This window comes from Granulosicoccus sp. 3-233 (assembly GCF_052681095.1).
The window spans coordinates 392,626-507,968 of sequence record NZ_JBQYLE010000001.1 but is presented as its reverse complement, the minus strand read 5'-3'; the positions used below and the strand labels follow the sequence as shown (position 1 = coordinate 507,968).

Below are 115,343 nucleotides of genomic sequence, written 5' to 3'. Positions count from 1 at the left end.
GGCTCGCAAGGCTCTTGAACGACTCTCATCATCGAAGTATTCGTCGTAGTTCATGTACTTCTGCAGTTCCAGCAACACCGGGTGGTCCACTGACGGGGCTTGCAGTGTGTCGGTCAACTCGTCAAGACTCAGATTTGCGTACTGATCGTAGAAATCCTGCGGTGCAATCAGCGGGAAATGTGGCATCACCAGGCTGACAAACAGCACGAAAGGCGGCGCACTTTCGCCATCAGACTGCTCAAGCGCACGTGCTTTCAAGTAGTCGACAGCACGGTCACGGATCTGGAAGTCATAACGCGCGTATTCGCTCAACCCCGGGCCGGCATCACGGGCCAGAGCATCGCAGCCCTTTTTCGCCGGCAGTGGATCGCGGATGGCTCCCTTGACGTCGCCGATGCCGTCGACCACGTGCAGGGGAATGATCTCTTCGCTGAAGCCGTTGTCATCCCCGCCCCGAAAATGCAACTTGCCGATGGACGTGGAGCGCACGCCGGCCTCACGGGCCAGCTGATGCCATGAGGTGGGCGAACCGGCATAGGGAAAGGCATTGTCCCAGTGCCCGGTGTCATGCACGAATCGCCCTGTGGCGAACGCTGCTCGTGATGGCACACAGATGGGGCTGTTGCAATACGCACTGCTGAATCGCGTGCCTCGGGCTGCCAATGCATCGATGTGCGGAGTTCGAGCCAGAGCGTGGCCATAGCAGCCGGACCAGTCACGATTGTGCTCATCGGACATGATGATGACCAGATTCCTGCCTGCTGCCTTGTTCGTTTCGGTCACGCCCTTCCTCCGATATCTGCGGTATTTCACCAACGAGTGCAGCAACACGCAACTGCACCACATTGGATCTCATTTTACGCATGATTTCAAAATTGGTCTAGACAATAATCCTGTTGATAGGTATTTTGGTCCAGCCACTACCGAAAAGAGGAATTCATGCCGTGACCCGAATGACAACAACAAACGATCCGACACGACGCCGCAACGTGCTCGGCCGTGCCTGCAAGGTTGCCGTGGGCGCACTGCTCGCCGCCTCCCTGAGCGGCACCAGCACACTGGCACTGGCTGACGAAGGCAGCTACCCCACCAAACCCATCCGCGTCATCGTGCCATTCAAGCCCGGTGGTCGAACCGACACCGTGGCCCGTCTGCTGGGAGAGAAGATTCAGGAAAAGGGCTGGTTGTCTCAACCCATGGTCGTTCTCAACGCCGATGGCGGCGCCGGTGCCAATGCCGTCAACCAGATGCGGCGCGGAGACGCCGATGGTCACACTGCCGTGCACTGGCACCACCAGCTACTGATCTCCATCGCCATGCAACTGGGTGATTTCACGCTCGACGATTTCAAGTCCGTGGGCTATACCGGCGGTGGCAGTCCCGTCTGGGTGGTACGGGAAGACTCCCCGTACAACACACTGCCAGAGCTGATAGACGCCCTGAAAGCCGAACCACGCAGCCTGGTCGAGGCTGTCGGCATCGGCACCATTCCACACTTCGTCGGGGCCATGCTGGCCAATGAAGCCGGTTTCGAGACACGGTATGTCACCGCCTCCAGCGGCGCTGACCGCCTGCGTCTCGTTCTCGGTGGTAACGCCGATATCTCACTGTTTGCCGCATCGGAATTCATTGGCCAGGGAGACGGCCTGAAGGCGCTGGTGTACTTTGGTCGCGAACGTCTGCCCGAACTGCCGGATGTCCCCACTGCCGGCGAATTGGGCCTTGACGTCAGCTGGGCCAACCCCAACTGGTGGCTGGTACCGGCAGACACGCCGGATGATGTCGTTGCCGAGTTGGCCGGAGCGCTGGAAAAAGCCATCGCCGATCCGGAAATCATCGAGTACTTCAAGGCCAACACTCTGGAAGCTTACTGGATGGATGGCGAATCGGCGATGGCCGATGCGCAGAAGACTCTCAAGGCATTGAAGCCGGTTGCGGACAGCATCAAGTAAATGCGTCTGCATCATGCCTGGGTGGATCTGGTTCTGGTGCTTGCCGTTCTGGCAGGCGCCGGCCTGCTGTTTCTCGGGGCCTCGTCACTACCACCGCCGCGCTTCGAGCCCATGGGCTCGGCAGCCTTGCCGAGAATTCTCGGCGGGCTGCTGGTTCTGTTCGCTCTGATCATTGCCATCAAGGCGATATTGCAACTGCGCAAGTCTGCCGACAATGGGGACAGCGCATCACCGACTGCCAATGCCACGGCCGACACGGAGACAGGCACCGAGCCGGAAAGCACGGAACCCGTTCTGACCGGACAACTGCGTGGCGCCGTTGTCTTCGCATCGCTGATTCTGTACATCGCAGCGCTGGATATTCTGCAATGGCCGTTCATTCCGGTCACCGCTGTATTCGTGAGCATCGTTGGTACAACACTGTCACAGCAGCGGCGACAGGCGCTGTGGAAGTTTGCCCTGTTCGGATTGTTGCTGGCCGCCTGCCTCTACCTGGTCATGACACGCTTCCTGTACGTCGATCTCGGCTGACCCCATGAACTGCCTTCGGACTCCAGAACATGCTTGACGCATTCATTACCCTGTTCCAGATCGACAACCTGCTGTTCCTGTTTCTCGGAACCGCTCTGGGAATCGTGGTCGGTGCCATACCGGGGTTGACCGCTTCGATGCTGATAGCATTGACACTGCCGTTGACCTTCCACATGGACTCGGTCAATGCCATCACGCTGCTGATCGGACAGTATGTCGGCGGCATCTCGGGCGGTCTGATCACGGCCATTCTGCTGCGCATGCCGGGCACGCCCGCATCCATCGTCACCACCTTCGACGGATACCCGATGGCTCAGAATGGTCAGCCGCAGCGTGCACTGGCGCTGGGGATCATGGCCTCGGTTGTCGGCGGTATCATCTCCTGGATATTCCTGGCCGGCATGTCGCCGACCCTGGCAAGGTTCGCCTTGCAGTTTGGTCCCTGGGAATACTTTTCCCTGGTCATGATGGCATTGGTGATGCTGGCCTCGCTGACCCAGGGCTCGCTCGTGAAAGGCCTGATGGCGGCAACACTGGGGATGGCCTTTGCCTTGCCGGGTATCGACAATTCCATCGGCCGCGCACGATTGACTTTCGACATGGATGCGCTGCTGTCCGGCTTCGGCCTGTTGCCGGTATTGATCGGTGCCTTTGCCATCAGCCAGATTCTGCGCGAGTCGGCAGCTCCCATCAAGACATCCGCCCCCATCAATCTGCCGAAGCAGAAACTGCCCGTGCAGGCCAGGGATCTGTTGACCTTCGGCCCCAACATGCTGCGCTCTTCAGTCATCGGCACCTGGATAGGTCTGCTACCGGGTATCGGCGCCAATATCGCAGCACTGGTGTCCTATACCACTACCCGGCAACTCTCGCGAACACCGGAGAAGTTCGGTAGCGGCCACGAGCCGGGGGTGGTTGCCGGCGAAACCGCCAACAATGCGTCCATCGGCGGCGCCCTCATACCGCTGATCACCATGGGCATACCCGGCAGCGTTACCGAGGCCATCCTGATCGGCGCCCTGACCATACACAGTCTGCAACCCGGCCCTCTGTTGTTCCAGAATGCGCCCGAGGTGGCCTACGGCATCATCGCTGCCTACCTGGTGGCCAACATCATCATGCTGATTCTGATGTGGAACGCCGTACGCTACATCGCTGCCATATCCCAGATACCGCGCGCCTGGCTGCTAAGTACCATCCTCGTGTTCTGCGTTGTCGGCTCCTATGCCGTCAACAACAACTTCACCGACGTCTGGGTCATGGTCGCCTTCGGCATCATCGGACTGGGTCTGGAGATCGCCCGGGTACCGCTCGGCCCGTTTGTCATCGGCTTCGTCCTCAGTCCCATTGCCGAAGAACAGTTGCGCGGCTCGCTGATGATGTCCGACGGCAATGTCGCGGAGATTCTTACACGTCCCTATGCCATGACCTTTCTGCTGGTCGCTCTTCTGACTCTGTTGTGGCCGATAATCATGAGCCAGGTGGCCCGTCGCCGCCACCACAAGCATCAGGGAGCCAACGCATGAAGCCCATCTCCAGCAATGTGCTCGACAAGGCCGAACCGGACGAACGACGCTATGTACAGATCGCCCGAGATCTTGCGCAACGCATCACTGACGGCGAGTTCGTTGCCGGCCAGCGCCTGCCGCCCGAGCGTGAACTGGCCTCGACACTCAGCGTCAGTCGAACCACGGTACGTGAAGCCGTCCTGGCGCTGGAGCTGATGGGTCTGGTGGAGATTCGTGTCGGCTCCGGTGTCTTCGTTCTGGGTGACAACGTCCGCCAGAATGCAACTGTCGCATCACCTGCCGCCGATGAGACCAGCCCATCCGAAATTCTCGAATCCCGCCGGCTCATCGAGGCACAGACAGCCTATCTGGCTGCCACCCGCGCCAGTGATGCCGAGATCGTGCAGATCGGCCGCTGTATCGAAACCATGGAATCCGCACTCGATGATGTACCGCGTTTCGACCGTGCCGATGCCGAGTTTCATCACCTGATTGCCAAGGCATCGGGCAACCGTCTGCTGGAACAGTTCGTCGGCCATCTGTGGCAGCAACGCAACACCACAATGTGGATTCGCTGGTATGACCAGACCCGCAGCACCGCCAACCGCCGCCGCTCCATCAGCGATCACCGCGTGATTCATCGCGCGCTGGAGAGACGACTGCCCGAAGCCGCATCCACGGCCATGCAAGGTCATATCGATGTGATGGAAGAGCGCTTCTTCGATCTGCAACTCTGATTACCTACTCCAACCCAGAATGACAACATGACAGACAACAACGAAAAACCCGATATCGTGGTCATCATGACCGATCAGCAGCGCTACGACACCATCAATGCGCTGGGCGCCCATCATGTCGACACGCCGAACCTGGATCGCCTCGCCAAACGGGGAGTCAATTTTTCCCAGTGTCATGTCACCGCGCCCAGCTGCGTTCCCTGCCGAGCCAGCCTGTTCACCGGCTATTACCCCCACAGCAACGGGGTACATGCCAATGGCCAGGCCTGGAACAAGACCTGGGTGTCACGCTTGCAGGAATCGGGCTATCAGACCGTGAACATCGGCAAGATGCACACCATTCCCTACGATGCACCGGCAGGCTTCGATGAACGCTACGTCGTGGAGAACAAGGACCGCTTTCTGGAAGGACGCTACTACTTCGATGAATGGGACAAGGCACTTGCCGCTCACGGGGTGAAGAAGCAGCAGCGTGAGGAATACCGCAAGCGGGATGACTACCGGGAACGCCTGGGTGCATTCCCTTGGGAACTACCGGAAGAACTGCATTCCGATGTCTTTGTCGGACGCATGACGCGCTGGTGGCTGCAGAGCAAGCCTGTGGAGAAGCCGCTGTTCATGGTCGTCGGATTCCCCGGCCCGCATCCGCCGTATGACCCGACGCCGGAGTACATCGAACGCTACATGGACCGCGACATTCCCCTGCCAGAGGTCACCGAAGAGGATCTCGCCAACCTGCCTCCCGTATTCACCGAGAAACGTCATCACGATGTTGAAGTCGATCATGATTCGGTGGCCTGGAGCCTTGAGCCAACCCGCGAACAGCTGCACCGCATGCGGGCATATTACTGTGCCAATGTCGAAATGATCGATCGTGAAGTGGGTCAGATTCTCGATACGCTCGAGGCACGTGGCAGACTGGACAACACCATCATCGTGTTCGCATCCGATCACGGGGATTGTCTCGGCGATCACGGCCTGAGCCAGAAGTGGGCGCCATATGATGAAGTGACGCGCGTACCACTGATCATCTCTGCTCCCGGGCGGTTCGCCGAAGGTCGCGATGTCGATGAGCTGGTCCAGCTGTTCGATCTTGGACCCACCATACTCGAATGGGCAGGTCTGACCCCGGATCCGAGTTTCGAGGCGGAATCACTGAATCCTGCCCTGGTCGGTGAAGAATTCGAAGGACGCAGCCATGTATTCTGTGAACAGGGCGGTGATGTCAACCTGACGGGTGCCGAGTACCTGACCATGGTGCGCTCTGCCACCCACAAACTGGTGCATTTCAAGGGCCTGAGTTGCGGTCAGCTGTTCGACCTGGTCAACGACCCGGGTGAAAAGCGCAATCTGTGGGACAAACCGGAAGCGGCGTCGAAGAAACAGGAGATGCTGGACGTGATGCGCGAGTGGCTGATCGACACCTCCGTGCGTACACGAGCAGCCCGACGCCGTGCCGTGGACACCGGTCCCATGAATCACCCGGGCATGCAGCTCGATACGCCCTGAACCGCGGGGGAGTCCGTTCTGTTCGGACTCCCCGCCGGCGGAACCTGGCCGACTTCAACGATTGCCACAACACCGGAATGAGCACTGCCCTCGGGACGGACTCACTCAGCACGATGCTCAAGCCGTCAATACCTACTCATATCGAATGACACCATCCGGCCCAGCCGGAGTTCGACTGGGCACAGGACGGAGATCTGTTCGCACACCCATCCAACAAGAAGAGGAAACACCATGCTGACAAGACGACGAATTCTTTCAACCGCGGGCGCTATCCTGGCAGCCTGTGCAATCGCAGCAGGTCCGGCCACCGCCATGGCGGATCCTCTGAAAGTGGGCTATCTGCAGTTCACCTCCTTCGGTCTGATCAATGTTGCCGAAGCGCAACAGTGGTTCGAGGAGGAAGGTGTCGACGTGGAGCTGGTACTGTTCGACAGCGGGCCGCCACTGCTTGAAGCCATGATCGGTGGCAGCATCGACATCGGCGCACTGGGTGGTGTTCCCACCTTGCGCACCGCCGCTCAACAGATCATGGACTTGCGCGTGCTGTCCGTGGTAGCCGATGTGTCGGGTCCCTCGAAAATCGTTTCGCAGAATGGTATCGACTCCATCGAGGAACTGCGTGGCAAGAAGGTCAGCATTCCCTGGGCCACCACACAGCATTACATCGTCGGCCAGGCTCTGGCACAGCACGGCATGACCACCGATGACGTCGATCTGGTGCAGATGGAAGTGCTCGATGCACAAGGTGCCTTCATCGCCGGTCGCATCGATGCCTTCGCGCCTGCACCTTCTGCACTGGACCGCGTACTGGAAGCCCGCAAGGATTCCAGGGTACTGTTTGCCACCAGTGACTTCACTGACCCCTTCTTCGTCTTCGACCTGTGGGCAGCCCCCGGCAAGATCATCGACGCAAGACTCGAGGACATCCAGAAGGTACTACGTGTTTTCCACGGCAAGTCGGTGCCCTACTTCACCTCCCCTGACACCGCCGAAGCCGCAGCCCTGGACCTGCAGAACTGGTTGAACAAGGTCGTCGGAGCCAACTTGACAGCAGAACAGGTACAGCAACAGATCGACGCCCTGACGTTTTTCAACGTGGATGAGGTCAAGCAGATCAATACGGATGGCACACTGGCCGACATGCTGAAGAAGCAATCCGAGTTTCTGCAGGAGGTGGGCATTCTGGATTCTCTGCCGGACTTCGATACTCTGCTGGACCCTCGGGTCATTGACGGTCTGTAGTTCGGTACTGGCGGAGTCCTGACCATGACAGAGCAAGTATTGGGCGGCACGGATCGTCTTTCCAGACGTGTAGCGGCCAGCCCCGCACAGATTGCCACCAGAGAACGCCGTCTCAAGGTGCTTGTCGGCACCATCAGTCTCGGCTCCGTGGCACTGCTGTACACTTTCATCTCCAATCTGCCCACTGCCAACGCCATACTGACACCGCCACCACAGCTCATTTTCTCGACCTTTGTGGAAAAGCTGTTGGACGGCACACTGTTGACCGCTACCTGGGCCAGTCTTCAACGGGTGCTGATCGGATATCTGATCGGTACCAGCCTTGCCATACTGCTGGGTACCTTGATGGGGTGGTTCAAGTATGTTGAATACGTGTTCGATCCGATTGTCGAGTGCCTGCGCCCCATCCCGCCACTGGCCTATATCCCGCTGGTCATCCTGTGGTTCGGCATAGGCGAGTTTTCCCGTATTTTCATCATCGTGGCGGCTTCTTTCCTCACCTGCATCGTCAATGCCTATTCAGGCATGAAGCAAGTGCCCAAAGTCTACGTGGAGGCCTCGCAGACATTGGGAGCCAGTCCCCTGACCGTGTTTCGTACCGTCGCATTGCCCTATTCGATTCCCTTCATCTTCGCAGGCATGCGCGTTGCCATGGCAGCTTCCTGGACAACCCTGGTAGCCGCAGAGTTGGTAGCGGCTCAATCGGGTCTGGGGTTCATGTTGCAGTCCGGCCGTCGCTTCTTCGACACCAGCCTGGTCATGACCGGCATCATCATGATCGGCATTCTGGCATTCTCGATGGACAGGATCTTTCGTAACATCCAACAGCGCATCGGCCAGTGGTCGGAGGTCCAGTAGACATGAATAACCCACCTCTGGGCATGCTTGCCATCGACCAGATCGGCATGGAGTTCGCTCTGGCGGACGATGAGCGCACCATCAATGTGCTCGACAACGTCTCCCTTGACATACCCAAGGGTCGCTTTGTCTCCATTGTCGGACACTCCGGTTGTGGCAAGTCAACCCTGCTGCGCATCATGGCAGGGCTGACACAACCGACGCTGGGAGAGGTTCGAGTTGATGGCAATGTGGTCGACGGCCCCCATGCCAGTCGCGGCATGGTGTTTCAGCAGGACGCCGTATTTCCCTGGCTGAGCGTCAGAGACAACATCGAATACGGCCTGAAGGTCCGCGGCGTGAAGAAGGCACAGAGAAAGATCGAATCCGATGCATGGATCAAGCTGGTGGGATTGGACGGCTGGGAAAACGCCTATCCCAGACAGCTGTCGGGCGGAATGCGCAAACGGGTGGACCTGGCGCGGGTCTATGCCAACAAGCCGGATGTCATGCTGATGGACGAACCCTTCGGAGCACTGGACGCGCAGACCAAGGCAACGATGCAGTCCGAATTGTTGTCATTGTGGCAGCAGGCTGGTTCGACTGTGGTGTTTGTCACCCATGACCTGGAAGAAGCCATATTTCTGTCCGACATGGTCATCGTGCTATCTCGCAACCCGGGCCGCATCAAACAGGTTCAGCACGTTGAACTCCCAAGGCCACGCACCGAAAAACTGAGAATGTCCGACGAATTTCTCGGTGAGAAGCGACGCCTGTTCGATGTTCTGAGCGAGACTTGAGGCCAAGTCGGTAATCCGGTCATTTGCCCGACAACCATGGTTTCAGAGCTTGCACCTCGCTATCTGATCGGCAAGATCTCCAGGCAATCCCGTTGACAACTTTCCCGGCGGTCGCTTGAAACTTCCACGGTTTGCCCCTTGCGGAAACAAACTGAACTGTTGCTCGGCCCCCGTCACTGCCGCTTGCAGTGGATCGAGCAGCAACGCGGGAACATCTTCACGGATGCCAGGCGCCAACCCGGCAATCGGCGCTCCGGCCAGTATCAGGACATCCGCGCAGCTGGCAACACGGACACACAACTCCGTCAATTGCGAAGCAAGGTCCTCTGCCACCGTTGCTATATCACCAAACGAGTCATCCGGATGGAAAACACCCGCGAAACGACTGCCAAGACCGCATCGGGTGACCTGTTCCGTATACCATGGAGCCAACAACGGGGAGAAAGTCACAAAGGCAAATCGTTCGCCCGCTGAGCAGGCCGCCAGCATGGAAGACTCACTCATGCCGGTAACAGGGCAATCGAACAACTCGCGAGCAGCGGAGAGTCCGGGGTCGCCGAATGCGGCGATAACAGCGGCATCGTAACTGCCAGCCCTTTCGGCAAGTATGGACAATACACCGGCTCCTGCCAGCTGGGCCTCCGCTCTTGACGAAATGTAGGGGAAGCCTTCACGCGCTGTACAGGTCACAAGCTCCGCCTCGGCCGAGAGCACCTGTCTTGCAGACGCTTCCAGACGCGACGTGAGAGCGACACTGGTATTGGGATTGAGCAACAGAAGCTTCATCAGTAGCCAAGCCTCTCGGGCAACCAGGTAACCACAGCGGGAAATACCATACACAGAACCAGCACAGCGTACATCGCGGCCATGAATGGCCAGCTTTGCCGCACCAGTTCACCCATGCGGACGCCGGTAATACCGCAAACCACAAACAGCACCACTCCCACCGGTGGCGTCAACATGCCAATCACCAGATTGAGTACAAATATGAAACCGAAATGCAGCGGATCGATGCCGTACTGCAAGGCAATGGGATGGAACAGGGGAACCAGCATGATATAAGCCGCATTCGATTCCAGAAACATGCCGACCACCAATAGCATGAGCGACACCAGGCACAGAAAAACAAATGGGCTGTCTGTGACTCCCTGCATCAATCCCGCCAGCCTCAATGGCAACAGATCGATCGTGAACAGAAAGGTTACTGTCGATGCAAAGGCTATCATTGCCCCAACCATGGCCGACGTGGATGCGGCAGTCAGAAGTACCTGAGGCAAGTCTGCAAGCTTCAGCTTGCGAGTGACAAAGAATCCCAGGAACAGTGCATAACAAACCCCGATCGCGGCCCCTTCTGTCGGAGTAAACGCACCGAACACGATGCCACCAATGACAATCACCGGCATCATGAATACCAGAAGCGATCGCCTCAGCTGTTTCACGATATTCTGCAATGTCACCTCTTCTCCCGCCAGCGGGTAGTCCCGGTACCAGGCAATCAACCAGCACAAGGCCATGAGCAGACAGAAGAGGATCAACCCGGGGACGACACCCGACATGAACATGCCCCCAACCGAAACACTCGATCCGGCCATGAAGGCGTAGACGATCATGGCACCGGATGGCGGGATGATGGGACCGAGGTTGGCCGCCGCCGCGACAATACCGGTGGAAAATCCCAGTCCATACTGCTTTTCGAGCGACGGCACCAAAGTCGATGACAAGGCAGAAGCATCGGCAACAGCTGCGCCGGATACCGACGCCAGGCCGGCGCCGGATATGATGGCTACTTGTGCCAGCCCCCCTCTGACGCGACCAATGAAGGCATTCGCAAGATCCACCAACCGTTCCATGATGCCGCCCTTGAGCATCAACTCACCTGCAACCATGAACAAGGGAATTGACATCAGAGGGAAGGAATTCACCGAATTCATGAGTCGCGGAGGCAACACCAGCAGGTCTATTCCCGATAACCACAGGCCGGCCAGAGCCGATACCCCGAGGGAAAACGCCAGGGGCATGCCCAGAAAGGCCAGTACCAGAAAACAGACGATGACGTACAGACTCATGATGTTGATACCCGTGGTGCGAATGTTCCCACCAACAAGTGAATCGCCGAATGCGCCGCGCCGATAATGACGGGGAAGAAAAAGACGCTGGATGTGATGTCGATGGAGCCCAGCCGCTCAGACCAGGTAGTCTGCGCCACGACAATGGAGCCACCAAAAACAACCAGCATCATCATCCCTGCCAACAGATTCATGAGCCGCTGAATCAAGTTATTGAGGTTTTCCGGCAAACGCTCCACCAGCAAACGAATGCCCACATGGCTGCCTTGACTGACACCTAATGGAATCGCGAGGAAAATTGCCCAGACAAATGCCAGTCTGGAAATTTCATCGGCCCAGTCGAATGATCCGTTGAAGGCATAGCGCATGACGACCTGAGCAGACACGACAACCACCATGATTGCCGTTGCTGTCATGACTGCCAGACGTGCACCGCTATCTGCGACCCCGAGACATCGGGAGATCAGAGTCATCGTCAATTGCTGCCTATTGAAGCAGGCTGGCAGACTCTGCATCGAGCAGTTCCACAAGGTCAGCATCCAGCCGGGCACGAGTCTCACTGGCGACATCAGCCGTCTGCTCACGCAGATCATGGGCCAGCTCTGGCGATACTTCAGTGTAGGTCATGCCGGCATCGGTCAGCTTCTCCAGAGCTTCGGCATCCTGCTGCTCAGCCATGGTTCGTTGATACTCGATTGCCGTGTTCATTGCAGCCGTGACCATGGATTGGGAATCTGCATCCAGTTGGTCGAACCACTTGCGGTTTGCCACCACGGAAATGAAGTCGAAAAAGTGACCCGTGTTGGATACGTATTTCTGCACTTCAGGATAGCCTGCCACGTTGATGATGGCGAAAGGGTTTTCCTGACCGTCTATCACACCTTGTTCCAGCGCAGAATACAATTCCTTGACGTCCATCGCCACCGGGTTGGCGCCAAGCGCCCGGAAGGTTGCAAGATGCGTCTCGTTCGGTTGCAGGCGAATCTTCAAGCCAGCAATATCATCGACCGTTTCAATGGGATGTTCGTTATTGGTCAGCTGCCTGAAGCCCAGCTCCATATACCCCAGTGAAGTCATTCCTTCAGCAGCCATCTTCTCGTCAAGAGCAACTCCAACGGGCCCGTCAACAACAGAAAATGCCTGCTCTCGACTCTCGAACTGAAAAGGCAAGCCGATGATCTCGAGCTCAGGCACTGTGCGTGTCAGGTAGGCAGTGCCCACCCACATCAGCTCGATGGCACCGATCTTGACCGCCTGCACATTTTCTGCAGCACCACCCAATTGCTGTGCGGGAAAGATATCGACTTCGAAAGCACCTTCCGATAGTGCTTCCAGTTCTTCTTCGAATTTCATCATCGCAATTGATGACGAATGTTCTGCCGCGAAATTCCCGGCAACACGGATTCTTTCAGCAGCCATCGATGATGTTGCGGACAATGCAAGTACGGATGATGCGACAACGGTAAGCAAGGATTTCATGGAAAATCTCCGAGGATGGTATTTCAGTTGAGAGGAACAGTCAGGTCGGTCAAACCGAACGCGGCACGACTTCTGGAACGAATGACCGAGGTGATTTCGGCCAGAGTGGTCATATGCTCTTCGATGGCAGAGGCCTTTGAACGAGACTGAAACAGTTCGAACAAGATGGCGCGCTCGGGAATTCGATGCAAGGCAATGATGAATGGATGCTGGAACTTCTTGCGATAGTCTTCATTGAGTTGCGACAGGCGGCTGGCTTCTTCTCCTGTCAACAGATGAAGTCCAAGACGACCTTGTTCACCAGTCGATGCAAGCGTCATGCGTCCAGTTGTCGCATCACGCCCGCCCAGCTCCGGATGCGCATTGAACAGGGCGAGTCGTTTCTCCGGAGTCGCATTCAGAATGATTTCCACCAGAGCGGCCGTCAAGGATTCATCCGATTGAAACGGCCTGGCGTCCAACGCCGCTTCAGCCACCCAGGCTGATCGCTCAACCAGTGCAGTCATTCGTCGAACCGCTTCAGTACGAGAAGCGCGATTCAGACTGGCAAGCTCAGGAGACATGATCGGGACACCTTCTGTGGCTGGGTACGATGCAGAGTCTGCCTCAGAAAAGCATTGCCATCCATAACATTATGAAGAACAATGCATTCTGAAAAACAGAATGGCTTACCATGCAGCTACACCTTGTTCCCAGAGGTCTGAACTATGTCGACGCCGTGGCCAAGCACGGGTCCATACAGGCCGCGTCGCGCGCCATAGGCATTTCCGCATCCGCTATCGATCGTCAGATCGTGCTACTCGAAGAGCGTTTCGGCGTACAGTTGTTTGATCGCCAGAGCACGGGCATGACACTATCCGCTGCGGGTGAAACACTGATAGTGCTGATCAGGCGCTGGCAGGCTGACGAGAACAGAATCTGGTCGGACATAAAACAGATGCAGGGTATCGATCTGGGTCACATCAGACTTGTCACTATGGACAGCCTGGTCAATGGTCCGATACCGCGTTTCCTCAGTACAGTTGCAGCACGCTATCCGAAGGTGCGGATCGATGTGGAGATCATGACGCCTGATGAGGCAGTGGCTGCACTGGACGCCGGCGAGGCGGACATCGCCCTGGCCTTCAACATGAAGCCGCAACGCGACATGCACCTTGTGTGGACCGCCGCACTGCCTCTGGTTTGCATTGTTGCAGCAGAACACCCGTTGGCCGCTCGCAAGACGGTGACCCTGAAGGACATACGCTCACAGGTGCTGGTGCTGCAAAGCCGATCATTGATCATCCGTCGGATTCTGGAAACGCAGCACGCCTGGATGTTCACCGAAGAACGACCGCCTGTGGTCACCAACTCGCTGCAACTGGTCAAACAGCTGGTGCTGGCGGGAAGCCACATCGCGCTCACCTCCCAGCTGGATGCAGCTCACGAGCTCAAGGAAGGATCACTGGTAGCCATAGCGGTATCCGACAAGAGCGTGTCTGCTCAGAGTATCAGCGTCGCCATCAGCACTCGCCGTACGCTGCCCAGAATCTGCCGTGTCGTATCGGAAACCCTGGGGGAGAACATTCAGACAAGTCTGGATGAGGTACTGGAGGCTGGCATGCAATAGCCGTCCATGGCTCTTGCGCCATACCGCCTTGCATTATTGCATCAGTGCGGATTCCACCGCCTTGCACACACTCAACAAGCGATCATCCTGGCCCACAGCTGCCGATACCAATACCCCGATTGGCAGGCCCTGTCCATCCTTGCCAATGGGCAGGCTGACACCAGGCGTTCCCAGATAGTTGCCCAGCATGGTATTTTTGAGTGTCAGCAGGTTGACCTGCCTGAAGTGCTCGTCATCGGCTTCCAGAGCAGCAATGGAGGGTGCCGTGATGACCGTCGTGGGAAACAACAGCAAGGTATCGCCCAGTGACTCTGCGGTTTGCTGTTGCAAGCGTTCTCTGGCCCACTGTAGCTGAATATAGTCTTGCGCCGTATAAGCGGATGCCGTCCCCATGCGCTCACGCACACGCTGATCCATCAATTCTGCCTCGGCACTGGCCAACAGGTTCTGATGCAAGGTTGCTGCCTCTGCGACCGTCAACGTACCGTGTTTCTGAAAAAGCTGGCTCACTTCATCGAATATGGGAAACGGCTCTCGTCGAATTCGTGCACCGGCGTTTTTCAGTCTCTTGACTGTCTCTTCGAAACACGCAAGAACATCATCCTCGATCTGATCGAACACGACGTTGTCGGGAACAAGGAACGAGAGTTCGGACAGCCTCGACTCACCGAGCTGCTCGACGACCTTCCCACGCATGACCGCATCCAGCATGATGATGTCGTCCATGTCATGGGCAAACAGACCCACAGAATCCAGGCTTCGTGACAGTGGAAAAATGCCCTCGGATGGATACCGGCTCTGGCTCGACTTGTAACCAGCGATACCACAGAAACTTGCAGGAACGCGCACCGATCCTGCCGTGTCCGTGCCCACGGCAATCGGCACCAGTCCGGCGGCAACAGCGACAGCTGAACCCGAAGACGAGCCACCGGGCGCACGCGCATCGTTGCTCGACGCTGGATTGACCGGTGTTCCATGATGCGGGTTAAGGCCCAGCCCCGAATAGGCGAATTCGGACAGATTGGTCTTGCCCAGTGATATCAGACCGTGTTGACGGCAGACGGCCACGATCGCTGCATCCTGCTGTGCCACATCTGCATGCACACGCGAGCCTGCCGTGGTGATGTCTCCTCTGGTATCAAACAGATCCTTCCAGGCCAGTGGAACTCCATCCCAGGGTCCCAGCGTCTGACCAAGGGCTCGGCGTTCATCGCTGGCGCGAGCTTCCGCCAACGCCTGCTCCTCGGTCACCGTGATGAAAATCGACTGATCGGCGCTGTCGCGTATCCGTAAAAGCAGTTCCGTGATCAGGTCAACGCATGTCATCTCACCGCTGTAGAGTAGACGTGCTACGTCACTGGCAGTCATCTTGAGTTCGCTATTCATTGTCCTGAAGCATTGATCATGATGGATTGTCGGGGAACGGAATCAATCTCGGTGTGGGGCCAAGCAAGCAACTATATACGGCAGTGAACAGACTCTGCCACCTTCGTAAACGTGGATATCCCCAGCAACTGGAACACTCTGCCGAAAACACGCCTGTGTGGAATACCGGTAATGTCGTTGCCACCTATCGCCCTCACCCTGCCAGGCGGTATTTCAACGCTCCTGCAGCGCAACGCGCACACCCAGTGCGCAATAGATGCTACCGACAAACTTGCCTTGCCAACGAGCGATGACGGGCGTGCGGCGCAGATAGCCACCCAGATGCCCGGCGCTGAAGGCAACACCGATATTGGTCATCAGCCCCATGAAGACGAACAGCAAGCCGAGTTGCGTCAGCTGTAACCAGACTGCGCCATTCTCCGGCTTCACGAACTGCGGAAGAAAGGCGAGAAAGAACATGGCTGACTTCGGGTTCAGGACTTCTGCCAGCACGGCCTGTCGATACGCCAGAGCTGCCGACAGCGATGGCCGCGAATTCGCCTGGGCAGGGTCGACCTTTTCCAGCATGGCCCGGACTCCCAGATACACGAGATAGACAGCCCCCAGGAACTTGACGACGGTGAAAAGCGTTGCGGAGGCGAGAACAACGGCCGAGATACCGACCACGGCCAGAACGGTGTGAATGACATCCCCGGTGGCTATCCCCAGGCCGGTTGCGATTCCAACCCGGGTGCCACCCGCCGTGGCACGCGCCAGTGTCAGAAGCACAGCCGGTCCCGGGATCAGCACAAAGCCCAGCAATATGGCCAGGTAGGTCAATAACGTCGTCTGATCGATCATGGATTTTCCTTGCTTGCTGGGCCACCCGTCAGGACTGAATTGCCCCGCTCCTCTCGGTGACCTTGTACCCTCCTGCCGATTCTGCCATCGTTGCCTGCGGGAAATCCAGTGCCTTGCATTCCCTCTTGCCATGACCGCTACCATCCGACATCGGCCTTGCGCATAATCGGGTAGTCTGGCGGCTGTCTCCTGATTCGAATGATCCCGGATGGTCGGTTTTCTGCAACACCCTTTCGCCAGCCCACGCATCGAACAGAGAGTTGCGGTCGAGGCGATCGATTTCGTCTATGCCAATCTGATTGATGTCAGCCGATTGCAGATATTCTTTCCGCTGATCGTTGTCATGCTCTACTGGTCGCTGCTGCCTCATGGCGTGATAGTCCTCTGGTGCATCGCCTCGATCGGTATATACGTCGCGCGCATTGCTCTGGCCCTGGCCTACCAGCGTCAGCCTGCGATTGATCGGTCACCTTATCGCTGGGGACACTATTTCACCGCCTCCTGTCTGGTTTCCGGATTGCTCTGGGGAATCTCCGGCTGGTTGTTCTTCATTCCCGGCGCGGAGAGTCAGCAGACCGTTCTGTATGTGCTGGTGGTGGGTACGGCGGCCGGTGCCATCATCATTTCTTCCTACTGGATGCCGGGCTACCTCGCCTACGCCATTCCGGCCATCAGCCTGCTGTCCCTCAACCTGTTCATTCGTGGAGATTTCGACGACGCCGTGCTCGGTGGCATGTTGATCCTGTATCTCGCCATGGTCATCGGGGTTGCTCGCAAGGTCAGGGAACAGGCCTACTCTGGCATCAAGCTGCGGTTCGACAATCTCGACCTGGTCGAACGATTACAGGAGCAGAAGCTGGAGGCCGAGCGCAGCAACCGGGCAAAGACCCAATTTCTGGCAGCAGCCAATCATGATCTGAGACAGCCAGTCCATGCCTTGTCCCTGCTGTCGTATTCGATCAAATCCGAACTCGGTTCGGAACGAGGCAAGTCGCTCTACCTGCATCTGAGCCAGGCCGTCGACAATCTGAACAGTCTGCTGTCATCCTTGCTCGATCTGTCCCAACTGGATGCGGGGGCGTTGAAGGTGCAGATCAGCGAATTTCCGATCGCCTCCATAGCAACCTCCATACAATCGGACTATCAGTCTCTGGCTGCAGAGAAAGATATCAAGTTCAAGGTCGTGGCCTGCCATGGTGGAATACGCACCGATTTCGTGCTGCTGCGTCGGCTGATCGGCAACCTGGTAAGCAATGCGATCAGACATACACATTCGGGCACGGTGATGGTTGCCTTTCGTCGCAGAGGGGAACAGATTCTGGTGCAAGTCTGGGATACCGGCATCGGCATACCGGAAAGCGAGCACCGGGAAATCTTCCGGGAGTTCTACCAATTGGGAAACCCTCAGCGCGATAGTGAGAAAGGTCTGGGATTGGGGCTGGCCATCTGCACGCGAATCGCCCAACTGCTCGGCACTTCATTGAATCTGCGTTCCCGGATGGGAAAGGGAACCGTGTTTTCCTTCGAACTGATATCGGCATCAGCAGACGGCAATCGACCGATAATCGAAGAAGACATCGATACCGCCATACTGCGCAACAAGATCGTACTGCTGATTGATGACGATGCCATCGGGCTGAACGCCTTGTCCAGTGTACTGACACAGAATGGCATGCAAGTCACACCCACGGGAACCAGCGAACGCGCCCTGGAACTGGTATTCGATGTCGGGTTGCGCCCCGACATCATCATCAGTGATTACCGGCTGGCACAGGCAAGCAACGGTATCGACCTGATTCATCAGCTTCGACAACATGCCGAACTGAATGACACCCCTGCCATACTGATCACTGGCGACACGGCGGTCGATGTATTGAGGCAATTGCGTGACAGTGGCATACCGGTCATCAACAAACCGGTTTCAGCCGACACGCTGCTTCCTCGCATCCATGACCTGCTCGTCACGGCGAGCAACCTCGCCGACGAGCGCCTCGGCCTGGAACATTGATTCCACCGCAGACCTGTTGACGCTCTCCGCTGGCATCCGGGCACGTTCCTCTTCCAGCTGGAGGGGGTGATGCCAAGTCATTGCATCGACAACAATACGCTGTCAGCCAGCCTATTTGTGACTGTCTGGCCTCAATCACATTCCATGCAAACAGTTTGAATACAAAGTATCTGATGCCATTCTATTGGCATCATGACAAACACAACTCACTACCGATTCCACGAACTGCTGCATTCCGCTGACCTTGTCGAGGACAGGCTGCGTGAAAAGCTGGCACCTGCGGACATCCGCCCCAAGCAGGCCAGGGTACTGAATGCGCTGGACATACTGGGCAGTGCCTCTCAGGTTGAGGTGGCTCGCGTCACCAATGTCACTGCCGGCAGCATGAGCACCATGGTCGGCAGACTTGAAAAACTCGGCCTGGTATCCCGCACACAACATCCGGATGAACGACGCTGCGATGTGCTCAGTCTGACCGATGCGGGTCGCAGACAGCTGAAGGATGTTTATCGCACCTGGAAACAGATGGATGAACTTATCGAAAACACTCTGGGGCGCGAAAAGGCCCTGCTTCTGGCCGAATTGACTGACGAACTGCGTCAGGCTCTCGGCGGAATAACTCCAGACAACACATCAAGAGGTCGACAATGAAACTGCCCGATCATTCTCTGCAGGGCAAGCCACTTGCCCTGTTTTCCATCGTTATCCTGGCGCTACTGTCAGCGGTCGCGCCACTGGCCACGGACATGTACCTGCCCGGCTTTCCTCTGATAGCACAGGACCTGAATGCCAGCGCGGCCCAGATCCAGATGACCCTCACCAGCTTCCTGGTTGCACTGGCCCTCGGGCAGTTGTTGATCGGCCCCCTGTCGGACCGCTACGGGCGACGCAAACCGCTGATCATCGGTACCAGTCTTGCCATATTGGCTGGCGGCCTGTGCGTTGTGGTGTCCGATATACAATCACTGATTGCACTACGGGCATTGCAGGGCATTGGCGGCGCTGCAGGAATCGTGCTCGCTCGCGCCATCATCACCGATACCAGCCAGAATGAAACCGACTCGGCTCGCTTGTTCCAGCTGATGATGATCATCGGCGGTCTGGCGCCGGTACTCGCGCCCATCGTGGGTACAGGTATCGTTTCGCTGGCTGGATGGCGTGCCATCTTTGCAACGATCGCACTGCTCTCGCTGATCTCCCTGCTCGGCGTTCTGTTCTGCGTCAAGGAAAGCCTGCCACCGCAGAAGCGCACCGAGGGTGGAATCACCGAGCTATGGGCCATCATGCGCATGCTGGCAGGCAATCGAAGCTATGTCGGCTACAGCCTGACCACGGGCTTTACCTTCATGGTGCTGTTCAGCTACATCGCCGCCTCACCCTTCGTTTATCAGAATATTCTCGGCTTTTCACCCACGGCCTATGCCATCGCCTTCGGCACCAACGCCTCGGCCATGATACTGGGCGGTGTTCTGTCTGCCTGGTTGGTGGGCAACGTGGGGGCCCGTCGTCTCACGACTTATGGTCTTGCCGTGATTCTGGCCGGTGTCATGCTGGTACTTCTGAGCGTACTCGCCAATGCCGGACCGATGATCATGGTGCCCGCCATCTTCATGACGGTAGCACCGATCGGACTTGTCATGGGCAATTCCAGCGCTTTGGCCATTCGTCAGGCTGCTGACCATGCAGGCACCGCCTCGGCCGTTCTCGGCGCCACACAGTTCACACTCGGCGGATTCGCGTCTCCCCTGGTGGGCCTGGGCGGCGAACACAATGCCTTGCCAATGGCAGTGGTCATGGCAGCCGCAGTGCTCCTCGCGGTGATATTCTTTGCTCGCTCATCGGTGCAGAGCAAACTCGTTCATTCCGGTGTCCAGCTCAACACCTGAGGCAGATGTCGGATCTGACTCGCAGCGCCAGGCAGGACCGGATCTTCGAAGAATGCACGGACGTTATCGCGGGATGCGAAGCGCTGCGCACCAGTGAGCGTCCGGACTGACGATGGAACAGCAGGATCAGGCAATCGATCAGGTCGTCTGCACAATGCCATCAGGGTACACGGTGTCGACCTGTCCCGGCGCTGCTTGATCATGATCCATTGGCTCCCGACAACAGATAACGCGCTATCGCCTGCCGATCTTCAAGCGTCAGTAAACCCGTACTGTATTCGATAACATCAGTCATGTGACCACCAGAGAAGTCGCCGTCAGGCAGGATGCCGACTTCCAGAAACAGCTCCATATCCTCCTGAGTCCAGTTCCTCAGATCTGACGCCGTAATACCGGGAACCGACTGCCCGTCTGGCCCTCGAAGATTGCCCACAAGCGCGCGATCTGCCACCCCTCCCAACCGGTTGCGCGAGGCATGGCATTCCGCACAGTGTCCGGGACCATTGACCAGATAGCCGCCTCGATCCGTGGTCTGAATTTCACGATCCGGATCAAAGAACAACGCTTTCCAACCCAGCATGCTCGAACGGTTGGAGAGCGGCCAGACGAGATCGTGTCGTGGCGTGACTTGACTCACGGGCTCGACCGTGTCGAGCCAGGCTTTGAGGTCCACCAGTTCCTGATCGCTCATGACACTATAGCTGGTGTAGGGAAACGCCGGATAGTAGTGTTCCCCCTCAGGCGACACTCCTGCCAGCATCGCGGTTGCAAACTCCGTCAGCGACCAATCACCAATACCTGTTCGAGAATCGCTGGTGATGTTGGGTGAATACAGCGTACCGAATGGGGTGTTGAAAGCGACACCGCCCGCCAGGAACGAGCCTCCATTCGAGGCATCGGTATGACAGGCCACACAACCGGCAGTGTGGGCTACATACTCGCCTTCTCGAGTATCGCCGGTCAGTGATGACAGATCCAGCGAGGCCACTCGTTCCGAATGCAGACCTGTGGCCACCACCCAGTACCCGACGACAACCGCGAGTACAAGCAGTGCGGCAACACGAGTCAGAACCCTGGCAGTCACTTCTTTGTTTCACGAAACTGCTTGTGACAGGCAGAACAGCTCTTCGTGGTCTTGAAGAAATTCCGCTTGAGAACACGCTTGTCATTTGTCGTAGTGGCAAGCACTGCAAGTTCTTCGCTGCGAGTGACGAATTCATCAGCCAGATCGGAAAAGTCGCTCCAGCGCGTCCAGATGGCCGGCAGGGCTTCCGTCTGACTGCCTGTTCGACTCATGTCCGTATCCGGAAACAGGCTTGTCATAGTCTTGCCATGCTGAACGAAGACCTTCGCGGCAGAGGCGATGACCTGGCTATCATAGGCGGCCTTGCCCTTGAACATGTCAGCAACTGCGCTGGAGTGATCTCCCATCTCACCCATGGCATCCATTCGTTGCTTGACCACGCCCGTCGCCCCCTGGTGAGAATAGGCCACTCCGGCAATCGTTGCACTCAGACTCAATCCGAGCAGGAAAGGCCTTGACATTCTTTCTATCACCATGGTGTACCTCCGCAAGTCAGGTCCGCACACGCACCAGCGCACCGAGTCCGGCCGCATGGTGCTCAAGAGCATGACAGTGAAACAGCCAGTCTCCGGGATTGTCTGCCACGAACGCCAGCTCCATGGTGCTATTGGGCATCAGCAAAGGACTATCGACCCACCGGGGTTCCCCCAATGGCTCACCGTTGATGGCAAGCAGTTTCATGTGATGTCCATGCAAGTGCATGGGGTGAGGGAACGCTGTCTGATTGTCAAGCAGCAGTCGAACCGATGCCTGTCTTGCCACATCGATCAGTGGCGGCATGTCCAGTTTGTTGCCCACCGTGTCATTGATTGCCCACACATAACCCTGCTGAGCAATGTCCCGCAACCCCATCCACTCTCCATCGAGCCTGGCGCGTCGCAAGCCGCCCATGGCACCGCCGGCGATAACGACCCGATGGGTACTGATATCCTTCAGGTCGGGTTCAGGAATACTGCCCGACGACAGCGCAATGGGGGTATCCAGAGGAGCGTCCCTCAACGGAACATCATCGTATTCCCACTTTACAAGGTCGAATGACTCCCGATAGAAGCTGTCCGTCACCGCCATGGTGCTATGCGGCTCTCCCATCATGTCGATGATCAGATCCACGCGGCCAGCTGCACCGATGACCAGAGGAGCATCCAGTCTGTAAGGGGTCACAGCCTGCCCGTCGATGGCAATGACAGAAGGGCTAAGATCGCCAAACGACAAGGCGAAGTTCCGCGCGTTGGAAGCATTGATCAATCGAAGTCTGAGCCGCTCGCCCGAGCGTACCCTGACGATATACCTGAACCGTCCATTGACGGTAGGGACATTGCCTATGCGTCCGGCATGAGAGCGATCATGACCCGCACCGAAATCGTCACTGATGGAAGCATCCTCCAGCAAACGCCAGTCATCGATCATCCACACGAGATCACGATCAACCCGGGGTGGCTCCCTTTCCGCCACGATCAGAGGACCGTACAAACCGCGCCCTACCTGTTCATATGCATTGACATGGGAGTGATACCAGTAGGTACCTGCATCGGGTGGTGTAAACCGGTAGCGAAACGTTTCACCGGGATTGATGGGGGCTTGCGTCAGTCCGGCAACTCCATCCATGTCATTGGGTAACCGTATCCCATGCCAGTGTACGGCAGTCGGAACCTGCAGCCTGTTCACTACCCCGACCTCGAGTGGTCGCCCGACGCCTGTCTTGATGAGCTTGCCGGGAACCTGGCCATCGAACCCCCAGACATCGGTGGCCGGAAAGTCCGGTCCAACTATATTGACTTCACCCGTTCGCGCCGTGATATCAACCGACCCGGACGTATCGGCCATCGCCGGCAAGAGGGGTGAAAGTGCCAGCACACTACTGCATTGAATGAACGATCGACGATCCATGATACCTGTCCGTCACTGAATTGGAGATTTCCAGAAACTGACCCTCGAGGCAAGAACATGAGTAAGCTCAGCCACGAATCAGGATTTCCGGAGCGGTTGAGTTTCCGCAAGATACCGGGAAACCGGCGCGATTCACACTCTTGGAGGCCTGTAGACAGGCGGCAGGTTTTGGCGAAGCAGTGCAATTTCCGACACCGGAATGGCCGGATGATCGCTCGGATGTGCCGGCCACTGAACACACTTGTACAGGCGTTGCGACACACAGGCTCGGGAAAATGGTGAGCGCCATGCTCCAGCTGCCTCTCAGGATGCTGCCGAGTCTGCCCATTCTGCGATGTGACTTCATCAACTTATCGTAACAAGTCGGGTACCCGGATACACAGCGTAGCGGCGTAACATGCACGGAAATCAAGCAACTGAGTTCACCTCTTGCGAAAACGACAGCGGATTTGCTGCGAGATAATTCAAATAACAGCGCCTGTAAACCGGTAGCTGCCAGTCAATTCATGGAACCGATCGCCACCATTCTGTCATGTCTCCTGACCAGACCTTCCATGCAGAGCACTCAAGATTGACAGCGTCGACACGTCGGAATCCAGCGTAGCCAGATTTCCGGTATTCAGCTGAGCAAGTTGTATCTCCCGCGTGCCGTTTTCTCGATCCTGCGGTTGTCAGTGAGACGTTTCAGCGTTCTGTAAACCGTTTCCTGCGCCAGTCCGATCAGCTCGGCAAATGCGGAAACATCCTCTCCCAACAGTCCATCTTCCATGGCCAGCAGAATGCGATCTTCGGCGGAGCGGATTGACAACAGCTCCACATGACGCCGGCTGCTCTGAACCTGAAAGGCGAAATGCCTTGCCAGTTGTCGCGCAAAGTCGCTATCACCAGACAGGCACATGTCGATTGCTCCACGCAGGCATTCGACCACAACAGAGTCTTCGGTTGCGACAGCAGTGCAATGGTAGAAGTCACTGAACAGCGCTGCTTCAGCGAACGTTTCGCCTGCACGCACGCGATGCAGAATGATGTTGTGACCACTCACGGTCTGCCGGTTCAGGTCAATGGCTCCGGACTGCAGATAGAACAGACCCGTGGTTGGATCTCCCCTGATGAACAGGCTCTGCCCCGCCGTCAGTTCCCGAGTGTGCTTCCCATTGGCATCAATCGCGTTGAACGGCTCGGGTAATGACTGCTCGGACATGATCTGAATCATATACGCGATGATTGCAAAAGCTCAATATCAAGGATATACCAAGAAGAGGCGCACACTGATGAAAGGACTGAGCACGTTGTTGATTGGGCTTGCATTGACTCAGCAGGCATACCCGCAGACAAACCATGGCGTATCTCATGAAAATCATGGGAATGCCGAGTCGGAGCTGCAGCAGCAGAATCAACAGGAAGCGCCATTACTGCACCATAGTGGTCAGTCGACATTCGCGGCGATGATAGAGATTACCGCACTTCTGGACACTGACAAGGACACCCATTGGGCCACCGTCGATCTGGATGCATTGCACTCGCATCTGGTCGACATGAACCAGCTCATGCTGCTCACGCAGTCTTTCACCGAGATTCTCGACGACTCTCTCATTCAGTTCACGGTAACCGGCACCGCCGAGGCCGTAGCGGCAATACACCGAATGGTACCTGCACATGCCCGCGCTCTTCGGCATTCGCGCCACTGGGACATCACGGTGAAGCTTACCGACAAAGGCGCAATACTTCAAATCACTGCCGATTCTCACTCCCGGTTGACCCGCCTGAAAGCCCTGGGCTTCTACGGATTCATGTCACTGGATTCACACCACCAGAGGCATCATCTGAACATCGCTCTGGGCAACGGGCACTGAACAGGGTTTGTCTGGACAGCAGCCTGTCAAGCCATTGCGTGATGATCCGCAGGCCGGCGACTCGGCTGTCCTGAGCATCTGGTCCTGGTACCCCTGCACCATTGGCCAGAAACGTGATCCGATGACAGGTCGTACTGATATCATTCTCCAGCGTACAATCCCGCTGGATGACACTTCGCATGGCGTTGCCATACATCGCACTGTCGAATCAGCCCTTGGTGGTACCGGCATGGCAAGACTCTGGCAATCAACCATGCAAGGAACGAGGAAATGCCACTGCGCGACATCAAGAACAAGCCGGTTGAATGGAACGCCATACAAGGTACTCGTCAGCCATTCGCGCCCGTCGTCGCGCTGTTTTCAGTCTGCCTGTTCGTCTTGAGCGCCTGCTGCTCCAATGACAACAAGGGACACCCGCCGTCCAACGAAACCGACAGAGAAAACGCGCAAGATCACGCAGAGGATCTGCGCCAGGCGGCCGCGTTGCGAGCACGCCTGCACCGGCAGATGAGCAATCACCAGTGGCTGGCTCGTTCCAGAGGATGGCAGATCCTGGAGCAAGGCGCTGCCATCTCGGACAAGGAAATGACCCTGTTCTATACCCGACGCACGGTACTCAAGTCCCAACGTGCCTCCGGATCCGATCAGGCCGAACCCGACTACTGGAACCGCGAACACCTGTGGCCCCGCTCCTACGGCTTGAAGGGCACGGCGGCTGATCGGGACCTGCACAATCTGGTTCCAACGGATCGCACTGTCAACTCATCCCGCGGCAACAAGGTCTTCGATGTGGCGATGACGCCCCATCGGGAATGCACTCTGTGCCGCGTCGATAGCCATGCCTGGGAACCACCCGATGAAGTCAAGGGTGATATCGCACGCATCCTGTTCTACATGGATGTGCGCTACGAAGGAGACACCGGCATCGAGACGGACGCCGGGCTACCGGATCTGACGCTGACCGAGGTGGCTGACCCGTCACGGCGACAACTGGGGCCTTTACACACCCTGCTGACCTGGCATTGCATTGATCCTGTCTCGCCAAAGGAGGAGGCGCGACATGAGGTCGTGGCTGCGGCACAGGGCAATCGCAATGTCTTTGTCGACAAGCCAAGTCTGGTGGAAGCCGTTTATCTATTCGATTGCCCATAATCGACTTCCGGAACCTTCTCCCGCAGCCTGCCATCCCCGCCACTCCGAGCACACAAACCGTGCGATAGGGCCAGTCAGCGTTCCATCAGAGTGCAGGCGTTGAAGTCGCCCCCCAATGAAACCACTCGGTTGATGTCATCGAGTGAGTGCATTGTGTCAGTCAATTGAGTGCAAAGAGTGCAGATTTCCGGATGGCACGCAAACCCGCATGACAGTCTGTGTACCGCGTCAACGGGATCTCGCTTCAGGCACTCCGGAAACGGAGCTTGAATCGAGGCCGGGCACGAGGTGCCGGATGTTGCAGTTCAGCATCCGCCTCAACAACTTTCGGAGACTTGACATGGCAGAAGTGACCTACCCAAAGCACCAGATCGGCGACTCTCTGGTGGACTACGAAGAAAAAGTATTCGAAGATGTTCAGGCCGAACCCGGTGAAAAGGCACTGATCACTTTCCACACGGTGGCCTTCGAAGGCTCCATCGGACTGGTCAACATGCTGCAGGGCAAGCGCCTCATCCGCAAGGGCTTCGAGACGTCCATCCTGCTCTATGGCCCTGGCGTCACCCTGGGCATCGTTCGCGGCTTCCCGAAGCTGGGCGATGAAGCTTTCCCCGGTCATCAGAACTTCAGTGCGCAGCTCAAGGCGTTCATGGACGAAGGTGGCAAGGTCTACGCCTGTCGTTTTGCCTTGCAGGCACTGTATGGCCATGGAGAACCCTCTCTGCAGGAAGGCATCACGCCCATCGCTCCACAGGATGTGCTCGATCTGGTATTGCTGCACCGTCGCGACGGCGCTTTCATCCTGGACACATGGACACTGTAGGCAACAGTGAACTGGTCAGAGCTGCCGCTGCGCAGCTCTCACCGGTACTCGACACACCGGGCGCGACACTTGAAAAAGTGCTCGGCTGTGTCGACGATGCTGCGGCACAGGGCGTGGATATCATTGCCTTCCCCGAGACCTTCCTGCCCTATTACCCGTACTTCTCCTTCATCGAACCGGCAGTCAGTATCGGCAAGAAGCACCTGGGTCTGTACGAGCAGGCCGTCGTCGTACCCGGGCCACAGACAGCCGCCCTGGCACAAGCGGCTCGTCGGCATGGCATGGTCATTGTCGCCGGTGTCAACGAGCGCGATCACGGCACCCTCTACAACACTCAGCTGGTCTTCGATGCTGACGGCACACTGGTTCTGAAGCGACGCAAGATCACACCGACCTACCATGAACGGATGATCTGGGGGCAAGGCGACGGCTCCGGCCTGAAGGTCGTCCCCACCCGCGTCGGACGACTCGGAGCACTGGCCTGCTGGGAACATTTCAATCCACTGGCACGCTTCTCCCTGATGACACAGCACGAGCAGATCCATGTTGCCCAGTTTCCCGGCTCCATGGTCGGTGCCGTATTCGCCGATCAGATGGAGGTGGCCATACGCCAGCATGCTCTGGAGGCTGCCAGTTTCGTCATCAATGCCACCGGCTGGCTGAGTGAGGAACAGAAGGCATTCATCGATCCGAGTGGCAATTTCCACAAGGCACTCTCGGGCGGCAGCTGTTCGGCCATTGTCTCACCGGAAGGTGTGCATCTGGCCGATCCACTGCGTGAAGGCGAAGGCCTGGTCATTGCCGATATGGATCTGGCCTTGTGTACCAAACGAAAACGCATGATGGATTCTGTCGGGCATTACGCGCGACCGGAACTGCTCAGCCTGCTGATAGACAGTGCACCGAAATCCTTGTCGCACGACAGCAATCAACCCTCAGACAGGAGCACAGACGATGACTCAAGATGCGATCACCATGAACCCGCAGACACTGATCAACGAACTGCAGTCTTACGGACTGCGTCTGGTTGATCCGAACGCCGGTGCGCCGAGTCGTCGCGGCGGTGCCGGCCCGTCCGACCACAAGGGCCTCGTCGTCAACGGAGTCACCATCATGGCTCCTGTACATACCGCCAGCGCTTTCGCCTCGCCCTATACGGCGCTGGCTCCGGACGCTGATGGCAGCAGTATCGTGGAAAAGGATGGTCGCCGGGTGGGCACGGTCAGTTTTCCCGTGAACCCGAGATTCTACGACCTGGAGACCGCCGACGGCATCCCCTACAGACAGATCGCCCTGTTGCACGGCACGGATGTTCTGGCTACCACGATACTGCAAACCTGTATCCGTTATGAGAGTCGTCGCAAGACCTGTCGCTTCTGCTCCATCGGTCAATCACTGGCAGCGGGGCGGACCCTGGCGCACAAGACACCGGAGCAACTGGCCGAAGTGGCAAAGGCGGCCGTCGAACTCGATGGTGTCAAGCACATGGTCATGACCACCGGAACTCCCAATCGCACCGATCGGGGAGCCGCGGTGCTGGCCGAGTCAGCCGCCGCGGTCAAGGCCGCGGTAGATCTGCCCATACAGGCGCAGTGCGAGCCACCTGACGATGATGCCTGGTTTCAGCGACTGCGCGACTCCGGCGTGGATGCACTGGGCATGCACATGGAAGCCGTCAACCCCACGGTACGTGATGCCATCATGCCCGGCAAGGCTGAAGTATCCGTGCAGCGTTATCTGCAGGCCTTCGAAGCAGCGGTGCCGGTATTCGGACATGGACAGGTATCCAGTTACATTCTGGCGGGCCTGGGCGATAGCGCAGAGGACATCCTCACCATGAGCCGAACGTTGATAGATATCGGTGTCTACCCCTTTGTCGTACCTTTCGTTCCGATCGCCGGCACACCGCTGGAGGATCACCCGGCTCCACGCCCTGAATTCATGCATGAAATACTGCAACCGCTGGGTGACATGCTGGCACGGGCCGGCATGACGCGCACCTCCATCAAGGCAGGCTGTGGACGCTGCGGTGCGTGCTCCAGCCTGTCTACCTACGAACGGCAAGGCAGCCACGCCTCTGCGGAGGTCATCTGATGTACGAGCCTTTCCAGCCTTACGTATCACCGACCCACCGCGTCTGCATTGCTTCACAGGACTGGCAGCGCCATGCCGCCGCCCGGTTGCGCCGCGACGTCTTCTGCGCGGAACAGGGCATCTTCAGCGGCGATGACCGGGACGATATCGATCGCATCGCCACACCGATTGTCGCTGTTTCTCGCATGCTGGGTGAGGATGGTCACGTCATCGGCACCGTACGCATACACCCCAGCGACAACATCGATGAATGGTGGGGTTCCCGTCTGGCCGTGGCCAGAGCCTACCGTCGCCAGGCAGGCCTTGGAACCTCGCTGATCCGACTGGCCGTGTCCACGGCTCATGCCAAAGGCTGCACACGTTTTCTGGCACATGTGCAATCAGCCAATGTGCTGCTGTTCCAGCGACTGCACTGGTGGTCGCTGGGCGAGATGTCACTGCATGGCAAATCACACCACCTGATGGAGGCCGACCTTGCCCACTACCCTCCGATTCACAGTGGCGTACTCGACGGCGAACGTCGCACGGCAGCCGTAGCATGAACAGCTCTGTCGATACACTACAACAGCTGGCACAACGTCTGGCTGATAGTCCGGGTCTGCGTGGCAAGGAAGATATCCAGCCCGTCGTCGGGGCGCTGGGCATTGGAGACGACGATGCCATTCGGGTCGGCGATGATACCGCCGCCATCCAGGTAAGCAACGGCTGGAACCTGCTGGCATGCGAAGCCATGCTGCCCGCATTCGTCGAGCAGATGCCGTGGTTTGCCGGCTTCTCCGCCCTGTGGGTCAACGTTTCCGATATCCAGGCCATGGGCGGACGGGCCACCGCGGTGGTCGATGCCTTGTGGGCCCCTTCGGCGGAGCAGGCCATTCCGCTGCTGCAGGGCCTGAGAGCAGCATCATCACTGACCGGCATACCCGTCGTCGGCGGACATGCCAATCTGCAGGCGCCTCATCTCGCCATTTCGGTATCGATACTGGGATTTGCCAATCGATTGCTGACGAGTTTCGATGCCGAGGCTGGTGACTTGCTGGTAGCGGCCGTGGATCTGCGCGGTCGACAGCATGCCCCCTGGCCATTCTGGGACGCCGCCAGCGACGCGCCGGTGCAGCGTGTTCGCGCCGACCTTGAACTCATGCCAACGCTGGCTGAAGCAGAGCTTTGTGTCGCTGCCAAGGACATCAGCCAGGGCGGCATCATCGGCACCTGTGCCCTGTTTGCCGAGAGTTCCCGTGTCGGCATGACCCTGGATCTCGACGCCATCCCGCAACCCGCGGACTACCCATTGGAGCAATGGCTTTGTACCTTTCCCAGCTTTGGTTACCTGATGGCAGTGAAACCCGCAAACCTCGACCGCGTCATCCGTCATTTCGGGAGCCGAGACATTGCGGCCAGTGCCATCGGCAGCATCGACGCGACGCAGGAGCTGGCCATCAGTCAGAACGGCCAACGCGCCGTGGTACGCAACCTTGCCAGAGAGCCCTTGACCGGTTGCGCCACCAAACCTGACCACTTGGCGCAGACGCTGCCTGCCTCCCCACATTCACAACCCGACTCCACGGAGAGCTGCTGATCATGCCCGAAACACGATTCGAGATTCGCTGGCCGGACCAGACCACCGAATCCTGTTATTCACCCTCTACAGTCATCAAGGACTACCTGGAAGCCGGCCATGACTACCCGCTGAATGATTTTCTGCAGCGCTGCGACACGGCCCTGTCCGAAGCCAGCGAACGGGTAAGAAAGAAGTATGGCTACGCCTGCAGCGCAGCCAGCGACCAGAAGGAACAGCTCTTTCGTCAGGCCGCCGATCAGCCAGCCGGTCTGGTACATGTCCTGAGGATACAATCATGAAAACACAGCATGTTCCCGTCATCATCGTGGGCGGTAGTCAGTCCGGTCTGGCTGCCAGCTGGTGCCTCAAACAACGCGGAATCGAGCATATCGTGTTCGAGCGCAATACGGTCGCCAATGCCTGGCGCGATCAGCGCTGGGACAGCTTCTGCCTGGTGACCCCAAACTGGCAATGCACATTGCCGGGATTCTCCTATAGCGATGAATACGGTGGCCAGGATCCGGACGGGTTCATGGTGCGCGACGAGATCATTGCCTACATCGAAGCCTATCGTGCGCACTTCGACCCACCCTTGCAGGAACACACCACGGTACACAAGGTCAGCACACATGAACTGGGCTTCGAAGTGCTCGCCGGAGACAAGCGTTATCTGGCCACTGACGTAATCGTCGCCAGTGGTGCCTATCATCAACCCAGACTACCGGCAGTGGCCGAACGGTTGCCCGATCATGTACTGCAGTTGCATTCTTCCACCTACCGCAATGCCGAGCAGATTCCCGAAGGCGATATCCTTGTCGTCGGCAGTGGTCAATCCGGATGCCAGATTGCCGAAGATCTGCATCTTGCCGGAAGACAGGTCCATCTGGCTGTCGGTAGCGCACCTCGCGCACCACGACGCTACCGAGGCCGGGACGTGACTGCCTGGCTGGTCGACATGGGTCACTACGACATCACGGTAGACGATCACCCACTGGGGGAAGCCGTACGCCACAAGACCAATCACTACATGACAGGGCGCGATGGTGGACGCGATATCGACTTGCGCCGCTTTGCCGTGGAGGGCATGACCCTGCACGGACGCCTGGTTGGTCTGGAAGACGGACAACTGCGTTTCGACGATAGCATGCCGCAGAATCTGGACGCCGCCGATGCATCCGCCGAGCGGATCAAACGGGAAATCGACAAATGGATCGACAGCAACAAGCTGCAGGCACCTCCAGCCGAGCCATGGGCACCCTGCCATCAGCCTGAGGGCGGAGACAGTGTGATCAAGCTGCAGGCTGACACACCCCGACAGCTCTCGGCGGTCATCTGGGCAACCGGGTTCACCAGTGACTACCCCTGGCTGGACGTCCCCGCCTTCGACGAGCAGCAGCAGATCTCTCACTGGCGTGGTTGCTCACGCAAGGTAGATGGTCTGTGGGTGCTGGGCTTGCCCTGGATGGTGACCTGGGGCTCTGGTCGCTTTTCAGGCGTGGGGCGTGATGCCGAATACATAGCAGCGCGTATCAGTGAACGAAACCGGCAATTGCAGGTTTCATCCCTGTGATCCAACTCGCACAAACCCACGGTATGACAGGTGTTGTGCCGTGCAGGCACATATAGACGCAATAAGGTGACGAGATCCTTGTGGACTGACTGATGCAGATGCCGACCTCACCCCACACAATTGACTGGCTTCCCCAGCTGGATGAGGATCGTCCTGCCTATCTGGCCCTTGCAGACAGCATTGCACGGGATCTGTCTACAGGTCGTCTCAATGCCGGCGACAAGTTGCCCAGCCAGCGTCTGCTGGCTGAACGGCTGCAATTGAATTTCTCCACCATCGCCCGCGGCTACCGGGAAGCCCAGTCACGGGGACTGATCAGGACTCGTGTGGGTTCCGGCACCGAGGTGCTGGCCCAGGCCGATTCACACAGCGCCCGTGCACAGCGTCGCGATCTGTCGGACCGTTCGATGAACCAGGCGCCGGAGTCCGACAATCCGGTGCTGCAGGCCAGGCTGAAGGATATCTGGAATGATGTCGGCGAAGAATTCCGCGCGCTGATGCGCTACCAGTCCTCCACAGGCTCTGCCGAAGACAAGGCCGCGGCACTGCGCTGGGTTGCAAGGCGTGGTATCGAGGCGCGATCGGATCAGGTACTGGTGACACCCGGGACCCACGCTGCCATGCTCGCCATATTGCGTACCACCACCCGTCCCGGGGATACCGTGGTCTGCGAGAACATCACCTACCCCGGCATTCGTGGTCTGTGCAAGCTGCTGGACCTGCAGCTGCGTGGACTCGGCGATGACAATGAGGGCCCGAACCCGACCGAACTCGACGCCTGGGCCAGCAAGGAAAGGGTCTCCGTGTTCTACACCAATCCGGATGTTCGCAACCCCACTGCACAGACAATCAGTTCACGCCGACGTGCCGAGCTGGTGGATGTCTGCCGGCGTCACGACATTGCCATCATCGAGGACGATGCCTACGGTTTCCTGCCCAGTGATGCCCCTTCCACTTTCGCCATGTTGGCTCCGGAGTTGGTGTATTACATCGCCGGACTGTCCAAATGCCTGGGAGCCGGTTTGCGCGTCTCCTACCGCATAAGACCACCCGAGCAATCAGGCAGTGCCATCGACAACCAGTTGAAGACCACCAATGTCATGGTCTCGCCGTTGACCACCCGTCTCGCCACGCGCTGGATAGAGACCGGCGTCAGCGATGAGATTCTGCACCAGATTCGCAGTGAGTCCATACAGCGTCAACAGCTGGCAAGAGAGATCCTGCCCACGGGCAGCTTCGATGCCCACCCGGAAGCCTTCCATTGCTGGGTGCGGGTACCGGCACCCTGGACACGCCACCGGCTGGTGGACTGGATGAGAGGACATGCCCTGGGGGCTGTCAGCAGCGACGCCTTTGTCATGCATGGCCAGGCGCCGGAAGCCTTCCGACTGTGTCTGGGAGGTGCGGCTTCCAGACACCAGGCGAAGAGTGCACTGGAGTTCCTGAGTGACGCGCTGGACAATCCACCAGCGAGTTGACCGAGGGGATCCGGTACTCCCTCGCTGAGGATCGGTCAGCGGCTGCCGTTCGTCACCGGAGGAATCGGAACTCCCTTGCGGAGGGCCAGTCAGTGACGACTGTCTCGTTTTTGGCGCGTCGTTGTCAGATCCAGCGCCGCACCTGTTGCCGATACTGCCGATACTGATCACCGAATTTCTCGGTGAGCGCCTTTTCCTCTGGCAGGATCTGAAAGCGATTCATGTAGGTGACAAACAATCCGACCATGACGAGGGACAGAAAATTACCCAGAAAGACTACCCAGGCCAGCAGAATCAGAACAATACCGACATACATCGGGTTACGCGTGTAGCGATAGATCCCGCCGGTAACCAGAGCCCGTGCGGTGGCCGGATATAGAGGGTCAACCGTGGTGTGCGCGACTCGAAACCCAAAGATGCCGACAAAGCCGGACAAACCTCCGCACAGCGCCAGCAGCACGGCCAATGGCTTGCGCAGTGGAAAATCGATCGCGAGAAATGGCGTCCACCCCGACAGCAACCAGATGCCGATCGCAGCGATCAGGGCAACGACTGCCGGTGGAATTCTGAGTTCCAGTGCTTTCAAGTGTCTGCCAGCTCCGTATCAAACAGTGTAGGTCCTGCGCTAAAGGCGAGACACGCAGGTCATCGCAACTATCAAAGCACTATAGCAGCTGCACCCCGTGTGTTCGGCATGCCTGGCTTGTTTCCCGGCTAGATGATTGAAGGTTCCCGAAATGCTCACGGCGAGCCTGGTGAATTTCCTTTGATACCTCTTTTCGCTTTATCGCCTTTGATCTGATTTCTCGGCCAGGCAGATCATTGGCATACCAGTTACTACATTTATTGACCTCTGTGTGAGTACTACTGACGGAATCTCACCATTCACATTGTATTAATACCAGCAAACTGATTTCCATCAAGAGTACTACTGAACAATATTGTTCTTGCCGAGAGCAGACACCCATGACACGCATGGCGGTGTAGGACAGCAGCAAGCGGAGTACTCGCTCACACTTCAACCTTTCTAATATCTAGCATGAGGCCGGTGCCAGCGACGCCTGTTACTTCAAGTTGCACAACATATGCTGAAGCATACATATAGTCATGCCATCAAGGCCAACTTACCTGCACGGACCCGTGGGACTCAACGCCCTAATTGCAACGCCCCGTGCAAAAATTAGCACTCCCTTACTCAACTTCCGATCGCTATTATAAAGACAGATCGAAGCAGAACCCATCTCCCCGAATACGCAGGGTTGCATTTCACACATTACGGAAATACAGCAGGATAATTATTTACAGCTATGGATAGGAGCGAAGAGAGCTTCTGAAAAACCCAATCAATTACATGACCATGGCAATCACAAGCCGTTTAACGTTATCCCACATTGACTCATGGCCCAGGCCAAAACAAACTCGAGGACTCACGTATGGATAAAACGTCACTACAGCTGACAGAAGGCCTTTCACCGGCACTAGGCTTTACATTGATGATCGGGCTGGGCCTGATTTTCCTGGTACTTGCATATCTGATCAAACGCACATTGATCAGAAATACACACGATTTTATCTCATCGAATCGTAGAATCGGACTGGGTTTTGGCGTTGGTTCCGTCATTTCTGTCTGGACCTGGGCCATGGCGGTCATGATGAGTTCCGCGATGACCTTCCAGTGGGGACTATCCGGCCTGTTCTGGTTCGTTGTCCCCAATGGTCTAGCACTCATGGCGATGATTCCTCTCGCACGAATTCTGCGGAAACGCATGCCGGATGGCTATACGATCAGTCAATTCGCCTATAACAGGTTCGGACGTTCGCAAGCCGCGGCCAGTGTTGTCACTGTGACAATGATCTTTGGAATCTTGCTTGAAATACTGATCAATCTAAAAGGAACCTCAGTTGTCATGTCTACAGTTTTCTCAATCGACTGGAAAGTGGCAACTATCGTCACAGTTTGTGTCGTTATGACCTATTCCTTCTTCGGTGGACTCTGGACCGCCGTAATGACAGGCACAATAAACACTTGGATGATCACTGTACCTGCGGCAATAGTTATAGTAGCCGTGTTCGATTTGATTCCTGGAGGTGTTGACACGGTATTCGCCGCCGTCGGTGATGCTGGTGAAATGAACCTGTCAATTCTGGACTCTTCTGCCGCGGCCGGTTTTGGCATCACTCTCGCATTTGGCCTGCTGGCATCGGTGGTTGCAGACCAAACCTTCTGGCAGAAAGTATGGTCGGTACGAAAGGATCAGGTATCAAGGACGTTCATGTGGGCCGGTGCACTCTTTTATCCAATTCCTATCTGCCTGGGCATGCTTGGTCTGGTAGGTATCGGCTACGGTCTTACAGCTACTGAAATCGGCGGAGACATTGTGGCGGTGGGGCCCTACATCGTGTCTCATATCGGTCTCCCGATGACACTTATTATTGCCTACACCCTGGTTATTCTTGCAGCCTGCTATTCCACGATAGACGGTGCCAGTGCAGCGCTCTCATCGGTGGTTGCTATCGATATAGTCAAGAGATTTGCCCCCGAAACAACCGAGCAAACTCTTTTCTACATAACGAAGGCATCAATGTTTATAGGCGGCACCGTCGCGGCCCTTATTGTTCTCTCTGGAGTCGATTTCACTTCATTAGTCTTAACTACTTACGCACTGAAGACCTCGATACTAATTCCACTGGTGCTCGCGATCATCTGGTCACGAACCAACACAGTTGGCTTTATTGGAGGTGTCATACTTGCAATTATAATTGGAATGCCAATCAGAAGCATGTACGGTGAACTGATAGGCACCCTCTCTATCCTTGCGATCAGCGGCATTACCGTAGTTCTCGCTGCTATTTTCAAGCCAAAGGAATTCGACATGGACGAACTTGAAGAACTGATATCAGATCTTGAACAAAAGACTCCCGTTCCAACCTCTGAGCATACCTGATCATCGGATCACCGATCTTGCTACCACCAAATTGAGAGTATCGCCATGTCGTCAATTTACGTTGCTACATTGTTTTCTTGTCTGATCGCTACCGCAGTTTTCGCTGCAGGTTATTTCAAGGGTATTTCCGAAGCCATTGCCGACCACCGTACCGAAACAGATTCACCCATACCCGATGAAAAAGAAAGCAACTATGGTCTGGCAATAATGGTAGCGGTTATCGTTGCCAGCTCCATCATCTGTCTGATTGGGATCGTACCGGAAATGATCTATGCAGGCCCTTTTCTCGCAATTGTTACTGCGGTGATGAACGGAGTGGCCTTCTTCGTTGACTCCAAATCATAAGGAGTAGAGCATGAAGTTCGGTCTATGGCTTCCGGTATATGGCGGTTGGCTACGATTGCACAGCAATCGCCCATCACCAGACTTTGACCTGTGTAGCAGGCTTGCAATACAGGCCGAGAAAGACGGTTATCACTACCTCTACGGCTCCGAAAACTTGCTCAACTGTGTCTATGGTGGAGACGCTGAAGTTGCCGACCCCTGGATGTATGCAGCTGGGCTGGCAACGTTAACTCGGAGGATCGGCCTTGTGGTCGCCAGCAAGCCGGGGTTTTGCTCACCGATGTTAGCGGCCCAGATGACTCGTAGTCTTCAGCAAATGAGTAAAGGGCGTTGCTCTGTGAACATTGTTTGCGGCTGGTGGCCTGAGGAATTCAGGCAGGCTGGCGTGGACTACCTGGATCATGCGGGTCGGTACAGACGTGCAAATGAGTACTGCGAAAGCCTTCTTCACTTCTGGGGACAGAATACCAAAGCCCGCAAAGGCGAGTTTTACAGCGTGGAAGACATATCGCGAGCCAACACACTCGAACCGTTGCCACCAATCTGGGTGAGTGGTCAGTCCAAGCACGGGCTTGCTCTCGCCGGACGATACGGTGAGACAATATTCCTTAATAGTATGCCTGTAGATGAACTCAGCAATAAGATTTCTGAAATTCGCGGCAACGAGGCTTCGACTACTCAAAGTCTCAAAGTTGCGGTCAGTGCGTTTGTACTCATGGCAGAGACCGACAGCCTGGCGGAGTCTCGTTATCAAGAATTGCAGGACAAAAGAGATGACACGCTAATACATGAACTGCGTACTGCAATGGATGAGTCAGGTGCCAGCTCCTGGGAGGGACTTACCCGGGAAAGAATGCTCGATTCCAACTGTGGCTTCGACGTTGGCCTTGTGGGCTCCCCGATGACCATCGCAAAACGTATCGGCGATCTAAAAGATGCAGGAGTTGACATTCTCATGTGTCAATTCGAAGACATGGTCAAAGACAGCCATTTGTTTGCACAACAAATTATGCAGCCGTCTCTGATTCGTTGTACTGCTTGATAGTTTCCCAAAATACTCAAAGGAGAAAACCATTATGTCCAAGAAAAGAGCACATCTTCTCGGCTTTGTACAACACGGTGTAAACAGCCATGCTACGGGCATGTGGAGGCATTCCCGTGACAAGGTGAACTGGGACTGGCGCAAACCGGAGTACTGGCAACACATGGGGCGTACAATGGAACGTGGTTTATTCGATGCCATGTTTATAGCCGATGAGCTAGCGCCCTATAACAACTATGAAAAAAGCTCTGACGCTACTCTTAAATACGCGGTGCAGTGCCCGACTCATGAACCCTCAACCATTGTACCGATTGTTACGGGAGCCACTCAGCATCTGGGTGTCGGGGTTACGCTTTCCACAGCCTTTGAACACCCCTATTCCATGGTTCGACGTCTCTCGAGCCTCGATCATCTATCCAGCGGAAGGGTGGCATGGAATGTAGTAAGCTCCTACTCAAAAAGTGAGTGGGATGCCTATGGTGAACCCATGACTGACCGATCTCGTCGTTACGAACGAATGGAAGAATACCTGAACCTCTGTTACGAATTGTGGGATTCATGGGATGAAGATGCCATCGTTGCAGACAAGGAAAGCGGCGTTTATGTGGATCCTGCCAAAGTTCGTAACATAGATTTTGACGGGGAGTTTTTTAAGTCGAAAGGACGTTCTTTTGTATGTAGATCCCCCCAAGGACGGCCCGTCCTTTGGCAGGCGGGTTCATCAGCTACTGGTCGTGACTTTGCCGCCCGTCATGCTGAAGCAATCTTTGCAGTTCATCCAAATATAGAACGCATGCGTGAATATGCGGATGATTTGGGTAGTCGATTAGCTGAAGTCGGACGTGAACCTGGTAGCGTAAAGTTGATCTACGGGCTTCAGACTGTTGTTGCCGAGACACGTGAGGAGGCCCAGGAAAAGTATGAGCGAATCAAAGCCTGCATCCCACTCGAAGGAGCGCTTGCCTGGATGGCCGGACACTTTGGTCCTGATTTTTCGACCTACGACCTGGATGAATATGTTCAGAACATCGAGATTCCCGGCATCCAAGGGTTATTTGAATCAATCATATATGCAAAGGGCGGCGCACCTGTCACTGTGAGAGAGGCTGCTCTTTATTATGCACAAGGCATGGGCATGCCGATTCTAGTAGGCACACCTGAAGACATTGCCAATCATATGGAGTTGTTCATGGATGAAGGTGGAGCCGATGGCTTCATGCTGGCCGCCACCTATACACCAGGTTGCTTCGAAGAGTTTGTCGACATGGTTGTTCCAGAGCTGCAATCACGTGGTAGATATCGTACTGAATACAGTGGCTCCACTCTTCGTGAAAATCTCTTGTCCAACTGAGGCGTCGACAATGATCAGCAATGAACTTTTCTGCGAAACCATGAGGCAACTTGCTTCTGGAGTTGCAGTAATCACGGTGGAAAATGACAATCAGCTACACGGAATGACAGCTACCTCATTCACATCTGTATCTGCCGACCCACCTTTGGCTTTGGTGTGTATCAAGCGAGGCAGCGATACCGACCAATTGGTAGCAAAAGCAAAACGGATAGGCGTCAGCCTGTTGAACAAAACCCAGCAGGAGATTTCCAATCGCTATGCATGGAAAACTGCTGACAGAGATCGCTTTGATGACCTGGACACCTGGCGCTGTCCTGGTGGATCGCTTGTATTCAATGACTGCGCGGCCGTAATGGAAGCTGTAGTCGAAGAATCTTATGAAGCTGGCGACCATACAATCTATATTGTTCAGATTGAGCATGCTTCTACGAACAATCAGGTTGTACCACTACTCTACTGGAACGGCAACTACGCAGAACTGGAGTCGTCAGAGTTTTCCCCCAAACAACCATCAGTGAGTAATGCATGAGGGTCGTAGCCACTATCAACCTTGGAAAACCGTGCATGCACCCTTCTCGCTATGAAGAGGATGGGTAAGGATGGCAGCGTGGTCAGTCAACAATGGTTTCACAAAACAGGAAAAAAGCCTGAAACGAAAAAGTTGCATATCATTTGTCTTTCATTTATTGCTACCAACTCTCTGTTGTCACGACGTTTTCAGCCACGCACTGAACAGGAGATAGCTTTTGAAAAAGCCTGTTGATAGTGCAAAGACCGAAAAACCAGAAATTCTCGGCGTAGAGCTTGCCGCTAAAAGCAAGCTTTTCAGCATTGAAACTGTCAAGGTACGTTACAGCAACGGCACAGAGTCTATCCTTGAGCGTATACCTTCCGGGCGCTGGGCTGGCGCTGTCATGGTGGTGCCTGTCTTACCTGACAGAAGCGTGTATCTGGTACGGGAGTACGCGGTTGGTAGCGAATGTTACGAGACAGGACTGCCACAGGGCATGAGAGAGTTCGGAGAGTCTGCAACTCAGACAGCAAATCGAGAACTTAAAGAAGAGATCGGGCTAGGAGCCAGAAAACTTACCCTACTGAGTGACCTCAGCGTAGCGTCTTCCGTTCTCGGCTTTCGCATTCAGATTGTTCTGGCGGAATTTCTTTATGGTGCTCAACTGACTGGCGATGAACCTGAACCTCTTCAGTCTTTCAGGCGCGACATTGATGCCCTGTTGTCTGGCTCCACTGACACACAGATCACAGAAGTTCGTTCCTTGCTCGCGCTCTACCTGGCGAGGGAGCACCTGAACTCCAGGACAGAGAACTACGCTCATGTCTGATTGCCATTCTGTTCCAAAATTTCTAGTTAAACCGGAAATCATCAACAATGTCTTCACAATTGCACTACTTCCTAGATCGTGTTAAGAATTCCTTCAGATCTGCCATGATGGTGTTGTCCGTGCTTGTATTTTATTTTGGTCCAGATCATCACAAACATAAACGCCGGCCATTTTTCCTCAAGTCGCTCATGTGTCGACCAATTTTCGAGCTGTTGACCTGAAAGTTGTTACCCCTTGTAGTAACAGAAGAGTATTCATCGTTAAATTCTTAGTCAGTAACACACCGTTTTAAAATCATCTTTCGGTGTAAGTGACATTACAAGAAGGACCATGCCTGATCATCATACGTCAAGACTTCACAAAGCTGTTCTTCTGCGGACTGTCAGTCCGAGATAATCTACCTGTGCCGATAATTGACCGAAAGAATTTGATCGTCACATAGCAGACGAATATTTTAGCTATTGAGTTGTCCCGCAGACTGATTCACGCTTTCAACCTATAGAACGTTTATTGTACGATTTGCATTTTTTGTGACTTAGGACGAACTATTTATCGGGATGATAATTCCTAACTCAATCTCTCATGAGATTTGTTACGACTCAACTGTTTATACAAAAGCAGTTTCGAGAAGAACTTTACAGGAGCTAGGAGTCTAAAAGTGCGTTGTCTCTCGGCTCACTGCAAGTGCGACATGTATTGGTATCGCATTTTCAGTTAAAGAGTCTTTCAGTTAATTCCGATGGGTGAGTAAATTACTTGAAGCACTTCAAGATTTTTGAGATGGTAAAAGCTGTCGCTCGTGCAGGCTCTATTCGTAAGGCTGCGGAGGACATGAACATAACTGCATCGGCCCTGAATCGTCGTATAAAGGACTTCGAAGATGAACTGGGTTTCGAGTTATTTGAACGCCTGCCACAAGGCATGCGGCTCAATCCGGCCGGTGAACTGCTGATTCAGCATATCCGGTTGCAAATGAGTGATCTCGCGCGAATACAGTCGCAAGTAGCTGACCTCTCCGGACTCAGGCGGGGTCATGTGTCGATCGCTTGCTCTCAAGCCTTGCTGCCTTACTTTCTGTCGGAACAAATATCATTTTATAGAGCTCAACACCCCGGTATTACCTTCTCTATAAATGTTCGTGACCGGCAGCAGATCGAGCACGATCTGTCCACCTTTGAAAGCGATCTTGCACTTGTTTTCGAACCTGTGCATTTGGTGGATTTCGAAATCATTCAGTCGATCCCCCAACCGGTCCATGCTGTCTTTAGAGCCGACCATTCACTTGCCAAGAAAAGGGAGTTGCGTCTGAGGGACTGCCTTGACCATCCTTGCATCGTACCTTCCACAAATTATGGTGTACGCAATCTTTTGGAGATTGGAGCAAAGAAAATTCTACGAACGTTGACACCTGCCTTGGAAACAGAATCATTCGATTTGATACGTCATTACGTACAGCATGATTATTCTGTAGGGTTTCAGATACCTATTGGATTAAATAATTTGATATGCGCTAACACAGTTCACCGACCTATCGCAGTCAAGGATATACCCATCGGACAGCTTTATCTCGGGCAAAAAAAAGGGCGCAGGTTACCAGTAGCCTCTTCCCGTTTCGCACTTCAACTTCACTCAGCACTCGAATCATTGAACAATATATCGCCAGACTGACACATTCAAGGAAGTGTTGCATCGGGGCACGGTTCGCTGGTCGAACAATCGCGCCCTATCAACCAGCTTTTGACGAGCAACTGAGTCTAATCAGGGTGCCGAATAGCGAAGGTCTTTTCGGGCAGATTCATTTTTTGCAGATTGATCACATCAATGCAACTGCGGGATATTCATCTCCTACTAGCGAACTGATGAAATATGCTTGAACGTGGTGCCTGAGCGGATTTGGAAAATAATGGTGTATCGGACTGATTACTCGTTACCAGACCATCAATCTTCCACTATGGATAATGAAAATCACCCATTTCGATATACAACTTACTAGCTGACTATCGTCAATAAATGCAATGGTGGAATATTCAACTTATTCAGGCATACACAAAAATTGAAGAAGTGTTGTATCACAGCTTATTCCGCATTGTGCGGCGCAGTCGTGCACTTTCTCAGCCTGTGTACCGATGCAATGCTTTGAGAAACAACGCGACCCAACCAGGATGGCACTGGTGCATTCAAGGTTCTAAGCCTCACTGCGCATTCACCGCGACCCGCTAATCAATCGACGAAGCAGCTCCAGTACCAGCAGCACGGCGGCCGGCCAGATGACCCAGAGATAGCCCGACCAGCTAAACAGATTGACCAGTAACAAGCCTGCGACGAAGATACCAGCGCGGACAACGGATAGTCTGAGCCAACCACTGGCAAACAACGGTGCTGCCTTCATTGCCAGAAAAACCGCCATGACAAGTCCCGGCCAGTGCGCCCAGAACGGGCTTCCACTGGCAATATCGATCAGCAACAACACCGACCAGAGTGCAGCCAGAAGCCTGCCATCGCGTGACAGCCGTTCTCGCAGATCAGACGGGGCCCGAGGTACAGGCTTCGATGGCCGCGCCACTTCATCCTTGCGCTGCTTGAATGCAGACGGAGGCTTGTTCCTGCCGAGGGAGATGCGATAGACCGACACATCGTCGACAAAGTTCTTCGGACGCTTCTCGCCCAGATACTCGAAGCCGACAGAAAGTTTCTTCTGAACCTGATCGTAGACCTGTCGAGAGATCAACACGCCACCCGGCTCGGCCATGGACTCCAGCCTTGACGCAAGGTTGACCCCCTCACCAAGCAGGTCACTCCCATCGATCATCACATCACCCAGGTGAATGCCGATCCGGAAGCGCAGTGCCCCTGCTTGATCGCGAGTGTCGATGAGAAGCTCATTCTGCACTTCGATGGCACACTGAACGGCTTCAACCACCGAGGGAAATTCGGCTATCAGCCCATCGCCGGCGGTATTGACGATCCGGCCACGATGACGTTCGATGAATCTTGCAAAGACTTGACGCGCAGCCCGGAGGGCTCCGATGGTACTGACCTCATCCAGGTCCATGGCGCGACTGAAACCTGCCGCATCTGCTGCAAGAATGGTCGTCAGCTTTCGTTGTACTTCCGTGGTCATGGCAACTCTCGTGAGCCGGATTGATCCAGCGGACGGACCGACCGCCAATCGAGTCTGCTTTCGACTTCATTCTGAACAATTCAGTATCGACGCTATCGTGAGTCCAGCAGGGGGAGTTACCGTTCGAACTCGAACCTGTTCCAAGACTCTGTCGGCATTCTGCCAGAACGACAGCGCTTCAATGCCTGACTAGCCGAATTGGCAGCGGCAACGAATCAATGCATTCATGGCCGCCCATGAACAGGGGAACGCGGTTTGGAAGTGGATGTGAGTCACACACATGCACTCATCCGGACAGGGAAGCCATCTTTCGCAATCCCTTCAATGATGGGTGGCGTCTCGAGAGTCTGATTCCGCAGAATCCCCGCAGGCTTCAGACGTCAAAGGTGCGGGTGTCGCTGTTAGAGCGAATGAAAACAGGCAGATAGATGGTGGGGCGTGCTGGGTTCGAACCAGCGACCACCTGATTAAAAGTCAGATGCTCTACCAACTGAGCTAACGCCCCCCGGTACTGCCTACGGTCTGGGCGACCGTGTGATACGTGATTGTTGCGCTACGTATCGAGCGGACAATGATAACGCAAAATTTAGTCTTGGGGGGGTACTAAAGCCCTTCTCTGTCCATTTTTTGCAGACGCTTTCTCGCCAGCACCGCTGCGGAACGCCCGGGATAGTCTTCCTGCACCCCGGTCAATATGGTTCTGGCCTGCAAATACTCACCTTGCTCGTACAAGGCAAACCCGATCTTCAACCTGGCGTCCGGAACCTTGGTACTGTCCGGAAAGGAATTCACCACGACACCGAAGTTGCGCAGGGCATCATCGAACTTGCGCTGGGCGTACATGGCCTCGCCCTGCCAGTACCAGGCATTGTCCGAATACGGACCATCGGGGTATTTCGTCAGGAAGTCATCGAACGAGGCAACAGCGCTGTCATTCTGACCGCGAGCCAGCAGGTCATAGGCGCGGGTGTAACCGGCTTTCTCGGCCTGGGTGGCCGTGTCACGCAAGGCACCGGTCGGCGGCCGCGGGCCATCGCCGAAGTCGGCATCATTGGCAAAGGGTACGGCAACACCATCCTCGGCCACGAATACCCCTGCCGGCTCACTGGCTGTCTCATCCAGACCGACACCGGCGGTTTCATCCAGCAGACCACTGCCCAGACCGTCTTCCCCGGCCAGCAGATCCAGAGAATCCCGCGCCTCTTCCAGATCGGTGATGCGACGGTCGGTGTCCGCGTACAGATCCGAATTGCGCCTGGTCAGGGTGTCGATCTCGTAGTTGAGACTTTCGATCTCGCCGCGCAAGCCGCGGATCTCCTGCTGCAGACTGTCGATACGCTGCAACTGCTCCAGCAGCGACTGATCCATGATCCGTTCGACCCGATCGAGGCGGCTGTCCAGATTGTTCAGTGTCGGCTTGTCCTGAGCCACGACTGCCGAACTTCCCAGCAGCAGGCAGGCAAGGGTCAGCCATCGCAATGTCACCGGCTGGCGATCACCCGCAGCCTGGCGGCCGTGAGCAGAAGCGGAAGTCTCAATGACAGTGCGTGAATCGAACATGGGAGTAGTAGTCCTTCATCCTGGGGTGGCAGGCGCCGAATCCGACATGAACCCGATGCCTGAACGCAACAGCTGACGATCAGTTCGGAATGGCGGATTCGTAGATGATGTTCACCCGCCGGTTCTTGGCCCAGGCATCGCTGTTGTGGCCATCATCCACGGGCAACTCCTCGCCATAGGAGACGGTACGAGTCTGGGCGGAACTGACACCCTGCAGCTGCAACATGCGGGCAATGGTCATCGCACGTCGCTCGCCAAGGCCAATGTTGTATTCGCGAGATCCACGCTCATCGGTATGCCCTTCCAGGCGTACCCGACCATCGGGATTCTGCGCCAGATAGCGACCATGCTGGGCCACGATATCCAGGAATTCGGGGCGCAGTTCGGCCTGATCGTAGTCGAAGTAGATGACCCGTTCCAGCGGTGCCCTGCCTGCAATGGAGTTGGGATCAACCTGGGTGATGTCCTGTACACCATCGATGGTGACCGGCTGCACGATGGCAGGCTCTCCGATGTCGGCCAGTTCCGGAGCGCGACTGGGGTTGGAACCACAGGCACTGAGCGCAAGCCCTGCCATGGCGATGATGAGGAGTTGAATTCTGGACATTGACATGCTCTCGTTTGAATCTGATTACTTGGAATACGGCGACCAGGCGGGTTCTCGAACCGATCCCCCGTCATCCAGTGACAGGCTCTGTACCACGCTACCATCGAGCGATACGGCGCCAAGCGTTCCACGCCCGTTCTTCTCCGTTGCATAGATGATCATCTGGCCATTGGGGGAAAAGCTCGGCGACTCGTCCAGAGTGCCTTGCGTCAGCGTCTGGAACAGTCCCGAGGAACGATCGATCATGCCGATCTGGAAGCCACTTCCAGCCCCGTGCACGAAGGCAATGGTGGAGCCATCGGGTGACACGGTTGCACTGGTATTGTAATTGCCATCGAAGGTCAGGCGGCTGGCTCGACCACCTCGAGCGGATACTTCATACAGCTGCGGCCCGCCGCTGCGGTCCGAGGTGAACACCAGATTCTCGTTGTCCAGCCACACCGGCTCGGTATCGATGGCATCGCTGTCGGTCACTCGGCGCAGCTGTCCGGAGTCGACCTGCAGGATATAGATATCCGGATTGCCTTCGAAGGAGAGGGTCACTGCCAGTCGCTCGCCATCGGGCGACCAGCTGGGTGCACCGTTGATGCCGGCCCGTGAAATGACCTTGATGCGGCTACCCTGCTCCCGATCCTGCACATAGATGGCCGATTGCGTGCGGTTCTCGAAGGAAACATAGGCGATTCGTATACCATCCGGCGCCCAGGCAGGCGAGAGAATCGGCCGTGGGGAGGTCAGCATGGCCTGCGGGTTTTCTCCATCGGCATCGGCAAGCTGCAACTGGTAGGTGCGATCACCCACAACGCCGGAAACCGACACGAAGGCGATCTGCGTATTGAAGGCTCCGGGGATACCCAGAATTTCCTCGTACACCTCATCGGAGATCTGGTGAGCGGCACTGCGCAGGGTCTGATCGGTGACCTGGAAGCTGAAGCCGGTCATCAGTGTCTGCTGCAGCACATCGTAGAGCTGGAATTCGACCACATAACCGGATGCCGGTCCTGGCTTGATGCCACCGATCAGCAGGAAGTCCGTGCCAGAGAGTCGCCAGTTGGCATATCGCGGAACATCCCCGCTGACCGGATTGGCGACAAGATCCTGACGGTTCAGGGGCGCAAAATTGCCGCTGCGCTGTAAATCGGCGTCGACAATGGCCGCGATGTCCTCCGGTGGCTCACCACTGCCCGTCCAGCCGAACGGCACGATGGCAATGGGAATGGCATTCTCGCCGCCCTGGGTGATTTCGATCTCGATGACCGCCTGCGCAGGGGCCACCAGTACCCCGAACAGCAGCAGGCTCGACAGAACACCGCCTGACAGCGCACGAGCGCCTTGCCTGAAGGCCGCCCGCGGTGATCGACAGGCGTCACCGGGGAGCGCATGGCGGATGGCAATGGCAGCCATGGCCACGGCATGGAGTTTCGACAGAATTTCGCTCATACGCGCTTTGAAATACAAATCACCAGTGTCCAAGGTTTGTCGTGCCACGTGGAATCCTAAACCATCCGCTCAACTTACACAGATAAGGGTAGTTCAATTGGTAATTAACCCCAAAAGACCGCAGAGCGGCAAGCATGGTTGCCGAATGTCGTTACCGTACCGTCAGTTGGGCCGGAAATAGAATCTCAGGCGCCGATCGAACAACTTCGGATCCGGTGCGGCCGGCAGGGGAGAGGCTGCCAGCACGGCGTTTTCGACGGATTTCCGCAAGGCGGCACTGCCGCCCTCACAGCTGTCGACGGTTACCTTCAGCACTTCACCTCCCACAGATTGCAATACGCTCACAGTGCAGTCCACCTGGCCGGTGGTGCCCGGTGGCTTGCGCCAGCTGCGCTCCACTCGTTGCCTGATGGAGTTGAAGTAGAGATTGCGCAGACGCAGAAGTTCCCGTTGCTGCTGTTGAGCCAATCTTGTATTTTCTTCTGCGGCTGCGGCCGCGATTCTTGCCGCCTCTTCCGCCAATTCGGCTTCCCGCGCAGCGGCCTCACGACGCGCCTGTTCCGCCTTGCGATCGGCTTCGGCCTGTGCTTCTGCCGCAATGCGTTCCTGCTCGGCCCTGGCCGCTGCAGCCTCCTCGGCGGCCACTCGTTCTGCCTCGGCCTGACGTTCAGCCTCGGCTTGCTCTTCGGCGGCGATACGCTCGGCTTCAGCCTGGCGCTCCGCTTCAGCCTGCTCCTCTGCGGCCACGCGTTGCGCTTCGGCCTCCTGCTCGGCTGCCACTCTTGCGGCTTCGGCCACGCGTGCCTCCTCCGCCACTCGTTCAGCCTCGGCTGCCTGCTCCGCAGCCAGTGCTTCGGCTGCAGCCGCCTCTTCAGCCACACGTTGTTCCTCTGCCTGGCGAGCCTGCTCCTCTTCGCGAGCCTGACGCTCTGCAGCCTCTTCCGCCAGACGCGCCTGCTCGGCCTGCGCGGCAGCCAGCTCTTCCTCCAGACGTTGCTTCTCGGCAGCCGCCTCTTCACGTTCCCGCTCGGCAGCTGCACGCCTCTCCGCCTCTTCGGCTGCCAGCCGCTCCTGTTCGATGCGCTCGCGTTCGGCCTTGGCCTCACTGGCAGCCTGCAAGGCCTCCTGGCGCTCCTGCTCGGCCAGTCGCGCTTCCTCTTCCAGACGCGCCTTTTCCTGTTCGGCAAGGCGAGCCTGCTCTTCCAGTCTGGCCTTCTCTTCAGCAGCCTGGCGTGCCTCTTCCTGCAGCTGCCGATTACGCTCCTCGGCATTGCGCTGCACTTCAGCCAATCGTTCCCGCTCGGCATCGGCCGTCTGGCGGGCCTCATCGATGCGCCGGGTTTCCTCCTCCAGCTGTTTCTGCGCAGCGCTGATTCTCTCTTCTTCCCGCAGCCGCTCCTGACGCAGACGTTCCAGAATGGCCTCGCGCTCCAGCACCTGGCGTTCGGTCAGGCTGGCTTCCTGCTGCCGCAGTGTCTCCAGCTCGGCCTGCTCCTTCTCCGCGCGAGCTCGCTGCAACTCGCGCTGCCGTTCCAGCTCGGTGGCCTGATCCTGCAGGGCCTCGATACGCTGTTTTTCCTCCTCGGACGCTTCTCGCTGCTGTTCGGTCAGCTCTTCGGCCTCCTTCAGGCGCGCTTCGGCAGCGGCACGGGCCTCTTCCAGCGCGGCTACCGTGGATTCGAGCGCCTGCTGCTCTTCCAGCGCCTGCTGCGCCTGGCGTTCTTCGAGCTCCTGCAGACGCTGCACTTCAGCCTGAATATCCGCCTCACTGACCGCAACGGCTTGAATGGGTGCCTCGTCGGTCAGATCGAGACCGGCAGATGCAGGCTCCTTGTTGATCTGAATGACCAGCGCAGCGACGAGCACTGCGTGCAGCAGCACGGACAGGATAATGGCGAGCGGATAGCGGCGGATAAGCTCGAGCATTGGCGTCAGCCCGAACGGTGCAGCCGCGACTGCGTTGCCATCGGGGAAATAACAGGCTGTTCAGCGTGCGGCATGTTCATGATGAGTGTTGGCTACCGCTCCGGATCCGACATCAAACCGATTTCAGGCGCACCCGACAATTGCAGGGTCACCATTGCTTGCATGATCTGACCATAGTCTATGGCGGCGTCTCCTGCCACCAGTACGCGCCGGTCGGGGTTGAGCCGCAAGACCGCACTGGCCAGACGTTGCACTTCCTCACGCGCCAGCGGCTGATCCGGTGTCTCGCCGACGTTCAGATACCACTCACCCTGGCTGTTGACTGACAGGATCAGTGGCTCCTGAGCCTCACCCGCATCGGCAATGGGTGTTGCCGCCGCATCCGGCAGGTCGATTTCCACACCGGTCTGCAGCAGAGGCGCGGTGATCATGAATATCACCAGCAACACCAGCATGACATCGATGTAGGGCACCACATTGATCTCGGCAACCAGCCGCCGCTTGCGGCGATCGGCACGAATGGGGCGAACCGCTCTCACTAGGACTGTTCCGCATCACCGCCAAAGCGGCGGATGGCCTGGCGCTGCAGTACCGTCGAGAACTCTTCGGCAAAGTTCTCATAGCGATTGAGCAGGCGATCCACTTCGTTGGCAAAGCGGTTATAGAACAATACTGCAGGTATCGCGGCAAACAGGCCGACAGCCGTGGCAATCAGCGCTTCGGCAATACCCGGCGCGACCATGGCCAGAGTGGCCTGCTGCACATTACCCAGGGCGGTAAACGAGTTCATGATGCCCCATACCGTACCAAACAGACCGATGTAAGGGCTGATGGAGCCCACTGTCGCCAGAAACGGCAAGTGGTGTTCGATGATGTCGGCCTCGCGGGACACGGCAATGCGCATGGCCCGACCGGAACCGTCCATGATGACTTCCTCATTGTCGGTCTTGCGTCGCAACCGACCGAACTCGGAGAATCCGGCTTCGAAGATGCGCTCCATGCCATCCAGCGTACCGCGACGCATGGTCAGCTTGGAGTAGGTACCGGAGATATCCGAAGATCCCCAGAAATCCTGTTCGAAATCCTCGGCCAACCGCCGGGCGCGCCGCAACTGGCGGGACTTGCCCAGGATCAGAGCCCATGACAGCACCGACGCCATCACAAGGATGACCAGAACCCCTTGCACGATCGGGCTTGCAGCCAGAACCAGATGCAGGATAGACATGTCAGAATTCACGGGAAATGGCCTCTCTGATCTCGTTGGGAATGGCACAGGCTGCGAGCGAATCGGCATTCACGCAGACCAGGCCGATGGTGGATGACGTCAGCAGCGTCTCGCCACGCATGACGCTCTGCTCGCATACCACACTGGCGGAACGCATGGTCTTCAGACTGGCAGTCACCGTCAGCTGATCGTTGAAGCGCGCAGGTGCCAGATAGTCGATCTGCACCGAACGCACGACAAACAGACGCCTCTTCTCGTTCTGCCAGACATCCAGTTCGATTCCACTTGCCCTGAGCCACTCGGTACGCGCCCTCTCCATGAAACGCAGGTAGTTGGCGTAATACACGATGCCACCGGCATCGGTATCTTCGATGTAAACCCGAATCGGGATTGAAAATTGCGACATGCGAAAGTATTGCAGAGAAAAGTTGTAAATTACAGCGATCGGGCAGCTTACAGCCATGAACGGCCGGCAACCGTGCCGCTACACGGCAACTTCGGCAGCGCTGCTGCGCGACTATACCGGAATCCGGTCAGGCCGCCGATCATTCAGGGGGGCAGTTACGCGATTCGCCATCAGCTATCGCTGGTGGAGGGTAGCTGCAGACCGAAATGGCGATAGGTATGGGGTGTTACCACCCGGCCACGCGGCGTGCGCATCAACAAGCCCTGCTGAATCAGATACGGCTCGACCACCTCTTCCAGTGTGCCGGTCTCTTCCGACAGGGCGGCTCCCAGATTGTCGACCCCGACAGGCCCGCCGCCGAACTTGTGAATGATGGCATTCAGCAGCCGCCGGTCCATGTTGTCCAGGCCGAGGCGATCAACATTCAGCAGATTCAGGGCACTGTCCGCCGTTTCCGCATTGACCGTACCGTCGGCCCGCACGTCGGCATAATCCCGCACGCGCCGAAGCAGACGATTGGCTATACGCGGAGTGCCACGAGAGCGACGGGCAATCTCGATGCAGCCCTGCTCGTCAATCGGTACCTCCAGCAGACGCGCCGAACGGGCGACGATACCCGCCAGATCCGCCACTTCGTAGAATTCCAGCCGCTGCACGATGCCGAAACGGTCACGCAGCGGGGAGCTGAGCAGGCCGGCGCGTGTGGTGGCCCCCACCAGGGTGAAGGGCGGCAGGTCGATCTTGAACGAACGGGCACTGACACCTTCGCCGGTCATGATGTCGATCTGGTAGTCCTCCATGGCCGGGTACAGCACCTCCTCCACCAGGGCGCTCATGCGATGGATCTCGTCGATGAACAGCACATCATTGGCTTCCAGATTGGTCAGGATGGCCGCCAGGTCGCCGGGGCGTTCCAGCACCGGGCCGGAAGTATGCAGAATGCGCACATCCAGCTCGTTGGCAATGATATTGGCCAGCGTGGTCTTGCCCAGACCAGGCGGCCCGAACACCAGCACATGATCCAGCGCTTCGCTGCGCATCTTCGCCGCCGAGATGAACAGATCCATCTGCTCGGCCACGGCGCGCTGCCCGTGATAGTCAGCCAGCAGCTTGGGCCGCATGGCCCGTTCCTGCGCATCTTCCTGGTGTGCATCGGCTGTGATCAGTCGTTCAGGATCGGCCATATCGGGTACTCCGGTGATCGTGCCGTGAAAAAGTCGCTTCTTCGCGCTCGGATGTTACGCAGATGCCACATCGTCGCGGTGCCTGCCGGGCGTTCGACATCTAGCGCGCTGCGCCTCGCAGCGCCGCCCGAATCATCTGCTCAACGCTCTGTCCCGTCTCGCTGTTCTTGTCGAGCAGGCGATTGGCTTCTGCCGGCTTGTACCCCAGCGCCACCAGCGCCTCTTCGGCCTGTTCGCGTGCCGAGGGATCGTTGTCCAGCGGCAAAGTGCCACTGGGTACGGCGCTGCCAACGCCCAGCGCATCGACCTTGTCCTGCAACTCCACCAGCAGCCGTTCCGCCGTCTTCTTGCCGATGCCCGGCACGCATACCAGTGCGGAGACATCCTTGCTGGCGATGCAGGACAGGAATTCATCGGTACTCAGCCCGGAGAGAATGGCCAGTGCCACCTTGGCTCCCACACCATTGACCTTCAGCAGAGCCCGGAACAGCAGTCGCTCGGTACGACTGCCGAACCCATAGAGCAATTGGGCATCCTCGCGTACCACCAGGTGTGTGAACAGGGCAACCGCCTCACCCTGAGCCGGCAGTGCATAGAAGGTCGACATGGGCACATCCACTTCATAGCCCACACCCTGCACATCCACCAGCAGCGAGGGTGGATTCTTTTCCAGCAGCACCCCTGTCAGCCGACCAATCATCGCCTCAAACCTCTTCCTCGAACTCGTTTTCTCTGTGGCAGCAGTACCTCTCCACCGGGGGTCTTGCGTGAATGCGCATGACAGATGGCAATGGCCAGTCCATCGGCCGCGTCCACCTGCACGGTTGACACGATGTGCAGCAGAGCCCTGACCATGGTCTGCACCTGTTTCTTGTCGGCAGCACCAGAACCCGTAACCACTTTCTTGACCAGTCGTGGTGCGTATTCAGACACCGTCAACTGCCGCGAGACGGCGGCAGTGATGGCCGCACCCCGCGCCTGCCCCAGCTTCAGCGCCGACATCGCGTTGTTGCTGAGAAACACCTGCTCGATGGCCACTTCCTGCGGCTGCCATTCGGTGATGATGTCGCCCAGCGCCGAATGGATATGACCGAGCCGCTCGGCGAAGGAGTCTCCCTTGACGCGAATATGTCCATGCGTCAGGTGAAAACTGCGAGCCCCGTCCGATTCGATCAGGCCATAACCGGTGATGACCGAGCCGGGATCGATTCCCAGAACCCGCACAAGCCCATTGCCACGGGGGCTACTCACAGGCGATGGCTGCCCAGTGGCATCAGCTGGACGCGCCGTCACCGTAGGACTCGGGCGGAATGTCGGCATTGGTGTAGACATCCTGCACGTCGTCCAGATCTTCCAGCGCATCGATCAGCTTGATCAGTTTCTCGCCCTGCTCCACGTCCAGTTCCACTTCGGTGGCCGCGCGCATCGTGACTTCGGAGTGCTCGGGCACCAGTTCGGCTGCCACCAGCGCTTCCTTGACGTCCATGAACACCTCTTCGGTGGTCAGCACATCGATGGACCCATCGTCATTGCTGATGATGTCATCGGCACCCGCTTCCAGCGCCGCTTCCATGATCATGTCTTCGTCCGTGCCAGCGGGGTAATTGAGGATGCCCTGCTTTTCGAACAGGTAGGACACCGAACCCTGAGTCCCCATGTTGCCACCGTACTTGGTGAAAGCGTGCTTGACTTCGGAGACGGTCCGGTTGCGATTGTCTGTCATGGTGTCGACCATGATGGCCACGCCGTTCACGCCATAGCCTTCGTAGCGATTTTCCTCATAGGACACATCATCAAGCTCGCCCGCGCCTTTCTTGATGGCGCGTTCGATGGTGTCCTTGGTCATGTTGCCGCTCAGGGCCTTGTCCACCGCCAGGCGCAAGCGCGGGTTGGACCCCAGATCGGAACCGCCCATCCTGGCCGCAATGTTGATCTCGCGGATGAACTTGGTGAACAACTTGCCGCGCTTGGCGTCTTGCTTACCCTTGCGATGCTGGATATTGGCCCATTTACTATGTCCGGCCATTGACTGCCTCTTGTTGGATGTAATTCATGATGTAAGTCGCCTATTGTCGCGCATTTGACCCCCTGTTGACCAACCGTGACACCCGAAAAGCACATCACGGTAGCCAATGCCGGGACAAAGACGGCTTCAGCGGGCAGAAACCGACAAGGCTCCTGTTGTCACCATGACTGTAGCGGACTACTCACGAAACCGCCCCAGGCTCAGAAACCTGGCCACGTAGTCGGTACATTCGCGGGAAAAGATCATGGTGGAATGCGACAACGGCAGACGCACCCGGTCAGTGGCATTGTCGATCAGCGTCTCGCTCTCGCGTACCACGCCATCACTGTCATCGCCACTGGGATACAGCAGGGCACTGATACCCAGATTGCCGCTACCGGTGATGATGCCCAGCGGCCGTTTGCCCGAGAATTCGGGTGCGCCACCCAGCAGCCCCTTTTCGATGCTGCGTCCCAGCAGAGGTCGCAGTGCCGGGGTGTCATAGACGCGCCGCGCGACATAGCTGCCGCGCACCGGTGAGCCGATCAGCACCACCTTGTCGATATCGATTTCCGGATAGCGATGCAGCAGGTGCAGAATCACGATGCCTCCCAGACTGTGGCCGACCAGATTGACGCGACGTGCCCCCAGCTCGCCGATCTCCCGGTACAGGGAATCGGCATTCTCTTCCGGGGTGTTCTTCAGAAAATCATAGCTGACCGAATGCGTGCGAAAACCGCGAGCCTCCAGCATCTTGCCCATGACCCGCATCATCACACCCTGCATCCAGATACCGTGCACCAGCACGGTGACCTGATCGGGTGCCGGCATTACACGTCGCGCCATGACGTTCAACCTTCCGCCTTGAGAATGGCCTGCAGTGCTGCACGATTCGTGCGCGAGGAGACCCTGGCAATGGCCTCGACCAGCGGCAACCAGCAATAATCGCCATGCTCGTTCGGATCCAGCACCACCTGGCAACGCGCTGGCAGCTGCACACTGAATTCGTGCTCCAGATTCTCGGTGACGCCAGGCGCATAACGCCTGCGCCAGGCCGCAGCGATCGGAAAGCTTCGACTGGTGGCATGGTCGTTCACGACGGCCACGATACCGGTCTCTTCGGCCAGCTCGCGAACGGCTGCCTCTGCCGGTGTTTCACCAGGCTCCAGACTGCCCGTGACGGATTGCCAGAAATCCGCCGGATTCTGGCGACGGATCAGCAGCACCTCCAGATCCGTGGTGTAGACCACCACCAGAACGGACTCCGGGCGTTTGAACAGGGAACTCACCGCCTCCTTGCCCCCGGGGAGGGAGCCCGTCGCGGCCTCCCTCGGATTCCTTGCAGAATCGCCGTCCCGCGCAATTGCAAGAACATTGTCGGCACGGCCCTTGCCGACACCATCCTTGCCTTGCACCGATGGCCGGGAGTCATCAGACCCCCGGTCAGAACCGGTGGGTCTATCCGGCATCGGGCGTGGTGCTGGCACGAGCACGGGTGCGCAGGTGCAGATCCTTCATCTGCTGATCCGACACGGCACTGGGTGCACTGGTCAGCAGACAGCTGGCGCTTTGCGTTTTCGGGAAGGCCATGACGTCACGGATGCTCTCCGCATCGCACATCAGCATGACCAGGCGATCCAGACCGAAGGCGATACCACCGTGTGGTGGTGCGCCGTACTTCAGGGCATCGAGCAGGAAGCCGAACTTGTCGGTGGCCTCCTGTTCGCCGATTCCCAGTACATCGAGGGCTTTCTGCTGCATCTCGGTGTTGTGGATACGGATGGAGCCACCACCCAATTCGGTACCGTTGAGCACCATGTCATAAGCGCGTGACAGCACCTTGCCCGGGTCCTCATCCAGCTGCGCCTGCCATTCTTCAATGGTATCGGCCGATGGCGAGGTGAAGGGATGATGCAGTGCCTGCCAGCGCTTTTCACGCTCGTCGAATTCGAACATCGGAAAGTCCACGACCCACAAGGGGCGCCAGGCGTCTTCGACCATGTCCAGTTTCTTTGCCACTTCAATGCGCAAGGCGCCCAATGCCGCCTCGACCACCTCTGTCTTGTCGGCGCCGAAGAAGATCAGATCGCCATCGACCGCTCCGGTGCGCTCGATGATGGCCGTCAGCACGTCTGCCGGGAAGAACTTGACGATGGGTGACTGCAGCCCCTCAGCGCCCTTGGCGATGTCATTGCACTTGATGTAGGCCAGACCCTTTGCCCCGTAACGACCGACGAAGTCGGTAAAGCCATCGATTTCCTTGCGCGTGAGCTTGTTGCCACCGGGCACGCGCAACGCAGCCACTCGCCCCTTGGGGTTCTTTGCCGGCTCGGCAAAGACCTTGAAGTCCACGCCTTCCACCAGATCGGACAACTCGGTCAGCACCAGGGGGATGCGCAGATCCGGTTTGTCGGAACCGTAGACGGACATGGCTTCGGCATAGCTCATGCGCGGGAAGTCCTCGCCGTTGCCCAGATCGACATCCAGCACGTCCTTGAACAGCACTTTCATCATGTTCTCCATCGACCCCATGATGGTGTCCTCGTCGATGAAGGACATCTCGATATCCAGTTGCGAGAACTCGGGCTGGCGATCAGCGCGCAGATCCTCGTCGCGGAAGCAGCGAGCCACCTGGTAGTAGCGATCGATGCCACCCATCATCAGCAGCTGCTTGAACAGCTGTGGGGACTGCGGCAGCGCATAGAACTCACCCGGGTGGTTGCGGCTGGGTACCAGATAGTCGCGGGCACCTTCGGGTGTGGCGCGCGTCAGCATCGGGGTTTCCACTTCGATGAAGCCATCGTCTTCCAGCGCATTGCGCAGCTGACGAATGACGCGAGCGCGCAGACGCAGGCGTTCCTGCATTTCGGGCCGACGCATGTCGATGTAACGGTAACGCAGCCGGTTTTCCTCGGAGACATTGTTGTCATCGAGCTGGAACGGCGGTGTGGCAGCCCGATTCAGAATCTCCAACTCGTAACCCAGTACTTCGATCTCACCGGTTGTCATGTCCGGATTGATGGTGCCTTCGGGGCGATGGCGGACCTTGCCGGTGATGCGCAGCACGAATTCGTTGCGAACCTCTTCGGCAAAGGCGAAGGTCTCGGCTCGATCAGGGTCGAAGACGACCTGCACCAGACCGGTGTGGTCTCGCAGATCGATGAAGATCACCCCACCATGGTCTCGCCGACGATGGACCCAACCGCAGAAAGTGACGGTCGAATCGAGTTGTTCCAGGGTAATAGCCCCACAGGGGTGAGTGCGCATGAAGACCTCAACGGGCAAAAGCCGCAATTGTAAAGTAGTTATCTGCTGCGCGAACAGCGATAATCCACCCTCCTATCATTTGTTTGCGGATCATTCATGCCCCAGTATCACGTCTATGGCGTCGGAAATGCACTAGTGGACCTCGAATACGAGGTGCCCGACAGCCTCCTCGGCGAACTGAACATCGACAAGGGGCTCATGACCCTGATCGAGGAAGAACGCCATCATCAGCTTCTGGAAAAGCTGTCCGACCTGCACTCTCGACCCTGTGGCGGTGGATCGGCCGCCAATACCATCACCGCGACCGCCCAGCTCGGCTCCTCCACCTATTATTCCTGCAAGGTCGCCGACGATGTAACCGGCGCCTATTTTCTCGACGACCTGACAGCCAATGGTGTCAGAACGAATCTGGATCGGGATTCCCTCGCGCATGGCCACACCGGCAAATGCATCGTGATGGTGACTCCCGATGCCGAACGCAGCATGAACACCTTTCTGGGTATCACGCGCGAGATCAGCGTCGACGAACTGGACGAGAATGCCATCCGCGATTCACGGTATGTGTACATCGAGGGTTACCTGGTGCCGGAGACCAACGCCCGCGCAGCTGCCGTCAAGGCACGTCAGGTGGCCCAGGCCAGCGGTGTCAGGACTTCCCTGACCCTGTCGGATGCCAACATGGTGAACTTCTTCAAGGACGGCCTGCAGGAGATCATCGGCGATGGGCTGGACATGGTGTTCAGCAACGAGGAGGAAGCCCGGCTGATGTTCGGCGCCTCCAACGTCGAGGAATGTCTGGAAGGGATGAAGAGCATCAGTCACCAGTTCGCGATGACGCGAGGCCCGAAGGGCGCCATGGTGTATGACGGTGAGAAGCTCTTCGACATTCCGGCGAAGAAAGTCCACGCTGTCGACACCAACGGTGCCGGTGATATCTACGCGGGTGCATTCCTGCATGGACTGACGAACGGTATGGCCTTCGCCGATTGTGGTGAACTGGCAGGTTATGCGGCCACCATGCTGGTACAGCAGATGGGCGCTCGCCTGACCCGCGAACAGATGACAGAGGTTGCCAAGCGCTTTGCCTAATCTACCTGCCCTGCCGCGCGGTTGTCCGCTCTCCCTGACCCTGATCGTCATCAATATCGGCCTGTATCTGGCGCAGATGTCGACCGGCAACCTCATCACCAATTCGGGTCTGTTGTATGGTCCTGCCGTTCAGGGAGGACAATGGTGGCGCTTGTTCAGTTCCGGCTTCCTGCATGGCAGCTTGCTGCATGTCGGCTTCAACATGTATCTGCTGTTCATGCTGGGGCCCCACCTGGAACGCGCCTACGGCAGTCTGCGCTTTGCACTGATGTATGCCGGCTCTCTGGTCGGTGGTGCACTGGGTGTCATGGCCTTTGCCTGGGATCAGCCGACTCTGGGCGCCTCCGGCGCGGTTCTCGGACTGGCGGGTGCCATGGGCATTGCCCTGCATGAACGAGGTATCGGCTTGCGCCAGTCTCCGGTATTTGGTCTGGTGGTTTTGAACCTGGCCCTACCCCTGCTGGTGCCCGGAATTTCCTTCTCGGGACACTTCGGTGGTGTGCTGGCCGGCATACTGCTCGGCTACCTGCTGGTCTGGCTACCCGCGCGCTCCCATGGTGCATCGACCGGAAACACACTGTCCATCGGTGCGGCCGCGGTGGCCCTGCTGATTGCGCTGACCGTCATGGCGGCCACCCTGGGCGGGGTTGTATCACTGGGCTGAGGTGCCCGAGCGTGTCGACGAATCCGTTGGTCCGGCTCCTCGACACGGTTCGGCTCCTCAGTATGAGGCCAGTGCCCGGCAGTGTGCCGAGCCCTGGCGTCAGCTGGCGGCTTCGTACAGCGGCATGACCCGGGCCGCATAATCGGTCAAGTCCTTGATGCGTGTTTCATTGGAGGGGTGAGTCGACAGGAACTCCGGACCGCTCTTGCCGCCCGAGGCCTTGGCCATCTTCTCCCACACGGAAATGGCAGCGCGCGGATCGTAACCGGCTCGTGCCATCAGTTCGACACCCATGCGATCCGACTCGGTTTCATGCAGCCGACTGTTGGGCAGGCCTCGCAGATAGGTGTAGACCTGATCGGCTACCGCCTGAGTGGTCTCACCGGTTGATGTGGCCGCGCTGAGTATCTGCAACACCACCGCCTTGTTGGCCTGTTCCGAGGCACGTTCGCGTGAATGCTCGCGCAGTGCATGAGAGATCTCGTGTCCCATGATGGCGGCTATCTCGGCGTCGGTCAGCTGCAGCTGTTCGATGATGCCCGAATAGAAGGCGATCTTGCCACCCGGCATCGCCCAGGCATTGAGCTGGTCCGACTCGATGACATTGACTTCCCAGTTCCAGTCAACGGCATCCTCACGAAACGTGCCTACCGTCAGAATCAGCCGATTGGCCACGGCTCGTACCCGGCGCGTCATGGCAGCATTCGCATTCAGATTGCCTTCCTGCTGTGCTTCTCCGATGATCTGGGCATAGGAGGCAATCGCGCCCTGTTCCAGTTCTTCTTCAGACACCAGTATCGACATCTTCTGCACACGGTCCAGGCCGATGGCGCCGGACTTGGTGGTTTGCACGCTGACACAGGCGTTGAGTAACAGGGAGGTAACGACAACGGGAATTAGGCGACGAAGTTGCATGCTTGTCCTTTCTTGATCCGAGCGGATGGTTCGTTTTGTCTGTAGCGGCAACTGTAGCACCGCACTTGTCTGAAGGATGCTCGAACCCCGTAATACACATTTGCACTCGAATAGCGCATCGCGGTCTTTATCAGAGCGCCAACTCAATGTTACCCTTCGGCTAACCTCAAGGAGCACGGCACGCATGGCCGACAAGCAGACAGTTTCCAACGAAGCATTGCTGACTCACCAAGCCCTGATAGCGGCGATACTCGAGGCGCTTCCCAGATCCCTCGATGCCACCCAGAAGGCGCAGCTGGCAGAGTTCGTTCCCGCTTACTTCAAGCATGTTCCCACCGACGAACTGGCACAACTCGGGATCGACGACCTGGCCGGTACCGCACTGGCCCACTGGCAACTGGCGCGCACCCAGAGCGTCGAGAAACAGCGCCACATCGTCTTCAACCCCGCCTTCGATAGCCATGGTTGGCATTCGGCCCATACCGTCATCCAGATCGTGGCCTGCGACCAGGCCTGGCTAGTCTCTTCCCTGCATGCTGGCCTCGACCGGCAGGGGCATACCGTTCACCGCATCATTCACCCCATTCTGAATGTAGTCAGAGACGATCAGGGACAATGGCAGGGACTGTCGGAGAATGACAACTCTGACGCTGCCCACAAGGAATCCCTGATCCATATCGAGATCGATGCCATTACCGAGAATGATCAGCCTGCCATTCGTCAATTGATTGACGACGTGTTCGAGGTGCTGGCACTGATTCGTCATGATGCCGACGACATCCGCCATCAATTGCACGGCATTGCCGATCGGGTGCAGGACAGCGAGCAGGCCGAATTCGTACGATGGCTGGACGAACGCCAGTTTGCTTGCCTGGGATATGCCCGCATACAGGCTGATGACAACTTCAGCGCACTGCATGAAGCATTGGGTGTGTTGCGCGGCAATGATGGCGTGGAAGCCTGGAGTACCCACGACCTGATGCCTGACGGGCTCAACAGCCAGACACTGGACCAGGCCTTCGCCGATGATGCTCCCGTGGTCTGCAAGGCCGGTCATGTCTCACCGGTCATCCGCAATGAACCGGCGGATCTCATCATGCATGCACAGCGTGACAGCCAGGGACAGCTGACTCATGTCAACTGCATTGTCGGCGTCTTCATCAGCGGCTTGCAGAACGAGGCAGTCAGCAACATTCCATGGATGCGCGAACGCGTCGAACGAGTCATCAGTGCCTCAGGTACCACGGCCGAATCCCACGATGGCAAGGCCATTGCCGCTACCCTGCGAGGCTTGCCACGAGCCATGCTGATGCAGACTCGCAGCAATGAACTGCTGAAGATGGCCAGCGGCATCGTTGCCCTGCAGGAGCGCCAGCAGGTCAGACTGTTCAACTCGACCGATTCTCTCGGCCGCTTCAGCAACTGTCTGGTCTACATTCCACGCGATGGCTACAGCCGCGATCTGCGCCTGACCATCGAACAGATACTGGCAACGCATATCGACGGCATCAGCGTCGGCTTCGACACTCGCTTCTCATCCGAATCGGCCCTGGCCCGACTGCACTTCGTCATCCAGAAAAACCCGCCGTATCTGCGCGATATCGACTGGAACGCCATCGAACAGCGCATACGTCAGGCCGCCATCACCTGGACGGACCGACTCGAATCCACGCTGCGCGAGAATCACGACGAAGTGACAGCCATGCGTCTGTTGCGACGCTACGCCACGGCCTTCCCATCCAGCTATCGCGAAGACTATTCCGCCAGGGCTGCCGCTGCCGATATCGACTTCATCGAGACCAGTGTGCCCGAGGATGCACCGGTGATGAGCTTCTACCGGCATATCGTGGCCGATAGCGGCACCATCAACTTCAAGCTGTTTTCCAAGCATCAGCCGGTATCCCTGTCCGATGTCATTCCGGTCATCGAGAACATGGGTCTGCGCGTGGAATCGGAACATCCTTTCGAAATCCGCCGCCATGAAGCGCCAATGGTCTGGATTCACGAATTCACGGTGAAACAGACGGTGCCGCAATCGGGCGCCAATGACAGCGTCAGCGTCGATGATTCAGCCAGGCGCATACAGACCGCCTTCGATCACATCTGGCGCGGCGATGTCGAGAACGATGGTTTCAACCGCCTGATGCTCGACGCCACGCTCGATTGGCGACAAGTCGTGATCCTGCGGGCACTGTGCAAATATCTGCTGCAGATCAATGTGCCCTTCTCCCAGAGCTACATGATCGACAGTCTGATTGCCAATGCAAAGATCACCCGCCTGCTGGTGGAACTGTTCGAAACGCGATTCAAACCGGGTGGCAGCGGCACGCTGACTCACGAGGCCACGACCCTGCTCGATCAGATCGATGTCGAGCTGGACAATATCGTCAGTCTCGACGAAGACCGCATTCTGCGCGCCTACCGCAACGTCATTCTGGCCACGCTGCGCACCAATGCCTACCGCACCGACGAGAACGGTGCACTGCGGGAGTACCTGTCGTTCAAGCTGGACTCCAAGGCGGTGCCGGACTTGCCATTGCCACGTCCCATGGTGGAAGTGTTCGTCTATTCATCCAAGGTGGAAGGCATTCATCTACGTGGTGGTCCGGTGGCACGTGGTGGTTTGCGCTGGTCAGACAGACGAGAAGACTACCGCACGGAAGTACTCGGCCTGATGAAGGCGCAGATGGTCAAGAACGCGGTCATCGTACCGGTCGGCTCCAAGGGGGGATTCTACGTCAAGGCGGCGTTGCCGCCAGAGCGTGAAGCCATGATGGAAATCGTCGTCGATTGCTATCGCACCTTCCTCAGCGGCCTGCTGGATATCACCGACAATCTGGACGGGTCCAAAGTCCTGCCACCACCGGACGTAGTGCGCTACGATGGTGATGACCCTTATCTGGTGGTGGCCGCCGACAAGGGCACGGCCACCTTCTCCGACTATGCCAACGCCGTGGCCATCAAGTATGGATTCTGGCTGGGCGATGCCTTCGCCTCGGGCGGCTCTGTCGGTTACGACCACAAGAAGATGGGCATCACGGCCCGCGGCGCCTGGGAATCGGTCAAGCGACATTTCCGCAATCTCGGCGTCAATACCCAACAGGATGAGTTCACTGCCGTGGGGATCGGCGACATGGCAGGCGATGTGTTCGGCAACGGCATGCTGCTGTCACCGCACCTGAAACTGGTCGCGGCCTTCAATCACATGCATATCTTCATCGATCCGGATCCGGACGCTGCCGCGACCTTTGCCGAGCGGCAACGTCTGTTCAACCTGCCACGCTCCAGCTGGACAGACTACAACAGCGATCTGATCTCGCGCGGCGGCGGCATCTTCTCGCGTCAGGCCAAGCAGATTCAGTTGTCACCCGAGGCGCAACAGGTGCTCGGTACAGAGCAAAGCAGCCTGACACCCACCGCACTGATATCGGTCATCCTCCAGGCACCGGTCGACCTGCTCTGGAACGGGGGCATCGGCACCTATGTGAAGGCCGTGACCGAAACCCATGCCGATGCAGCCGACCGGGCCAACGATGGCCTGCGTGTCAATGGCGGACAACTGCGAGCGCGAGTGGTCGGTGAAGGCGGCAATCTCGGCTTCACGCAGCGGGGTCGTATCGAGTTCGCCCAGAAAGGTGGGCTCATCTACACCGATGCCATCGACAACTCGGCCGGCGTCGATTGCTCTGACCATGAGGTCAACATCAAGATCCTGGCCAATGCCGTTGTCGCCAGTGATGACATGACCCTCAAGCAGCGCGACCAGTTGCTGGAGTCCATGACCGATGATGTCGCCCTGCATGTGCTGCGAGACAACTATCTGCAGACCCAGTGCATCGATCTGTGCGTGGTTGACGGCCCTCAGGCCCTGACCGAACAGTCCCGCTTCATGCAGCACCTGGAGTCCATCGGACGCCTGGATCGCACCATCGAATACCTGCCGGAGGCCGAGGAAATCGCGGATCGCCTGGCCAATGAACGCGGCCTGGTTCGTCCCGAACTGGCCGTGCTGGTCTCCTACAGCAAGATGGTCATGTTCGATGAACTGATGGCAGCGGACTTTGCGGCCGACCCTTCACTCGAGACTGTGCTGCTGGACTACTTTCCCACCGCCCTGCGAGAGGGTCAGCGGGAACAGGTGCTGCAACATCGCCTGCGACCGGAAATCATTGCCACCGTTGTGACCAATGATGTAGTCAACCGGCTGGGCCCCACCTTCGCCTTTCGCATGCAGGTGGAACTCAACGCCACCACGGCCGATGTGGGCGCCGCCTTCGTCATCGTCAAGCACATCTTCCGCCTGCCGGAACTGTGGGATTCCATCGAAGCCCTGGACAACCGGATCGATGCAGCGGAGCAGTACCGCATGCAGATTCTCGTCAGGGGCCTGGTGGAACGCGCCACCCACTGGCTGATTCGCACTCGCAAGACCGGCAGCAACATTCATGGCCAGGTCGAGCATTTCCGCTCGGGTCTGGATGAACTGGTGGAAGCCATGCCCGACTGCCTGTCCAGCGCCGAGCAGGAAACGCTGGAACAGCGCATCAGCCACTTCGTCGAAGCCGGTGCCCCTGCCGAGACCGCGGCCGCCGTGGCCCGGGTCGTACCGCTGTCCTCCTCGCTGGACATCGTCGAGATTGCACGCTCACTCAAGCAACCGGTGCCCGACGTCGCCTCCGTCTACTTCGCCCTCGGGCAGCACCTGGAGCTGAGCTGGCTGCGGGAACGGATCGGCAATCTGATCGTGACCTCCCATTGGCACAAGCTGGCTACTGCCGAGCTGCGCGGCGACCTGCACTATCAGCAGCGGCATCTGTGTGCCGAAGTGGTGAGTGTGACCGATGCCACCCTGCCTGCGGCAGAACGGGTTGCCGGCTGGGCCAGGCAGCACGCCACGGCAACGGCCCAATACGAAACCCTGATGACGGAACTGAAGGCCAGCTCATCGGTCGATTTCGCCATGCTGTCACTGGCTGTCAATGAAGTTCACCGTCTGCTGCGCTCGGACAGGCCTCTGGCCAGCTGATCACGAGCTGACAGCGCGTGTTCGACGCGCTGTCAGCAATCGCACCGTCTGTGCCAGCAAACCGATGACGTGTGATGAAGCGGGGTCGGATCCCACAACCTGACTGCCTTGAATGGTTGCGCAGCCCGCCGGGTTTTGCGGTGAACGGGAATCCGCATGTTCTGCTCTGACTTTCGAGCTGCCACCTACTCATGGTATAAGCCTGTCTTCCATCCGATTCAGATACAAACCGGAGCCATTCAGCTTGCCCATTGAAAATATCGTCCTGATACTGTTGATCGGTATCGTGTTCGGCACCATTGCCGGCGTCTTGCTGCGCAGCCGCGGTGTGGTTTTCATCGTCAACATGCTGCTGGGCATCATCGGTGCCGCACTGGGTGCCTTTTTCCCTTTCCTGATCGGCCAGGCACCGGCCTTGAGCAGCAATTTCGACTACCTCATCAGAGCTCTGTTCGGGGCCTTCATACTGGTGGTGATTGCCAGTCTGTTTCGCTCAGCCAAGCCCAGGGGCTTCGAATAGCGTTTCTGCGATTGCCAGCGCATACCCGGCGCTCGACAGGCGGGCTGATCCCCGGCGTCGAACAGCCCCCCATCTGACTTCCAGCGGACACTAGCCTCATGAATCTCGAAGGTGATTTCCAGTCGATCGAATTGCGTCAGGAAGAAGCAGTCCTGTGGCTGACACTCTGCAGACCCGACAAGCTCAATACCTTCACCGATGCCATGCACGCTGAATTGCAGGATGTGCTGGGTCGCATCCGGCAATCTCCGGATATCCGCTGTCTGGTCATCACCGGTGCCGGGCGCGGGTTTTCCGCCGGACAGGATCTGGCAGACCTGGACCTCTCGGCCGTCGGTGATACCGTCAAGACCAGATACAACCCGCTGATTCGCAGCCTGACGACCCTGCATATCCCGGTCCTTGCCTGCGTCAATGGTGTTGCTGCCGGGGCGGCAGCCAATCTGGCGCTGGCCTGCGACATCGTGCTGGCGGCGCGTTCCGCCCGCTTCATTCAATCCTTCAGCCACCTGGGCCTGGTACCCGATGGCGGAGGCACGTGGACCCTGCCACGATTGATCGGCCTGGCCAGGGCAACCGCTCTGTGCATGACCGCCGAACCGGTGTCGGCCGAACAGGCAGAACACATGGGCATGATCTGGCGCTGCGTGGATGACGAGAAATTGCTGGACGACACCAGCGAGCTGGCACAGCGCCTGTCACGTCAGGCGACTACCGGGCTGTTCTACACCAAGCAACTGCTACGCCTGTCACAGACACGCACCCTGGATGAGCAACTGGACCTGGAAGGCGACTATCAGCAGGCCGCCAACCAGACCGACGATTTCAGGGAAGGCGTGGAGGCATTCCTGAACAAGCGCAAACCTGACTTCAAGGGACGCTGAAAACCACTCGGTTCCAGCGATATAACGCCAGAGCCGAGCGAATGACTTCCATGCACCTGCCGGCAAAGACGCAAAGTGTCGCGAATCGATCGGTTATGAGTCGTCACTGAGGCATTGAGAGCTGACGGGCTGCCGATACACCTAGTTACCATGAAGACATCACCAGTCGAGTAGCTAACCATGGCAGATTCAGACAATTTCGACGACGAAGAAGACATCGTTCTGGCCGAGCTCAATGATGACGAGCTGGTGGAGCAGATGCACGACGATCTGTACAACGGTCTCCGGGAAGAGATCATGGAAGGCACCGAGATCCTGCTGGAACGAGGCTGGACGCCCGACAAGGTGCTCAACGAAGCGCTGGTGGAAGGCATGCGTATCGTCGGCATCGATTTTCGTGACGGCATCCTGTTCGTGCCCGAAGTACTGATGGCGGCCAATGCCATGAAAGGCGGCATGAGCATACTGCGCCCCTTGCTGGCCGAGACCGGCGCCGAGTCCATCGGCAAGGTCGTGATCGGCACGGTCAAGGGCGATATTCACGACATCGGCAAGAACCTGGTGGGCATGATGCTCGAAGGGGCCGGCTTCGAAGTCATCGATATCGGCATCAACAACCCGGTGGAGAATTACCTGGCGGCGCTGGAAGAGCATCAGCCCGACATACTGGGCATGTCTGCCCTGCTCACCACCACCATGCCCTACATGAAGGTGGTCATCGATACGCTCAAGGAGCAGGGTCTGCGCGACGATTTCATCGTACTGGTCGGTGGTGCCCCCTTGAACGAAGAGTTCGGTGAGGCCGTTGGCGCCGATGCCTACTGTCGAGATGCCGCCATTGCCGTGGAAACAGCCAAGGCGCTGGTGGCACAGCGTCGGCAGGCGCACTGAGGCCGACAGCCGCAGCCGCTCGGAGGAACCCGCGGATGAATGGCGAACGTTCGACGCATCCGGCAAACACATGAACAGGGCCGACAGCACCATGGCCGATTCGCGCAAGACGCTGATCATTGCCTGCGGCGCCATTGCTCACGAGCTGGTGGCAGTCACTCGTGCCAATGGCTTCGACCAGTTCGAGATTCAGTGTCTGCCGGCGGAATGGCACAACACCCCGCAGAAAATCGTGCCCGCGATCCAGCGGAAAATCGACGAGGCACTGGATCGCTACTCACGCATCCTGGTGGCCTACGGCGACTGTGGCACCGGTGGCCAGCTCGACCGGCTGCTCGAGCGCTACAACATTGCCCGGCTACCGGGGGATCACTGTTACAGCTTTCTGGCCGGGTCCGAGGTGTTCGATGCCATGGCTGAAGAGGAACTCGGCACCTTCTATCTGACCGACTATCTGGTCGACAACTTCGACCGGCTGATTCTCGAGGGTCTGGGTATCAAACGCCATCCCGAGTTGCTGACGCAATACTTCGAGCACTACACGCGTGTCCTGTACCTGGCTCAGGATGCGATGCACAAGGATCGAGAAGCCAGAGCGACCGAGGCGGCTTGCTCACTCGGTCTGCCGCTGGTCATTCATCACACCGGATTGCAGCCTTTCGCGCACGCCATGCGTACCATCCGGCTCACCGCTGTCTAAACGCGAAGACGACTCTCCATGCCCGAACTCATCAGGATCTACTGGCGCGACATTCCTTCCCAGGTGACCGCCAAGGCTGGCCGCAAGAGTGCCAGAGTGATGTTGCCCGCCCGCTTCCAGGAAGCCATCGACCGTGCGGCCATGCGTGCCGGCAAAGGCTCCAGTGACGCCTACATGGAAGACTGGCGCCGCGAGCGCAGCCCTTGCAGTGCAGACCTGCAGAGCGAGGCAGACGCGGCGGCATCTGCATTGGTGGCCTCGTTCGACGAGCAGACACTCGAAGCACTGACCAAGGTCAAGGGAGTGGCTGCCCATCTGGGCAAGTCGCGGGAGGAGATCCGCCAGATGGAACAGACCACCAGCGCCACAAGCGATGCACCGTCATCCGGCAGCGGGAACTGAGCCGCCATGTACTGGCTCAGACGCTGGTCGGTGCGCCACGCTCGCGCCCTGGAACTCACTTACCAATGGGTGGAGCGCGGCTTGCTGAGCATCGCACCGATCGCGAATCGCATCGACCATTCACGCCTGGAAAAGCCGGTGGCGGCGGTGGAAAAGCTGGTCAAGGGCGCCTTGTTCGATTGTCAGATGTGCGGGCAATGCGTGCTGAGCAATACCGGCATGTCCTGTCCGATGAATTGCCCCAAGAGCATCCGCAATGGCCCCTGCGGGGGTGTGCGCGAGGGTGGTTTCTGTGAGGTGAAACCCGAGATGCGCTGCGTCTGGGTGGAAGGCTGGCAGGGAGCGGCGCGCATGCAGCAAGGTGCGCAGATTGCCACGGTACAGTTTGCCGTGGACCACCGACTCAAGGGGCGTTCTTCGTGGCTGCGAGTCATGCGCGAGAAATCGACCCCGCCGGTTACCCCGGAAAAATCGCAGGCGGTGATCGAGACCTCGCAACTGCTGCGCAGGCGCGGCTCGACCGACGTCGACGACCAGGATGGAGACCGCAGCTCATGAGTTGCTTCGAAGACGAGCCGGTACCCGGTTACCCACTGTCCCAGCTCCCCGGCCACAGCTCTCCCGGCCGACTGGAGCGCATGCTGCGGGCCGGCCACTTTGTCGTCACCAGCGAACTGGCCCCACCGGACAGCGCCGACCCCGCAGCGGTATATGAAAGAGCCGCCGTTTTCGATGGCTATGTGGATGCCATCAACGCCACTGACGGCAGTGGGGCTCATTGCCATATGGGCTCACTGGCCGTTTGTGCCCTGCTGACACGTCTTGGCTATGCCCTGATCCAGCAGATTTCCTGTCGCGACAAGAATCGCATTGCGATTCAGGGCGATATTCTTGGTGGTGCGGCGATGGGTGTGTGCAACATGCTGTGCCTCTCGGGTGATGGGGTGCAGACGGGTGACCACCCGGAAGCCAAGCCGGTGTTCGACCTGGACTGCATGTCGCTGCTGGAGATCGCCCGCACCATGCGCGATCAGGCAACCTTTCAGAGTGGTCGCAAGCTGGATCATCCGCCGCATGTCTTCCTGGGTGCTGCGGCCAACCCTTTCGTGGCGCCGTTCGACTGGCGTCCCTTGCGTCTGGCCAAGAAGATCGCGGCTGGCGCGCAGTTCGTGCAGACCCAGTACTGCTTCGATATCCCCGCTCTGAAACAGTACATGAGCCGGGTTCGCGACATGGGACTGGACGAGCAGGTCTTTCTGATCATCGGAGTCGGACCACTGGCCTCGGCACGTTCGGCAGAGTGGATTCGCAGCAATGTGCCGGGCGTGCACATCCCGGACAGCGTCATCAAGCGACTCAAGGGGGCCGAGAACCAGAAGGCCGAAGGACTGCAACTCTGCGTCGACCTCATTCAGGAAATACGTGAAATGCAGGGGGTACATGGCGTTCATATCATGGCGTACCGGCAGGAACATGCCGTCCCCGACATCGTCACCCGTGCCGGCATCCTCGAAGGCCGAACACCCTGGCACCCCAGCGCCTACGACGGTGATGCCACCGTCCAGCAACACTTGGAAAACATGCAATGACCGACACCATCATCAGTTCTGCCAACCGCGAGCACATCATCGGTTCGGACCACCCGTTCACCATCATCGGGGAACGCATCAATCCGACCGGACGCAAGATCCTGGCCGAGGAGATGAAAGCCGGTGATTTCAGCCGGGTGGAGGCCGATGCCATGGCGCAGGTCGCAGCCGGCGCACAGATGCTGGATGTCAATGCCGGCATTCCGCTGGCCGACGAACCGGCATTGCTGGCCCAGGCCATCACTCTGGTGCAATCGATCACCGATGTGCCACTGTCCATCGACTCCTCCATCATCGAGGCACTGGAAGCCGGCCTGGCGGTCTACCAGGGTAAGGCGCTGGTCAATTCGGTTACCGGCGAGGACGAAGTCCTGGAACGCGTACTGCCACTGGTGGCACGCTACAAGGCCGCTGTCGTAGCCATATCCAATGATGAAACCGGCATCTCGGAGGATCCCGAGGAACGCTTCAAGGTGGCGAAGAAGATCGTCGAGCGTGCCAGTGATTTCGGCATTCCGGCTTCCGACGTGGTCATCGACCCACTGGTCATGCCCATCGGTGCAATGCGTTTTGCCGGTCGTCAGGTCTTCGACATTCTCGGCAGAATCCGCAAGGAACTGGGTTGCAATACCACATGCGGGGCCTCCAACATCAGCTTCGGTCTGCCCGAGCGCAACGGCATCAATGGCGCGTTCCTGTCCATGGCCATCAGCGCCGGCATGACCTCGGCCATCACCAATCCCTGCCATGAAGAGGTCATGCGCTCGGTCATGGCAGCCGATGTGCTGATGGGCAATGACCCGGACTGTCTTGCCTGGATTCGCAAGTATCGCGCTGAACCGGTTGCCGGTACCGACGGCGCTCGCGGTCGTCGCGTCACTCGGCGTCGTCGCAGTTGAGCAATGATCCATGCAAGCGCAATCGGGAGTGCTGAATGATTGACCAGGCCATGGTCGTGTTCACCCCCAGTGGCAAGCGTGGCAGCTTCCCGCTGGGTACAAGCGTGCTGCAGGCCGCCCGTGAACTCGGTGTCGATCTGGATTCGGTATGTGGTGGCCGAGGTCTGTGCGGCCGTTGTCAGGTCCAGTGCGCCAGTGGCGAGTTCTCCAAGCACAATATCGTGTCGCGCCAGCAGCACCTGAGCGAGAGCACTCGCGTCGAAGCCCGGTACCAGCGCATCAATGGCGAATTTGCTGACGGGCGGCGGCTTGGCTGTCAGGCAACCATTCAGGGCAATCTGGTCATCGACATTCCGGCGGACAGTCAGGTTCACCGCCAGGTCATTCGCAAGGATCTGGATCGGGCCGACATCACGGTCAATCCTGCCGTCAAACTGTATGTCGTGGATGTCCAGCAACCCGACATGCACGACCCATCCGGCGACTTGCGTCGCCTCAAGCAGGCTCTGACCATCGAATGGGGACTCACCGGCCTACACGCCGGCCTGTTCATACTGCGTGAACTCCAGCAATCGCTGCGCAAGGGCAATTGGCAGGTGACCGTGGCGGTGCACGACTCGGGGGACATACTGGGCGTATGGCCGGGCTTCAAGGATGCAGTCTACGGGGTGGCCATCGATGTCGGCTCCACCACCATTGCAGCACATCTGTGCGATCTGAGCAGTGGTCGGGTGCTGGCCAGCAACGGTGCCATGAACCCGCAGATCCGGTTTGGTGAAGACCTCATGAGTCGGGTGTCCTACGTGATGATGAATCCGGGGGGCGATGCCGAGATGACTGATGCCGTCATCACGGCCATCAACGACCTGCTGCGCGCTGTGACCACGGTCTCGGGCATCCTGCCCGATGACATCCTGGAGCTCTGTTTTGTCGCCAATCCGGTCATGCATCACCTGCTGTTGGGTATCAACCCGGTCGAGTTGGGTGGAGCGCCCTTCGCCCTGACCACCGATGAATCCATGCAACTGAACGCGGATGAGATGGGCATTCGCGTTCATCCTCTGGCCAAGGCCTATCTGCTGCCCTGCGTGGCGGGACATGTGGGTGCCGATACGGCCGGGGTCGTCCTGTCCGAGAGACCGCAGGCCGCTGACGCCATGACGCTATTGGTCGATGTTGGCACCAATGCAGAGATCGTGCTGGGAAACCGGCACCGTCTGGTCGCCTGCTCCAGCCCGACCGGACCTGCCTTCGAAGGTGCACAGATCAGTGGGGGACAACGAGCGGCGCCCGGCGCCATTGAACGCGTGCGAATCGATCCTCTCACACTGGAACCGCGCTTCAGCGTCATCGGCAGCGATACCTGGTCAAACGACCCCGATTTTGCCAGCGCGACCGCCGCGGTCGGAGTCACGGGCATCTGCGGATCGGGAATCATCGAGGTGGTTGCCGAAATGTTTCTTGCCGGCATCATAGACGCTGACGGGGTCATCAACGGTGAGCTGGCCGCACGCAATCCGCGCATCCAGGCCAATGAGCGGACCTTCTCCTATCTGCTGCATCAAGGCCAGCAGCCGGGTGATGTCACTGTCAGGATCACGCAGAACGACGTTCGACAGATTCAGCTGGCCAAGGCCGCCCTGTATGCCGGTATCCGATTGCTGATGGACCGTCTGGGCATCGAACGGGTCGAACGCATCCGTCTCGCCGGCGCCTTCGGCAGCCATATCGACGTCAAATACGCCATGATTCTGGGCCTGATCCCCGATTGCGACCTGAATCAGGTCGGTTCGGCGGGTAATGCGGCAGGCACCGGCGCGCTGATGGCCCTGCTGGACAAGGAGGCACGCGGCGAGATCGAGCAGGTGGTACGCAGTATCGAAAAGGTGGAGACCGCGGTAGAACCGGATTTTCAGCAGCATTTCGTGGAAGCGATGGCTTTCCCCCACAAGACTGCCGCGTTTCCGGAGCTTGGCAAGCTTGTCACGCTTCCGGAAGCCCGTTCTGCCAGACCGGTGCGCCGCCGGCGTGTACGTCGCAGCTGAAGGCAGGCCTTCCGGTCGGGCTCGCATTGGTCGCTGTCGGATCGCCGCCTTGTGGTTTCTCGATCAGTCGTTGGCACTTCCGGCAAGCTTGCGCGACGTCGAATCCGTATGCAGCCTATAATGCAGCGATAGCTATTCGAGTCAGTTGCTGATGCAGCGCATTTTGTCGGTTATTGCGATCATTGATACACCGACTCCGGAAGGGTGGATCAATCAACTGATCGATAGACTGGAGGCCCGTGATAAAGTTCAATTGAACATTGTCGTGCAGGAGCCGGCTGGCCAGCCAGTCGATGCTTCGGATTCGCTCTCCGAGTCGGCAACGCACGGCGACAATGCCTCCGGCGGTTCGATGAGGGGCTTCAGACCTGCCTCTGGTAGCTGGCCTGGAAGACTGGCCAGCCGACTGCTGCATCAACGCATCGACAGACCTCGCTTTTCTGCCAATCCCTGGTTACGCGAAACGCTCCACGCCTCGACGAGCACGCAAGTACTGAACGCCGAGAACTGTGGCACCTTGCTGGCGGACTGTGATGTTGTACTCAAGCTGACCGGCACCAAGCTACCCGATCCTCTATGGCCTCCGGCATCCGTGCCAGTGTGGGATGCGCACCTGGAAACCCTGGGTGCCCGCACCGAGGATTCCCTGTTGCAACGGGAGTCCCTGAACTGGGTTCATCTGTGGTCGCACAGCCGAGGCGATGGCAGTCACACCGTTCAGACCCGACGTATCGCAAGCCATGCTCTACCCCGGCAAAGCTTCTCGCTGACCGATCTGAGTCGGGCGGCCTGGTTCTGCCTGCCTGCATTGATCGATTCCAGACTGAACTGGCTGGCGCACGACAGTGACCCGGTCAGCACCGAGTACAGCGGGTCTCTGCCAATGGCCGGACGTACCATCGATCCGGAAGTGCGTGCCGCGCACAGCCGGGCCGAGGAGTTGCAGCGGCGTGCTTACCACCCACCTGCCAGGTCTGGGCTGCACCGTCTTGCGCTTGCGCTGGCACTCTGGTGGTCACAGAGTGTCGAGCGTGTCCGTCACCATTTCTGGTATGAACAGTGGCAGCTGGCCTTTCGCAACGATGGTCCGGATGCCCTGTTTCATTCCGCCGGCACGGAGACGACAGCCGAGCGACTGGAGAACAGCAATCGGCTCGACGCGCTGGCCAATGGCAGAGTGGGAGATTTCGTCACGATAGACTCGCCCGAACGAGTCTGGTGGGCCGACCCGCATCTGTACCGACATGAGGACGATCTCTATGTCTTTTTCGAGGAAATGGCGCTCGATGCCGACTACGGCCACCTCTCTGTTGCCCGACTGACCGATGAGGGCCGGGTCGAGAGCGTCGCGAAAGTCCTGGATGAAGGTCATCATCTGTCCTATCCCTTTGTCTTCAACGACGACAAGGAGATCTACATGATTCCGGAAACCGCCTCGATGCAGTCTGTCCAGCTGTATCGGGCTCAGCATTTTCCCGAGCAATGGGTGAAGGTGAAGGATCTGCTGTGCAACGTCAATCTGGCCGATTCCACGGTACATTTCGACGGTGAACGCTGGTGGATGTTCACCAATGGCATGTCCCACCGTTCCGTGGATGAGCGCGATGAGCTGCATCTGTATCATGCCGACAACGTTACCGGGCCCTGGCAGGCACACCCGATGAACCCGGTGGTGACAGGGGTCGATCGCGCACGCATGGCCGGCTCGATCATTCGCGATGGCAGTGGTCTGTATCGTCCGAGCCAGTTCGGTGCTCTGCGCTACGGACACGGCATCAATCTGCACCGCATCGACCGACTCGATCTGCAGTCCTATTCCGAGACCACAGTGGGCCGACTACTGCCGGAAGCCGGAAGCCCGTGGCTGGGCTGTCATTCCACCAGCTACCTAGATGGCGTGACCGTAGTGGACCGCGTCACTCGACGGCGACGACACTGATGAAGCGAGTCCCTGCGCCAGTCGCCCCCTTCACGCGGCGCCGCTTTCTTGCCGGTGCAAGTGCCATCGGCCTGTCTCTGATGGCCGGTGGCGCTCGGGCCGATGGTGAGCGAGTGAATGTGTACAACTGGCCGGATTATCTGCCGCCGGACACCTTGGCAGGGTTTCATCAGACATCGGGGATCACCGCCCATCATGAAGTCTTTACCAGCGACGATGAATTGTTCGCGCGGTTGCGAGGGAGCAATCCGGGCTTCGATCTGATCGTTCCCGGTAACACCAATGTGGAACGCATGGCGGAAGCCGACATGCTGATGCCGCTGGAGCATGCCAGGATTGCCAATCTGGAGAATATCGACCCGTTTTTCCTCGATCCTCCCTTCGACCCCGGACGACAGTTCAGCCTGCCTTATCTGTGGGGCAGTATTGGCATCGGCTATCGCAAATCGGCGCTCGCGCAGGCACCGCGCACCTGGAGAGACCTGTTCGAGGGGACGCAGGACAACTACCGGATTGCCTTGCTGCGCGAGCCGATGATCGTGACACGACTGGCCATCAAGGCGCTGGGCGAATCCCTGAACGACCTGAGCGAAGCCAATGTGCAGGCCGCCCGGCGTCTGCTCGACAAGCGCAGGAATGGTTCGCTCATCCATGCCCCTGACAATGGTCAGGACCTGCTGCTGTCGGGCGAGGTGGACATGGCCATGGAATGGAATACCGATATCATGCGAGCCATGGAACAGGATGACGACATCGCCTTCGTGCTGCCTGAAGAAGGCGGCCTGTTGTGGGAAGACTCTCTGTGTATCCCGAAGGGCGCCCCCAATGTCGACAACGCCTACGCCCTGATCAACTTCCTGCTCAGCGCCGAAGCCGGCGCTGCCATCGCACGTTACACCCGCTACGCCACCCCCAACACCGCCGCCCTGGCCCTGCTCGACCCCACCTACACCAACAACCCTGCCATCATCCCCTCCCCCACCGCCCGCCAAAACAGCCAATACCCCACGGGTCGGACCACCACAAGTCATTGATTAAAAAGACATTTCACCACGCACAGCAAACCCAAACCGCCTTATTTCAACAAAAAGCACATCAAAAACGCCCGTTCAAGACAACTGGCAACGAAGTGGCAGCCTGACACCCCACGGGTCGAACCACCACAAGTCATTGATTCAAAATATATTTCACCACACACAGCAACCCCAGACCGCCTTATCTCAACAGAAAGCACATCAAAAAAACCAATTTCAAGACAACTGGCAACGAAGTGGCAGCCTGACGAGTCACCGCTTGAAACGCCTCAGCGCCATCGAAAACGGCTCAACAGGCCACATTAACGATCAATTTTCATCCGGATATTGACGTTTTTCAGACACTTGCCATGGCCCGACCCGGTGGGGGTGGGTAAGCTGGGGGGATGGATACTTGGAATGGTGTTGAGAGGCGGCTGCGGCCGGAGCGGCGGGCTTATACGATGGGTACGCTGGTTGCGTGTGCAGTGGCGCCACGTCGGATGAACGGGCGGCGGCAAAGTGACAGGCGCTTTGCATTGCTGGACCGCTTTGACAGTGGCATGGTGATGCTGGCCGTGGTCCTGATGTTGCTGTCGATTACCGATTCGGTATTCACGCTGACGCTGATTTCGCGCGGCGGCACCGAGGTCAATCCGTTCATGAACGCGCTGCTGCAACACAGCGTCTGGGCATTCACGGCAACAAAGATGCTGCTCACCGGCATTCCTGCCATCGTGCTGGTAGCCGCCGGCAATCTGCTGCTGTTCAATCGCTGGCGAGCCCGATCCGTACTGGCGGCGCTGGTAGGTCTCTACCTGGGCCTGATCGCCTACGAACTGGTGCTGCTCTCAATCAGCTGAGTTCGTGCGTTTGCTCGCCTTCTTCTTCTCGCGGGAGTCGCCCAGCAACCCCGCCGCCCGCCGCCGCTCATCACGCGGCGGCAGGGAAAAGGTGTCTCGATAACACTTGGAGAAATGCGGTGCCGAGATGAACCCGCAGGCCAGCGCAATGTCAACGATCGGCATACTGCTCTGCAGCAGCAACTGACGGGCACGCTCCAGCCGCAGCTCCAGGTAGTAACGTGTGGGCACACAATGCAAGTAGCGCTGGAACAGACGTTCCAGCTGACGACGTGACAGACCGACATGATGAGACAGCTCATCCAGCGTCATCGGTTCTTCGATATTGGCTTCCATCAGTGACACCGCTTCGGCAAGCTTCGGCTGGCTGGCACCGATGCGTTGAGTCAGTGGCACTCGTTGCCGATCATTCTGATCGCGGATGCGATCGCACATGAATTGCTCCGAGATCCGGGTAGCCAGTTCATTGCCATGGCTGCTGCGAATCTCGCTGAGCAACATGTCCAGCGGTGCAGTTCCACCGGCACAGGTGTAACGCTTTCGATCGATCTCGAACAGTTCGGGCGAGATCACCAGATGCGGAAACTCCTCACGCGCGGCCGCCAGATTTTCCCAGTGGATGGTGCATCGGTAGTCGTGCAGCAGATCGGCCCTGGCCAGCAGATAGGTGCCGGTACAGATGGCACCCAGAATGGCCCCCTGCTTGTCCAGCTGACGCAACCACTGCATGCCCGGCTCATCCTTGATGAGATGCACATTGAGACCACCACAGACAAACACCGCGTCATAACGCGCGCGAGTCTGAGCCCCATGCTCCACGGGAAAACGCAAGCCGTTACTGCAGGCAACCTCATGACCATCACTGGACACCAGGGTCCAGCGATAGAGGGTCTGCCCGCTCAGCTGATTGGCCATGCGCAGGGTTTCCACTGCACTGCTGAATGCCAGCATCGAAAACTGGGGCATCAGATAAAAGCCGATACGTGTCGTGCTGTCGGCAGAGCCGATCATGAGTCATTCGATTGGGGCATTGCGAGCACCGGTAAGGCTCCCTGGGCGCGAGACGATCACCCAGGCAGAGAGCCGACCGGGGTGAACTAGTAATTGGCGTCCGGAAACGCCGCTTTACGCACTTTAATATATTCCAGCAGTGCTTCGTCAACCGCAATGTCGATTGCCGGAGGCTCGTAACTGTTCAATGCCGACTTCCAGCGTTCGTTGGCTCGTTGGGCCGCATCCAGCGAACCTTCCGACTGCCATTGCTCGAAGCTGTTGTTGTCCGAAATCTCGGATCGCCAGAAAGCGCTCTGGAAGTTCGCCTGCGTATGCGAACATCCCAGGAAATGGTTGCCGGGCCCCACTTCACGCAGTGCATCCAGTGCCTGACCATTTTCGCTCAGATCGATCCCGCCGAGCAGAACCCCCAGCATGCTCGCCTGATCGGCATCCATCATGAACTTCTCGTACCCCATGGCCAGACCACCTTCCAGCCAGCCGGCGGTATGCAACATGAAGTTGACACCCGCCATGGCTGCCGATTGCAGGGTGTTGGCAGCCTCGTAGGCAGCCTGTGCATCCGGCAGCTTCGAGGCACACAAACCACCGCCACTCCTGAACGGCACGCCCAGGCGCCGCGCCAGCGAGGCCGCAATGTACATGACCTGGGTAGGTTCGGGTGAACCGAAGGTCGGAGCCCCCGATTGCATGGAAATCGAACTGGCAAACGTGCCGAACACGACCGGCGCACCGGGGCGTACCAGTTGTACAAAAGCCATCCCGGCCAGTGCCTCGGCCAGTATCTGCGCAGCGGTACCGGCAACCGTCACGGGTGACATCGCCCCCGCCAGAATGAACGGTGAAATGATGCAGCCCTGATTGGCGCGCGCATAGACCTTGGCAGCCCCCAGCATGGTTTCATCGTAGGTCATGGGAGAATTGGCGTTGATCAGGTTGACGACCACCGTCTTCTCCTGCCCCGTGGCCGGATCGATGAAATCGTCGCCGAACAGGATCTTCGCCATGGCAACCGTATCTTCCGCTCGCTCCGGCGCTGTCACCGAACCCATGAAAGGCTTGTCGCTGTAGCGCATGTGCGCATACACCATATCGAAATGCCGCTTGTTGACCGGCAGATCCACCGGCTCACAGACCGTGCCACCCGAATGGTGCAGCGATTTGCTCATGTAGGCGAGTTTGACGAAGTTCTGGAAATCCTCGATGGTCGCATAGCGCCTGCCCTTGTCCAGATCATGCACGAAAGGCGGGCCGTAGGCCGGCACCATCACGGTGTTGTCACCACCGATAAGCACCGACTTCTGCGGATCGCGAGCATGCTGGGTGAAGATCGCCGGTGCGCTGTCCGTCACCAGCTTGCGACACAGGCCACGTGGAAATCGAACCCGTTCGCCCTGTACGTCGGCACCGGCGTTGCGCCACAATACCAGCGCTTCGGCATCATCCCGAAAATCGATACCGATCTCTTCGAGTATGGTGTCCGCATTGTGCTCGATCAGCGCAAGCCCTTCCTCGTTGAGGATCTCGTAATACGGGATCTTGCGCTTGATGTAGGCCTGGGCAGTCGTACCGGCTGCAGCCCGCGCTCGCCGGGCTTCTCGCCCGCCTCCTCGCCGCCTGCCTCGCGCAGGTGCACCTTCTGTACTCATCGGCCTGCTCTTCCGTTGTTCATCTCACCTGCAATAATGGACTGTCGGATGGACCGTCAGTGTTGCAGCGAACGACGTGGTCATTACACCAAACGACCTGTCAGCCACAGAACCTCAGAGGGAGTCGACCAGAGAGTAGCAACTGCGTACGAAGTTGGCCTGTGACTTGGTCTGGATACGCCGCCGATTATCCCGACGCACCCGGCGAATGGCCTGCTCCGGCTCCACCCCGAATTCCACCAGGATACGGGCGGCTATCATGCCGGTGCGGCCCAGCCCGGCGTAACAGTGAATGGCAACCCGCTCACCGATTCGCAGCGCATGGCGGATACGCTCGCCTTCCACGGCCCAGACATCCTCGAACTCCTGATTGGGAATATCCATATCGATGATGGGCAAGTGCTTCCACCACATGCCCGCGTTCTGTACGGCCGCCGGCAAACCTTCGACCCTGTTCATCTTCAATTCGTGAGGTTCCACCAGGCACAACACGCCATTGGCTCCCCACTCGACGATCTCATTGACATCCGTCTGCAACAGCCGCTTGCTGCCCGTGGCCGGCTTGTCGATGCGTGTGCCCGGGCAGGCAACCAGTCCCATGCACCCGACAGATCCCGGTACATTGATGGTATCGATGGGGTTCGCCGGCAATGGCTTTCGCAATCCGAATACCATGGCCTTCTCAGTTCCCGGCAAGCAGGACACACACGCCCGGAGTCAGCGAACGGAGCTCGGTGGCGGTCAGGACGTACGAACGGGATGTAATGTCAACAAATGGCAATTTCATGAAGGACTCGAAATGTCGCCTGCGAAGATTAACGTATTGGCGAGCAGACTACTCGCAAGAGCCGCCGAATGGATCAGCAGGCGTCACACTCCGGAAAATTACCGAGCGCAGGAACCCGGATGTTACATCGTACAACACGCATCCGATGAACAGCACCCTTTCAGCCCGAACCCAGCGCACGCAGACACTTGCCAACGCCGGCTCGCAGTCGACGATTGGCGATGGCCAGACTGAGCTGCCAACGCCAGCGGTAGACAGAGACATTGACCATCGCGCTGGTTTCGCAATTGAATTCCTCCTTGTAGGTCGGTGCCTCGCCACGCATGAAGTCATAGTATTTTCGATCTGCTTCACGGTTGCGCTGCATCTCCATGAGGTGAGCCAGCGTCAAGGGCATGTAGCGATTCGAGTCCTTGCGCGTGAAACCGCTCTGGTAATAATGACAGGTGACCTCGTCGTAGTAGCAGTACAGCACGGCCAGCAATCGGGCGCCCAGATGAAACCGCACGATGTCCACGGCCCCTTCGGCAAACAACTGCCGACTCAGCTGCCGGTGAAATGCCTGGAAGCGGGCTGAGGCGAACACACTCTTGCGTCTCTTGTGCGCCTGGCGTTCATGATTCAGCTCTGCCAGTTCCCGAAACGCCGTATCGAAACAGGCGGCCGACGTGATGGTGGTCACTGCGATGCCACCATCCCGCGCGGCGGCCTTCTGGCTGCGCCGGATGCGTTTTGCACGACTGGCCCCCAGACTGTCCAGATAGCCGGCTTCATCCTCCAGCAGCGGCAAGCGGTATCGCAAACCTGCCGATCGCACCCGCAGATGGCTCCTGCCACCGGCCACCAGCACCTGGTGCAACAGGGATCCCTCCAACAGGCAGGGCATCTCGATATGAATCCAGCCATTGAACTGCAGCAGGTATTCCGAGGCCAGACTGCATACCTCCGCCTGCAGCCCGCTGTCGACCAGCAGATCCCCATACTCGGTGGCCACCTCGTCAATGGCCAGCTCACCCGTACCTGTCAGCCGCAGGCAGGTACGCCCCGGTACGATACCGCAGGCCTGACGATACAGCGGCAACAAGCCAACCAGTTCGCCATTGCGACGCCAGGTGATGATGTGCAGATGATCGTGCCTGCCCGCATAGACCTGCCACCAGGTGTAATGCCATTCCCACCGCATGAAGACGCTGCCGCCAGGGCTTCGGCCCAGCAGATGATTCCAGTCCACCGCCAGATCCCTGAACGCGGCATCGTCTGTAACGACGTCCCTGTCCAGACTGCAGACCAGCGGCAGGGGCGGCAGGCCGTTCTGACCCTCGTCCGCATTTGCCTTTTCCGTGGAAGGTTTTCCATACTGGTTCACGGCCGGCTGCATGATAACCTTGAGCATATGACTGACAAACTCAAAGCCCTACTCGATACCCGGCAACTCTTGCTGGCAGATGGCGCCACAGGCACCAACCTGTTCGCGGCTGGATTGCAGACTGGCGATGCTCCGGAGCTTTGGAACACAGAGCGCTCGGATCGTATCACCGATTTACACCGCTCTTTTGTGAACGCGGGTTCAGACATCATCCTGACCAACAGTTTTGGTGGCACACACTATCGTCTGGCCCTGCACAAGGCGGGCCATCGAGTGGCCGAGCTCAACCAGTCGGCTGCCAGACTGGCCCGCGCCGAGGCTGACGCGGTGGATCGCACCGTGCTGGTTGCAGGTTCCATGGGCCCCACCGGCGAGATTCTGCAACCCAATGGCTCGGTCAGCATCGACGAGGCAAGGCGCGCCTTTGCCGAACAGGCCGAAGCCCTGGCCGAAGGCGGTGTCGACATTCTGTGGATAGAAACCATCTCCTCGGCAGAGGAAATCGAAGCGGCGGTACTCGGCGCTGCCACGATCGGTTTGCCGATTGTCTACACCGTCAGTATCGACACCAATGGCCGCACCATGATGGGACTCACCCCGGCAGAAACACTGAAGATCAGCACCAGTCTCAATACCCCCATCGCCGCTGTTGGCAGCAACTGTGGAGTAGGTGCTTCCGAAGTGGTCGCCGCCATCTGCAATCTGCAGGCGGCAACGAAGAATCTGGGGGTCAACCCGGCACTGGTGGCGAAAGCCAATTGTGGTATCCCCGACTACGTGGATGGCAAGATCGTCTACAGCGGAACACCCGAACTCATGGCGCAGTACGCCATTCTGGCAGCGAATGCCGGCGCATCGATCATCGGCGGCTGCTGCGGTACCACGCCGGAGCATGTCAGTGCCATGCGCGAGGCCATCGATCAATGGCAACCGGGATCACCATCTCCGGATGTGGATACCATCACCCGGGTTCTGGGTGAATTGTCCCAGGGGGCCAAGGCGCAGATGGCCGGCGATCTCAGTGTGGCCGGAGGTTCGGCATCCGGCCGTGGCAGCCGGGTCACGCGTCGGCGTCGCCGCGGCCCTGACTGATTCCGGCCAGACGTCTCCCCCCTCTTCTCGGTAAACCGCTGCCCGACTGATACCTGTCCATGGCGTCCTGTGCGCCACAGCGATATCATTGCCGCCGTTCGCATCCGACTCCCTCTTTTCCGCAGACAACCCGTTTGATTTCACCATGTTTGACAAGCATCTGACACCCAATCTGCTGGCGGCAGCGCTGGTGTTACTGAGCTTTGCCCTGCCCGCCCCCTGGCAAGCCCTGGTACTGAGCACCGGCCTGTTTGCCCTGTCCGGTGCCCTGACCAACTGGCTGGCCGTACACATGTTGTTCGAACGTGTGCCGGGTCTCTATGGCTCCGGGGTCATCACGCTGCATTTCGAGGAATTCAAGGCCGGCATCCTGCGAATGGTGCATGAGGAGTTGTTCAGCAAGGACAAGGTCGAGCGCCTTCTGTCAGCCGGTGCCAGTGCCGGTGCGGCGACAGACGCCGGCGAGCAGGCCAGCAAGACGCAGGCGAAAGCCGGCGGACTGGGCGATGCCATCGACTTGGAACCGATGCTCACGGCCATTGATCTGGACGCAGCCTACGACCAGCTGGTGGCAACCATCGCCGAATCCTCCTTCGGCTCCATGCTGGCCATGGTTGGTGGCGAGGCAGCGCTGCAGCCGCTGCGTGAACCGTTCAAGGATCGCATGCGAGGGTTCCTGGCCGATGCGGCCAGATCGCCTCGCATCCAGGCCGCCATTGGCGAACAGCTGGGCAAGGCTGCCAGCAGCGAACGCTTCGTCAACCGACTCGATCAGTTGCTGCGTGCGCGACTCGACGAGATGACACCGGAAATGGTACGCGACATCATGCAGCGCATGATTCGGGAGCACCTGGGCTGGTTGGTCATCTGGGGAGGCGTATTCGGCGGCCTGATCGGCCTGCTGGCCGGTCTGTTCGGCCTGTTCAGCTGATACGGTCGCGCAGCTCCGACTGTTTCTGTTTCAGCTGCGGGCTCGCAGCGGCACACCTTCGAATTCGATGCCCGACCAGCCTGTCTGCATGAACTGGCGAATGTTCGGATGACTGTCACCGTCGGGGGTGCGCAGCACGTCCGCGCGATAATAGGCTCCGAACAGCGCCAGAGTCTGTTCTTGCGTCAGTTCGTGCAGACGGGCAAAGGCAAACAGCTTGCAGGAGCCGGTATTCTGCCCCGCTTCGTTATAGATCTCGTGATTGTAGAACGCGGTCGGAATGAAGGTGTAGAGGCTGTTCACGAGCGCGATCACATCGGGGAATTCGATGCTCTCGGGGGCGGTGTTCAAGCGGTTCAGGAAAAGCTCGAGTTCCATGGGGAATTCTTCTGCAGGAGTCACACTGGATAGTAGCAGTAAACCTGCAAACACCAGGCCGGACAGCGTATCCGGCCTGGTGATCGCTGCAATCAGCTCTTGACCAGCGAGTTCTTGTAGTCGATGGCATCCACCGCTGCGATGGCACACAGATTGACGATGCCACGCACCGTGGTGGATTCCGTGACCACATGAGCCGGTTTGTTCAAGCCCATCAGCATGGGACCGACCGGCAGTCCATCACCCAGCACCTTGACCATGTTGTAGGTGATGTTGGCCGCGTCCAGATTCGGCATGACCAGCAGATTGGCTCCGCCTGCGAAGCTGGCATTGGGAAAGATCCGGTCGCGCGTCTCCTCCGACAAGGCCGCATCCGCGTGCATCTCGCCTTCCACCGCCAGTTCCGGATGTCTGGCACTGAGCAGCTCTCGCGCCTTGCGCATCTTCAGCGCCGACTCGTTGTTGCGACTGCCGAAGTTGGAATGCGACAGCATGCCGATCTTCGGCACCATGCCGAAGCGCTTGACGATGCTGGACGCCATATGAGCCGTCTCGGCCAGCTCCTCGGCTGTCGGGTTGAGGGTGACATGGGTATCCGTCAGAAAGACCGTGCCCTTGTCCAGAATCATCAGCATCAATGCGGAGATATCACTGACATCATCGCGGATGCCGATCACTTCGCACAGGTATCGCAGATGCCGGGCATAGGCACCCTGTGTACCACACACCAGCGCATCGGCCTGGCCCTCCCGCACCATCAGGGCACCGAGCGCCGTCATGCGGGTACGAATCACGTTGGCTGCATAGCGAGGCGAGACACCGGAACGCTCCATCAGGCGATGGTAGGCATCGACATGCTCTTCATAGTTCGGATTGTTCTCCGGGTCGACCACACTGAAACCTTCCCCGACCTTCAGACGCAGGCCCAGTTCCTCGATCTTCGCCTGGATACCTTCCGGACGACCCAGCAGTATCGGATGACAGATGGCGTCATCCACCAGTATCTGGGTGGCGTTCAATACCCGCAGGGACTCGCCTTCTGCCAGAACCACACGCTGCGTATCGGCCTGCGCCTGTTCGAAGACCGGCTTCATGATGAGACCGGAACGGAAGATGAAACTGTTGAGCTTGCGTCGATAGGCATCGAAGTCGGTGATTGGTCGCGTGGCGACACCGGTCTCCATGGCCGCACGTGCCACTCGCTCCGGTATCTCCATCATCAGACGCGGATCGAAAGGCTTGGGGATCAGGTAGTCACGACCGAATCGGAAAGGCTTGCCCCCATAGGCGGCCGATACGACATCCGAGGCTTCCTTGGTGGCAATGCCGGCAATGGCCTCGACCGCTGCGGCCTGCATGGCTCCATTGATCTCGGTTGCGCCGACATCCAGAGCCCCGCGAAACAGGAACGGGAAACACAGGACATTGTTGACCTGGTTCGGGTAGTCCGAACGGCCGGTGGCCATGATGGCATCGTCACGCACGGCGTGCACGACATCGGGACTGATTTCAGGGTCAGGGTTGGCCAATGCCAGAATGAAGGGCGAGGCCGCCATGCGTGCCACCTGATCACCGCTGAGCACATTCGGTGCGGAAAGCCCGAGAAAGACATCGGCATCATCGATGACATCGTCCAGCGTACGGGCATCGGTATCACGCGCATAGACTCCCTTGTAGGGATCCATGTTGTCACGCCCCTGATAGACCACGCCGTGCACATCGCAAACCGTCACCCGTTCCTTGTCCAGCCCCATGAAGACCAGCAGGTTCAGACAGGCCAGAGCTGCAGCTCCGGCCCCGGAACACACCAGCGACACCTTGTCCAGGTCCTTGCCGGCAACCTTCAGACCGTTTCTGATGGCCGCCGCCACCACGATGGCAGTACCGTGCTGATCGTCGTGGAATACCGGAATGTTCATGCTCTCGCGCAGGCGCTTCTCGATGACGAAACACTCAGGCGCCTTGATGTCCTCCAGATTGATGCCGCCGAAGGTCGGTTCCAGCAATTCGACCGCCTCGCAGAACCGGTCGACATCGGTCGTGTCCAGTTCCAGATCGAAGACGTCGACGTTGGCAAATTTCTTGAACAGGACCGCCTTGCCCTCCATGACAGGCTTGGACGCCAATGCACCAATGGCCCCCAGTCCCAGCACGGCCGTACCATTGGTGATCACAGCCACCAGATTGCTGCGAGCGGTCATGGACGCCGCTTCCAGCGGATCTCTGACGATCTCGTTGCAGGCTGCCGCAACACCGGGCGAATAGGCCAGTGCCAGATCACGCTGATTGACCATGTTCTTGGTCGCCGAGATCTCCAGCTTGCCCGGCGTGGGATAGCGATGGTAATTGAGAGCGGCCTCTGCCAGAGACTCCTGGGCTACCTGCTCACTGGCAGGTGAAAGATTCTTGCTGCCGGTATCACTGGGTTGATCACTCATCAAACGTGTTCCTGTGGTTGACTGCTGTCCCCGCCACTGCGGGTGACGGGGACAGGCTTGAAGGGTTTACTGTCAGGCAGCCTTGGTCGGTTCCAGCAAGCCATCCTGCACTGCCCGGTTGAATGCACTGCACACCGCCATCAGGGAGGCGGATACGATATTACTGTGCAATGCCGCTCCATAGCGAGTAGCGCCCTTGCCCGCCTGAATCTCGAAATAGCAGGCCGACTGCGCATCGGCACCACCACCGGTCGCATGCTGGTGATAGTCCACCACACGGAAGTCGACATCCAGACTGTCCTTGATGGCATGCACGAAAGCATCGATGGGACCATTGCCGCGTCCCGTGATCTCGCGTTCGACGCCGTCCACCTTGACCACTGCCGTCAAGGTACGCATCGATTCGTCGTCACTGTCCTGCACACTACTGTGCCGCACGAAGGCCAGCGGTGTCAGAGCGTCCAGGAAGGTGCTGTCGAAGGCTTCGCGAATGGTGGCCGAATTGACTTCCTTGCCGGTGTCCTCACTGATCGCCTGCACCACCTGGCTGAACTCCATCTGCATGCGACGAGGCAGCTCGAGACCGAAGTCGCGCTCCAGGATGAAGGCCACTCCGCCTTTGCCGGACTGGCTGTTGACGCGAATGACCGCTTCATAGGTGCGTCCCAGATCAGCCGGATCGATGGGCAGATACGGCACTTCCCAGACCGGTGAATTGCTCTTGCGCATCGCGGCAAAGCCCTTCTTGATGGCATCCTGATGCGATCCCGAAAAGGCCGTGAACACCAGCTCACCGGCATACGGGTGACGCGGATGAACAGGCAGCTGATTGCAGTGCTCGACGGTGCGCATCACTTCATAGATATCGGAGAAATCCAGTCCCGGATCCACTCCCTGGGTGTACAGATTCAGCGCCAGTGTCACCAGATCCACATTACCGGTCCGCTCGCCATTGCCGAACAGCGTGCCCTCGACTCGATCCGCGCCGGCCAGCAGACCCAGCTCGGTGGCGGCCACCGCGCAGCCACGGTCATTGTGCGGGTGCAGACTCAGACAGACGCTGTCACGGTTGCGGATGTTCTTCAGAAACCATTCGATCTGGTCGGCATGCACATTCGGCATGGACATCTCGACCGTTGCCGGCACGTTCAGGATGGTCGGATTCTCCGGCGTCGGCTGCCAGATCTCGTTGACGGCATCGCAGACTTCCACCGCATAGGGCAACTCGGTACCCGTGAAACTCTCCGGTGAATATTCGAACTGCCAGCGTGTATCGGTCTGTCTGGCGGCATACTCGGCTACGATCTCGGCGCCATCGACCGCTATCTGCTTCACGCCGGCCTTGTCCATGTTGAACACGACCCGACGCTGCAATTCGGAGGTGGAATTGTACAGATGCAGGATCGCACTCGGCGCTCCGCGCAGGGCCTCGAAGGTTCTCTCGATCAGTGGTCGACGCGCCTGGGTCAATACCTGCAAGGTGACATCTTCGGGTACCCGACCTTCATCGATCAATTGGCGTACGAAGTCGAAATCCGTCTGTGAGGCCGCCGGAAAGCCGATTTCGATCTGCTTGAAACCGATGGCGATCAGCAGGTCGAACATGCGCAGCTTGCGATCGCTGCCCATCGGCTCGATCAGCGCCTGATTGCCATCGCGCAGATCCACGCTGCACCAGATGGGTGGCTTGCTCAGCGTGTTGTTCGGCCACTGACGGTCCGTCATCGGAACCTGTGGAAAGGCGGGGTATTTGGTACTGGGATCGTTCATCATGAGAAGTTTTCCTGGTGCGAAGCGTGTGAAGGGTTTCGCGCAGCAATACACGCCGCCGCCCGCTTGCGCATTCCCGGGCGACGGCAACTAAGCAGGCGCAGCAGAAGCAAGGGACGGTTGAAGCCGTTCACGGCAAAGCGGTACAGGGGATTGGCGACAAAGGACATGACATTCTCTTGATTGCGGCACCGGGGTCTGTCTTGTCAATGGTGTTACAGAGAAACCCGGAGAGTTAGGCTGCGTCGCTGGCTCGATGGATGGTTATCGTGAGCCGCAACGGATCGGTACCCGGTCCGCCTTATACAGCGGCCGGGCGCATAAGCCTGAGCAGTAGCGCAATGGTTGTCATGGCGTCAGGTTAATCCTGCAAATCCTTCCGGTCAAGCGTATCGTGCGATTCGAGTAACGGCCGAATGAGCTTTTCCAGTCCATTGGCCTTGATTTCGTACATCAGGGCCAGGCGTTGCCCCAGCAAGCCGGCCGGGAATCCCTGGCCCTTGAACCACACGACATAAGGCTCCGGCAGATCGATCAGCCGTGTTCCCTTGAATCTGCCAAAGGGCATCGGCATGGCCGCCGCATCAAGGACCTCCGCCGACAGGTCGCCTGACAAGGGGTCTTCCCGCTCCGTCATGCGGCGACTCAGTGTCGCGAGGACGGTGTGGTGCCAGCCTCCGTGGACGCCGTTCCGGCAACCGTATCCACAGACGCATCGTCACCCGCCATGCCGGACTGTTCCTTGCGATCGGCCTCATCCGAACGTGCCTGTGGCCCGGCTCCCAGACGCAGATTGCGAGTCCGCAATACCGGTTTCTGCACCGATGCCACCAGTTCCCGCCAGATGAACAGCAGCCCGGAACAGACAATGACCGCAGAGCCCAGCAGCACCGTCCGGTCAACGGTTTCATGGAAGATCAGTGCACCGTACAACAGTGCCCATAACATCTGACTGTATTGCATGGGGGCGATGAACTGCGCTTCGGTACTGCGATAGGCCAGAATGGTCAGAGTCTGGCCGATGACGCTCAGCAGGCCGACGCCGCACAATCGCAGCAGCAGATCTCCGGGCAGCGGTACATAGACAAAGGCGGTCGCCACACCGGTGACGATGACATTGGTGAGCATGGGGTAGATGATCAGGGTGACGCTGTGTTCTCTTGATCCGATCAGGCGCGTCACCACCGCAGTACAGGCCACGCAGGTGGCCGCACCCAGGCCCGCCAGATGGTGAATGGACAGGGAGGTATCCCCCGGCCTCAGCACGATCAGCACCCCGCTCATTCCCAGCAGGATGGCGAACCAGCGAATGACGTGAATGCGCTCACCGAGAATCGGAATGGCCAGCAGGGTGATCAGAATGGGCGCTGCGAACAGCAGGGAATACACCTCTGCCAAGGGCAGATTGCCGAAGGCGTGAAACACACACAGCATGCCGACGACGGAGAACAGACAACGCAGCGCAACCAGCACCGGCAGACGCGGGCGCAGACTGCGGCGAGTACCGTCCACCGCCAGAAACAGCGTGAATGGCACGAAGCTGAACAGGACCACGAAAAAGGCCACCTGGAAGACCGGAACGTCATTGACGCTCTTGATCAGGGCATCGTGCAGGGAGAACACGGCAAAACCCAGCAGAGCCAGGCCAACGCCTCTGAGGACACTGCTGTTCGTATTGTCCTCACCCATATTCCTGATAACCTGACCGTGACACAGGGCCATAGTATCCGAAAACCATCATGCGCTTGCTCATACCACTGTTCATCATCGTTCTGGGCATGTTCACTGGCGTCATTGTCTGCCTGTTCTTCAAGGAGACGGCCATCGGCTTCAAACTCAGTGTATTGGCAGGAGGACTGGGTGCCTTTGCAGGTCTGATGATTCGCGACATCCTCGACATCACCATCGCCGGAGATCTGGGCGGTGCCTTGATGGCGGCCATCCTGGGGGCCGCCTTGAGTGCTGCGGTGGTCAATGCATTGTTCGGTCGCATCGGTCGCTGAATGTCCGGTAACGCCTCGGCCTGACGATCGGGCATTGGCAGCAGATGGCAAGGCGCAGGTGGCAAAACACATCACCGCCCAGCATTCTGTCGACGATCAAGTGTGCACCGCGATCGGAAACGGCTCACTGCGACCACACCGCCGTCCGAAGCCGATATCCACGTTCAGCACCTGCGCATGTGCCAGCAGAGCTGGCGTATCGATACCGGCGGCACAGACTTGCCGCTGCTGCTCCCTGGCCATGACCAGCAGTGATTCGAGTTCCTGTCGTGCCCGAATCTGCAACAGCGAGGCCTGCAGGTCCTTCGGCGATATCAACAGATAATCGAAGCCTGCCAGATGACGGATGGCCTTGAACTGTGCCGCTGAACTGACACCTTCGAGCATCAGCATGATGCCCTGCCGGTTCAGACTCCTGATTGCCGGCAGAGATGCACGCAGATCCCGTGTCAGGGAGTCCACATGCAGAGACAGACAAACGTCTGACGGAGCCACCCTGCGCTCACGACATTCGCTCTTCAGCCAGCGCGCCGATTCACTGTTCAGCTGCGCCGCCTCCACCGGTACGATCAACTGGCTCTCGATGACCGGGCGCGCCTGTTCGGCACCCAGTGCCAGAGTGTCCAGAACCGCGCTGATCAACGGGCTTGCCGACAGGGCGCCAGCGGCCGTGAAGACACCCAGAGGCCTGACCCGGTAACAGCAGACCAGTGGTCGATGCTGCATCAGCATGCCCGGAAGCAGGCGATAGCCACTGGCTGCCAGCGTGACGGCCTCCGCCCCTGTCGTCCCGGCGGCAGATGCGACCGTCGATGGCGGTCGATGTGGTGGAGACAGATGCACAAGCTGTCCCAGCCCGGGTCCACCGGTGCAGGCCAGAGTCTTGATTGCCGAGACGACTCGAGCGGCATCATCCGGAGACTTCACCATTTTCGACACACCCTGGCGAGAGCGTCGGCCGCGCCAGTCCAGCGGCACGATGCGATAGTGCAGGTCCATGGACGCTCGCGTTTCGCCCGCCTCGAGAATCACGTCCCGCAGCAGCGCAACGTACTGCTCGGCGATCAGCATGGCGTCCTCTTCCTTGCAACGTCGCAGAAAGATGCACAGTGAATGATCGCCAAGCCGTCCCATGGTGTCGCGGCTGCGGTGCCGGGTTTCAACGATACCCAGCAGATTCATCATGGCAATACCCGAGGCCTCTCCCCCGGCCGCCTCCTGAATCTGGCGAAGCACCGGAAAATGCAGTATCAGCAGGCAGCCTCGCCTGACCTGGCTGACCCCGTCAGTCCGGCTTTTTCGCACCTCGGCAAGAAAGGCTGCCCGGCGCAACAGGCCGGTTTGCGGGTCTCGTTGCAATTCTTCTTCCATCAACATCAGGATGACAAGTCGGATGAAGGCTGGCCCAGAGCCTCGTGCAAGCGTTCGACGATATGCTTGAGACTCACCGGTTGTCCGAGCCGTTCGAAACCGGGCAGACTGTCGCTCAGATCAGCGTCTTCGCTGCAGTTCACCAGCATCAGCGGAGCAGCCTTGTCATCATCCTTCAGGCCGTGCACGGCCAGTAGCTCGCTGCCACGTTTGCACAGTTCCATGATATCCGTTGTCGAGCGTTCTCCTGTGGAGATCAGAGCGTCGAAGCGACAGGTGCTCATCAGTTGCACCGCACCGTCCACAGTCTCTGCCGAGTCCACCTGAAAACCGCATCGTTCGAGATTGTGCCGGATGACCCGTACCACATGCGCCTGTTCGTCAACCAGCAGAACCTTTCTCGTCACGGCATCACCGGCAAACGCCTCATCAGTCTGCCCGCCAGCATCGACCTTGTTGTTTGCACTGACTCCCATGCCCGAATTCTGTCAACCCGTTGCCATTCACCTTTCAACTTCGTAGCGGTACAAGCGCGGCAGCCTTGACAGACAAGCGGTCAGACTGTGCACAGTACACAATTCGGCAGGTTACAACGCCATTGCGGTAATGCAGCGCCGCGTTCGCAGCAGGATGGCCAAGTCACCCCACGCTGCAACAGGCATGCAGGCCACTGCCGATAGCTGTTCGACCCGTACTGACAACAAGCGCTTGAATTCATGCACAGTCACGTTATTTCCCGCAGGGCAGGCAACACCTGCAACCGAAGCTCCCGGGCGGCTCTGCGGATGGCCAGTCTGTGCCTGCCTCTGCTGTTGAGCAGCTGCGGCACGCGCGATGAAACAGGCGCCGGGGCCAGTGGCGATTCCATCGTGCCGCCGATCACCGGCGGGCAGAATGTCGACTATCGTCCGGCACCACTGTCCTGCCAGTTCGATGACATGAAATCCTGGGTGTTGAATGGCATGCAGAGCTACTATCTGTTCGCCGATCAGGTGGATCGCAATGTCGATCTGGACGGCTACGACGCACTGGAAGAGCTGATCATCGATCTGCGAGTGGCGCCCAATGACACCTTCAGCTACATCACCGATGAGCAGAGCTATACGGGGCGCTTCACCGAGGGCGAAAACGTCGGTTTCGGCTGGGTCCTGCAACGCACCGCCGACGATGAGCTGTACTTCAAGCTGGTTGAGGAAAACTCTCCGCTGGCCGCCGCCGGCGTCACCCGGGGAGACCAGCTGGTGGCCATCAACGACATTCGCGCCATCGACTTCTTCCAGCAGCCCGGTGCGGAACGTGATGTCCTGCTGAGCTCCGATGACAACGGCGCCAGTGCCCGATTCACCATCAGCTCCGCGCTGGGAGTGTCGCGTACCCGCACCATCAGCAAGGCTCGCTATGCGCTTGCCACCGTGCTGGATGACAGGATCATCGAACGCAATGGCGTGCGCATCGCCTATCTGCATTTCTACCAGTTTCTCGGCACCTCTTCGAGCGAGTTGCAGCAGGCATTCGAACGCCTCTCGGCCGAGAACGTCAGCGAGCTGGTGCTGGACATGCGTTACAACTTCGGTGGCCGGGTCAGCGTGGCAGCCGAACTGGCCAGCTACCTGATCGGTCGTGGAAATACCGACAGGGAATTCGCCATCTACCGACCGAACGCGACCTTCCCCGAGAACACCTCGACATTTCATTTCGTCAACAGGAATGATGCCTTGCAACTGAACCGGGTCTTTGTCCTGCAGACAGACGATACCTGCTCCGCTGCCGAGCTGGTGGTCAATGGTCTGCGCCCGTTCATGGATGTCATTACCGTGGGTGGCACCAGCTGCGGCAAACCCTATGCCTCCATCCCGAATACGGCCTGCGACACGGTCATGAACGCCCTTGAACTGGAGGCCGTCAATGCCGCAGGCGCAGGCGGTTACTACAATGGCATCTCGGCCGATTGCGCTGCCAGCGACAATCTGTCACAGGCACTGGGCAGCACCTCCGAGAACCTGCTGTCCGCGGCGCTGGGTTACATCGATGACGGGCATTGCCCGACCGGCACGACGCGGACAAAGAGCCAGTCACACGCCCTGCCTGCAGTCCTGCAACCCGCCTGGTTCGGCCTGAGTGCGATCCAGCCTGAACAGGACAACAACTGACGATCATGAATCGCTGTCGGCTCGCGCCATGGCCGCAGGAGCCATCGATGAAATCTGTCAGGGTTTGCGCATGCAGCGCCTGACAGGCGCTACACTGCAGCAGCACGGGGAAGCGGTCCCCGACTCACATCGATAGGGCATTTTCATGAGCATGTTGTACCTGGTACGCCATGGCCAGGCGTCGGCGGGCACCCACGACTACGACCGTCTGTCTCCGCTGGGGCGTCGACAGTCGGAATTGCTGGGGCACTGGTGGGTGAAGCAGGGCTTTGCGCCCGATCACTGCTATCACGGTTCCCTGCTCAGACAGCGCGATACCGCGAGTCTGGCGCTGGAGCCACTCGCCCACGAATCGCAACCTGCCGTCCATGACGGTCTGAACGAGTACCAGCACAGGATCATCGACACGCACTTCGGCCCGGCGGTCGACGCCGCCCAACCCGAGTCGATGACTTTCGAGGACTATGTCGCGATCATGCAACGCTGGCGAGATCACCGCGCCGATCCCGCTCTATCCGAGATAGAACCCTGGTCTGACTTTGCCGCGCGTGGCTGGCAGACCATGCTGGACCTGCACAGCCAGCAGGCCGACAAGGAAAGCCATGTCTTCTTCACCTCGGGCGGCATCATCGCCACCGTCATGGCGGCTGTTCTGGGTCTGGATTTCGCGCATACCATCGATGCCATCTGGCGCATCCGCAATACCTCGATCACCACGATTCATTTCGACGGCACCCATGCCCGGCTGATCGAATTCAACACCGTGCCTCACCTGCAGGCACAGCACGACCCCGCACTGATTACACTGATATAGTCCCGTCTGAAGTCGGCTGCAGGTCAGCCGGACATTCGGCAGGGGAACAGATCGACCACTCCTGCAAGCCTTCAGAAAACGCACGGAGGTGCACCCACATGCAAACGCTCGACCAGGCAGATCGTCAGTACGCGCTACATCCCTTCACCCATCTGTCCAATCACCAGGCGCAGGGCCCGTTCCTGATCGAACGCGGTGAAGGCGTGTACGTCTGGGACGACAAGGGCAATCGACTGCTGGAAGGCATGTCCGGTCTGTGGTGTGCCTCGCTCGGCTTCAGCGAACAGCGCCTGGTCGATGCCGCCACCCGTCAGTTTGCAGCCCTGCCCTATGCGCACATGTTCTCCCATCATTCCACGCAACCGGCCATCGAGCTGTCGCAACGGCTGGTGAACATGGCCCCGGAAGGCATCGGCAAATGCTTCTTTGTCAATTCCGGATCCGAGGCCGTCGACACGGCCGTGAAGATGGTCTGGTATTACAACAACGCGCTTGGCCGCCCGCAGAAGAAAACCATCATTGCCCGCCGCAATGCCTATCACGGCGTTACCGTGGCGGCCGGCAGCCTGACAGGTCTGCCGTATGCACAGGACGGCTTCGATCTGCCGGCCATTCCGGTGATTCACGTGGACACACCGCACGCATATCGCTACGCAGAGAACGGTGAATCAGAGCAGGCCTATTCCACTCGTCTCGCCGAAGCACTGGAACAGCAGATTCTGGAAGCCGGTGCCGATACCATTGCCGCCTTCATCGCCGAACCGGTCATGGGAGCCGGAGGTGTACTGGTACCGCCAGCCGGCTACTTCGAGAAAATACAGGCCGTGCTCGCCCGGCACGATATCCTGTTCATCGCCGATGAGGTCATCTGCGGTTTCGGACGCACCGGCAATGCCTGGGGCAGCGAGACCTACGGCATCAAGCCGGACATGATGACATCCGCCAAACAGCTCTCATCGGCCTATCTGCCCATTGGTGCCGTACTGGTCAGTGATGCGATCTACGATGCCATGCAGAGCCATGCCGACAAGCTGGGTGTCTTCGGCACCGGCAATACCTACGGCGGCCATCCGGTGGCGGCGGCGGTCGCGCTGGAGACACTGCGCATCTATGAAGACGACGACATATTCGGCCAGGTCAGGCAGCGCTCACCGCATTTCCTGGAACGGGTGAATGCCCTGCAGAATCACCCTCTGGTCGGCAATGCCCGAGGCGTCGGACTGATCGGAGCCATCGAACTGGTCGCTGACAAGGACAGCAGGAGCCCCTTCCCCGCTGCTGACAAGATTGCCGTGCAGGTCATGCTGGCTGCCAGGCAACACGGCCTCATTCTGCGCGCAGCCCCGGGAGATACCGTTGCCTTCTGCCCGCCACTGATCATCAACGACGAGCAGATCGACGAGATGTTCGACGCCGTGACCGATGCCCTCAACGATGTGCATCAGCAGCACAAACCAGCCTGATCGATAATGCAGGCACTGACCCGGCAGGATGGCCGGGTCAGTGCCTGAGGGCTCCGCAGCCATGCAGCGGAGCCCGAGCCCTGGTCCGGAAAAGACCGGGCCGGGACTCATCGGGCAAAACCCTCAGGCTGCGTTCTGTCGCCCGGCAGAAGTCGTGCGGTGGTAGGCCTGACCATCCTCATCGAACAGATAGCAGTTTCCGGCCGGAATATTCAGTTCGATCGAATCCCCATGGCGCGTGCCGTCGATACCGGGGCGTTGCACGACGAAGTGCTCAAGGCCACCGCAACTGCCATACAGAAAGGTGGAACCGCCCAGCCGTTCGGCCACGTCCACCTTGATGGGCAGCGTGAAATCACCAACGTCACCGCCGACATCCTCAGGCCGCACCCCCAGGGTCGCTCGAGACCCCGGCCTGGCGCGTGACGCATCAACCGCCAGAATGCCGGTGCCGCCGCCCGGCAGATCCACAACCGCCTGTGTGGCACTGCCTTCGCGTACCGTCACGTCCAGAAAATTCATCTTCGGTGAGCCGATGAATCCGGCCACGAACAGATTGTCCGGGTGATGGTACAACTCCAGCGGTGAACCGATCTGTTCGACATGCCCGGCCCTGAGCACCACGATCTTGTCTGCCATGGTCATGGCCTCGACCTGATCATGCGTCACGTAGATCATGGTGGCATCCAGCTGATTGTGCAGCTGGGCAATTCGCAGACGCATCTCGACCCGGAGTTCGGCATCCAGATTGGACAATGGCTCGTCGAACAGAAAGACATCGGGATTGCGCACGATGGCTCGACCGATGGCCACGCGTTGTCGCTGTCCACCGGACAGATTCTTGGGCTTTCTGTCCAGCAGCTGATCAAGCTGCAGGGTCTTGGCCGCTTTCTGGACCTTTGCAGCCACCTCGGCCTTGTCGGCACCACCCATGCGCAAACCGAAACCCATGTTCTCCTCGACCGTCATGTGCGGATACAGGGCGTAGGACTGGAACACCATCGCGATACCCCGATCGACGGCTTCCACATCCGTCACATCGCGCCCCTTGATATGGATGGAGCCTTCGGATATTTCCTCCAGCCCGGCGATCATCCGCAGCAATGTGGACTTGCCGCAGCCAGAAGGCCCGACAAACACGATGAATTCACCACTGGGCAGCTTCATGTCGACGCCATGAATGACCTCGGTACTGCCATATCGCTTGTATGCCTTGCGCAACTCTACTTCAGCCATCTTCGAATTCTCCCTCTCCAGTCTTGTTGAGTCAGTTTGAACATGATGCCGGCTTCAGGCCGATGATCGACCTGCGTGGCAATGCCGGACATCTCGTTTCCCATTTCTGCACCTCGTCGATCGATCAATGCGACACGCCATTGACCGGCCCGGTACGAGGCGCCAATCGTCGTGATATCTCGGCAGCTGCGCTGATCAGGGCGTCACGCCAGCTGTCCAGCGTCTTCTCACTTGTTCTGAAGGTCGGCGCCGTGATACTCAGACCGGCAATGGCCTGCCCGGTGGAATCAACGACCGGCGCGGCGATGCACAGAGACCCCAGATAACGCTCTTCCGCATCCACCGCATAGCCGCGTTGACTGACATCACTGAGCTCCTTCAACAGGGCTTGTTTATCCGTGATGGTATTGGGTGTGAAGCGCGCGAACGAGATTCGGTTGATGATATCTCGCTGCTGCTCATCATCACACCATGCCAGCAACACCTTGCCCATGCCCGTGCAATAGACCGGCACCCGGGTACCGACGATGATCGAGTGTCTGACGCTGCGGCTGCTCTCGACGTGATCGATGATCACCACATGGGTGTCAGCCTGCACACCGATCTGTACCGTTTCACTACTGAGCGCGTTGAGAGCCAGCAACTGATCCTGAGCCAGCACACGTATGTCCGAGCGTGTCCAGATACGGTTGGCCATTTCCAGGATGCGATAGCCCGAGGACCAGGTCTGAGACCTTTCATCCAGCTGGATCAGGCGCTCATCGGCCAGCTCGTTCAACAGCCGGTGCAGAGTCGCCTTGGGTATACCCGTCAGCTCGACCAGCTCGGCGAATCTCACCGGACCTTCCGAGACGATCAGATCCAGCAGCCATATGGCTCGACCGAGACCACTGCCCGAGCGTTGACCGGATGGCGCACTTGTACTGTTATCACTGGAAATCTTGCTGCTCTTGCTCATGCGCCACGTAGTGGAATCAATATTGACAGGGAAGCCCTGCCGCAGTCTGCGATCAACCGGTTTTTCAATTGACAGCGTTTATTCGGCACTCTTATAATTTTGGAACATTGTTCCATTTTTACGACCAACATGCAACGCAGCTGTTAAAGTGCCGTTGACGAGCGGCGCGATCGCCCTCTGTTCCAGTCCACAACCCCGAGCAAAGCAGACGGATATGTCCAGTACCAAGGCCTTTTGGCGACTCGACGGTAAAGAGACCACACTGCTGGTCATCGAGGACCATGGCGTTCCGCGCCTGTACTGGTATGGCAGAAAGCTGCGCGGTGAGACGACGCTGCAACAGCTGCTTGCTCACGATGACACGGCACTGGCCTTCGGCGGCATGGACGCAGTAACTCCGTTGTCCCTGTTTCCGCAAGCCAGTACCGGCTATACCGGCTCACCGGCGCTCAATGGGCATCGCAACGGTGCCGCCTTTGCTCATGCCATGCGCACCCGCAGTGTCGTACAGAACGACAATACGCTGACCATCGAACTGCAGGACGATCAGGCCGGACTCGCCGTGGAACTGAGCCTGTCCCTGGATGAGCACAGCGACGTGGCCAGCATGAGAACGACGCTGAAGAATATCGCCGACACCCCGTATACCGTGGACTGGCTGGCCAGTGCAACCCTGCCCCTGCCAGGCTCCTATCGGCAGTGTCTGAGCCAGCATGGTCGCTGGGGCCTGGAAAACCAGACCCACCGACGTCACATCGCCCCGGGCCGAATCGACATCAGCAATCTGCACGGCCGTACCAGTCACGAGCATGCCCCGGCCCTCATCTGCGGCACCGACGGATTCGGGGTCAATGGCGGAGACATCACCTTTGCGCAACTCGCCTGGAGCGGCAATTTCAGCCTGCGTGTGGAACGTCTGAGCAATGGCGTGATATCCCTGCAAGCCGGCGTACTCCACCTGCCCGGCGAAGTGATACTGCAAGCGGGTGAACAGCTGTCGACACCATCGGTATCTTTCACGCGCGGCAAGGGCATGAACTCCTGCACGCAGCGCTTCCATCGATACATTCGTTCATCCATATTGCCCGAATGGACTCGGCGTACTCGCCCCATTCATGCCAACAGCTGGGAAGCTCTCTATTTCAATCATGACCTGGAAGCCCTGTTCCCACTGATCGATGCGGCCGCCAGTGTCGGCGCCGAACGTTTCGTGCTGGACGATGGCTGGTTCCGGCATCGACGTGCCGACAATGCAGGCCTGGGTGACTGGTATGTCGACGAAAGCATCTATCCGGACGGCCTGCACCCGGTGGTGTCACATGTCAGGAAACACGGCCTGCAGTTCGGATTGTGGTTCGAGCCGGAAATGGTCAACCCGGACAGTGACCTCTATCGCGAGCATCCCGAGTGGGCCCTGCAACTGAGCCAGGTCGAGACACCTCTGGCACGTAACCAGCTGGTGTTGGATATTTCCCGCGATGACGTGGCAGACTATCTGTTCGAACGAATCACCTCACTGGTACACGAATACGCCATCGACTACATCAAGTGGGACATGAATCGCGATCTGGTACTGGCCGGGGACGGCAGCCATGCCCGGGCGGCAGCGCAACCCGTCGCCCTGTATCGCCTGCTGGAACGCATTCTGGCCGTCTGCCCGAATCTGGAGATCGAAAGCTGCGCCTCGGGTGGTGCACGTGCCGATCTGGGCATCCTGCAGCATACCGGCCGCGTCTGGACCTCCGACAACATCGATCCGATAGAACGCGCCGGCATTCAGCAGGGCTTTCTGCGTTTCATGCCACCGGAAATCATGGGTGCCCATGTCGGCCACAAGACCGCCCATCTCACCGGCCGGGTCACCAGCCTGCATACACGTGCCATTGTTGCATTGCAGGGCCAGTTCGGCTTCGAACTCGATGCCCGCAAACTGGACCCTCAGGACATCATTACCCTGCAGCACTATACCCGGCTGTACAAGAGCAACCGCCAGTGGATGGCGAATTCCGTCTACTGGCAGCTTCCCACGTATTCCAAGTCACTGACAGCCTGCGGCTTTGTCGACAGCGATCAGCAACAGGCACTGTACAGCGTGGTTGCCATCGGCAATATGCATCCGACCCGCCCGGGCCATCTGCCACTGTCGGGCCTGGACCCGAACGCCCTGTACACGTTGACTCTGGAAAGCATCAATCTGACCGAACTGGCACCGTTCAACAAGATCTTTCCCGAGTGGTGTCAGGCGGCTGTGACCAGCAGTGGCGAGCTGTTGATGACGCTTGGTGTTCCCCTGCCCGTTCTGCCACCCCAATCGGCACTACTGATCGGTTGCCACAGAGATAGTCGATAATGAGTCATACCGACGAGCACAGCATCGAAAGCCTGCACGACCGCTTCACCCAGAAATTCGGTCGCTCCGAACACGCGACAGCCGTTTTCTTTGCCCCCGGTCGGGTCAACCTCATCGGCGAATACACCGACTTCACCGGCGGTCTGGTCTTTCCCTGTGGGGTCGATCGAGGTACCACACTGCTGATCAGACCCACCTACAATCAGCAGTATCGTTTCGCCAGCACCAACTTCGACCTCATGGCGCAACTGGACCAGGAAGAAATCAGCCAGACCTATGGCGACAACTGGATCAATTACCCTCTGGGCATACTCGATCAGTTCACCCGACGAGGCGTCGAGCTCACCGGTTTCGACTGTCTCTACTCGGGCAATATTCCCAATGGCGCCGGCCTGAGTTCCTCTGCCTCCATCGAGGTTGTTACCGCCTATGCGCTGAACGAGCTGCTGCGAACCGAACTGTCCCTGCTCGAACTGGTACGCATCGCCCAGGCCGCCGAGAATGACTTCGTCGGCATGCAATGCGGCATCATGGACCAGTTTGCCGTGGCCTTTGCCGAAACCGATCACGCCATCATGCTCGACTGCCACAGCCTGGAGCATCGCCAGGTGCCACTGAGCCTCGAGGGGTACTCGATCGTTGTCACCAATACCAATCAGCGACGCGAGCTGAACGAATCGGCCTATAACGACCGGGTGCGGGAATGCCGGCGTGCACTGGAGCTGTTGGCACCGGTCACCGGCATCAGCCACCTCGGTCAGCTGCAGCCGGACCAGCTCAGCGCACAGGAACACCTGTTTGCCAACGATGCCATTCCCCTGCAACGCGCCCGGCACATTGCCGAAGAGAACAGACGGGTCAGAGCTGCAGTACCCGCACTGATAGCCGGTGATCTGCAACAGTTCGGCAACATGATGAACGAAAGCCACGATTCGCTGCGTGATCTGTTCGAAGTCTCCAGCGAACCCTTGAACCATCTGGTTCGACTGGCGCGTGAACAGCCCGGTGTGCTCGGCAGTCGCCTGACCGGCGCAGGCTTCGGCGGCTGTACCGTCAGCCTCGTACCCGACGATCAGGTCGAGCGATTCAAGGCAATGGTCGGTCCTGCCTATACGGCAGCGACGGGACTGACCGCTGACTTCTATCCGATCGCTCCCGGCAATGGTGTCGGTCCTCTGACCTCGGGAGACAAGGCATGAGTGGAAACTGGCAACGACGCTGGCACCCACTGCTGATGCAATGGGTTCTGATCTCCGCCCGCTCTGCAGCACGCCCCTGGTCGGGTGCCATGGCAACAAGCAGCCAGCAGACAGCAGCCGTTCACGATCCTGACTGCTATCTGTGTCCGCGAGTCACCCGCGCCAATGGCCAGGTCAATCCTGACTATCAGGGAGCCTATGCCTTTGACAACGACTTTCCGTCCCTGTCATTCGATGCCCCTGCCGAAGCGTCCTCGACGAACGAAAACGAGCTGCACAGAACCGCTCCGGCGCATGGCGAATGTCGAGTCCTGTGCTGGTCGGAACGACACGATGCGACGCTCGCCAGCATCACTCAGGCCGAGATGCGTGCGGTTGCACGATTGTGGCAATCGGAGTATCGCAGCCTCAGTGCCCGCAAGGGCATCGAGAACGTACTGATCTTCGAGAACAAGGGCGTGGAAATCGGTGTGTCCAATCTGCACCCCCATGGCCAGATCTACGCCACCGCATTCGTGACCGACACGGCCAGCCGCATGCGTGACGCCCAGGCCGCGCATGCTCGCGAGCATGCCGGCGAGTCCCTACTGCAGAATCTGCTGCAGGACCCGCACACCCAGTCCGAACTGATGGTCGAGAAAAATGCCCTGTTCTCCGTGATCGTGCCATTCGCCGCACGCTTTGCCTATGAGACCTGGATCGTGCCGCATCGACACGTCAGTTCCGTGGCCGACATGAGCGATGCGGAGCTGGATGAACTGGCCGATGTCTATCAGCGCCAGGTCAGACGCTACGATCTGCTGTTCCGGCGCTCGGCGCCCAATATCACCCTGCTGCACAATGCACCTTGCGATACCGCCCATCAGGCGGACAATCTGCACTGGTGTTTCCACCTGGCATTCCAGCCACCACTGCGCGATCCTGAAAAGCTGAAATTCCTCGCAGGCTTCGAATCCGGTTCCAACAATATCGTCAATCCGGTGCAGCCCGAACAGGCAGCACAACAACTGCGGCAGATCGACACGGATACATGGCAGTCATGAAAACAGGCGTCTGCTATTACCCCGAGCACTGGCCGGAAGAGCGATGGGCTCAAGACGCGGCACAGATGCGCGAACTCGGCCTGAGTGTGGTCAGAATCGGGGAATTTGCCTGGAGCCGCCTGGAAACCCGCGACGGAACCCTGCACCTGGACTGGCTGCAGCGCGCCATCGATACCTTGCATGCTGCCGGCCTGTCCGTCGTACTGGGAACACCTACCGCCACGCCACCTCGCTGGATGCTCGACAAGCACCCGGACATGCTGGCCGTGGACGCGGATGGTCGCATACGGGATTTCGGGTCACGCCGGCACTACTGCTTTTCGCATGAAGCCTATCTGGCCGAGTGCCGTCGCATTGTCGAGATTCTTGCTCGCCGCTTTGGTCAGCATCCGGCAATCATTGCCTGGCAAACCGACAATGAATACGGTTGCCACAGCACCAGTATCAGCTACTCCGGGCATGCACTGGCTGCCTTTCAGCGCTGGTGTGAAGCACGTTACGGCACTATCGATTTACTCAACGATGCCTGGGGCAATGTGTTCTGGAGCATGGAATACGACAACTTCGAGCAGATCGGTCTGCCCGTGGGCAATGTGACCGAAAGCAACCCCTCGCATCAACTGGCCTTCTGGCGGTTCTCGTCCAATCAGATAGCCCGCTTCAATCGGGCGCAGTGCGACATCATCCGCGAACACTCTCCCGGACGGGATGTCGTGCACAATTTCATGGGCAACTTCGTGGAGTTCGATCATCATGAAGTCTCCAGAGATCTGGATGTGGCAACCTGGGACAACTATCCGCTGGGCTTCCTGACTCGAGACAATGGCGATGCCACGGACCAGGAACGCTATCTGCGCACCGGCCACCCGGATGGCTCCGCCTTTCATCACGACTTGTATCGCGGCTGTTGCAACGGGCGCTGGTGGGTCATGGAGCAGCAGCCCGGCCCCGTCAACTGGGCCCCCTACAACCCTGCCCCTCTGGCCGGCATGGTTCGGCTCTGGGGTTGGGAGGCATTCGCCCACGGTGCCGAACTGATGAGCTACTTCCGCTGGCGCCAGGCCCCCTTCGCCCAGGAACAGACCCATACCGGTCTGTTACTGTCCAATGGCGATGCGGATGTGGCAGCCACTGAATTGGCAGATCTGAATCGGGAGCTGGCAGACCTTGCCTCGTTCTCTGTCGAGGAACTCCGGCGCGAAGCGCCAGGGGATGCCAGTCTTGATGAGCCGTCAACGGCCGAACCTGCACAGCAGGCACCGAACGAGACGATCGACAGATTGCTCGGCGCCCTGCCCGTTCACTCGGACATTGCCATCATCTTCAGTTATGCCGGAAATGCCATTCAGGATATCCAGTTACCCGGCGGCAGCACCTACAGCCCTCTGGGCTTCTGTCAGCGAGTCCACAGCGCCTGTCGGCAGTGGGGCGCCAACGTCGATATCATCGCGCCGACAGCCCCCCTGGACAACTATCGTCTGGTGCTGGTCTGCAGCAGTACGGAAGACGATCCCGACCTGGTGTCCCGACTGAAAGCCGCCCACCAGCAACAGCAAAGTGTCATTGTCCTGTTTCCGGGCACGGGCAGCCGCTCCAGTGAGTACCGGATTCCCGACAGTCTGCCACCGGGCCATTTCGAGCAATTGCTGCCCGTGCAGATCATTCGCAGCGAATCCCTGCCGACCAACGAGCTGCTGTCAGCCACTGGCAGCACGGGCAGGAATCGTCGCTGCTCGCAATGGCGGGAAGAGGTGAAGAGCCCGGTGGAACCACGCATGCATTTCGACGACCAGTGGGGATTTCATTACGAGCAACAAGGTGTGCATTACATCAATGCGATACCGGACAACAACTCGTTGCTCTCCTTGCTCGGTGAACTGCTCGAGGAGGCCGGCATCGCCGGACGCGATCTCGGCCCCTGGTTGCGTACACAGCGTATCGGTCCCTATCGCGTGGCGTTCAATTTCGGTGCCCGGCCGGTTGAGCTGGACAAGGAACTGGGCAGCCTGCTGGATTTTCACCACGACACACCACTTCTGATAGGGTCACGCACACTGGAACAGGCGCAGGTCGCTGTCTGGGTGGCCGAATGAATCGATTTTTTCTACCCCGTTGTCGTCAGGGCAACGGGCCTGAGTTGCAGAGTTGTACCGTTGTTCGTTTCCGATGATGCTGGTCGTCAGTACCGGCACATCGACTTGATCCCCCGGGGTCCCGGGTAACGGCAGTTGCCCGTCAAATCATGACTGCCATAACCGTAACCATTTCTGGAGAAGGAAAGAGAAAGCTCATGTTCAAAACCATCAGCAAGACCGCCGCTGCACTGGCCATCACCAGTGTCCTTGGCGCACCGGCAATGGCCGGAGACCTGTCCATCATCTTCGATGACCTGAACCCGGCACCCAAGGCCGGCTTTGAAGCCGCTGTCGAGAAGTTCAAGGCTGCCAACCCCGACATCAATGTCACCGTCAGCATCAACGACCGCGAAGCTCACAAGACAGCCATTCGCAACTTCCTGAGTGCAGAAGCACCGGATGTGACATCCTGGTATCCCGGAAACCGCATGGCACCTTTCGTCAACGCCGGTCAGTTCGAAGACGTCTCCGATGTCTGGGAAGCGGAAGGCTTCAGCGACAGTCTGGCCTCCACCAAATCCGCCATGACCATCGATGGCAAGCAATGGGGGGTTCCGTACACCTACTACCAGTGGGGCATGTACTACCGCTCGGATATCTTCGCCGAGCACGGTATCGAACCACCCAGAAATTGGGAAGAACTGCTGGCAGCCTCAGCCAAGCTCAAGGAAGCCGGCATCACGCCCATCACCATCGGCACCAAGAACCTGTGGCCAGCTGCCGGTGTCTTCGACTACCTGAACCTGCGCACCAATGGCTACGATGTGCATAACGACCTGACAGCCGGCAAGATCAAGTACACCGATCCACGCATCGTGGCGGTATTCGAAAAGTGGAAGGAACTGGTCGAGCCCGGTTACTTCATCGACAACCATGCCACCATGAGCTGGCAGGATGCAATGGCTGCCTTCATCAAGGGTGAAGCCGCCATGTATGTCATGGGCAACTTTGCCGTCGAGTCCATGCGCGATGGTGGTCTGACCAACGACCAGATCGACTACTTCCCCTTCCCCGAAATCACTCCCGGCGTCGCTCGTGCCGAAGAAGCGCCTACCGATGCCTTCTTCATTCCGGCCAACGCCAAGAACAAGGAAGATGCGCGCAAGTTCCTGGCATTCATCGCCCAACCGGACATCCAGACTGAATGGAACGCGACCATCGGTCAGCTGCCCATCAACAAGAACTCTTCGGTTGGAGACGACAAGTTCCTGCAGAAGGGTTTCGAGACTCTGAGTTCTGCCAGCGGTCTGGCACAGTTCTTCGACCGGGATGCACCGGCGGAAATGGCCAAGGCCGGCATGGAAGGCTTTCAGGAGTTCATGATCAAGCCTGAGCGCCTGGACGACATCCTCAAGCGTCTGGACAAGATTCAGGCTCGCGTCTACAAGTAGTCGCGACGTCGGCACCTGACAGCAGGTGCCGATCCACGTCGTGCCGATCCGGTGGGCCACAGGAGGTGGCTCACTACAACCCTGAACCAGCACTGCAAGATCTAGCCAGGGCCACGTCACCGCATTGAGGAAAACTGTTCATGGCAAGCAATAACGGGAATGCCGCTACGCTCGATACGCCACCCGCCAAACGAAGCTGGCTGCACAAGAACCGCATCAAGATGGCCCCGTGGCTGTTTCTGGCCCCCGGACTGATCTTCTTTTTCATCTATGTCATAGCGCCCATCTTCGAGTCCATCTGGATATCCTTCTATGCCTGGGATGGTCTCGGGCCCAAGGAATGGGTGGGCATGGGCAACTATGTCGAACTGATGGATGACGATCGCTTCTACACCTCGCTGGTCAACAATGTCTGGTGGCTGGTGTTGTACATGCTGGCGGTACCCGCCGGATTGGGCATCGCCCTGTTCCTGAATCAGACCGTTACCGGCATACGCATCTACAAATCCCTGTTCTTCTTTCCCTTCGTCATCTCGCAGGTGGTCGTGGGTCTGATCTTCACCTGGTTCTACAACCCCGATTTCGGCATCGTCGGCATTGTCTGGAACTTCTTCGGTGCCACGCCTCCGGCCATTCTTGCCGATGAGGACCTGGTGACCTTCGGTATCATCCTGGCAGGTCTGTGGCCACAGATTGCCTACTGCATGATTCTCTATCTCACCGGCCTCAACAATGTGTCTCCCGATCAGGTAGAAGCCGGCAGGCTGGATAATGCCAAGGGCTGGAAGATGCTCTGGTACATCATTCTGCCGCAGCTGAAACCGGCCACTTTCATCGCCGTGGTGGTAACGGTCATCGGTGCCCTGCGCTCCTTCGACCTGATCGCCATCATGACGCAGGGCGGCCCCTATGGCTCCTCCAATGTTCTGGCCTACTACATGTTCGAAACCGCGCTGTCGGAATACGGCTTCCGCTACGGCTATGGCTCAGCCATCGCCACGGTTCTGTTCCTCATCATGCTGGTGTACATCAGCTTCTTCCTCTGGCGCATGTATCAGGACGAGAAAGGGTAATCGCTCATGTTTCCAAAACCGATAGAAAACTCATCCGCCGGTGTGCGTACCGGCTACCAGATCATCCTGCCGATCGCGCTGTTCATCTGGCTGCTGCCGCTGCTGGCGATCTTTCTGACCTCCATCCGGCCGGCCATCGACATCAACCAGGGCAATATCTTCGGTATGCCGTCGGATTTCCTGCTGATCGAGAACTACGCGGCAGTCTTCCAGCAATCCAAGGCCGGCATGTACCTGTGGAACTCGGTACGAATCACCATTCCCACGGTCATCCTGGCCGTCGGTCTGTCCTGTCTGACCGGCTATGCCCTGTCCGTGTATCGCTTCAAGTGGGCCGTGCCGCTGTTCTTCGTGTTCGTGGCCGGTAACTTCGTGCCTTTCCAGATTCTGATGGTGCCGGTTCGCGACCTGTCCGTGAACACCGGCCTCTACGATACGGTGAAGGGCCTAGTGCTGTTCCACTCGGCCTTCCAGCTCGGATTCTGTACGCTGTTCATGCGCAATTTCATCAAGGCCCTGCCCTATGAACTGATCGAGTCCGCCCGTATCGACGGCGTCGGTGAATTCAAGATCTTCTGGTATCTGGTACTGCCACTGGTCAAGCCTGCCATTGCCGCACTGTCCGTGCTGATCTTCACCTTCATCTGGAATGACTTCTTCTGGGCCACCGTGTTGATTCAGGGTGATCATGCACTGCCCATCACAGCCGGTGTTCGTGCACTCAACGGCCAGTTCGTCAGCCAATGGCAACTGGTATCCGCCGCGTCCCTGCTGGCAGCCATCCCACCGGTGCTGATGTTCTTTGCCATGCAGAAGCACTTCATCGCCGGCCTCACTCTGGGTGCCACCAAGGGCTGAGTTCGATCCGCCGGACGGCGTCTTGTCCGTCCGGCAACTCTCCTGCGTTATCATGGCCGATTCGTGCGGCACGCCTTCAATGTCGCGCCACAGTCCAATCCTGATACCACGCCATGAACAATGCCACTTCCGACATTCGCATCGAATCGATTGTCGCCATGCAGAGCCCGGCCGAACTCTCCGCCGACTTGCCTCTGCCCGATGAGCAGGCTCTTGCCATAACTGCCACCCGGCAGCGCATAGCCGACATCATCCACGGTCGTGATCCACGCCTGCTGGTCGTCATCGGCCCCTGCTCCATCCATGATCCGGTTGCGGCCATGGATTACGCCGGCCAGTTGAATGAACTGCGCGAACGTTACAGGGACTCGCTGGAGATCGTCATGCGGGTATATTTCGAAAAGCCCCGCACCATCATCGGCTGGAAGGGACTGATCAATGATCCGAACATGGACAACAGCTTCCAGATCGACGAAGGTCTGTACAAGGCGCGCAAGCTGCTGCTGGACCTGGCGGCCATCGGCATGCCCGCCGGCTGCGAATTTCTCGATGCCGCCACCGGGCAGTACTATGCCGATACGGTCAGTTGGGGCGCCATCGGCGCACGCACCACCGAAAGTCAGGTCCACCGGGAAATTGCCTCCGGACTGTCCTGCCCCGTGGGCTTCAAGAACGCCACCAGTGGCGATGTCGGAATTGCCATCGATGCCATCCAGGCAGCCAGCCACCCCCATGCCTTTCTCAGCCCCACCAGCGAAGGCCGCATCGCCTTGTTCAGAACTCGTGGCAATGAGGACGCTCACCTGATTCTGCGTGGCGGCAAGACCCCGAATTTCGACACGGCCAGCGTCAAGGCAGCCAGCGACAGCCAGCAACAGCGGGGCATTTCCCCGCGCATCATGATCGATTGCAGCCATGGCAACAGCCTCAAGGATCACAAACGCCAGCGTCTGGTAGCCGCCGATATCGCCGCTCGCCTGCCCGCCGAGTCATCGCTGATTGCCGGTCTCATGATCGAAAGCCATCTGGTGGAAGGCAAGCAGAGCATGGCACCTCCGGCAGAACTGACCTATGGGCAAAGCATCACCGATGCCTGCATGGGATGGCAGGATACCGACGAGACACTGTCAATGCTCGCATCAGCCATGCAGCAGGCAATTTTCGGCAAGCCCTTCACCTCGACCTGAACTCTGTGACACACTCTGTGTGTCTGTTACGTGCAATCGGGCCGGCCCCGTGTCACTCATGAATACATCCGCAACCGACCCTGTGTCCGTTAACTGCTATACCAGCGGAATACAGGTGTTGTGGAGCGAAACGGCCAATACGGATCAATTGTGCAGCCGTATTGGTGATATTGCCGACAAGCAGGATATTGCGATTGCCATCATCTGGTTCTCTGCCAGTCGGCATGCGCCTGAACAACTGGTCACGGGGCTGCGCCAGCGCAGTCCGACGCTGACTTTCTGCGGATGCTCTACCAGTGGAGAAGTCACACCCGATGGCATGCAGGAACAGGGATTCATCGCCGTCCTGCTTCCCGCCCGCTGGTTCAATGCACAGTCCGTCGTGATGCAGGATGCAGCCAGCCTCGGCATGGAGAATATCGCGGGAATCACTGCAGAACACAGAAAACGATTTCTCGACACCCTGCCCCACCCTGACGAGACTCACACGCAATTCGCCCTGTTGCTCATCGATGGCTTGTCGTATTCGGAAGAAACCGTCACTGTCGCCATCGATCGAGGACTCGACGGCATACCATTGATAGGCGGTTCCGCCGGTGATGACCTCTTGTTCGAAAAAACCTGGCAGATCAGCAATGACCAGGTAATGTCCGGCGCTGCCATTCTGACGTTGATCGATTGCCAGCTGCCCTTCAAGCTGTTCACCAACAACAACTTCGCGCCCACCGAACACAAGCTGGTAGTCACCGAGGCTGATCCGGATCTGCGACGGGTCAGCGAATTCAATGCCGAGCCGGCCGCAGTGGCCTATGCCAACGCCATCGGCATGAGCCCCGAGGAACTGGATTCAGGTAGCTTTGCCTCTTACTCCGTCATCGTTCGATTTGGGGGAGAACACTACAGCCGCTCGATCCAGCAACTCAATGAAGACATGTCATTGACGTTCTTCTGCGCCATCGACAACGGCCTGGTGATGACCGTTGCTCGATCCGAAGGCATGGTTGAGTCCTCCCGACAGGCCATCGACGCACTGGAACAGGAAATCGGCCCCATCGATCTCATTGTCGGATTCGACTGCATTTACCGAAAGCTCGATGCCCGGCATCGCCAGACAACCCATCGCATTGCCGAGCTGTACAGGGAAAAGCGCTTCGTGGGTTTCAATACCTACGGCGAGCAATTCAATTCCATGCACATCAACCAGACCTTCACCGGTATCGCCATTGGCACACCGTCCGAGTCGAGTCCGGAAGATGAATGTCACCACGAATGATGGTGCGAATGGCGGTTCTCACCGTATCCTGGCCCGACACATTCGGCAGGAAAGCCGATTCCGGAGCCGGCATCATGACCGGCTCCGGTTCCAACACTGCTTAACGTGACGCCAGACCTTCCGGCACCTTGAATACCCAGACGGATCCACCCTGGTTCAGGTAACTGACCACCTTGGCAACCTCGCCGCCCCACAGAGGCACAGCACCACCCCAGCCGGTCACGATCGCAACATACTGCTCACCGTCCTGTTCCCAGGTAATTGGCGAGGAGACGATGCCGGTGCCGGTCTGGAACTTCCAGAGCTCCTCGCCGGTCTCGTCATCAAAGGCCTTCAGATAACCTTCCGGTGTACCGGTGAAGACCAGACCACCGGCCGTGGTCAATACGCCGCCCCACAGTGGTGCCTTGTTCTTGTATTCCCACTTGATCTCGCCACTGACCGGATCCATGGCCTTCAGAGAACCGATGTAATCATCGAATATCGGCTTGATCGTGAATCCGGCCCCCAGATAGGCTGCACCTTTCTTGTAGGTGACCGGTTCGTTCCAGATATCCATGCCCCACTCATTGGATGGAATGTAGAAGTTGCTGGTCTTCTGCGAATAGGCCATCGGCATCCAGTTCTTGCCACCGAGAAAACTGGGCACGGCGAAGATGGACTTGCCTTTCTTGCCATCAGCACTTTCCGACGGATTTCCCGGACGGTTTTCCGGGTCGAACAAGGGAACACCGTTCTCGTCGATACCCTTGGCCCAGGTGATATCCTGCACGAATGGTGTGGCTGAAATGAATTCACCACTGGTTCTGTCCAGCACGTAGAAGAAGCCGTTGCGATCGGCAGTGGCGCCGGCCTTGATGAGCTCACCATCCTTTTCCATGTCGAAGGAAATGAACTCGTTGACGCCATCGAAATCCCAGCCATCGTGAGGCGTTGACTGAAAGCCCCAGACGATTTCGCCATTCTCCGGATCGATCGCTATACGTGCAGAGGTCCACTTGTTGTCTCCCGGACGCAGATAGCTGTTCCAGGGCGCCGGATTACCGGTACCGAAATATGCCAGGCCTGTGTCCGGATCGTAAGTACCGCCCAGCCAGGTTGCGCCACCACCGTTCTGCCACATGTCCCCGGCCCAGGATTCGTTCTTCACCCCGGTCATGGTGGATTCTTCACCATTGAGTGTTCCCATGTGCCCTTCGATGGTAGGTCGGGACCAGACCAGCTCACCGGTATCGGGGTTCCTGGCATCCACCTGGCCGACGATACCGAATTCACCACCGGAATTGCCGGTCAGTATCAACGGTCCATGTGCCTTGGTCGGCACGATCAGAGGTGCTGCCGTATACGAATAGCCCGCTTCGTAGTCGCCCAGCGTCTTGCGCCAGATGACCTTGCCGGTCTTGGCGTCCAGCGCCACGATCTTCGCATCAAGCGTTCCGAAGAAGACCTTGTCTCCCAGGATGGCAGCTCCGCGGTTGACGACATCACAGCAGGGCAGGATGCCTTCGGGCAATCGGGCATCGTATTGCCACAGTTCCTCACCCGTTGCAATATCGATGGCCCACATGCGACTGTAGGACCCGGTGACATACATGACACCGTCCTTGATCAGAGGCTGTGACTCCTGTCCACGCTGCTTTTCTCCGCCAAACGAAAACGACCAGACGGGATAGAGGTTCTTGATGTTGTCCTTGTTCAGTGTCGCCAGCGGACTGTAGCGTTGTCCACGCGGCCCGAGACCATAGGAGACGATATCCTCGCCGCTGGCCTGATCGTTCATGATGTCCTCGATGGACACCTCCGCTGCGGCTACCGTATTGCAGAACCCTGCAACACTGATGGCCAGGGTACCGGCAACAGCCAGCATGGTTGGTCTTCGCTTCATTCGCTACTCCTAGTATGGACTTCAATGCCTGCATCGAGACGGGAAGCACAGTGTTGTATTACCAGAGCTCCAGAGACACCGCACCGCTGATTCAGCAGTCTAGCCAAGTTGCCGTGCTTGCCATAGTGGACAAAGGTACACTTTGCCCGCCGAATATCTACTGGCTGATCTCTATAACGGGATAGAGTGCATCTTCAAGGGAGGGATACAGATGCACGACGGATCGTTCGTACTCGCTGCGCACCACTCCCAGACCTTCGAAACGCGCGGGTATGGGCAGTGCCATGGCCTCGTTCATGGTGAGACCCCGCATGACCGAATCACTGATACTGCCATGCAGCCAGTCGATGTAATCACCTGTCTGCGCCAGTGATTCATCCTTGTCATCACTGGGCCCGTGACCCGGTATGAGCAATGACTTGTCGATGCCGGCAAGCGTCTGCAACGATTCTCGCCAGCTGTCGATATCCGCATGCGGAGTCGTCGGCGCACGATACAGAAAGGCGAGATCGCCTGCGAACAACACACCGGTGTCATCATCCCTGATGACAAGGTCACTGCTGGTATGACCCGAAAGATAATACAGCGAGAACCGCCGCCCTCCCACATCCTCCTGGTCGGCTTGCAGAGCAACCGTGGGAGCCACCGCATTGGTACCCCGCATCCAGTCTCCCAGCAAGCGGTACATGTTGTCGGCAAAGCCATTACCCTCCAGGGCAATGTTGTCGATGACCTGGCGAGGTGCGGCAATGAGTGATGCATCAAAGGACTGGTTGCCCAGAAAATGATCCGGATGATGATGCGTGTTGTAGACACGCAGTATCGGTTTGCCCGGCACGGTTCTTTCGATCAGTCTTCGCAGGGCATCCCCATATCGTTTCGAAGGGCCAGTATCGATGACAACGACCCCGTCCGGCACTTCCACGAATGCCACGTTGACGATATTGCCGCCGTTGTCCATGTTGAAGTATTCGGTGCGTCCCAGTACCGCCCAGGTACGGGATGCCACCTCCACGGCCATCAGATCGAAATCCAGTAATCGCGCATTGGCAGAACCACAGACGGCACATGCGCATCCACCTGCAAACCATTGCATGACCTGCCGACGTGCCTTCGAGATCGGTGCAGCGCTTGCCCTGCCCTGGCGGGATGGTTTGATCGTCATGGGCAGCACCTTCACAGTTCGGTGGCGGCGGGTACTTCCAGCGGGAAACGGAAGGTATTGCCTTCGGTGTCTCTGGAGGACACATGCAGAACCGACGCTCGAGGTCCGACCTTCGGTTTGAGCGTCAGCGTCGGATTCTCGCTGACAGGTTCGTACAGATCCAGTTCGGCAACGATATTGCCCTCATCGTCCCTGACCGCCAGTTCATTGAGGTAGAACGCCGGAATGCCGACAGCCAGTCCGGTATCCATGGGATGACGCATGCGCAGTGTCATGCGTGCCGTGCTGTCATCATCGCGGCCCGCATGAGCGCGTGTCTCACCCAGTGTCTGCATCCAGTTGCTGTTACCGTGTGCCGCTGCGGGCGCAGTACAGCCGCCACCGGCCGCATCGACGATGGCCCCGGCCACATGCCAGACGCCATCAGCCGTGCGAACACCTACATGAATCGGGGACGTCTGCTGCAATTTGAGCCGGAAACCGATGAAGGGCAGCGCATCGGCAGGACGCAGACTCATGATCAGCGGAATCGGGTTCAGATCGGCCACGGCCACGATTTCCACCACGCCTTCCAGAGCCGTGGCATCCACAGTCACCGGCACATGGAACTGGTTCTCGGCTGCCAGCGGTGTCATGAGCTTCACACGCTCATCAAAAACGATTTCGCCGTCGGGCATGAAACGTTCAGCCATGGATTCCCACATGACGGAGTTCAGAGGATCCGGTGGCAACTGCCTTGCCATCAGTGAACTACTGATCAATATCATGCATGATGCAACCATGGCTCTTGCAATCTGTTTCATGCGTACGCGCCTCATGGCAATTCTGCTGGCAACCACTCTACCCCATAGCTGGCATAGAGCTTCTTCATGTCGCCCGATTCGATCATCTCGGTCAGAACATCCCCCAGCGCATAACCCAGATCGCGACTGTCGTGCTTGACCGCAATGCCGATGGGCCACCCGGTTCTGACAATTCCCGGCATGGGTGGCTGGACGATTTCGGAATCGATATCGGGGGATTCCTGCGCCACCCATTCCATCTGCGCCCGTGAACCGAGCAGCGCTCCAACCTCGGTACTGGTATACAGATCCTGTGCATCCCTGAAGGTGCGACCACGCCGAATGCTCTGCAGCAACTGACCACGAAAGGCATTGGACAGAAAGAAGTCTCCCGCCGTATCCACTTCCACCGCAATGGGGCTGGAGACGAAACGCCCGAAGGTTTCGACAGCGGGATGCATGGCACGGTTGAAGATCAGCGCCATCTGCT

The 115,343-nt window shown here is 58.2% G+C and carries 105 protein-coding genes and 1 tRNA gene (2 of these 106 only partly in view); 59 read left to right on the top strand and 47 right to left on the bottom strand.

Annotated elements, in window-relative coordinates; translation table 11 throughout:
- Positions 1–783, bottom strand: the 5' portion of a protein-coding gene (locus tag ACUNV4_RS02305) for a sulfatase-like hydrolase/transferase (RefSeq protein ID WP_430876870.1). The gene continues 687 nt to the left of window position 1, outside the view; the window shows 783 of its 1,470 coding nt (coding positions 1–783); it begins with the start codon at positions 781–783; its stop codon lies beyond the left edge, outside the window.
- 170 nt (positions 784–953) lie between these two features.
- Here ACUNV4_RS02305 and ACUNV4_RS02300 point away from each other — a divergent pair, with 170 nt between their 5' ends.
- The 8 genes from ACUNV4_RS02300 to ACUNV4_RS02265 all read left to right on the top strand — a co-directional run bounded on the left by ACUNV4_RS02300 (position 954) and on the right by ACUNV4_RS02265 (position 9,116).
- Positions 954–1,952 carry a Bug family tripartite tricarboxylate transporter substrate binding protein gene (locus ACUNV4_RS02300; protein ID WP_430876869.1) on the top strand — a complete coding sequence of 333 codons (999 nt, stop codon included), beginning with the start codon at positions 954–956 and terminating at the stop codon, positions 1,950–1,952.
- Positions 1,953–2,483: a tripartite tricarboxylate transporter TctB family protein gene (locus ACUNV4_RS02295; RefSeq protein ID WP_430876868.1), complete on the top strand. Its 531-nt coding sequence runs from the start codon at positions 1,953–1,955 to the stop codon at positions 2,481–2,483.
- 29 nt (positions 2,484–2,512) lie between these two features.
- On the top strand, positions 2,513–4,009 hold the full coding sequence (locus ACUNV4_RS02290; RefSeq protein WP_430876867.1) for a tripartite tricarboxylate transporter permease: 1,497 nt from the start codon (positions 2,513–2,515) through the stop codon (positions 4,007–4,009).
- Positions 4,006–4,728, top strand: coding sequence for a FadR/GntR family transcriptional regulator (locus tag ACUNV4_RS02285; RefSeq protein ID WP_430876866.1), 723 nt, complete (start codon positions 4,006–4,008; stop codon positions 4,726–4,728). Before ACUNV4_RS02290 ends, ACUNV4_RS02285 begins: the two co-directional genes overlap by 4 nt.
- A 27-nt stretch (positions 4,729–4,755) precedes the next feature.
- Positions 4,756–6,237: a sulfatase family protein gene (locus tag ACUNV4_RS02280; RefSeq protein ID WP_430876865.1), complete on the top strand. Its 1,482-nt coding sequence runs from the start codon at positions 4,756–4,758 to the stop codon at positions 6,235–6,237.
- Positions 6,238–6,468: 231 nt separating this feature from the next.
- Positions 6,469–7,479 (top strand): ABC transporter substrate-binding protein, encoded by a 1,011-nt coding sequence (locus ACUNV4_RS02275; protein ID WP_430876864.1) that lies wholly within the window; start codon positions 6,469–6,471, stop codon positions 7,477–7,479.
- Positions 7,480–7,503: 24 nt separating this feature from the next.
- A complete protein-coding gene (locus ACUNV4_RS02270; protein WP_430876863.1) occupies positions 7,504–8,337 on the top strand; it encodes an ABC transporter permease in 834 nt (277 codons plus the stop codon).
- A 2-nt stretch (positions 8,338–8,339) separates the two neighbouring features.
- Positions 8,340–9,116 (top strand): ABC transporter ATP-binding protein, encoded by a 777-nt coding sequence (locus tag ACUNV4_RS02265; RefSeq protein WP_430876862.1) that lies wholly within the window; start codon positions 8,340–8,342, stop codon positions 9,114–9,116.
- A 42-nt stretch (positions 9,117–9,158) separates the two neighbouring features.
- On the opposite strand, the gene ACUNV4_RS02260 is transcribed toward ACUNV4_RS02265, so the two are convergent.
- From ACUNV4_RS02260 to uraD, 5 genes are read right to left on the bottom strand one after another with little or no spacing between them, the layout of a single operon-like run.
- Entirely contained in the window at positions 9,159–9,902 is a 744-nt protein-coding gene (locus ACUNV4_RS02260) for an aspartate/glutamate racemase family protein (RefSeq protein ID WP_430876861.1), read from the bottom strand.
- Positions 9,902–11,182 (bottom strand): TRAP transporter large permease, encoded by a 1,281-nt coding sequence (locus ACUNV4_RS02255; protein ID WP_430876860.1) that lies wholly within the window; start codon positions 11,180–11,182, stop codon positions 9,902–9,904. The genes ACUNV4_RS02260 and ACUNV4_RS02255 overlap by 1 nt, the downstream gene beginning before the upstream one ends.
- Positions 11,179–11,655 (bottom strand): TRAP transporter small permease, encoded by a 477-nt coding sequence (locus ACUNV4_RS02250; protein WP_430876859.1) that lies wholly within the window; start codon positions 11,653–11,655, stop codon positions 11,179–11,181. Before ACUNV4_RS02250 ends, ACUNV4_RS02255 begins: the two co-directional genes overlap by 4 nt.
- 13 nt (positions 11,656–11,668) lie before the next feature.
- Complete coding sequence (locus tag ACUNV4_RS02245; protein WP_430876858.1) at positions 11,669–12,661, bottom strand: TRAP transporter substrate-binding protein; 993 nt, start codon at positions 12,659–12,661, stop codon at positions 11,669–11,671.
- 23 nt (positions 12,662–12,684) lie between these two features.
- A complete protein-coding gene (uraD, locus tag ACUNV4_RS02240; RefSeq protein WP_430876857.1) occupies positions 12,685–13,224 on the bottom strand; it encodes a 2-oxo-4-hydroxy-4-carboxy-5-ureidoimidazoline decarboxylase in 540 nt (179 codons plus the stop codon).
- A 110-nt stretch (positions 13,225–13,334) separates the two neighbouring features.
- On the opposite strand from uraD, the gene ACUNV4_RS02235 reads away from it, so the two are divergent.
- Complete coding sequence (locus ACUNV4_RS02235; RefSeq protein ID WP_430876856.1) at positions 13,335–14,270, top strand: LysR family transcriptional regulator; 936 nt, start codon at positions 13,335–13,337, stop codon at positions 14,268–14,270.
- A gap of 33 nt (positions 14,271–14,303) precedes the next feature.
- Here the strand turns inward: ACUNV4_RS02235 and ACUNV4_RS02230 are convergent, their stop codons facing one another.
- A complete protein-coding gene (locus tag ACUNV4_RS02230) occupies positions 14,304–15,656 on the bottom strand; it encodes an amidase (protein WP_430876855.1) in 1,353 nt (450 codons plus the stop codon).
- Between the two features lie 213 nt (positions 15,657–15,869).
- A complete protein-coding gene (locus ACUNV4_RS02225) occupies positions 15,870–16,496 on the bottom strand; it encodes a LysE family translocator (RefSeq protein ID WP_430876854.1) in 627 nt (208 codons plus the stop codon).
- A gap of 208 nt (positions 16,497–16,704) precedes the next feature.
- Between ACUNV4_RS02225 and ACUNV4_RS02220 the strand changes: the two genes are divergently transcribed.
- From ACUNV4_RS02220 to ACUNV4_RS02210, 3 genes are all read left to right on the top strand, one after another.
- Positions 16,705–18,504, top strand: a complete 1,800-nt coding sequence (locus ACUNV4_RS02220; RefSeq protein ID WP_430876853.1) for a sensor histidine kinase — start codon at positions 16,705–16,707, stop codon at positions 18,502–18,504.
- A gap of 192 nt (positions 18,505–18,696) precedes the next feature.
- Positions 18,697–19,155 (top strand): MarR family winged helix-turn-helix transcriptional regulator, encoded by a 459-nt coding sequence (locus tag ACUNV4_RS02215; RefSeq protein WP_430876852.1) that lies wholly within the window; start codon positions 18,697–18,699, stop codon positions 19,153–19,155.
- On the top strand, positions 19,152–20,390 hold the full coding sequence (locus ACUNV4_RS02210) for a multidrug effflux MFS transporter (protein WP_430876851.1): 1,239 nt from the start codon (positions 19,152–19,154) through the stop codon (positions 20,388–20,390). The genes ACUNV4_RS02215 and ACUNV4_RS02210 overlap by 4 nt, the downstream gene beginning before the upstream one ends.
- A gap of 199 nt (positions 20,391–20,589) precedes the next feature.
- On the opposite strand, the gene ACUNV4_RS02205 is transcribed toward ACUNV4_RS02210, so the two are convergent.
- The 4 genes from ACUNV4_RS02205 to ACUNV4_RS02190 form a co-directional block, all read right to left on the bottom strand.
- Entirely contained in the window at positions 20,590–21,474 is an 885-nt protein-coding gene (locus ACUNV4_RS02205) for a c-type cytochrome (protein ID WP_430876850.1), read from the bottom strand.
- Entirely contained in the window at positions 21,471–21,950 is a 480-nt protein-coding gene (locus tag ACUNV4_RS02200) for a c-type cytochrome (protein ID WP_430876849.1), read from the bottom strand. Before ACUNV4_RS02200 ends, ACUNV4_RS02205 begins: the two co-directional genes overlap by 4 nt.
- Positions 21,951–21,966: 16 nt before the next feature.
- Positions 21,967–23,361, bottom strand: a complete 1,395-nt coding sequence (locus ACUNV4_RS02195; RefSeq protein ID WP_430876848.1) for a multicopper oxidase family protein — start codon at positions 23,359–23,361, stop codon at positions 21,967–21,969.
- A 619-nt stretch (positions 23,362–23,980) separates the two neighbouring features.
- Positions 23,981–24,574, bottom strand: coding sequence for a Crp/Fnr family transcriptional regulator (locus ACUNV4_RS02190; protein ID WP_430876847.1), 594 nt, complete (start codon positions 24,572–24,574; stop codon positions 23,981–23,983).
- 58 nt (positions 24,575–24,632) lie between these two features.
- On the opposite strand from ACUNV4_RS02190, the gene ACUNV4_RS02185 reads away from it, so the two are divergent.
- The 10 genes from ACUNV4_RS02185 to ACUNV4_RS02140 all read left to right on the top strand — a co-directional run bounded on the left by ACUNV4_RS02185 (position 24,633) and on the right by ACUNV4_RS02140 (position 33,889).
- A complete protein-coding gene (locus ACUNV4_RS02185) occupies positions 24,633–25,214 on the top strand; it encodes a hypothetical protein (protein ID WP_430876846.1) in 582 nt (193 codons plus the stop codon).
- Between the two features lie 270 nt (positions 25,215–25,484).
- Complete coding sequence (locus ACUNV4_RS02180) at positions 25,485–26,366, top strand: endonuclease I family protein (RefSeq protein WP_430876845.1); 882 nt, start codon at positions 25,485–25,487, stop codon at positions 26,364–26,366.
- Between the two features lie 340 nt (positions 26,367–26,706).
- Complete coding sequence (locus ACUNV4_RS02175) at positions 26,707–27,189, top strand: MSMEG_0572/Sll0783 family nitrogen starvation response protein (RefSeq protein ID WP_430876844.1); 483 nt, start codon at positions 26,707–26,709, stop codon at positions 27,187–27,189.
- Positions 27,177–28,220 carry a Nit6803 family nitrilase gene (locus ACUNV4_RS02170; RefSeq protein WP_430876843.1) on the top strand — a complete coding sequence of 348 codons (1,044 nt, stop codon included), beginning with the start codon at positions 27,177–27,179 and terminating at the stop codon, positions 28,218–28,220. The genes ACUNV4_RS02175 and ACUNV4_RS02170 overlap by 13 nt, the downstream gene beginning before the upstream one ends.
- Complete coding sequence (locus ACUNV4_RS02165; protein ID WP_430876842.1) at positions 28,144–29,283, top strand: MSMEG_0568 family radical SAM protein; 1,140 nt, start codon at positions 28,144–28,146, stop codon at positions 29,281–29,283. The genes ACUNV4_RS02170 and ACUNV4_RS02165 overlap by 77 nt, the downstream gene beginning before the upstream one ends.
- Positions 29,283–29,825: an MSMEG_0567/Sll0786 family nitrogen starvation N-acetyltransferase gene (locus ACUNV4_RS02160; protein WP_430876841.1), complete on the top strand. Its 543-nt coding sequence runs from the start codon at positions 29,283–29,285 to the stop codon at positions 29,823–29,825. The genes ACUNV4_RS02165 and ACUNV4_RS02160 overlap by 1 nt, the downstream gene beginning before the upstream one ends.
- Positions 29,822–30,859 (top strand): sll0787 family AIR synthase-like protein, encoded by a 1,038-nt coding sequence (locus ACUNV4_RS02155; RefSeq protein WP_430876840.1) that lies wholly within the window; start codon positions 29,822–29,824, stop codon positions 30,857–30,859. The genes ACUNV4_RS02160 and ACUNV4_RS02155 overlap by 4 nt, the downstream gene beginning before the upstream one ends.
- Positions 30,860–30,861: 2 nt before the next feature.
- Positions 30,862–31,140 carry an MSMEG_0570 family nitrogen starvation response protein gene (locus ACUNV4_RS02150; RefSeq protein WP_430876839.1) on the top strand — a complete coding sequence of 93 codons (279 nt, stop codon included), beginning with the start codon at positions 30,862–30,864 and terminating at the stop codon, positions 31,138–31,140.
- Positions 31,137–32,411: an MSMEG_0569 family flavin-dependent oxidoreductase gene (locus ACUNV4_RS02145; RefSeq protein ID WP_430876838.1), complete on the top strand. Its 1,275-nt coding sequence runs from the start codon at positions 31,137–31,139 to the stop codon at positions 32,409–32,411. The genes ACUNV4_RS02150 and ACUNV4_RS02145 overlap by 4 nt, the downstream gene beginning before the upstream one ends.
- Before the next feature lie 92 nt (positions 32,412–32,503).
- Positions 32,504–33,889 (top strand): aminotransferase-like domain-containing protein, encoded by a 1,386-nt coding sequence (locus ACUNV4_RS02140; protein ID WP_430876837.1) that lies wholly within the window; start codon positions 32,504–32,506, stop codon positions 33,887–33,889.
- Between the two features lie 124 nt (positions 33,890–34,013).
- On the opposite strand, the gene ACUNV4_RS02135 is transcribed toward ACUNV4_RS02140, so the two are convergent.
- A complete protein-coding gene (locus tag ACUNV4_RS02135) occupies positions 34,014–34,475 on the bottom strand; it encodes a methyltransferase family protein (RefSeq protein WP_430876836.1) in 462 nt (153 codons plus the stop codon).
- A gap of 847 nt (positions 34,476–35,322) precedes the next feature.
- On the opposite strand from ACUNV4_RS02135, the gene ACUNV4_RS02130 reads away from it, so the two are divergent.
- From ACUNV4_RS02130 to ACUNV4_RS02100, 7 genes are all read left to right on the top strand, one after another.
- Positions 35,323–36,834 (top strand): sodium:solute symporter family transporter, encoded by a 1,512-nt coding sequence (locus ACUNV4_RS02130; protein ID WP_430876835.1) that lies wholly within the window; start codon positions 35,323–35,325, stop codon positions 36,832–36,834.
- A 45-nt stretch (positions 36,835–36,879) separates the two neighbouring features.
- Positions 36,880–37,179, top strand: coding sequence for a hypothetical protein (locus tag ACUNV4_RS02125; protein ID WP_430876834.1), 300 nt, complete (start codon positions 36,880–36,882; stop codon positions 37,177–37,179).
- A 10-nt stretch (positions 37,180–37,189) separates the two neighbouring features.
- The gene (locus tag ACUNV4_RS02120) at positions 37,190–38,221 is read left to right on the top strand and encodes an LLM class flavin-dependent oxidoreductase (RefSeq protein WP_430876833.1); all 1,032 of its coding nucleotides are present in this window, start codon (positions 37,190–37,192) and stop codon (positions 38,219–38,221) included.
- 34 nt (positions 38,222–38,255) lie between these two features.
- Positions 38,256–39,572: an LLM class flavin-dependent oxidoreductase gene (locus tag ACUNV4_RS02115; protein ID WP_430876832.1), complete on the top strand. Its 1,317-nt coding sequence runs from the start codon at positions 38,256–38,258 to the stop codon at positions 39,570–39,572.
- Positions 39,573–39,582: 10 nt separating this feature from the next.
- Complete coding sequence (locus tag ACUNV4_RS02110) at positions 39,583–40,101, top strand: flavin reductase family protein (protein WP_430876831.1); 519 nt, start codon at positions 39,583–39,585, stop codon at positions 40,099–40,101.
- Between the two features lie 217 nt (positions 40,102–40,318).
- Positions 40,319–40,912, top strand: a complete 594-nt coding sequence (nudE, locus tag ACUNV4_RS02105) for an ADP compounds hydrolase NudE (RefSeq protein WP_430876830.1) — start codon at positions 40,319–40,321, stop codon at positions 40,910–40,912.
- Between the two features lie 756 nt (positions 40,913–41,668).
- Positions 41,669–42,580 (top strand): LysR family transcriptional regulator, encoded by a 912-nt coding sequence (locus tag ACUNV4_RS02100; protein ID WP_430876829.1) that lies wholly within the window; start codon positions 41,669–41,671, stop codon positions 42,578–42,580.
- A gap of 535 nt (positions 42,581–43,115) precedes the next feature.
- Here the strand turns inward: ACUNV4_RS02100 and ACUNV4_RS02095 are convergent.
- The 16 genes from ACUNV4_RS02095 to aspS form a co-directional block, all read right to left on the bottom strand.
- On the bottom strand, positions 43,116–44,033 hold the full coding sequence (locus tag ACUNV4_RS02095) for an adenylate/guanylate cyclase domain-containing protein (protein ID WP_430876828.1): 918 nt from the start codon (positions 44,031–44,033) through the stop codon (positions 43,116–43,118).
- Positions 44,034–44,462: 429 nt separating this feature from the next.
- Positions 44,463–44,538 (bottom strand) — tRNA-Lys (locus ACUNV4_RS02090).
- Positions 44,539–44,636: 98 nt separating this feature from the next.
- On the bottom strand, positions 44,637–45,593 hold the full coding sequence (gene ybgF / locus ACUNV4_RS02085) for a tol-pal system protein YbgF (RefSeq protein WP_430876827.1): 957 nt from the start codon (positions 45,591–45,593) through the stop codon (positions 44,637–44,639).
- 79 nt (positions 45,594–45,672) lie between these two features.
- A complete protein-coding gene (pal, locus tag ACUNV4_RS02080; RefSeq protein WP_430876826.1) occupies positions 45,673–46,200 on the bottom strand; it encodes a peptidoglycan-associated lipoprotein Pal in 528 nt (175 codons plus the stop codon).
- Positions 46,201–46,224: 24 nt separating this feature from the next.
- Entirely contained in the window at positions 46,225–47,640 is a 1,416-nt protein-coding gene (gene tolB / locus ACUNV4_RS02075) for a Tol-Pal system beta propeller repeat protein TolB (protein WP_430876825.1), read from the bottom strand.
- A gap of 162 nt (positions 47,641–47,802) precedes the next feature.
- Positions 47,803–49,566 carry a cell envelope integrity protein TolA gene (gene tolA, locus ACUNV4_RS02070; protein WP_430876824.1) on the bottom strand — a complete coding sequence of 588 codons (1,764 nt, stop codon included), beginning with the start codon at positions 49,564–49,566 and terminating at the stop codon, positions 47,803–47,805.
- A 92-nt stretch (positions 49,567–49,658) separates the two neighbouring features.
- On the bottom strand, positions 49,659–50,105 hold the full coding sequence (gene tolR, locus ACUNV4_RS02065) for a protein TolR (RefSeq protein WP_430876823.1): 447 nt from the start codon (positions 50,103–50,105) through the stop codon (positions 49,659–49,661).
- Positions 50,105–50,803, bottom strand: a complete 699-nt coding sequence (gene tolQ / locus ACUNV4_RS02060; RefSeq protein WP_430876822.1) for a protein TolQ — start codon at positions 50,801–50,803, stop codon at positions 50,105–50,107. Before tolQ ends, tolR begins: the two co-directional genes overlap by 1 nt.
- On the bottom strand, positions 50,793–51,197 hold the full coding sequence (ybgC, locus tag ACUNV4_RS02055; protein WP_430876821.1) for a tol-pal system-associated acyl-CoA thioesterase: 405 nt from the start codon (positions 51,195–51,197) through the stop codon (positions 50,793–50,795). Before ybgC ends, tolQ begins: the two co-directional genes overlap by 11 nt.
- Before the next feature lie 170 nt (positions 51,198–51,367).
- Positions 51,368–52,381 (bottom strand): Holliday junction branch migration DNA helicase RuvB, encoded by a 1,014-nt coding sequence (gene ruvB, locus ACUNV4_RS02050; protein WP_430876820.1) that lies wholly within the window; start codon positions 52,379–52,381, stop codon positions 51,368–51,370.
- Between the two features lie 100 nt (positions 52,382–52,481).
- Entirely contained in the window at positions 52,482–53,081 is a 600-nt protein-coding gene (ruvA, locus tag ACUNV4_RS02045) for a Holliday junction branch migration protein RuvA (protein WP_430876819.1), read from the bottom strand.
- Positions 53,078–53,632 (bottom strand): crossover junction endodeoxyribonuclease RuvC, encoded by a 555-nt coding sequence (gene ruvC / locus ACUNV4_RS02040; protein WP_430876818.1) that lies wholly within the window; start codon positions 53,630–53,632, stop codon positions 53,078–53,080. The genes ruvA and ruvC overlap by 4 nt, the downstream gene beginning before the upstream one ends.
- Positions 53,633–53,654: 22 nt before the next feature.
- On the bottom strand, positions 53,655–54,407 hold the full coding sequence (locus ACUNV4_RS02035) for a YebC/PmpR family DNA-binding transcriptional regulator (RefSeq protein WP_430876817.1): 753 nt from the start codon (positions 54,405–54,407) through the stop codon (positions 53,655–53,657).
- Between the two features lie 177 nt (positions 54,408–54,584).
- The gene (locus ACUNV4_RS02030; RefSeq protein ID WP_430876816.1) at positions 54,585–55,232 is read right to left on the bottom strand and encodes an esterase/lipase family protein; all 648 of its coding nucleotides are present in this window, start codon (positions 55,230–55,232) and stop codon (positions 54,585–54,587) included.
- Between the two features lie 5 nt (positions 55,233–55,237).
- Positions 55,238–55,855: a dihydroneopterin triphosphate diphosphatase gene (gene nudB / locus ACUNV4_RS02025; RefSeq protein WP_430876815.1), complete on the bottom strand. Its 618-nt coding sequence runs from the start codon at positions 55,853–55,855 to the stop codon at positions 55,238–55,240.
- Positions 55,845–57,653 (bottom strand): aspartate--tRNA ligase, encoded by a 1,809-nt coding sequence (aspS, locus tag ACUNV4_RS02020; protein WP_430876814.1) that lies wholly within the window; start codon positions 57,651–57,653, stop codon positions 55,845–55,847. Before aspS ends, nudB begins: the two co-directional genes overlap by 11 nt.
- A 96-nt stretch (positions 57,654–57,749) precedes the next feature.
- Between aspS and ACUNV4_RS02015 the strand changes: the two genes are divergently transcribed.
- Together ACUNV4_RS02015 and ACUNV4_RS02010 are read left to right on the top strand one after the other, a co-directional pair.
- Positions 57,750–58,742, top strand: a complete 993-nt coding sequence (locus tag ACUNV4_RS02015; protein WP_430876813.1) for an adenosine kinase — start codon at positions 57,750–57,752, stop codon at positions 58,740–58,742.
- Positions 58,735–59,406, top strand: a complete 672-nt coding sequence (locus tag ACUNV4_RS02010) for a rhomboid family intramembrane serine protease (RefSeq protein WP_430876812.1) — start codon at positions 58,735–58,737, stop codon at positions 59,404–59,406. Before ACUNV4_RS02015 ends, ACUNV4_RS02010 begins: the two co-directional genes overlap by 8 nt.
- 99 nt (positions 59,407–59,505) lie before the next feature.
- On the opposite strand, the gene ACUNV4_RS02005 is transcribed toward ACUNV4_RS02010, so the two are convergent.
- The gene (locus ACUNV4_RS02005; protein WP_430876811.1) at positions 59,506–60,321 is read right to left on the bottom strand and encodes a M48 family metallopeptidase; all 816 of its coding nucleotides are present in this window, start codon (positions 60,319–60,321) and stop codon (positions 59,506–59,508) included.
- 184 nt (positions 60,322–60,505) lie between these two features.
- Here ACUNV4_RS02005 and ACUNV4_RS02000 point away from each other — a divergent pair, with 184 nt between their 5' ends.
- The 13 genes from ACUNV4_RS02000 (at position 60,506) to ACUNV4_RS01940 (ending at position 77,092) form a co-directional block, all read left to right on the top strand.
- Positions 60,506–65,347 (top strand): NAD-glutamate dehydrogenase, encoded by a 4,842-nt coding sequence (locus ACUNV4_RS02000; RefSeq protein ID WP_430876810.1) that lies wholly within the window; start codon positions 60,506–60,508, stop codon positions 65,345–65,347.
- Between the two features lie 244 nt (positions 65,348–65,591).
- The gene (locus ACUNV4_RS01995) at positions 65,592–65,867 is read left to right on the top strand and encodes a GlsB/YeaQ/YmgE family stress response membrane protein (protein ID WP_430876809.1); all 276 of its coding nucleotides are present in this window, start codon (positions 65,592–65,594) and stop codon (positions 65,865–65,867) included.
- Between the two features lie 98 nt (positions 65,868–65,965).
- Positions 65,966–66,751, top strand: a complete 786-nt coding sequence (locus tag ACUNV4_RS01990; RefSeq protein WP_430876808.1) for an enoyl-CoA hydratase-related protein — start codon at positions 65,966–65,968, stop codon at positions 66,749–66,751.
- A 180-nt stretch (positions 66,752–66,931) separates the two neighbouring features.
- Entirely contained in the window at positions 66,932–67,642 is a 711-nt protein-coding gene (locus ACUNV4_RS01985) for a corrinoid protein (protein WP_430876807.1), read from the top strand.
- A gap of 70 nt (positions 67,643–67,712) precedes the next feature.
- Positions 67,713–68,342, top strand: a complete 630-nt coding sequence (locus ACUNV4_RS01980; protein ID WP_430876806.1) for a DUF1638 domain-containing protein — start codon at positions 67,713–67,715, stop codon at positions 68,340–68,342.
- An 18-nt stretch (positions 68,343–68,360) separates the two neighbouring features.
- Entirely contained in the window at positions 68,361–68,744 is a 384-nt protein-coding gene (locus ACUNV4_RS01975; protein ID WP_430876805.1) for a virulence factor, read from the top strand.
- A 6-nt stretch (positions 68,745–68,750) separates the two neighbouring features.
- Entirely contained in the window at positions 68,751–69,302 is a 552-nt protein-coding gene (locus ACUNV4_RS01970) for a methylenetetrahydrofolate reductase C-terminal domain-containing protein (protein WP_430876804.1), read from the top strand.
- A complete protein-coding gene (locus tag ACUNV4_RS01965) occupies positions 69,299–70,333 on the top strand; it encodes a methylenetetrahydrofolate reductase (protein ID WP_430876803.1) in 1,035 nt (344 codons plus the stop codon). Before ACUNV4_RS01970 ends, ACUNV4_RS01965 begins: the two co-directional genes overlap by 4 nt.
- A complete protein-coding gene (locus tag ACUNV4_RS01960) occupies positions 70,330–71,232 on the top strand; it encodes a dihydropteroate synthase (RefSeq protein ID WP_430876802.1) in 903 nt (300 codons plus the stop codon). The genes ACUNV4_RS01965 and ACUNV4_RS01960 overlap by 4 nt, the downstream gene beginning before the upstream one ends.
- Positions 71,233–71,267: 35 nt before the next feature.
- Positions 71,268–73,277 (top strand): ASKHA domain-containing protein, encoded by a 2,010-nt coding sequence (locus tag ACUNV4_RS01955; RefSeq protein WP_430876801.1) that lies wholly within the window; start codon positions 71,268–71,270, stop codon positions 73,275–73,277.
- Positions 73,278–73,428: 151 nt separating this feature from the next.
- Positions 73,429–75,216, top strand: a complete 1,788-nt coding sequence (locus ACUNV4_RS01950) for a glucosamine inositolphosphorylceramide transferase family protein (protein WP_430876800.1) — start codon at positions 73,429–73,431, stop codon at positions 75,214–75,216.
- Positions 75,216–76,250, top strand: a complete 1,035-nt coding sequence (locus ACUNV4_RS01945; RefSeq protein ID WP_430876799.1) for an ABC transporter substrate-binding protein — start codon at positions 75,216–75,218, stop codon at positions 76,248–76,250. Before ACUNV4_RS01950 ends, ACUNV4_RS01945 begins: the two co-directional genes overlap by 1 nt.
- Before the next feature lie 443 nt (positions 76,251–76,693).
- Complete coding sequence (locus ACUNV4_RS01940) at positions 76,694–77,092, top strand: DUF5658 family protein (RefSeq protein ID WP_430876798.1); 399 nt, start codon at positions 76,694–76,696, stop codon at positions 77,090–77,092.
- Here the strand turns inward: ACUNV4_RS01940 and ACUNV4_RS01935 are convergent.
- From ACUNV4_RS01935 to ACUNV4_RS01920, 4 genes are all read right to left on the bottom strand, one after another.
- Positions 77,081–78,103, bottom strand: a complete 1,023-nt coding sequence (locus tag ACUNV4_RS01935; RefSeq protein WP_430876797.1) for a GlxA family transcriptional regulator — start codon at positions 78,101–78,103, stop codon at positions 77,081–77,083. The two genes, ACUNV4_RS01940 and ACUNV4_RS01935, sit on opposite strands and share 12 nt — an antisense overlap.
- 86 nt (positions 78,104–78,189) lie before the next feature.
- The gene (locus ACUNV4_RS01930; protein WP_430876796.1) at positions 78,190–79,755 is read right to left on the bottom strand and encodes a trimethylamine methyltransferase family protein; all 1,566 of its coding nucleotides are present in this window, start codon (positions 79,753–79,755) and stop codon (positions 78,190–78,192) included.
- Between the two features lie 114 nt (positions 79,756–79,869).
- Positions 79,870–80,430 carry a phosphatase domain-containing putative toxin gene (locus tag ACUNV4_RS01925; RefSeq protein ID WP_430876795.1) on the bottom strand — a complete coding sequence of 187 codons (561 nt, stop codon included), beginning with the start codon at positions 80,428–80,430 and terminating at the stop codon, positions 79,870–79,872.
- A 272-nt stretch (positions 80,431–80,702) separates the two neighbouring features.
- Complete coding sequence (locus tag ACUNV4_RS01920) at positions 80,703–81,908, bottom strand: GNAT family N-acetyltransferase (RefSeq protein ID WP_430876794.1); 1,206 nt, start codon at positions 81,906–81,908, stop codon at positions 80,703–80,705.
- Positions 81,909–81,935: 27 nt separating this feature from the next.
- On the opposite strand from ACUNV4_RS01920, the gene bmt reads away from it, so the two are divergent.
- The gene (gene bmt / locus ACUNV4_RS01915; RefSeq protein ID WP_430876793.1) at positions 81,936–83,000 is read left to right on the top strand and encodes a betaine--homocysteine S-methyltransferase; all 1,065 of its coding nucleotides are present in this window, start codon (positions 81,936–81,938) and stop codon (positions 82,998–83,000) included.
- A 145-nt stretch (positions 83,001–83,145) separates the two neighbouring features.
- Entirely contained in the window at positions 83,146–83,931 is a 786-nt protein-coding gene (locus ACUNV4_RS01910; protein WP_430876792.1) for a DUF445 family protein, read from the top strand.
- 30 nt (positions 83,932–83,961) lie between these two features.
- Here the strand turns inward: ACUNV4_RS01910 and ACUNV4_RS01905 are convergent, their stop codons facing one another.
- The 5 genes from ACUNV4_RS01905 to ACUNV4_RS01885 form a co-directional block, all read right to left on the bottom strand.
- The gene (locus ACUNV4_RS01905) at positions 83,962–84,333 is read right to left on the bottom strand and encodes a HopJ type III effector protein (protein ID WP_430876791.1); all 372 of its coding nucleotides are present in this window, start codon (positions 84,331–84,333) and stop codon (positions 83,962–83,964) included.
- Positions 84,334–84,401: 68 nt separating this feature from the next.
- The gene (locus ACUNV4_RS01900) at positions 84,402–86,747 is read right to left on the bottom strand and encodes an NADP-dependent malic enzyme (RefSeq protein ID WP_430876790.1); all 2,346 of its coding nucleotides are present in this window, start codon (positions 86,745–86,747) and stop codon (positions 84,402–84,404) included.
- A 72-nt stretch (positions 86,748–86,819) separates the two neighbouring features.
- Positions 86,820–88,520, bottom strand: coding sequence for a 2-isopropylmalate synthase (leuA, locus tag ACUNV4_RS01895; RefSeq protein WP_430876789.1), 1,701 nt, complete (start codon positions 88,518–88,520; stop codon positions 86,820–86,822).
- Positions 88,521–88,878: 358 nt separating this feature from the next.
- Positions 88,879–89,154, bottom strand: a complete 276-nt coding sequence (locus ACUNV4_RS01890) for a DUF3820 family protein (RefSeq protein ID WP_430876788.1) — start codon at positions 89,152–89,154, stop codon at positions 88,879–88,881.
- Positions 89,155–89,162: 8 nt separating this feature from the next.
- Positions 89,163–90,206 (bottom strand): DMT family transporter, encoded by a 1,044-nt coding sequence (locus tag ACUNV4_RS01885; protein WP_430876787.1) that lies wholly within the window; start codon positions 90,204–90,206, stop codon positions 89,163–89,165.
- Between the two features lie 50 nt (positions 90,207–90,256).
- Between ACUNV4_RS01885 and ACUNV4_RS01880 the strand changes: the two genes are divergently transcribed.
- Positions 90,257–90,520, top strand: a complete 264-nt coding sequence (locus ACUNV4_RS01880) for a hypothetical protein (protein WP_430876786.1) — start codon at positions 90,257–90,259, stop codon at positions 90,518–90,520.
- Between the two features lie 96 nt (positions 90,521–90,616).
- Here ACUNV4_RS01880 and ACUNV4_RS01875 read toward each other — a convergent pair whose 3' ends face one another.
- A complete protein-coding gene (locus ACUNV4_RS01875; protein WP_430876785.1) occupies positions 90,617–91,897 on the bottom strand; it encodes an EAL domain-containing protein in 1,281 nt (426 codons plus the stop codon).
- Complete coding sequence (locus ACUNV4_RS01870; RefSeq protein WP_430876784.1) at positions 91,897–92,367, bottom strand: hypothetical protein; 471 nt, start codon at positions 92,365–92,367, stop codon at positions 91,897–91,899. Before ACUNV4_RS01870 ends, ACUNV4_RS01875 begins: the two co-directional genes overlap by 1 nt.
- 240 nt (positions 92,368–92,607) lie before the next feature.
- Here ACUNV4_RS01870 and ACUNV4_RS01865 point away from each other — a divergent pair, with 240 nt between their 5' ends.
- From ACUNV4_RS01865 to ACUNV4_RS01855, 3 genes are all read left to right on the top strand, one after another.
- Positions 92,608–94,041 (top strand): S41 family peptidase, encoded by a 1,434-nt coding sequence (locus ACUNV4_RS01865; protein WP_430876783.1) that lies wholly within the window; start codon positions 92,608–92,610, stop codon positions 94,039–94,041.
- Between the two features lie 145 nt (positions 94,042–94,186).
- Positions 94,187–94,855 (top strand): histidine phosphatase family protein, encoded by a 669-nt coding sequence (locus ACUNV4_RS01860; protein ID WP_430876782.1) that lies wholly within the window; start codon positions 94,187–94,189, stop codon positions 94,853–94,855.
- A 98-nt stretch (positions 94,856–94,953) separates the two neighbouring features.
- Positions 94,954–96,318: an aminotransferase gene (locus tag ACUNV4_RS01855; RefSeq protein ID WP_430876781.1), complete on the top strand. Its 1,365-nt coding sequence runs from the start codon at positions 94,954–94,956 to the stop codon at positions 96,316–96,318.
- Positions 96,319–96,441: 123 nt separating this feature from the next.
- Here ACUNV4_RS01855 and ACUNV4_RS01850 read toward each other — a convergent pair whose 3' ends face one another.
- Together ACUNV4_RS01850 and ACUNV4_RS01845 are read right to left on the bottom strand one after the other, a co-directional pair.
- Positions 96,442–97,554 (bottom strand): ABC transporter ATP-binding protein, encoded by a 1,113-nt coding sequence (locus ACUNV4_RS01850; RefSeq protein ID WP_430876780.1) that lies wholly within the window; start codon positions 97,552–97,554, stop codon positions 96,442–96,444.
- A gap of 124 nt (positions 97,555–97,678) precedes the next feature.
- On the bottom strand, positions 97,679–98,512 hold the full coding sequence (locus ACUNV4_RS01845; protein ID WP_430876779.1) for an IclR family transcriptional regulator: 834 nt from the start codon (positions 98,510–98,512) through the stop codon (positions 97,679–97,681).
- A gap of 214 nt (positions 98,513–98,726) precedes the next feature.
- Between ACUNV4_RS01845 and ACUNV4_RS01840 the strand changes: the two genes are divergently transcribed.
- From ACUNV4_RS01840 to ACUNV4_RS01800, 9 genes are all read left to right on the top strand, one after another.
- Positions 98,727–100,862 (top strand): alpha-galactosidase, encoded by a 2,136-nt coding sequence (locus tag ACUNV4_RS01840; RefSeq protein ID WP_430876778.1) that lies wholly within the window; start codon positions 98,727–98,729, stop codon positions 100,860–100,862.
- Entirely contained in the window at positions 100,862–102,061 is a 1,200-nt protein-coding gene (locus tag ACUNV4_RS01835) for a galactokinase (RefSeq protein ID WP_430876777.1), read from the top strand. The genes ACUNV4_RS01840 and ACUNV4_RS01835 overlap by 1 nt, the downstream gene beginning before the upstream one ends.
- Positions 102,058–103,104 carry a galactose-1-phosphate uridylyltransferase gene (galT, locus tag ACUNV4_RS01830; protein ID WP_430876776.1) on the top strand — a complete coding sequence of 349 codons (1,047 nt, stop codon included), beginning with the start codon at positions 102,058–102,060 and terminating at the stop codon, positions 103,102–103,104. Before ACUNV4_RS01835 ends, galT begins: the two co-directional genes overlap by 4 nt.
- Positions 103,101–105,197 (top strand): beta-galactosidase, encoded by a 2,097-nt coding sequence (locus tag ACUNV4_RS01825; protein WP_430876775.1) that lies wholly within the window; start codon positions 103,101–103,103, stop codon positions 105,195–105,197. The genes galT and ACUNV4_RS01825 overlap by 4 nt, the downstream gene beginning before the upstream one ends.
- A 197-nt stretch (positions 105,198–105,394) precedes the next feature.
- Positions 105,395–106,630 carry an ABC transporter substrate-binding protein gene (locus ACUNV4_RS01820; protein WP_430876774.1) on the top strand — a complete coding sequence of 412 codons (1,236 nt, stop codon included), beginning with the start codon at positions 105,395–105,397 and terminating at the stop codon, positions 106,628–106,630.
- Between the two features lie 140 nt (positions 106,631–106,770).
- The gene (locus tag ACUNV4_RS01815) at positions 106,771–107,703 is read left to right on the top strand and encodes a carbohydrate ABC transporter permease (RefSeq protein ID WP_430876773.1); all 933 of its coding nucleotides are present in this window, start codon (positions 106,771–106,773) and stop codon (positions 107,701–107,703) included.
- A 6-nt stretch (positions 107,704–107,709) separates the two neighbouring features.
- Entirely contained in the window at positions 107,710–108,561 is an 852-nt protein-coding gene (locus ACUNV4_RS01810; RefSeq protein WP_430876772.1) for a carbohydrate ABC transporter permease, read from the top strand.
- 113 nt (positions 108,562–108,674) lie between these two features.
- Complete coding sequence (locus tag ACUNV4_RS01805; protein ID WP_430876771.1) at positions 108,675–109,748, top strand: 3-deoxy-7-phosphoheptulonate synthase; 1,074 nt, start codon at positions 108,675–108,677, stop codon at positions 109,746–109,748.
- Positions 109,749–109,806: 58 nt separating this feature from the next.
- Positions 109,807–111,021, top strand: coding sequence for an FIST N-terminal domain-containing protein (locus ACUNV4_RS01800; protein WP_430876770.1), 1,215 nt, complete (start codon positions 109,807–109,809; stop codon positions 111,019–111,021).
- A 100-nt stretch (positions 111,022–111,121) separates the two neighbouring features.
- Here ACUNV4_RS01800 and ACUNV4_RS01795 read toward each other — a convergent pair whose 3' ends face one another.
- From ACUNV4_RS01795 to ACUNV4_RS01780, 4 genes are all read right to left on the bottom strand, one after another.
- Positions 111,122–112,906 (bottom strand): PQQ-dependent methanol/ethanol family dehydrogenase, encoded by a 1,785-nt coding sequence (locus ACUNV4_RS01795; protein WP_430876769.1) that lies wholly within the window; start codon positions 112,904–112,906, stop codon positions 111,122–111,124.
- 157 nt (positions 112,907–113,063) lie between these two features.
- On the bottom strand, positions 113,064–114,071 hold the full coding sequence (locus ACUNV4_RS01790) for a quinoprotein relay system zinc metallohydrolase 1 (RefSeq protein WP_430876768.1): 1,008 nt from the start codon (positions 114,069–114,071) through the stop codon (positions 113,064–113,066).
- 11 nt (positions 114,072–114,082) lie between these two features.
- Positions 114,083–114,874, bottom strand: coding sequence for a quinoprotein dehydrogenase-associated SoxYZ-like carrier (locus ACUNV4_RS01785; protein ID WP_430876767.1), 792 nt, complete (start codon positions 114,872–114,874; stop codon positions 114,083–114,085).
- 11 nt (positions 114,875–114,885) lie between these two features.
- Positions 114,886–115,343, bottom strand: partial view of a substrate-binding periplasmic protein gene (locus tag ACUNV4_RS01780; protein ID WP_430876766.1) — the 3' portion only. The gene runs 307 nt beyond the window's last position; 458 of the gene's 765 nt are visible here — the last part of the coding sequence; its start codon lies beyond the right edge, outside the window; the stop codon is at positions 114,886–114,888.

Excerpts from the sequence above, each read along its gene's own strand:
- ACUNV4_RS02300 (WP_430876869.1), top strand. The coding sequence starts at position 954 with ATGACAACAACAAACGATCCGACACGACGCCGCAACGTGCTCGGCCGT.
- ACUNV4_RS02295 (WP_430876868.1), top strand. The coding sequence starts at position 1,953 with ATGCGTCTGCATCATGCCTGGGTGGATCTGGTTCTGGTGCTTGCCGTT.
- ACUNV4_RS02290 (WP_430876867.1), top strand. The coding sequence starts at position 2,513 with ATGCTTGACGCATTCATTACCCTGTTCCAGATCGACAACCTGCTGTTC.
- ACUNV4_RS02285 (WP_430876866.1), top strand. The coding sequence starts at position 4,006 with ATGAAGCCCATCTCCAGCAATGTGCTCGACAAGGCCGAACCGGACGAA.
- ACUNV4_RS02280 (WP_430876865.1), top strand. The coding sequence starts at position 4,756 with ATGACAGACAACAACGAAAAACCCGATATCGTGGTCATCATGACCGAT.
- ACUNV4_RS02275 (WP_430876864.1), top strand. The coding sequence starts at position 6,469 with ATGCTGACAAGACGACGAATTCTTTCAACCGCGGGCGCTATCCTGGCA.
- ACUNV4_RS02270 (WP_430876863.1), top strand. The coding sequence starts at position 7,504 with ATGACAGAGCAAGTATTGGGCGGCACGGATCGTCTTTCCAGACGTGTA.
- ACUNV4_RS02265 (WP_430876862.1), top strand. The coding sequence starts at position 8,340 with ATGAATAACCCACCTCTGGGCATGCTTGCCATCGACCAGATCGGCATG.
- ACUNV4_RS02260 (WP_430876861.1), bottom strand. The coding sequence starts at position 9,902 with ATGAAGCTTCTGTTGCTCAATCCCAATACCAGTGTCGCTCTCACGTCG.
- ACUNV4_RS02255 (WP_430876860.1), bottom strand. The coding sequence starts at position 11,182 with ATGAGTCTGTACGTCATCGTCTGTTTTCTGGTACTGGCCTTTCTGGGC.
- ACUNV4_RS02250 (WP_430876859.1), bottom strand. The coding sequence starts at position 11,655 with ATGACTCTGATCTCCCGATGTCTCGGGGTCGCAGATAGCGGTGCACGT.
- ACUNV4_RS02245 (WP_430876858.1), bottom strand. The coding sequence starts at position 12,661 with ATGAAATCCTTGCTTACCGTTGTCGCATCATCCGTACTTGCATTGTCC.
- uraD (WP_430876857.1), bottom strand. The coding sequence starts at position 13,224 with ATGTCTCCTGAGCTTGCCAGTCTGAATCGCGCTTCTCGTACTGAAGCG.
- ACUNV4_RS02235 (WP_430876856.1), top strand. The coding sequence starts at position 13,335 with ATGCAGCTACACCTTGTTCCCAGAGGTCTGAACTATGTCGACGCCGTG.
- ACUNV4_RS02230 (WP_430876855.1), bottom strand. The coding sequence starts at position 15,656 with ATGAATAGCGAACTCAAGATGACTGCCAGTGACGTAGCACGTCTACTC.
- ACUNV4_RS02225 (WP_430876854.1), bottom strand. The coding sequence starts at position 16,496 with ATGATCGATCAGACGACGTTATTGACCTACCTGGCCATATTGCTGGGC.
- ACUNV4_RS02220 (WP_430876853.1), top strand. The coding sequence starts at position 16,705 with ATGGTCGGTTTTCTGCAACACCCTTTCGCCAGCCCACGCATCGAACAG.
- ACUNV4_RS02215 (WP_430876852.1), top strand. The coding sequence starts at position 18,697 with ATGACAAACACAACTCACTACCGATTCCACGAACTGCTGCATTCCGCT.
- ACUNV4_RS02210 (WP_430876851.1), top strand. The coding sequence starts at position 19,152 with ATGAAACTGCCCGATCATTCTCTGCAGGGCAAGCCACTTGCCCTGTTT.
- ACUNV4_RS02200 (WP_430876849.1), bottom strand. The coding sequence starts at position 21,950 with ATGGTGATAGAAAGAATGTCAAGGCCTTTCCTGCTCGGATTGAGTCTG.
- ACUNV4_RS02195 (WP_430876848.1), bottom strand. The coding sequence starts at position 23,361 with ATGGATCGTCGATCGTTCATTCAATGCAGTAGTGTGCTGGCACTTTCA.
- ACUNV4_RS02190 (WP_430876847.1), bottom strand. The coding sequence starts at position 24,574 with ATGATTCAGATCATGTCCGAGCAGTCATTACCCGAGCCGTTCAACGCG.
- ACUNV4_RS02185 (WP_430876846.1), top strand. The coding sequence starts at position 24,633 with ATGAAAGGACTGAGCACGTTGTTGATTGGGCTTGCATTGACTCAGCAG.
- ACUNV4_RS02180 (WP_430876845.1), top strand. The coding sequence starts at position 25,485 with ATGCCACTGCGCGACATCAAGAACAAGCCGGTTGAATGGAACGCCATA.
- ACUNV4_RS02175 (WP_430876844.1), top strand. The coding sequence starts at position 26,707 with ATGGCAGAAGTGACCTACCCAAAGCACCAGATCGGCGACTCTCTGGTG.
- ACUNV4_RS02170 (WP_430876843.1), top strand. The coding sequence starts at position 27,177 with ATGGACACTGTAGGCAACAGTGAACTGGTCAGAGCTGCCGCTGCGCAG.
- ACUNV4_RS02165 (WP_430876842.1), top strand. The coding sequence starts at position 28,144 with ATGACTCAAGATGCGATCACCATGAACCCGCAGACACTGATCAACGAA.
- ACUNV4_RS02160 (WP_430876841.1), top strand. The coding sequence starts at position 29,283 with ATGTACGAGCCTTTCCAGCCTTACGTATCACCGACCCACCGCGTCTGC.
- ACUNV4_RS02155 (WP_430876840.1), top strand. The coding sequence starts at position 29,822 with ATGAACAGCTCTGTCGATACACTACAACAGCTGGCACAACGTCTGGCT.
- ACUNV4_RS02150 (WP_430876839.1), top strand. The coding sequence starts at position 30,862 with ATGCCCGAAACACGATTCGAGATTCGCTGGCCGGACCAGACCACCGAA.
- ACUNV4_RS02145 (WP_430876838.1), top strand. The coding sequence starts at position 31,137 with ATGAAAACACAGCATGTTCCCGTCATCATCGTGGGCGGTAGTCAGTCC.
- ACUNV4_RS02140 (WP_430876837.1), top strand. The coding sequence starts at position 32,504 with ATGCAGATGCCGACCTCACCCCACACAATTGACTGGCTTCCCCAGCTG.
- ACUNV4_RS02130 (WP_430876835.1), top strand. The coding sequence starts at position 35,323 with ATGGATAAAACGTCACTACAGCTGACAGAAGGCCTTTCACCGGCACTA.
- ACUNV4_RS02125 (WP_430876834.1), top strand. The coding sequence starts at position 36,880 with ATGTCGTCAATTTACGTTGCTACATTGTTTTCTTGTCTGATCGCTACC.
- ACUNV4_RS02120 (WP_430876833.1), top strand. The coding sequence starts at position 37,190 with ATGAAGTTCGGTCTATGGCTTCCGGTATATGGCGGTTGGCTACGATTG.
- ACUNV4_RS02115 (WP_430876832.1), top strand. The coding sequence starts at position 38,256 with ATGTCCAAGAAAAGAGCACATCTTCTCGGCTTTGTACAACACGGTGTA.
- ACUNV4_RS02110 (WP_430876831.1), top strand. The coding sequence starts at position 39,583 with ATGATCAGCAATGAACTTTTCTGCGAAACCATGAGGCAACTTGCTTCT.
- ACUNV4_RS02095 (WP_430876828.1), bottom strand. The coding sequence starts at position 44,033 with ATGACCACGGAAGTACAACGAAAGCTGACGACCATTCTTGCAGCAGAT.
- ybgF (WP_430876827.1), bottom strand. The coding sequence starts at position 45,593 with ATGTTCGATTCACGCACTGTCATTGAGACTTCCGCTTCTGCTCACGGC.
- pal (WP_430876826.1), bottom strand. The coding sequence starts at position 46,200 with ATGTCCAGAATTCAACTCCTCATCATCGCCATGGCAGGGCTTGCGCTC.
- tolB (WP_430876825.1), bottom strand. The coding sequence starts at position 47,640 with ATGAGCGAAATTCTGTCGAAACTCCATGCCGTGGCCATGGCTGCCATT.
- tolA (WP_430876824.1), bottom strand. The coding sequence starts at position 49,566 with ATGCTCGAGCTTATCCGCCGCTATCCGCTCGCCATTATCCTGTCCGTG.
- ybgC (WP_430876821.1), bottom strand. The coding sequence starts at position 51,197 with ATGTCGCAATTTTCAATCCCGATTCGGGTTTACATCGAAGATACCGAT.
- ruvB (WP_430876820.1), bottom strand. The coding sequence starts at position 52,381 with ATGGCCGATCCTGAACGACTGATCACAGCCGATGCACACCAGGAAGAT.
- ruvA (WP_430876819.1), bottom strand. The coding sequence starts at position 53,081 with ATGATTGGTCGGCTGACAGGGGTGCTGCTGGAAAAGAATCCACCCTCG.
- ACUNV4_RS02035 (WP_430876817.1), bottom strand. The coding sequence starts at position 54,407 with ATGGCCGGACATAGTAAATGGGCCAATATCCAGCATCGCAAGGGTAAG.
- ACUNV4_RS02030 (WP_430876816.1), bottom strand. The coding sequence starts at position 55,232 with ATGGCGCGACGTGTAATGCCGGCACCCGATCAGGTCACCGTGCTGGTG.
- nudB (WP_430876815.1), bottom strand. The coding sequence starts at position 55,855 with ATGCCGGATAGACCCACCGGTTCTGACCGGGGGTCTGATGACTCCCGG.
- aspS (WP_430876814.1), bottom strand. The coding sequence starts at position 57,653 with ATGCGCACTCACCCCTGTGGGGCTATTACCCTGGAACAACTCGATTCG.
- ACUNV4_RS02015 (WP_430876813.1), top strand. The coding sequence starts at position 57,750 with ATGCCCCAGTATCACGTCTATGGCGTCGGAAATGCACTAGTGGACCTC.
- ACUNV4_RS02005 (WP_430876811.1), bottom strand. The coding sequence starts at position 60,321 with ATGCAACTTCGTCGCCTAATTCCCGTTGTCGTTACCTCCCTGTTACTC.
- ACUNV4_RS02000 (WP_430876810.1), top strand. The coding sequence starts at position 60,506 with ATGGCCGACAAGCAGACAGTTTCCAACGAAGCATTGCTGACTCACCAA.
- ACUNV4_RS01990 (WP_430876808.1), top strand. The coding sequence starts at position 65,966 with ATGAATCTCGAAGGTGATTTCCAGTCGATCGAATTGCGTCAGGAAGAA.
- ACUNV4_RS01985 (WP_430876807.1), top strand. The coding sequence starts at position 66,932 with ATGGCAGATTCAGACAATTTCGACGACGAAGAAGACATCGTTCTGGCC.
- ACUNV4_RS01980 (WP_430876806.1), top strand. The coding sequence starts at position 67,713 with ATGAACAGGGCCGACAGCACCATGGCCGATTCGCGCAAGACGCTGATC.
- ACUNV4_RS01975 (WP_430876805.1), top strand. The coding sequence starts at position 68,361 with ATGCCCGAACTCATCAGGATCTACTGGCGCGACATTCCTTCCCAGGTG.
- ACUNV4_RS01970 (WP_430876804.1), top strand. The coding sequence starts at position 68,751 with ATGTACTGGCTCAGACGCTGGTCGGTGCGCCACGCTCGCGCCCTGGAA.
- ACUNV4_RS01965 (WP_430876803.1), top strand. The coding sequence starts at position 69,299 with ATGAGTTGCTTCGAAGACGAGCCGGTACCCGGTTACCCACTGTCCCAG.
- ACUNV4_RS01960 (WP_430876802.1), top strand. The coding sequence starts at position 70,330 with ATGACCGACACCATCATCAGTTCTGCCAACCGCGAGCACATCATCGGT.
- ACUNV4_RS01955 (WP_430876801.1), top strand. The coding sequence starts at position 71,268 with ATGATTGACCAGGCCATGGTCGTGTTCACCCCCAGTGGCAAGCGTGGC.
- ACUNV4_RS01950 (WP_430876800.1), top strand. The coding sequence starts at position 73,429 with ATGCAGCGCATTTTGTCGGTTATTGCGATCATTGATACACCGACTCCG.
- ACUNV4_RS01945 (WP_430876799.1), top strand. The coding sequence starts at position 75,216 with ATGAAGCGAGTCCCTGCGCCAGTCGCCCCCTTCACGCGGCGCCGCTTT.
- ACUNV4_RS01940 (WP_430876798.1), top strand. The coding sequence starts at position 76,694 with ATGGGTACGCTGGTTGCGTGTGCAGTGGCGCCACGTCGGATGAACGGG.
- ACUNV4_RS01935 (WP_430876797.1), bottom strand. The coding sequence starts at position 78,103 with ATGATCGGCTCTGCCGACAGCACGACACGTATCGGCTTTTATCTGATG.
- ACUNV4_RS01930 (WP_430876796.1), bottom strand. The coding sequence starts at position 79,755 with ATGAGTACAGAAGGTGCACCTGCGCGAGGCAGGCGGCGAGGAGGCGGG.
- ACUNV4_RS01925 (WP_430876795.1), bottom strand. The coding sequence starts at position 80,430 with ATGGTATTCGGATTGCGAAAGCCATTGCCGGCGAACCCCATCGATACC.
- bmt (WP_430876793.1), top strand. The coding sequence starts at position 81,936 with ATGACTGACAAACTCAAAGCCCTACTCGATACCCGGCAACTCTTGCTG.
- ACUNV4_RS01910 (WP_430876792.1), top strand. The coding sequence starts at position 83,146 with ATGTTTGACAAGCATCTGACACCCAATCTGCTGGCGGCAGCGCTGGTG.
- ACUNV4_RS01900 (WP_430876790.1), bottom strand. The coding sequence starts at position 86,747 with ATGAGTGATCAACCCAGTGATACCGGCAGCAAGAATCTTTCACCTGCC.
- leuA (WP_430876789.1), bottom strand. The coding sequence starts at position 88,520 with ATGATGAACGATCCCAGTACCAAATACCCCGCCTTTCCACAGGTTCCG.
- ACUNV4_RS01890 (WP_430876788.1), bottom strand. The coding sequence starts at position 89,154 with ATGACGGAGCGGGAAGACCCCTTGTCAGGCGACCTGTCGGCGGAGGTC.
- ACUNV4_RS01885 (WP_430876787.1), bottom strand. The coding sequence starts at position 90,206 with ATGGGTGAGGACAATACGAACAGCAGTGTCCTCAGAGGCGTTGGCCTG.
- ACUNV4_RS01880 (WP_430876786.1), top strand. The coding sequence starts at position 90,257 with ATGCGCTTGCTCATACCACTGTTCATCATCGTTCTGGGCATGTTCACT.
- ACUNV4_RS01875 (WP_430876785.1), bottom strand. The coding sequence starts at position 91,897 with ATGTTGATGGAAGAAGAATTGCAACGAGACCCGCAAACCGGCCTGTTG.
- ACUNV4_RS01870 (WP_430876784.1), bottom strand. The coding sequence starts at position 92,367 with ATGGGAGTCAGTGCAAACAACAAGGTCGATGCTGGCGGGCAGACTGAT.
- ACUNV4_RS01865 (WP_430876783.1), top strand. The coding sequence starts at position 92,608 with ATGCACAGTCACGTTATTTCCCGCAGGGCAGGCAACACCTGCAACCGA.
- ACUNV4_RS01860 (WP_430876782.1), top strand. The coding sequence starts at position 94,187 with ATGAGCATGTTGTACCTGGTACGCCATGGCCAGGCGTCGGCGGGCACC.
- ACUNV4_RS01855 (WP_430876781.1), top strand. The coding sequence starts at position 94,954 with ATGCAAACGCTCGACCAGGCAGATCGTCAGTACGCGCTACATCCCTTC.
- ACUNV4_RS01850 (WP_430876780.1), bottom strand. The coding sequence starts at position 97,554 with ATGGCTGAAGTAGAGTTGCGCAAGGCATACAAGCGATATGGCAGTACC.
- ACUNV4_RS01845 (WP_430876779.1), bottom strand. The coding sequence starts at position 98,512 with ATGAGCAAGAGCAGCAAGATTTCCAGTGATAACAGTACAAGTGCGCCA.
- ACUNV4_RS01840 (WP_430876778.1), top strand. The coding sequence starts at position 98,727 with ATGTCCAGTACCAAGGCCTTTTGGCGACTCGACGGTAAAGAGACCACA.
- ACUNV4_RS01835 (WP_430876777.1), top strand. The coding sequence starts at position 100,862 with ATGAGTCATACCGACGAGCACAGCATCGAAAGCCTGCACGACCGCTTC.
- galT (WP_430876776.1), top strand. The coding sequence starts at position 102,058 with ATGAGTGGAAACTGGCAACGACGCTGGCACCCACTGCTGATGCAATGG.
- ACUNV4_RS01825 (WP_430876775.1), top strand. The coding sequence starts at position 103,101 with ATGAAAACAGGCGTCTGCTATTACCCCGAGCACTGGCCGGAAGAGCGA.
- ACUNV4_RS01820 (WP_430876774.1), top strand. The coding sequence starts at position 105,395 with ATGTTCAAAACCATCAGCAAGACCGCCGCTGCACTGGCCATCACCAGT.
- ACUNV4_RS01815 (WP_430876773.1), top strand. The coding sequence starts at position 106,771 with ATGGCAAGCAATAACGGGAATGCCGCTACGCTCGATACGCCACCCGCC.
- ACUNV4_RS01810 (WP_430876772.1), top strand. The coding sequence starts at position 107,710 with ATGTTTCCAAAACCGATAGAAAACTCATCCGCCGGTGTGCGTACCGGC.
- ACUNV4_RS01805 (WP_430876771.1), top strand. The coding sequence starts at position 108,675 with ATGAACAATGCCACTTCCGACATTCGCATCGAATCGATTGTCGCCATG.
- ACUNV4_RS01800 (WP_430876770.1), top strand. The coding sequence starts at position 109,807 with ATGAATACATCCGCAACCGACCCTGTGTCCGTTAACTGCTATACCAGC.
- ACUNV4_RS01795 (WP_430876769.1), bottom strand. The coding sequence starts at position 112,906 with ATGAAGCGAAGACCAACCATGCTGGCTGTTGCCGGTACCCTGGCCATC.
- ACUNV4_RS01790 (WP_430876768.1), bottom strand. The coding sequence starts at position 114,071 with ATGACGATCAAACCATCCCGCCAGGGCAGGGCAAGCGCTGCACCGATC.
- ACUNV4_RS01785 (WP_430876767.1), bottom strand. The coding sequence starts at position 114,874 with ATGAAACAGATTGCAAGAGCCATGGTTGCATCATGCATGATATTGATC.